The organism is Pseudomonas gregormendelii (assembly GCF_017114825.1).
Classification (GTDB): domain Bacteria; phylum Pseudomonadota; class Gammaproteobacteria; order Pseudomonadales; family Pseudomonadaceae; genus Aquipseudomonas; species Aquipseudomonas gregormendelii.
Window position 1 is genome coordinate 1 of record NZ_JADEVO010000006.1, and the last position, 112242, is coordinate 112242.

The 112242-nt window shown below is 60.1% G+C and carries 111 protein-coding genes and 4 tRNA genes (1 of these 115 only partly in view); 84 read left to right on the forward strand and 31 right to left on the reverse strand.

Annotated elements, in window-relative coordinates:
- The first annotated feature begins 111 nt into the window (after positions 1-111).
- The 12 genes from IMW75_RS06085 to IMW75_RS06140 all read left to right on the forward strand — a co-directional run bounded on the left by IMW75_RS06085 (position 112) and on the right by IMW75_RS06140 (position 11445).
- Positions 112-2214 (forward strand): DNA internalization-related competence protein ComEC/Rec2, encoded by a 2103-nt coding sequence (locus IMW75_RS06085; RefSeq protein ID WP_205892174.1) that lies wholly within the window; start codon positions 112-114, stop codon positions 2212-2214.
- A gap of 98 nt (positions 2215-2312) precedes the next feature.
- Complete coding sequence (locus tag IMW75_RS06090) at positions 2313-2948, forward strand: MotA/TolQ/ExbB proton channel family protein (RefSeq protein WP_163019410.1); 636 nt, start codon at positions 2313-2315, stop codon at positions 2946-2948.
- Entirely contained in the window at positions 2945-3376 is a 432-nt protein-coding gene (locus tag IMW75_RS06095) for an ExbD/TolR family protein (protein WP_045061739.1), read from the forward strand. The genes IMW75_RS06090 and IMW75_RS06095 overlap by 4 nt, the downstream gene beginning before the upstream one ends.
- A complete protein-coding gene (gene lpxK, locus IMW75_RS06100; RefSeq protein ID WP_205892102.1) occupies positions 3376-4386 on the forward strand; it encodes a tetraacyldisaccharide 4'-kinase in 1011 nt (336 codons plus the stop codon). Before IMW75_RS06095 ends, lpxK begins: the two co-directional genes overlap by 1 nt.
- 24 nt (positions 4387-4410) lie before the next feature.
- Positions 4411-4596 (forward strand): Trm112 family protein, encoded by a 186-nt coding sequence (locus tag IMW75_RS06105; protein ID WP_007945752.1) that lies wholly within the window; start codon positions 4411-4413, stop codon positions 4594-4596.
- Positions 4593-5357, forward strand: a complete 765-nt coding sequence (kdsB, locus tag IMW75_RS06110; RefSeq protein WP_205892103.1) for a 3-deoxy-manno-octulosonate cytidylyltransferase — start codon at positions 4593-4595, stop codon at positions 5355-5357. The genes IMW75_RS06105 and kdsB overlap by 4 nt, the downstream gene beginning before the upstream one ends.
- Positions 5357-5821, forward strand: coding sequence for a low molecular weight protein-tyrosine-phosphatase (locus IMW75_RS06115; RefSeq protein WP_045061736.1), 465 nt, complete (start codon positions 5357-5359; stop codon positions 5819-5821). The genes kdsB and IMW75_RS06115 overlap by 1 nt, the downstream gene beginning before the upstream one ends.
- Positions 5818-6837 (forward strand): UDP-N-acetylmuramate dehydrogenase, encoded by a 1020-nt coding sequence (gene murB / locus IMW75_RS06120; RefSeq protein WP_205892104.1) that lies wholly within the window; start codon positions 5818-5820, stop codon positions 6835-6837. The genes IMW75_RS06115 and murB overlap by 4 nt, the downstream gene beginning before the upstream one ends.
- Before the next feature lie 249 nt (positions 6838-7086).
- Positions 7087-7557: a (2Fe-2S)-binding protein gene (locus IMW75_RS06125; protein WP_205892105.1), complete on the forward strand. Its 471-nt coding sequence runs from the start codon at positions 7087-7089 to the stop codon at positions 7555-7557.
- Positions 7554-9875 carry a xanthine dehydrogenase family protein molybdopterin-binding subunit gene (locus IMW75_RS06130; protein WP_205892106.1) on the forward strand — a complete coding sequence of 774 codons (2322 nt, stop codon included), beginning with the start codon at positions 7554-7556 and terminating at the stop codon, positions 9873-9875. The genes IMW75_RS06125 and IMW75_RS06130 overlap by 4 nt, the downstream gene beginning before the upstream one ends.
- Positions 9875-10858, forward strand: coding sequence for an XdhC family protein (locus IMW75_RS06135; RefSeq protein WP_205892107.1), 984 nt, complete (start codon positions 9875-9877; stop codon positions 10856-10858). Before IMW75_RS06130 ends, IMW75_RS06135 begins: the two co-directional genes overlap by 1 nt.
- Complete coding sequence (locus tag IMW75_RS06140) at positions 10855-11445, forward strand: nucleotidyltransferase family protein (protein ID WP_205892108.1); 591 nt, start codon at positions 10855-10857, stop codon at positions 11443-11445. The genes IMW75_RS06135 and IMW75_RS06140 overlap by 4 nt, the downstream gene beginning before the upstream one ends.
- A 67-nt stretch (positions 11446-11512) precedes the next feature.
- Here the strand turns inward: IMW75_RS06140 and rne are convergent, their stop codons facing one another.
- Positions 11513-14743, reverse strand: coding sequence for a ribonuclease E (gene rne, locus IMW75_RS06145; RefSeq protein ID WP_205892109.1), 3231 nt, complete (start codon positions 14741-14743; stop codon positions 11513-11515).
- Between the two features lie 701 nt (positions 14744-15444).
- Between rne and rluC the strand changes: the two genes are divergently transcribed.
- Genes rluC through sppA form a run of 3 tightly spaced genes read left to right on the forward strand, consistent with a single transcriptional unit; the run spans position 15445 to position 18068 of the window.
- Positions 15445-16407, forward strand: a complete 963-nt coding sequence (gene rluC / locus IMW75_RS06150) for a 23S rRNA pseudouridine(955/2504/2580) synthase RluC (RefSeq protein WP_045061729.1) — start codon at positions 15445-15447, stop codon at positions 16405-16407.
- Positions 16394-17056, forward strand: coding sequence for an HAD-IA family hydrolase (locus IMW75_RS06155; RefSeq protein WP_205892110.1), 663 nt, complete (start codon positions 16394-16396; stop codon positions 17054-17056). The genes rluC and IMW75_RS06155 overlap by 14 nt, the downstream gene beginning before the upstream one ends.
- Before the next feature lie 22 nt (positions 17057-17078).
- Positions 17079-18068 carry a signal peptide peptidase SppA gene (sppA, locus tag IMW75_RS06160; protein WP_205892111.1) on the forward strand — a complete coding sequence of 330 codons (990 nt, stop codon included), beginning with the start codon at positions 17079-17081 and terminating at the stop codon, positions 18066-18068.
- A gap of 23 nt (positions 18069-18091) precedes the next feature.
- On the opposite strand, the gene IMW75_RS06165 is transcribed toward sppA, so the two are convergent.
- Complete coding sequence (locus IMW75_RS06165; RefSeq protein WP_205892112.1) at positions 18092-18670, reverse strand: Maf family protein; 579 nt, start codon at positions 18668-18670, stop codon at positions 18092-18094.
- 105 nt (positions 18671-18775) lie between these two features.
- Between IMW75_RS06165 and IMW75_RS06170 the strand changes: the two genes are divergently transcribed.
- The 21 genes from IMW75_RS06170 to IMW75_RS06270 all read left to right on the forward strand — a co-directional run bounded on the left by IMW75_RS06170 (position 18776) and on the right by IMW75_RS06270 (position 36883).
- Positions 18776-19303, forward strand: coding sequence for a YceD family protein (locus tag IMW75_RS06170; protein WP_004371317.1), 528 nt, complete (start codon positions 18776-18778; stop codon positions 19301-19303).
- Between the two features lie 13 nt (positions 19304-19316).
- Entirely contained in the window at positions 19317-19499 is a 183-nt protein-coding gene (gene rpmF / locus IMW75_RS06175; RefSeq protein WP_008152339.1) for a 50S ribosomal protein L32, read from the forward strand.
- Between the two features lie 4 nt (positions 19500-19503).
- A complete protein-coding gene (gene plsX / locus IMW75_RS06180) occupies positions 19504-20514 on the forward strand; it encodes a phosphate acyltransferase PlsX (protein WP_205892113.1) in 1011 nt (336 codons plus the stop codon).
- 125 nt (positions 20515-20639) lie between these two features.
- Positions 20640-21578, forward strand: coding sequence for an ACP S-malonyltransferase (gene fabD, locus IMW75_RS06185; protein ID WP_205892114.1), 939 nt, complete (start codon positions 20640-20642; stop codon positions 21576-21578).
- Positions 21579-21594: 16 nt separating this feature from the next.
- The gene (fabG, locus tag IMW75_RS06190; protein WP_045061723.1) at positions 21595-22338 is read left to right on the forward strand and encodes a 3-oxoacyl-ACP reductase FabG; all 744 of its coding nucleotides are present in this window, start codon (positions 21595-21597) and stop codon (positions 22336-22338) included.
- Between the two features lie 191 nt (positions 22339-22529).
- Positions 22530-22766 carry an acyl carrier protein gene (gene acpP, locus IMW75_RS06195; protein WP_004371293.1) on the forward strand — a complete coding sequence of 79 codons (237 nt, stop codon included), beginning with the start codon at positions 22530-22532 and terminating at the stop codon, positions 22764-22766.
- Positions 22767-22873: 107 nt separating this feature from the next.
- On the forward strand, positions 22874-24118 hold the full coding sequence (gene fabF, locus IMW75_RS06200; protein WP_205892115.1) for a beta-ketoacyl-ACP synthase II: 1245 nt from the start codon (positions 22874-22876) through the stop codon (positions 24116-24118).
- Complete coding sequence (gene pabC, locus IMW75_RS06205) at positions 24118-24933, forward strand: aminodeoxychorismate lyase (protein ID WP_205892116.1); 816 nt, start codon at positions 24118-24120, stop codon at positions 24931-24933. Before fabF ends, pabC begins: the two co-directional genes overlap by 1 nt.
- A 3-nt stretch (positions 24934-24936) precedes the next feature.
- Complete coding sequence (gene mltG / locus IMW75_RS06210; protein WP_205892117.1) at positions 24937-26151, forward strand: endolytic transglycosylase MltG; 1215 nt, start codon at positions 24937-24939, stop codon at positions 26149-26151.
- Positions 26152-26170: 19 nt separating this feature from the next.
- Positions 26171-26803: a dTMP kinase gene (tmk, locus tag IMW75_RS06215; protein ID WP_205892118.1), complete on the forward strand. Its 633-nt coding sequence runs from the start codon at positions 26171-26173 to the stop codon at positions 26801-26803.
- Positions 26796-27782 carry a DNA polymerase III subunit delta' gene (locus IMW75_RS06220; protein ID WP_205892119.1) on the forward strand — a complete coding sequence of 329 codons (987 nt, stop codon included), beginning with the start codon at positions 26796-26798 and terminating at the stop codon, positions 27780-27782. Before tmk ends, IMW75_RS06220 begins: the two co-directional genes overlap by 8 nt.
- A 32-nt stretch (positions 27783-27814) precedes the next feature.
- Positions 27815-28171 (forward strand): PilZ domain-containing protein, encoded by a 357-nt coding sequence (locus IMW75_RS06225; protein ID WP_045061717.1) that lies wholly within the window; start codon positions 27815-27817, stop codon positions 28169-28171.
- 15 nt (positions 28172-28186) lie between these two features.
- Positions 28187-28978: a TatD family hydrolase gene (locus IMW75_RS06230; protein ID WP_205892120.1), complete on the forward strand. Its 792-nt coding sequence runs from the start codon at positions 28187-28189 to the stop codon at positions 28976-28978.
- A gap of 397 nt (positions 28979-29375) precedes the next feature.
- Positions 29376-30014: a TetR/AcrR family transcriptional regulator gene (locus tag IMW75_RS06235; RefSeq protein ID WP_008152317.1), complete on the forward strand. Its 639-nt coding sequence runs from the start codon at positions 29376-29378 to the stop codon at positions 30012-30014.
- A gap of 138 nt (positions 30015-30152) precedes the next feature.
- Positions 30153-31121 carry a GTP 3',8-cyclase MoaA gene (locus IMW75_RS06240; RefSeq protein ID WP_045061715.1) on the forward strand — a complete coding sequence of 323 codons (969 nt, stop codon included), beginning with the start codon at positions 30153-30155 and terminating at the stop codon, positions 31119-31121.
- 155 nt (positions 31122-31276) lie between these two features.
- A complete protein-coding gene (locus tag IMW75_RS06245) occupies positions 31277-31885 on the forward strand; it encodes a DUF4823 domain-containing protein (RefSeq protein WP_045061714.1) in 609 nt (202 codons plus the stop codon).
- Between the two features lie 17 nt (positions 31886-31902).
- Positions 31903-32463, forward strand: a complete 561-nt coding sequence (locus IMW75_RS06250) for a DUF1285 domain-containing protein (RefSeq protein ID WP_205892121.1) — start codon at positions 31903-31905, stop codon at positions 32461-32463.
- A gap of 239 nt (positions 32464-32702) precedes the next feature.
- Complete coding sequence (locus tag IMW75_RS06255; protein WP_045061712.1) at positions 32703-33416, forward strand: GntR family transcriptional regulator; 714 nt, start codon at positions 32703-32705, stop codon at positions 33414-33416.
- Positions 33413-34411: an ADP-ribosylglycohydrolase family protein gene (locus IMW75_RS06260; protein WP_045061711.1), complete on the forward strand. Its 999-nt coding sequence runs from the start codon at positions 33413-33415 to the stop codon at positions 34409-34411. Before IMW75_RS06255 ends, IMW75_RS06260 begins: the two co-directional genes overlap by 4 nt.
- An 83-nt stretch (positions 34412-34494) precedes the next feature.
- Entirely contained in the window at positions 34495-35961 is a 1467-nt protein-coding gene (locus tag IMW75_RS06265) for a purine-cytosine permease family protein (RefSeq protein WP_205892122.1), read from the forward strand.
- The gene (locus IMW75_RS06270; RefSeq protein WP_205892123.1) at positions 35954-36883 is read left to right on the forward strand and encodes a PfkB family carbohydrate kinase; all 930 of its coding nucleotides are present in this window, start codon (positions 35954-35956) and stop codon (positions 36881-36883) included. The genes IMW75_RS06265 and IMW75_RS06270 overlap by 8 nt, the downstream gene beginning before the upstream one ends.
- 130 nt (positions 36884-37013) lie before the next feature.
- Here IMW75_RS06270 and IMW75_RS06275 read toward each other — a convergent pair whose 3' ends face one another.
- From IMW75_RS06275 to IMW75_RS06285, 3 genes are all read right to left on the reverse strand, one after another.
- Positions 37014-37268: a hypothetical protein gene (locus IMW75_RS06275; protein ID WP_045061708.1), complete on the reverse strand. Its 255-nt coding sequence runs from the start codon at positions 37266-37268 to the stop codon at positions 37014-37016.
- A gap of 44 nt (positions 37269-37312) precedes the next feature.
- Positions 37313-37651, reverse strand: a complete 339-nt coding sequence (locus IMW75_RS06280; RefSeq protein ID WP_122839150.1) for a hypothetical protein — start codon at positions 37649-37651, stop codon at positions 37313-37315.
- Positions 37652-37736: 85 nt separating this feature from the next.
- Positions 37737-38942, reverse strand: coding sequence for an MFS transporter (locus IMW75_RS06285; protein WP_045061706.1), 1206 nt, complete (start codon positions 38940-38942; stop codon positions 37737-37739).
- Positions 38943-39150: 208 nt separating this feature from the next.
- Between IMW75_RS06285 and IMW75_RS06290 the strand changes: the two genes are divergently transcribed.
- The 6 genes from IMW75_RS06290 to IMW75_RS06315 all read left to right on the forward strand — a co-directional run bounded on the left by IMW75_RS06290 (position 39151) and on the right by IMW75_RS06315 (position 45025).
- Positions 39151-39633, forward strand: coding sequence for a GNAT family N-acetyltransferase (locus IMW75_RS06290; protein WP_045061705.1), 483 nt, complete (start codon positions 39151-39153; stop codon positions 39631-39633).
- A gap of 190 nt (positions 39634-39823) precedes the next feature.
- The gene (locus IMW75_RS06295; RefSeq protein WP_205892124.1) at positions 39824-40816 is read left to right on the forward strand and encodes a 2-dehydro-3-deoxygalactonokinase; all 993 of its coding nucleotides are present in this window, start codon (positions 39824-39826) and stop codon (positions 40814-40816) included.
- Positions 40817-40836: 20 nt separating this feature from the next.
- Complete coding sequence (locus tag IMW75_RS06300; protein ID WP_205892125.1) at positions 40837-41457, forward strand: 2-dehydro-3-deoxy-6-phosphogalactonate aldolase; 621 nt, start codon at positions 40837-40839, stop codon at positions 41455-41457.
- A 47-nt stretch (positions 41458-41504) separates the two neighbouring features.
- Positions 41505-42653, forward strand: a complete 1149-nt coding sequence (gene dgoD, locus IMW75_RS06305; protein WP_205892126.1) for a galactonate dehydratase — start codon at positions 41505-41507, stop codon at positions 42651-42653.
- Positions 42654-42851: 198 nt separating this feature from the next.
- Positions 42852-44162, forward strand: coding sequence for an MFS transporter (locus tag IMW75_RS06310; protein ID WP_205892127.1), 1311 nt, complete (start codon positions 42852-42854; stop codon positions 44160-44162).
- Between the two features lie 59 nt (positions 44163-44221).
- A complete protein-coding gene (locus tag IMW75_RS06315; protein WP_045061700.1) occupies positions 44222-45025 on the forward strand; it encodes an IclR family transcriptional regulator in 804 nt (267 codons plus the stop codon).
- On the opposite strand, the gene IMW75_RS06320 is transcribed toward IMW75_RS06315, so the two are convergent.
- Complete coding sequence (locus tag IMW75_RS06320; protein ID WP_205892128.1) at positions 45026-46078, reverse strand: NAD(P)-dependent alcohol dehydrogenase; 1053 nt, start codon at positions 46076-46078, stop codon at positions 45026-45028. It abuts the gene before it with no gap.
- Between the two features lie 191 nt (positions 46079-46269).
- Here IMW75_RS06320 and IMW75_RS06325 point away from each other — a divergent pair, with 191 nt between their 5' ends.
- Positions 46270-47160: an AraC family transcriptional regulator gene (locus IMW75_RS06325; RefSeq protein ID WP_205892129.1), complete on the forward strand. Its 891-nt coding sequence runs from the start codon at positions 46270-46272 to the stop codon at positions 47158-47160.
- Between the two features lie 83 nt (positions 47161-47243).
- Here IMW75_RS06325 and IMW75_RS06330 read toward each other — a convergent pair whose 3' ends face one another.
- On the reverse strand, positions 47244-48908 hold the full coding sequence (locus IMW75_RS06330) for an electron transfer flavoprotein-ubiquinone oxidoreductase (protein WP_045061697.1): 1665 nt from the start codon (positions 48906-48908) through the stop codon (positions 47244-47246).
- Between the two features lie 548 nt (positions 48909-49456).
- Between IMW75_RS06330 and IMW75_RS06335 the strand changes: the two genes are divergently transcribed.
- The 10 genes from IMW75_RS06335 (at position 49457) to IMW75_RS06385 (ending at position 59099) form a co-directional block, all read left to right on the forward strand.
- The gene (locus IMW75_RS06335; RefSeq protein ID WP_007987229.1) at positions 49457-50206 is read left to right on the forward strand and encodes an electron transfer flavoprotein subunit beta/FixA family protein; all 750 of its coding nucleotides are present in this window, start codon (positions 49457-49459) and stop codon (positions 50204-50206) included.
- 2 nt (positions 50207-50208) lie between these two features.
- Entirely contained in the window at positions 50209-51138 is a 930-nt protein-coding gene (locus tag IMW75_RS06340) for an electron transfer flavoprotein subunit alpha/FixB family protein (protein ID WP_045061696.1), read from the forward strand.
- Between the two features lie 188 nt (positions 51139-51326).
- Entirely contained in the window at positions 51327-52142 is an 816-nt protein-coding gene (locus IMW75_RS06350; protein ID WP_045061694.1) for a substrate-binding periplasmic protein, read from the forward strand.
- A 9-nt stretch (positions 52143-52151) separates the two neighbouring features.
- Positions 52152-52508 (forward strand): DUF4398 domain-containing protein, encoded by a 357-nt coding sequence (locus tag IMW75_RS06355; protein ID WP_045061693.1) that lies wholly within the window; start codon positions 52152-52154, stop codon positions 52506-52508.
- On the forward strand, positions 52505-53317 hold the full coding sequence (locus IMW75_RS06360) for an OmpA family protein (protein WP_045061692.1): 813 nt from the start codon (positions 52505-52507) through the stop codon (positions 53315-53317). The genes IMW75_RS06355 and IMW75_RS06360 overlap by 4 nt, the downstream gene beginning before the upstream one ends.
- Positions 53318-53599: 282 nt before the next feature.
- A complete protein-coding gene (locus IMW75_RS06365; protein ID WP_045061691.1) occupies positions 53600-55039 on the forward strand; it encodes an aminotransferase-like domain-containing protein in 1440 nt (479 codons plus the stop codon).
- A gap of 89 nt (positions 55040-55128) precedes the next feature.
- Complete coding sequence (locus IMW75_RS06370; RefSeq protein ID WP_205892130.1) at positions 55129-55620, forward strand: translation initiation factor 2; 492 nt, start codon at positions 55129-55131, stop codon at positions 55618-55620.
- A gap of 162 nt (positions 55621-55782) precedes the next feature.
- Positions 55783-56037, forward strand: a complete 255-nt coding sequence (locus tag IMW75_RS06375; RefSeq protein ID WP_045061689.1) for a YkgJ family cysteine cluster protein — start codon at positions 55783-55785, stop codon at positions 56035-56037.
- A 41-nt stretch (positions 56038-56078) separates the two neighbouring features.
- Complete coding sequence (locus IMW75_RS06380; protein ID WP_045061688.1) at positions 56079-56681, forward strand: START domain-containing protein; 603 nt, start codon at positions 56079-56081, stop codon at positions 56679-56681.
- 324 nt (positions 56682-57005) lie between these two features.
- Positions 57006-59099 (forward strand): LTA synthase family protein, encoded by a 2094-nt coding sequence (locus tag IMW75_RS06385; protein ID WP_045061687.1) that lies wholly within the window; start codon positions 57006-57008, stop codon positions 59097-59099.
- 59 nt (positions 59100-59158) lie between these two features.
- Here IMW75_RS06385 and IMW75_RS06390 read toward each other — a convergent pair whose 3' ends face one another.
- Complete coding sequence (locus IMW75_RS06390) at positions 59159-59311, reverse strand: DUF3309 family protein (protein ID WP_010461760.1); 153 nt, start codon at positions 59309-59311, stop codon at positions 59159-59161.
- A 284-nt stretch (positions 59312-59595) separates the two neighbouring features.
- Between IMW75_RS06390 and IMW75_RS06395 the strand changes: the two genes are divergently transcribed.
- The 3 genes from IMW75_RS06395 to csrA all read left to right on the forward strand — a co-directional run bounded on the left by IMW75_RS06395 (position 59596) and on the right by csrA (position 61147).
- Positions 59596-60411 (forward strand): SDR family oxidoreductase, encoded by an 816-nt coding sequence (locus IMW75_RS06395; protein WP_045061686.1) that lies wholly within the window; start codon positions 59596-59598, stop codon positions 60409-60411.
- Between the two features lie 64 nt (positions 60412-60475).
- Positions 60476-60808 (forward strand): YnfA family protein, encoded by a 333-nt coding sequence (locus IMW75_RS06400; RefSeq protein ID WP_045061685.1) that lies wholly within the window; start codon positions 60476-60478, stop codon positions 60806-60808.
- A gap of 153 nt (positions 60809-60961) precedes the next feature.
- Positions 60962-61147, forward strand: a complete 186-nt coding sequence (gene csrA / locus IMW75_RS06405; protein WP_045061684.1) for a carbon storage regulator CsrA — start codon at positions 60962-60964, stop codon at positions 61145-61147.
- A gap of 8 nt (positions 61148-61155) precedes the next feature.
- Here csrA and IMW75_RS06410 read toward each other — a convergent pair whose 3' ends face one another.
- From IMW75_RS06410 to IMW75_RS06425, 4 genes are all read right to left on the reverse strand, one after another.
- Positions 61156-61383, reverse strand: coding sequence for a YheU family protein (locus tag IMW75_RS06410; RefSeq protein WP_205892131.1), 228 nt, complete (start codon positions 61381-61383; stop codon positions 61156-61158).
- Positions 61384-61575: 192 nt separating this feature from the next.
- Positions 61576-62766: an osmoprotectant NAGGN system M42 family peptidase gene (locus IMW75_RS06415; protein WP_045061683.1), complete on the reverse strand. Its 1191-nt coding sequence runs from the start codon at positions 62764-62766 to the stop codon at positions 61576-61578.
- Between the two features lie 179 nt (positions 62767-62945).
- A complete protein-coding gene (ngg, locus tag IMW75_RS06420) occupies positions 62946-64694 on the reverse strand; it encodes an N-acetylglutaminylglutamine synthetase (RefSeq protein WP_205892132.1) in 1749 nt (582 codons plus the stop codon).
- Positions 64695-64697: 3 nt separating this feature from the next.
- On the reverse strand, positions 64698-66470 hold the full coding sequence (locus tag IMW75_RS06425; RefSeq protein ID WP_205892133.1) for an N-acetylglutaminylglutamine amidotransferase: 1773 nt from the start codon (positions 66468-66470) through the stop codon (positions 64698-64700).
- A 136-nt stretch (positions 66471-66606) separates the two neighbouring features.
- Between IMW75_RS06425 and IMW75_RS06430 the strand changes: the two genes are divergently transcribed.
- Positions 66607-66762: a hypothetical protein gene (locus IMW75_RS06430; protein ID WP_160298070.1), complete on the forward strand. Its 156-nt coding sequence runs from the start codon at positions 66607-66609 to the stop codon at positions 66760-66762.
- Between the two features lie 4 nt (positions 66763-66766).
- Here IMW75_RS06430 and mnmC read toward each other — a convergent pair whose 3' ends face one another.
- Entirely contained in the window at positions 66767-68749 is a 1983-nt protein-coding gene (mnmC, locus tag IMW75_RS06435) for a bifunctional tRNA (5-methylaminomethyl-2-thiouridine)(34)-methyltransferase MnmC2/FAD-dependent 5-carboxymethylaminomethyl-2-thiouridine(34) oxidoreductase MnmC1 (RefSeq protein ID WP_205892134.1), read from the reverse strand.
- A 159-nt stretch (positions 68750-68908) separates the two neighbouring features.
- Here mnmC and pap point away from each other — a divergent pair, with 159 nt between their 5' ends.
- Both pap and IMW75_RS06445 read left to right on the forward strand, forming a co-directional pair.
- Positions 68909-70423: a polyphosphate:AMP phosphotransferase gene (gene pap / locus IMW75_RS06440; RefSeq protein WP_205892135.1), complete on the forward strand. Its 1515-nt coding sequence runs from the start codon at positions 68909-68911 to the stop codon at positions 70421-70423.
- A gap of 102 nt (positions 70424-70525) precedes the next feature.
- Positions 70526-71710, forward strand: a complete 1185-nt coding sequence (locus tag IMW75_RS06445) for a thiolase family protein (RefSeq protein ID WP_205892136.1) — start codon at positions 70526-70528, stop codon at positions 71708-71710.
- A 126-nt stretch (positions 71711-71836) separates the two neighbouring features.
- Here IMW75_RS06445 and IMW75_RS06450 read toward each other — a convergent pair whose 3' ends face one another.
- Complete coding sequence (locus IMW75_RS06450) at positions 71837-72031, reverse strand: DUF6316 family protein (protein WP_045061677.1); 195 nt, start codon at positions 72029-72031, stop codon at positions 71837-71839.
- A 199-nt stretch (positions 72032-72230) separates the two neighbouring features.
- Between IMW75_RS06450 and IMW75_RS06455 the strand changes: the two genes are divergently transcribed.
- Entirely contained in the window at positions 72231-73190 is a 960-nt protein-coding gene (locus IMW75_RS06455) for a DMT family transporter (RefSeq protein WP_045061676.1), read from the forward strand.
- 132 nt (positions 73191-73322) lie between these two features.
- On the opposite strand, the gene IMW75_RS06460 is transcribed toward IMW75_RS06455, so the two are convergent.
- A complete protein-coding gene (locus IMW75_RS06460) occupies positions 73323-74717 on the reverse strand; it encodes a class II fumarate hydratase (protein ID WP_045061675.1) in 1395 nt (464 codons plus the stop codon).
- Between the two features lie 192 nt (positions 74718-74909).
- Here IMW75_RS06460 and IMW75_RS06465 point away from each other — a divergent pair, with 192 nt between their 5' ends.
- From IMW75_RS06465 to IMW75_RS06495, 7 genes are all read left to right on the forward strand, one after another.
- Complete coding sequence (locus tag IMW75_RS06465) at positions 74910-75431, forward strand: DUF2059 domain-containing protein (RefSeq protein ID WP_045061674.1); 522 nt, start codon at positions 74910-74912, stop codon at positions 75429-75431.
- A gap of 12 nt (positions 75432-75443) precedes the next feature.
- Complete coding sequence (locus IMW75_RS06470) at positions 75444-75743, forward strand: BolA family protein (protein WP_045061673.1); 300 nt, start codon at positions 75444-75446, stop codon at positions 75741-75743.
- 200 nt (positions 75744-75943) lie between these two features.
- Positions 75944-76885 (forward strand): oxygen-dependent tRNA uridine(34) hydroxylase TrhO, encoded by a 942-nt coding sequence (trhO, locus tag IMW75_RS06475; RefSeq protein WP_045061672.1) that lies wholly within the window; start codon positions 75944-75946, stop codon positions 76883-76885.
- 40 nt (positions 76886-76925) lie between these two features.
- On the forward strand, positions 76926-77528 hold the full coding sequence (locus IMW75_RS06480; RefSeq protein WP_177328591.1) for a DsbA family protein: 603 nt from the start codon (positions 76926-76928) through the stop codon (positions 77526-77528).
- A 31-nt stretch (positions 77529-77559) separates the two neighbouring features.
- Positions 77560-79338 carry an ABC transporter ATP-binding protein gene (locus IMW75_RS06485; protein WP_177328590.1) on the forward strand — a complete coding sequence of 593 codons (1779 nt, stop codon included), beginning with the start codon at positions 77560-77562 and terminating at the stop codon, positions 79336-79338.
- A 105-nt stretch (positions 79339-79443) separates the two neighbouring features.
- Complete coding sequence (locus IMW75_RS06490) at positions 79444-81903, forward strand: EAL domain-containing protein (protein WP_045061669.1); 2460 nt, start codon at positions 79444-79446, stop codon at positions 81901-81903.
- Between the two features lie 78 nt (positions 81904-81981).
- Positions 81982-82743 carry an iron-containing redox enzyme family protein gene (locus IMW75_RS06495; RefSeq protein ID WP_209012727.1) on the forward strand — a complete coding sequence of 254 codons (762 nt, stop codon included), beginning with the start codon at positions 81982-81984 and terminating at the stop codon, positions 82741-82743.
- Between the two features lie 87 nt (positions 82744-82830).
- On the opposite strand, the gene sugE is transcribed toward IMW75_RS06495, so the two are convergent.
- From sugE to rdgC, 3 genes are all read right to left on the reverse strand, one after another.
- A complete protein-coding gene (sugE, locus tag IMW75_RS06500; protein ID WP_045061667.1) occupies positions 82831-83145 on the reverse strand; it encodes a quaternary ammonium compound efflux SMR transporter SugE in 315 nt (104 codons plus the stop codon).
- A 119-nt stretch (positions 83146-83264) separates the two neighbouring features.
- Positions 83265-84230, reverse strand: coding sequence for a bile acid:sodium symporter family protein (locus tag IMW75_RS06505; RefSeq protein ID WP_205892137.1), 966 nt, complete (start codon positions 84228-84230; stop codon positions 83265-83267).
- A gap of 154 nt (positions 84231-84384) precedes the next feature.
- Positions 84385-85305, reverse strand: a complete 921-nt coding sequence (gene rdgC / locus IMW75_RS06510) for a recombination-associated protein RdgC (protein WP_045061665.1) — start codon at positions 85303-85305, stop codon at positions 84385-84387.
- A gap of 161 nt (positions 85306-85466) precedes the next feature.
- Here rdgC and IMW75_RS06515 point away from each other — a divergent pair.
- The 9 genes from IMW75_RS06515 (at position 85467) to IMW75_RS06555 (ending at position 89017) form a co-directional block, all read left to right on the forward strand.
- Positions 85467-85542 (forward strand) — tRNA-Val (locus IMW75_RS06515).
- A 19-nt stretch (positions 85543-85561) separates the two neighbouring features.
- Positions 85562-85638, forward strand: a tRNA-Asp gene (locus tag IMW75_RS06520).
- Between the two features lie 197 nt (positions 85639-85835).
- Positions 85836-85911: transfer RNA gene (locus IMW75_RS06525), tRNA-Val, on the forward strand.
- Positions 85912-85930: 19 nt separating this feature from the next.
- Positions 85931-86007 (forward strand) — tRNA-Asp (locus IMW75_RS06530).
- 297 nt (positions 86008-86304) lie between these two features.
- Entirely contained in the window at positions 86305-87021 is a 717-nt protein-coding gene (locus IMW75_RS06535) for a BamJ family beta-barrel-assembly machinery protein (protein WP_045058067.1), read from the forward strand.
- A 292-nt stretch (positions 87022-87313) separates the two neighbouring features.
- A complete protein-coding gene (locus tag IMW75_RS06540; RefSeq protein WP_045058068.1) occupies positions 87314-87769 on the forward strand; it encodes a YkvA family protein in 456 nt (151 codons plus the stop codon).
- A 127-nt stretch (positions 87770-87896) separates the two neighbouring features.
- The gene (locus IMW75_RS06545) at positions 87897-88238 is read left to right on the forward strand and encodes a helix-turn-helix domain-containing protein (protein ID WP_045058155.1); all 342 of its coding nucleotides are present in this window, start codon (positions 87897-87899) and stop codon (positions 88236-88238) included.
- Complete coding sequence (locus IMW75_RS06550; RefSeq protein ID WP_045058069.1) at positions 88235-88606, forward strand: hypothetical protein; 372 nt, start codon at positions 88235-88237, stop codon at positions 88604-88606. The genes IMW75_RS06545 and IMW75_RS06550 overlap by 4 nt, the downstream gene beginning before the upstream one ends.
- Positions 88607-89017 carry an SEL1-like repeat protein gene (locus IMW75_RS06555; RefSeq protein ID WP_045058070.1) on the forward strand — a complete coding sequence of 137 codons (411 nt, stop codon included), beginning with the start codon at positions 88607-88609 and terminating at the stop codon, positions 89015-89017.
- Between the two features lie 43 nt (positions 89018-89060).
- On the opposite strand, the gene IMW75_RS06560 is transcribed toward IMW75_RS06555, so the two are convergent.
- On the reverse strand, positions 89061-90890 hold the full coding sequence (locus IMW75_RS06560) for a bifunctional diguanylate cyclase/phosphodiesterase (protein ID WP_205892138.1): 1830 nt from the start codon (positions 90888-90890) through the stop codon (positions 89061-89063).
- A 130-nt stretch (positions 90891-91020) separates the two neighbouring features.
- Positions 91021-93102: a carboxy terminal-processing peptidase gene (locus tag IMW75_RS06565; protein WP_177328527.1), complete on the reverse strand. Its 2082-nt coding sequence runs from the start codon at positions 93100-93102 to the stop codon at positions 91021-91023.
- A 139-nt stretch (positions 93103-93241) separates the two neighbouring features.
- Here IMW75_RS06565 and IMW75_RS06570 point away from each other — a divergent pair, with 139 nt between their 5' ends.
- Positions 93242-94204, forward strand: coding sequence for a zinc-binding dehydrogenase (locus tag IMW75_RS06570; protein ID WP_205892139.1), 963 nt, complete (start codon positions 93242-93244; stop codon positions 94202-94204).
- 171 nt (positions 94205-94375) lie between these two features.
- Here IMW75_RS06570 and IMW75_RS06575 read toward each other — a convergent pair whose 3' ends face one another.
- From IMW75_RS06575 to IMW75_RS06600, 6 genes are all read right to left on the reverse strand, one after another.
- Positions 94376-95029 (reverse strand): HAD family hydrolase, encoded by a 654-nt coding sequence (locus IMW75_RS06575; RefSeq protein WP_045058073.1) that lies wholly within the window; start codon positions 95027-95029, stop codon positions 94376-94378.
- Positions 95030-95063: 34 nt separating this feature from the next.
- Positions 95064-96053: an ABC transporter ATP-binding protein gene (locus IMW75_RS06580; protein WP_045058074.1), complete on the reverse strand. Its 990-nt coding sequence runs from the start codon at positions 96051-96053 to the stop codon at positions 95064-95066.
- Positions 96050-96850, reverse strand: coding sequence for an ABC transporter permease (locus IMW75_RS06585; RefSeq protein ID WP_045058075.1), 801 nt, complete (start codon positions 96848-96850; stop codon positions 96050-96052). Before IMW75_RS06585 ends, IMW75_RS06580 begins: the two co-directional genes overlap by 4 nt.
- Entirely contained in the window at positions 96837-97682 is an 846-nt protein-coding gene (locus IMW75_RS06590; RefSeq protein WP_045058076.1) for an ABC transporter permease, read from the reverse strand. Before IMW75_RS06590 ends, IMW75_RS06585 begins: the two co-directional genes overlap by 14 nt.
- Positions 97679-98485: an alkaline phosphatase family protein gene (locus tag IMW75_RS06595; RefSeq protein WP_045058077.1), complete on the reverse strand. Its 807-nt coding sequence runs from the start codon at positions 98483-98485 to the stop codon at positions 97679-97681. Before IMW75_RS06595 ends, IMW75_RS06590 begins: the two co-directional genes overlap by 4 nt.
- Positions 98486-98604: 119 nt before the next feature.
- Positions 98605-99669, reverse strand: coding sequence for an ABC transporter substrate-binding protein (locus IMW75_RS06600; RefSeq protein WP_045058078.1), 1065 nt, complete (start codon positions 99667-99669; stop codon positions 98605-98607).
- Between the two features lie 339 nt (positions 99670-100008).
- Here IMW75_RS06600 and IMW75_RS06605 point away from each other — a divergent pair, with 339 nt between their 5' ends.
- Positions 100009-100722 carry a UTRA domain-containing protein gene (locus tag IMW75_RS06605; protein WP_205892140.1) on the forward strand — a complete coding sequence of 238 codons (714 nt, stop codon included), beginning with the start codon at positions 100009-100011 and terminating at the stop codon, positions 100720-100722.
- A 29-nt stretch (positions 100723-100751) separates the two neighbouring features.
- Here the strand turns inward: IMW75_RS06605 and IMW75_RS06610 are convergent, their stop codons facing one another.
- Positions 100752-101519 carry a DODA-type extradiol aromatic ring-opening family dioxygenase gene (locus IMW75_RS06610; protein WP_045058080.1) on the reverse strand — a complete coding sequence of 256 codons (768 nt, stop codon included), beginning with the start codon at positions 101517-101519 and terminating at the stop codon, positions 100752-100754.
- A gap of 103 nt (positions 101520-101622) precedes the next feature.
- Between IMW75_RS06610 and IMW75_RS06615 the strand changes: the two genes are divergently transcribed.
- Entirely contained in the window at positions 101623-102279 is a 657-nt protein-coding gene (locus tag IMW75_RS06615; protein ID WP_045058081.1) for a thiopurine S-methyltransferase, read from the forward strand.
- A gap of 121 nt (positions 102280-102400) precedes the next feature.
- On the opposite strand, the gene htpX is transcribed toward IMW75_RS06615, so the two are convergent.
- Both htpX and IMW75_RS06625 read right to left on the reverse strand, forming a co-directional pair.
- Positions 102401-103288 (reverse strand): protease HtpX, encoded by an 888-nt coding sequence (gene htpX, locus IMW75_RS06620; RefSeq protein WP_045058082.1) that lies wholly within the window; start codon positions 103286-103288, stop codon positions 102401-102403.
- Positions 103289-103606: 318 nt separating this feature from the next.
- Positions 103607-104818 (reverse strand): pyridoxal phosphate-dependent aminotransferase, encoded by a 1212-nt coding sequence (locus IMW75_RS06625; RefSeq protein WP_008030363.1) that lies wholly within the window; start codon positions 104816-104818, stop codon positions 103607-103609.
- 226 nt (positions 104819-105044) lie between these two features.
- Here IMW75_RS06625 and msrB point away from each other — a divergent pair, with 226 nt between their 5' ends.
- The 3 genes from msrB (at position 105045) to IMW75_RS06640 (ending at position 107425) form a co-directional block, all read left to right on the forward strand.
- Entirely contained in the window at positions 105045-105440 is a 396-nt protein-coding gene (gene msrB, locus IMW75_RS06630) for a peptide-methionine (R)-S-oxide reductase MsrB (RefSeq protein WP_045058083.1), read from the forward strand.
- Positions 105441-106484: 1044 nt separating this feature from the next.
- Positions 106485-106970: a glutathione peroxidase gene (locus tag IMW75_RS06635; RefSeq protein ID WP_205892141.1), complete on the forward strand. Its 486-nt coding sequence runs from the start codon at positions 106485-106487 to the stop codon at positions 106968-106970.
- Positions 106967-107425: a MarR family winged helix-turn-helix transcriptional regulator gene (locus IMW75_RS06640; protein ID WP_045058085.1), complete on the forward strand. Its 459-nt coding sequence runs from the start codon at positions 106967-106969 to the stop codon at positions 107423-107425. The genes IMW75_RS06635 and IMW75_RS06640 overlap by 4 nt, the downstream gene beginning before the upstream one ends.
- Here IMW75_RS06640 and IMW75_RS06645 read toward each other — a convergent pair.
- The gene (locus tag IMW75_RS06645) at positions 107409-109730 is read right to left on the reverse strand and encodes a hybrid sensor histidine kinase/response regulator (protein WP_045058086.1); all 2322 of its coding nucleotides are present in this window, start codon (positions 109728-109730) and stop codon (positions 107409-107411) included. The two genes, IMW75_RS06640 and IMW75_RS06645, sit on opposite strands and share 17 nt — an antisense overlap.
- A gap of 166 nt (positions 109731-109896) precedes the next feature.
- Here IMW75_RS06645 and IMW75_RS06650 point away from each other — a divergent pair, with 166 nt between their 5' ends.
- Positions 109897-110787, forward strand: coding sequence for a DUF815 domain-containing protein (locus IMW75_RS06650; protein WP_205892142.1), 891 nt, complete (start codon positions 109897-109899; stop codon positions 110785-110787).
- Positions 110784-111266: a GAF domain-containing protein gene (locus IMW75_RS06655; protein WP_045058088.1), complete on the forward strand. Its 483-nt coding sequence runs from the start codon at positions 110784-110786 to the stop codon at positions 111264-111266. The genes IMW75_RS06650 and IMW75_RS06655 overlap by 4 nt, the downstream gene beginning before the upstream one ends.
- Here IMW75_RS06655 and IMW75_RS06660 read toward each other — a convergent pair whose 3' ends face one another.
- A protein-coding gene (locus tag IMW75_RS06660; protein WP_205892143.1) for an HD domain-containing phosphohydrolase crosses the window boundary here: on the reverse strand, positions 111267-112242 show its final stretch. Its footprint extends 1970 nt past the window's final position; the window shows 976 of its 2946 coding nt (coding positions 1971-2946); its start codon lies beyond the right edge, outside the window; it ends in the stop codon at positions 111267-111269.

The following is a 112242-nucleotide window of genomic DNA, read 5'->3' on the forward strand; positions in this document are numbered from 1 at the left end:
ATGGTGAGAGAGGCGATCCTAATCTACAACCAGGAGCGCCCGCACCTGTCCTTGAAATACAAAACGCCCGATGCGGTGCATCGGGCGTTGGGGTGAAACAGGTGTAAACCTATTTCAGGACTAGACATTGGCTTCACTTGGGCCTGTACCCAGGCGCAATGGGCGCTAAGCGATCGCTTGCCGATTCAGCTCGAGGGTGAAACCCGTTGGGTGGAGGGGACGGTCACGGGACTGCCGCAGAACGGCGAAGGTGTCGTGCGCTTCGAGCTGTCGGACAGCCATTCCCGGCGTACAAAGCTCCCGCAGCGGATGCGCCTGGCCTGGTACGACGGCCCTGCGGTGAATAGCGGGGAACGCTGGCGCCTGGCGGTCAAGCTGAAACGACCCATCGGGCTGCTCAATCCCCATGCTTTCGACTATGACGCCTGGCTGCTGGCGCAACGCATCGGCGCCACCGGCACGGTGAAGGCTGGCGAAAAACTCGCAGATGCCCGGGGAGCCTGGCGCGATAGCCTGCGCCAGCGCTTGCTGAGTGTAGATGCGCAGGGCCGCAGCGGCGCGCTGGCGGCCTTGGTGCTGGGTGACGGCAGCGGCCTGAGTCGCGAGGACTGGCAGGTGCTGCAAGACACCGGCACCGTGCATTTACTGGTGATTTCCGGGCAGCACATCGGTTTGCTGGCAGGCGTGATGTACTTGCTGATCGCGGGGCTTGCCCGTTATGGCATATGGCCGCGCCGTTTGCCCTGGCTGCCTTGGGCGTGCGGATTGGCATTTTCGGCGGCTCTTGGTTATGGCTTGCTTGCCGGCTTCGACGTACCGGTGCGCCGGGCCTGCGTGATGATCGGCCTGGTGCTGCTGTGGCGCCTGCGTTTGCGCCATCTCGGCGCCTGGTGGCCGCTGCTGCTGGCGCTGAACGGGGTCCTGTTGATGGACCCGCTGACGAGCCTGCAACCCGGTTTCTGGCTGTCCTTTGCGGCGGTGGCAGTGTTGATCTTCACCTTCGGCGGTCGGCTCGGCTCATTGCCCTGGTGGCAAACCTGGACTCGCGCCCAGTGGATGATCGCCATTGGTTTGAGTCCGCTTTTTCTCATCCTCGGCCTGCCGATCAGCGTCAGTGGGCCGATGGTAAATTTACTCGCGGTGCCCTGGATCAGTCTGTTGGTCCTGCCGCCTGCATTGCTTGGTACCTTGCTGCTGCCAATGCCTTATGTGGGCGAGGGGTTGCTGTGGCTCGCCGGGGGGCTGCTCGACTGGCTGTTCAAGGGCCTGGCGCAAGCGGCGGGGCAGGTGCCCGCCTGGGACCCTATGGCGATTGCGTTTTGGACCTGGGCGTTGGCCGCCGCCGGCGCCTTGCTGCTGCTGATGCCGGCGGGCGTGCCGCTGCGATGGCTGGGCTGGCCGATGCTGCTGTTACTGGTCTTGCCACCGCGTCCCACAATCGCCGAAGGCATTGCCGAGGTCTGGCTTCTGGACGTCGGCCAGGGCCTGGCGATCCTGGTGCGCACTCGTCATCACAACCTGTTGTATGACGCCGGGCCGCGTTCCGCGGGCATGGACATGGGCGCGCGAGTGGTGCTGCCGACGTTGCGCAAGCTGGGCGTGGAACAGCTTGACCTGATGCTGATCAGCCATGCTCACGCCGATCATGCCGGAGGCGCCAAGGCAGTGGTCGACGGAGTACCGGTCCGCAGGATAATGGGCGGCGAGCCCTTTCCCCCGGCAGATGGCCTGCTCGCAGATGCCTGCGAGAGCGGCGGACACTGGAATTGGGACGGGGTGGGCTTCCGGCTCTGGCAGTGGGCGTCGGCGCAGGACAGCAACTCCCGATCCTGCGTGTTGCAAATCGAGGCCACCGGCGAGCGGTTGCTGCTGACCGGTGATATCGAACGGGCCGCCGAGCATGCATTGCTCGGCAGCCCGCTGGCCGTCGCCACTGACTGGTTGCAGGCTCCGCACCATGGCAGTCGCACTTCATCCTCGATGCCCCTGCTCAGCGTGCTCCAGCCCAAGGCGGTGCTGATCTCCCGCGGCAATGGCAATTCGTTCGGCCATCCGCACCCAACGGTGATAGCACGCTATCGAAAATTGGCAATGGGGATCTACGACAGTGCCCAGCAGGGCGCCGTTCATCTGCAACTGGGGACCTTCTCGGCACCGGCGACGATGCGTCAACACCGGCGCTTCTGGCGTGATCTGGCACCGCTGGCAGAATGACTGGCGGGCAGCGGGCCCCGACCGGTTGCGCCATCGTGGTCTTCGGTGCGAGAAGCCCCTATGGTAGAGTGGCGCACTTTTTCGAGGGGACTGTCACTGTGTGGGAATTGGTCAAATCCGGCGGCTGGATGATGCTGCCGATCATTCTGAGTTCCATCGTGGCCATGGCGATCGTTGTCGAGCGCCTGTGGACCCTGCGTGCCAGTCGTGTGACTCCGGAGCATTTGCTCGGCCAGGTCTGGGTCTGGATCAAGGACAAACAGCTCAATAAGGAAAAGCTCAAGGAATTGCGTGCCAATTCCCCTCTGGGCGAAATCCTCGCGGCTGGCCTGGCCAACTCCCGGCATGGTCGCGAAATCATGAAAGAGTGCATCGAGGAAGCTGCGGCGCGAGTCATTCACGAACTCGAACGCTACATCAACGCCCTGGGCACGATTGCCGCCATGGCGCCGTTGCTGGGCTTGCTCGGCACCGTGCTGGGCATGATCGATATCTTCAGTGCGTTCATGGGCACCGGCATGGGCACCAACGCGGCGGTACTCGCCGGTGGTATTTCCAAAGCCCTGATCACCACGGCCGCAGGCCTGATGGTCGGTATCCCGGCGGTGTTCTTCCACCGTTTCCTGCAACGCCGGATCGACGAACTGGTGGTGGGCATGGAACAGGAAGCGATCAAGCTGGTTGAGGTCGTACAGGGCGACCGTGATGTTGACCTGGCCGAGGGCAGAGCGTGAAATTCCGCCGCAAGCCTCGGGAAACGGTCGATATAAACCTCGCTTCGCTGATCGACGTGGTGTTTATCCTGCTGCTGTTTTTTGTCGTGACCACCACCTTCACCCGTGAAACCCAGCTGCGCGTCGACCTGCCGGAAGCCGTCAGCGGAACGCCTGCCGAAGATCAGCAGGTCAAGCACCTGGACGTGGCGATCAATGCTGAAGGCGCGTTTTCGGTGAATAACCAGGTCTTGCCCAAGAACGACCTGGCGACCCTGATGGACGCCCTGCAGAAAGAATCCAACGGCGACACCAGCCTGCCGCTGTCCATCAGCGCCGACGGCAAGACCCAGCATCAGTCGGTCATCATCGCCATGGATGCTGCCGGCAAGCTCGGTTTCAGCCACCTGCGCATGACCACTGTCGAGGCGGCGCCGCCCGCGCCCTGATGGCCATGTCCGATCGCTTGCTCGCCGCGTGGTACCAGGGACATCCGGCCCTGAAGCTGTTGCAGCCGCTGGAGTGGCTCTATCGCCGCGTGGTCACGAACAAGCGCAAGCGTTTCCTGGCGGGCGAGGGCGAGATCTATCAGCCGCCAGTGCCGTTGATCGTCGTCGGTAATATCACCGTCGGCGGCACGGGCAAGACTCCGCTGATTCTCTGGATGATCGAGCACTGCCAGCGTAGCGGGCTGCGCGTCGGGGTGGTCAGTCGGGGTTACGGCGCCAAACCACCGCAACTGCCATGGCGAGTCGCGGCGGATCAGGGCGCCGATACTGCGGGCGACGAGCCTCTGTTGATCGTCCAGCGCACCGGCGTACCCTTAATGATCGACCCGGACCGCAGTCAGGCGGTCAAGGCCTTGCTCGAGAGTGAACCGCTGGACCTGATCCTGTCGGACGACGGCATGCAGCATTATCGCCTGGCCCGTGACCTTGAGCTGGTGCTGATCGACGCTGCCCGTGGCCTGGGTAACCAGCGCTGCCTGCCCGCCGGGCCCCTGCGTGAGCCGGTCGAGCGCCTTGAGAGCGTCGATGCGGTGCTCTACAACGGCGCCGCTGACGATCGCCATGACGGGTTTGCGTTCCAGCTGCAACCTACCGCGCTGGTCAATCTGCGTAGCGGTGAACGGCGGCCGCTCGATCATTTTCCTGCGGGTCAGGCACTGCATGCCGTGGCCGGCATCGGTAATCCACAGCGTTTCTTCACGACCCTCGAAACGCTACACTGGAAGCCTGTACCGCACGCGTTCGCTGACCACGCCGAGTACAGCGTGCAGGCACTGAATTTCACTCCGTCATTGCCTTTGGTAATGACTGAAAAGGACGCGGTGAAGTGCCGTGCCTTCGCCGCCGCCGATTGGTGGTACCTGACGGTCGATGCTGCGCCATCCCGGGCCTTTGTCGCCTGGTTCGATACGCAGCTGATGCGCCTGGTGCCGGACCGTCTTTTGCCTTAACTCCGTTTTATCCAGGGAATGCTCATGGACACCAAATTGCTCGATATCCTCGCTTGCCCCGTCTGCAAAGGCCCGCTCAAGCTCAGCGCTGACAAGACCGAGCTGATCAGCAAGGGCGCCGGCCTCGCTTATCCGATTCGTGACGGCATCCCGGTCATGCTCGAAACCGAAGCGCGCACCCTGACCACCGACGAGCGCCTGGATAAATGACCGCAGCCTTTACTGTCGTCATCCCATCGCGTTACGCCTCCACCCGTTTGCCTGGCAAGCCGCTGTTGCTGATCGCCGGCAAACCGATGATCCAGCACGTCTGGGAACAGGCGAGCAAAAGCAGCGCCGAGCGCGTGGTGGTGGCCACCGACGACCTGCGCATCGTCGCAGCCTGCAAAGGCTTTGGCGCTGAAGTGGTGCTGACGCGTGAAGATCACAACTCCGGTACCGATCGCCTGGCCGAAGTGGCGACGAAGCTGGGCCTGGCGCCCGACGCCATCGTGGTCAACGTGCAAGGTGACGAACCGCTGATTCCACCTGATGTGATCGATCAGGTCGCGGCCAACCTGGCAGCCCACACCGAAGCGCGCATGGCCACTCTGGCTGAGCCGATCGAAGATGTGGAAACCCTGTTCAACACTAATGTGGTCAAGGTGGTCAGTGACCTCAACGGTCTGGCGCTGACCTTCAGCCGAGCGACCTTGCCGTGGGCCCGCGATGACTTTGCCAGGAGTCGCGAGCAATTGCCGGAAGGCGTGCCGTACCGTCGCCACATCGGCATTTATGCTTACCGCGCCGGGTTCCTGCATGACTTCGTCAGCTGGGGCCCTTGCTGGCTGGAAAACACTGAATCCCTGGAACAACTAAGGGCCTTGTGGCACGGCGTGCGTATCCACGTGGCTGACGCTTTGATCGCGCCACCGACCGGCGTCGATACCGCTGAAGACCTGGAGCGGGTTCGTCGCCTGCTGGAGGCCTGATGCGGGTTCTGTTCGTCTGCCTGGGCAACATCTGCCGCTCGCCGACCGCCGAAGGCGTGCTGCGCCATAAACTGCGCGAGGCCGGGCTGGCGGGGCAAGTCGAGGTCGCCTCCGCCGGTACGGGCGACTGGCACGTCGGCAAGGCCCCGGATAAACGCAGCCAGGCCGCCGCCCGGCTACGCGGTTACGATTTGTCTGCCCAGCGCGCGCAGCAAGTCAGTCGTGCCGATTTCTCCATGTATGACCTGATCCTGGCGATGGATAACAGCAACCTGCGCAATCTCAAGGCATTGCAGCCTGCGAAGGGCAAGGCGGAGCTTGACCTGTTCCTGCGCCGCTATCAGTCGGAACTCGATGAAGTTCCAGACCCGTACTACGACGGCGACCAGGGCTTCGAGCAGGTACTGGACCTGATCGAGCGCGCCAGTGACCTGCTGGTGATCGAATTGAAGGGGCGGTTATGAGTCTGCAGGTGCAAGCCCGGGTATCGCTCAAACCGTACAACAGCTTTGGCGTGGATGTGCAGGCCCGCCTGTTTGCCCAGGCCCACAGTGACGACGACGTGCGCGACGCCCTGGTGTATGCCACGCAGCACGAGGTGCCATTGCTGGTAATCGGTGGGGGCAGCAACTTGCTGCTCACCGCCGATATCCAGGCGCTGGTGCTGCGCATGGCCACCCGCGGGATTCGCCTGCTCAGCGATAACGGCCAGCAGGTGGTGATCGAAGCCGAAGCCGGCGAGCCTTGGCATCCGTTTGTGCAACACACCCTGGCCCAGGGTTTGTCTGGCCTGGAAAACCTCAGCCTGATCCCCGGTACGGTCGGCGCGGCACCGATGCAGAACATCGGCGCTTATGGCGTGGAGATCAAGGACGTGTTTGCCGGCCTGACCGCGCTTGATCGCCGGACCGGCGAACTGCGCGACTTCAGCCTGGACGAGTGCAAGTTCGCCTACCGCGACAGCCTGTTCAAGCAGGAGCCGGGGCGCTGGTTGATCCTGCGGGTGCGCTTCAACCTGAACCGCGCTGAACACCTGCATCTGGAATACGGCCCGGTGCGTCAGCGCCTGACCGAGCAGGGCATTGACCGTCCGACTGCCGGCGACGTCAGCCAGGCGATCTGCAGCATTCGCAGCGAAAAACTGCCGGACCCTGCAGTACTGGGCAATGCTGGCAGTTTCTTCAAGAACCCTCTGGTACCGGCGGCGCTGGTCACCCGGCTCAAGGCTGAATTCCCGGACCTGGTGGCCTACGCGCAACCCGACGGGCAGATGAAGCTGGCGGCTGGATGGCTGATCGAGCGCGCAGGCTGGAAGGGCTTTCGCGAAGCCGACGCCGGTGTGCACAAGTTGCAGGCGCTGGTGCTGGTCAACTATGGCGCTGCCACTGGCCTGCAGTTGCTGGACCTGGCGCAACGGATCCAGAAAGACATTTGGCAACGATTCCAGGTCGAGCTGGAAATGGAGCCCAACAGATATTGAGGCTACGCTTTCAGCACTGCCCTGGAGGCCCTGCACATTTGTCGATGTGCAGGGCTTTTTTGTTAATCCTGGGTTAACTTAGCCGCCTAACGATACAAGCCATTTTGCTACACCAAAGGCCCGATGCAGACGTCGCCGTCGGCATGAGAGAGCCTCCTTAGCCTGAGTCGATCTGCGTGATGCCAACCGCCAGCCTCTGGCGGCAGATTGCTCGACCCCATAACCGTCTTTAGATATGCGGGCGTGCCCATGATTACCCTGAAACTCAACGGTCAAGACCATCAACTCGATGTCACCGAGGACATGCCCCTGCTCTGGGCAATTCGCGACGTGGCCGGTTACAACGGCACCAAGTTTGGCTGCGGCATGGGCCTGTGTGGTGCCTGCACCATTCACATCGACGGCTCCCCGGCACGCAGTTGCATCACGCCGATCGGCTCGGTGATCGGCCAGGGCGTTAGCACCATCGACAATTTGCACAGCGACCCGGTTGGGCAAGTCGTCCAGCAAGCCTGGCTCGACACAGCAGTGGCCCAGTGCGGGTTCTGCCAGGGCGGGCAGATCATGTCGGCGACAGCATTGCTCAAGGTCAACCCCAACCCCAGCGACGAGCAAATCGAAGAAGCGATGGTGGGCAACATTTGCCGTTGCGGCACCTACAACCGTATCAAGACCGCCATACGCCAAGCCTCCACCCACCTGAAGGAGGCCAAGGCATGAGCGGGCTACCGAATGATTTTGCGCTGAGCAATCTCAGCCGCCGTGGTTTCCTCAAGGGCGTAGGCGCTACCAGCGCGCTGGTGCTGGCCGCCAGTTGGGGTTGGCAGGACGCACTCGCCGCCGATAAAGAGCAGAAATTCGGCGCAGACGGTATGCCCAATGGCTGGATCGACGATCCAAAAGTATATGTCAGCATTGCCGCCGATGGCACCGTAACCGTGGTGTGCAACCGCTCGGAAATGGGCCAGGGCGTGCGCACCAGCCTGAGCATGGTGGTGGCGGACGAGCTGGATGCCGACTGGGCGATGGTCAAGGTGCAGCAGGCGCCCGGTGATGAAGTTCGCTATGGCAACCAGGACACCGACGGCTCGCGCAGCATGCGCCATTGGTACGAGCCGATGCGTCGTTGTGGCGCCGCTGCGCGCACGATGCTTGAGCAAGCCGCTGCCGAGCAGTGGAAAGTACCGGTAGGCGAGTGTCAGGCACAGTTGCACAAAGTCATTCACCAGCCCACCAAGCGTGAACTGGGTTACGGCGCCCTGGCGGCTGCCGCTGCTGCACTGGCAGTGCCGGCTCGCGACAGCCTGCGGCTTAAGCAGCCTGCGCAGTTTCGATACATCGGCAAGGAAGGCATCAAGGCGATCGATGGTGCCGACATCGTCAATGGTCGCGCAGTCTACGGCGCCGATGTGCACATCGAGGGCATGCTCTACGCGACCATTGCGCGCCCGGCGGTATATGGCGGCAAGGTCAAATCCGTTGACTCGAGTGCGGCGCTGAAAGTGCCTGGCGTGCTCAAGGTCATCAACATCGAAGGGCGGCCAATGCCGTCGGAGTTCCAGCCCCTGGGTGGCGTGGCCGTGATCGCCAGCAATACCTGGGCAGCGATCAAAGGGAGCGAAGCGCTGAAGATCGAGTGGGACGATGGCCCGAATGCCAGCTATGACTCGATCGCCTACCGCAAGGAGCTGGAAGCTGCATCGCTCAAGCCCGGCAAGGTCGTGCGCAACACCGGCAACATCGACGAGGCCATGGGCAACGCCGACACCACGCTGGAAGCGTCTTACTATCTGCCGCACCTGGCACAGTCCCCGATGGAGCCGATGGTAGCCATTGCGCGCTTTAAGGACGGCGTCTGCGAGGCCTGGGCGCCGAGCCAGGCACCCCAGGTGACGCGAGAGCGAATTGCCGAACGCCTCGGCGTCCCGTTCGATAACGTCACGGTCAACGTGACCCTGCTCGGCGGCGGCTTCGGACGCAAGTCCAAGCCGGATTTTGTCATCGAAGCGGCGATCCTCGCCAAGGAATTTCCCGGCAAGGCAGTGCGGGTGCAATGGACGCGTGAAGACGATATCCATTGTTCGTACTTTCATACCGTGTCGGCCGAGTACCTCAAAGCCAGCCTGAACAAGGACGGCCTGCCGTCCGGCTGGCTGCACCGCACCGTCGCGCCCAGTATCACGGCGCTGTTTGCACCGGGCATGAACCATGAAGCAGCGTTCGAGCTGGGCATGGGCTTCACCAACATGGCCTATGCGATCCCCAACGTGCGCCTGGAAAACCCCGAGGCCAAGGTGCATACCCGGGTGGGTTGGTACCGTTCGGTGTCGAACATTCCCCACGGCTTTGCGATCCAGAGTTTCGTCGATGAGTTGGCCCACAAGGCCGGCCGCGATCCGCTGGAGTACCAGATTAAACTGCTCGGCCCGGACCGCCAGATCGATCCGCGCACCTTGAGCGAAGAGTGGAACTACGGCGAGTCGCCGGAACGCTATCCGATTGATACCGGCCGTATGCGCAAGGTCCTGGAAACTGCGGCGAAGGCGGCGGGGTGGGGTCGTGACTTGCCCAAGGGCCGTGGCCTGGGCCTGGCGGTGCACTACAGTTTTGTCACCTATGTCGCGGCGGTGATCGAGGTTGAGGTCAAGGATGACGGCACGTTGATCGTGCATAAGGCGGATATCGCAGTGGACTGCGGCCCGCAGATCAACCCGGAGCGCATCCGCTCGCAATTCGAAGGTGCCTGTGTGATGGGCCTGGGTAATGCGGTGCTCGGCGAAATCAGCTTCAAGGACGGCAAGGTCCAACAGGATAACTTCCACATGTACGAAGTAGCACGCATGTCCCTGGCGCCGAAGGAGGTGGCGGTGCACATGGTCACTCCGCCGGGAGACGTGCCGCTTGGGGGCGTCGGCGAACCTGGCGTTCCACCGATTGCGCCGGCGCTGTGTAATGCGATTTTTGCTGCCACGGGCCAGCGTATTCGCAACTTGCCGGTGCGCTTCCAGTTACAGGGTTGGCAGAAGGCGCAAGCCTGATGGACAGCGTCGATCTGAATGTCCTGCGCAGCGTGCTGGAGTGGCGCAATGCGGGCCAGCGGGTGGTGCTGTACAGCGTGGTCCAGACGTGGGGCACTGCGCCCCGGGCACCTGGCGCCATGCTGGCGTTGCGTGAAGATGGCGTGGTGATCGGGTCTGTGTCCGGCGGCTGCGTCGAGGATGATCTGATTGCCCGCCTGCACGATGGGCGCATCCCGGCTGACGGACCGCCCGTGCAGTTGATCACCTACGGCGTGACTCGCGAGGAGGCTGCGCGCTTTGGCTTGCCTTGTGGCGGTACCTTGCGCCTGACTGAGGAGCGCGTAGGCGATCCGGCCTGGGTGGCACAGTTGCTGGCACGTTGCGAGGCGCACGAGATTGTGGCGCGCTCGCTGTCGATTGAAACCGGTGAGGTGTTGCTGGAGCCCGCAGACAAGTTGCAAACGCTGACCTTTGACGGCAAGACGCTGCGGGCCATTTATGGTCCGCGCTGGCGCCTGCTGCTGATCGGCGCAGGTCAACTGTCGCGATATGTCGCCGAGATGGCGCGGCTGCTGGATTTCGAGGTGCTGATCTGCGATCCGCGCAGCGAATTCGTCTATGGCTGGGAAGAGCAGCATGGACGCTTCGTCCCGGGCATGCCCGACGAAGCGGTACTGACTATCCAGACCGACGAGCGCACGGCCATTGTAGCGCTCACCCATGACCCGCGCCTGGATGACATGGCGCTGCTGACGGCGCTGGACTCCGATGCATTCTACGTGGGTGCGCTGGGGTCTCGGGTCAACAGCCTGAAGCGCCGGGATAATCTGGCTCAGCTAGGCTTGTCGGCAGCGGCCATTGAACGGCTGCACGGCCCGATCGGCTTGCACATTGGTAGCCATTCGCCAGCGGAAATCGCTTTGTCGCTGATGGCTGAAATTGTCGCAATCAAGAACGGCGTCGAACTCAAACAGAAGAAGCCCTTGCAGGAGGCGCCATGAGCGAACCCATCGCCGTCATCGTGCTGGCAGCGGGGCAGGGCGAGCGCTTTCGCCAGGTAGCGGGCGCCGACAAGGACAAGTTGCTGGCGGACTGTACCGGGCGCGACGGTGCTGTGCGGTCGGTCATCGAGCATGTCCTCGTGAACCTGCCGGCTAAGGCGGGCAAACGGGTTGTGGTTACCACTGCAGATCGTCCCCAGGTGATTCGCATGGCCCAGGCCTATGGGTTCGAGGTGGTCCTGATCGAGTCCACGGGCATGGGGGACAGCATTGCTGCCGGGGTGGCGGCGTGTCCGCAGCCCGGTGGTTGGTTGATTGTGCTGGGGGATATGCCCTTCATCCTGCCGTTGAGCATTGAGCGGGTGATAGCAGGGATGGCGGCTGACACTATCAGTGTGCCAGTGCATGACGGCGAGTATGGGCACCCGGTGGCGTTCGCGGATTCTTTCGGACCGGCGTTGATCGCGCTCTCGGGGGACGGCGGGGCCAGGCCGCTGTTCGCTACGGCCAGGGTGGTTGAAGTGGAGGTGGATGATCCTGGGGTGTTGTGGGATGTGGATGTGCCCGGGGCCCTGGTGTTTGTGTAATGCTTTTCAGGTCAATAAAAAGCCCCGCTCTGGATCACCAGGCGGGGCTTTTTGTCAGCCGTCGGAATCAGACGAGGGGTTTAGGCTCGTGCTCTTTTTCCTGGGCTTTTTCGTGTTGCTCTACCGCGTCCTGTACGGAACGTGGTGCTTCATCGATCACTGATGCTACAGGCTCGGCGACAACTTCAGCAGGGGCTTCAGCGACCACCGGTGCAGATTCAACCACGGCTGGAGCAGCAGCGGCAGCCAATTCAGCTTCCTTCTGCAGACGCTCGGCTTCACGCTTGCGACGACGCACTTCACGCGGGTCGTTTGGCGCGCGACCATTTTCAGTCAGGGCGCTTGCCGGCGCGGCTTCGACCACAGGTGCAGCCACTTCGGCTACAACCGGGGCTTCAACCGGCACTTCGACCACTGGAGCAGGCTCTGCAGCCGCAACCACTGGCTCTGGCTCGTAAGCCGGAGTTTCAGCTACCGGGGCTGGTGTTTCTGCAACAGCTGGCTCGGCAACCCAGTTGAAAGCGGTTTGCTCTTCGCGAACTTCACGAATCGATTCGGTCACGGTTTCGCTGACCGTCTCGGCAGCAGGCTCTGCAATCACTGCTGGAGCTTCGACGACTGCCGCAGGTTGCGGTGCCGCTTCTACTTCAGGCTGCGCTTCACGAGCCGGCGCCACTTCGATTTCCGGCGAAGCGGTGGCTTCGACAGGCGAGGTCGCTTCAACCACTGGCGCTTCGACTGGAGCAGTGTCCAGGGTGGCAGCAGTAGCGCGTTCGGCTTGCTCGTTGGCCTGTGCTTCAGCTGGAGCACTGATCACCGAGCTGGCAACGGCTGCGGTAACAGCCAGGCCAGCGGCCAGGTCGTTAGCGCTTGGTGCGTCGGCAGTGGCTGCCACTTCGCCTTCAGCGGAGTCAGACTCTTCCGAACCTTCGATCACATTGCCGTTGGCATCACGCTGACGCTCGCGACGGTTGCTGCGACGACGCTGGCCGCGGGAGCGACGGCGTGGACGATCGCCTTCGGCGCCTTCCTGTCCGTCTTCCTGCAGTTGCTCTTCGTTGGACAGTAGTTCTTCTTCGGCTACTGGAGCTGCTGCTTGCTCGGCACGTGGCTGACGTTCTTCACGCGGTGGGCGTGGAGCACGTTCTTCGCGTGGCTGGCGAGCCGGACGCTCTTCGGTGGTAGCGACAGCGACAGCGGCAGCGGCTGGAGCAACAGCGTCCAGGGGTTCGCGTAATTCGCGTACACGTTCTTCACGCTCGCCACGTGGCTTGCGGTCTTCACGTGGAGCGCGCGGTGCACGTTCCTCACGCGGTGCGCGTGGTGCACGCTCTTCACGTGGCGCGCGTTCTTCGCGGACTACTGCCGGCGTTTCTTCACGAGCTTCGCGTGGTTCACGAGCTTCCCGTGGAGCGCGTTCTTCACGCGGTGCACGTTCTTCGCGAGGCTTGCGCTCTTCGTCGCGGCGACCGTTACGGTTGCGGCTCTGCTGACGACCGTTGCGACGCTCTTCGTTACGAGCCGGACGCTCGGTGGTCGCAGGCTTTTCAACCACAACCGGTGCGGCGGGCTCTTCCTTGGTTGCAAACAGGCTGACCAGCGACTTCACCAGGCCCTTGAACAGGCTTGGCTCTGGCACGGCGGCCGGTGCAGCCACAGGCGCGGCAGCAACAACTTCGGCAGGAATCGGCGCATTGGCGCGGGCAGGGGCCGTCTTGACTGCAGCTTCCTGGCGAACCAGGGTGCGGGTCGCAGCGGCTGGCTGGACTTCTTCCACTTCGGCAGCGGCAGCAGCGATTTCGTAGCTGGACTGGTTGATGTGGGCTTCCGGGCTGTCATCGCGCAGACGCTGAACTTCGAAGTGCGGCGTTTCGAGATGATCGTTCGGCAGAATGACGATGCGGGCACGGGTGCGCAGTTCGATCTTGGTGATCGAGTTGCGTTTTTCGTTGAGCAGGAACGCGGCGACCGGGATCGGCACTTGTGCACGAACTTCGGCGGTGCGGTCTTTCAGGGCTTCTTCTTCGATCAGGCGCAGGATCGCCAGCGACAGCGATTCAACGTCACGGATGATGCCGGTGCCGTTGCAACGCGGGCAAACGATGCCGCTGCTTTCGCCCAACGATGGACGCAGGCGCTGACGGGACATTTCCAACAGGCCGAAGCGCGAGATGCGACCGACTTGCACGCGAGCGCGGTCGGCTTCCAGGCATTCGCGGACTTTCTCTTCCACGGCGCGCTGGTTCTTGGCAGGGGTCATGTCGATGAAGTCGATGACGATCAGGCCGCCGATGTCGCGCAAGCGCAACTGACGGGCGATTTCTTCAGCAGCTTCAAGGTTGGTCTGCAGCGCGGTTTCTTCGATGTCGCTGCCTTTGGTGGCGCGCGCCGAGTTGATGTCGATGGACACCAGGGCTTCGGTCGGATCGATGACGATGGAACCGCCGGAAGGCAGTTCGACGACACGCTGGAAAGCGGTCTCGATCTGGCTTTCGATCTGGAAACGGTTGAACAGCGGAACGCTGTCTTCGTACAGCTTGATCTTGCTGGCGTACTGCGGCATCACCTGGCGGATGAAGGTCAGGGCTTCGTCCTGGGCTTCGACGCTGTCGATCAGCACTTCGCCGATGTCCTGACGCAGGTAATCGCGGATGGCGCGGATGATCACGTTGCTTTCCTGGTAGATCAGGAACGGCGCGGAGCGATCGAGCGAGGCTTCTTTGATGGCGGTCCAGAGTTGCAGCAGGTAATCGAGGTCCCACTGCATTTCTTCACTGCTGCGACCAAGGCCGGCAGTGCGCACGATCAGACCCATGTCAGCCGGGGCAACCAGGCCGTTCAGGGCTTCACGCAGTTCGTTGCGCTCTTCGCCTTCGATGCGACGGGAGATGCCGCCAGCACGCGGGTTGTTCGGCATCAGCACCAGGTAACGACCGGCCAGGCTGATGAAGGTGGTCAGGGCGGCGCCCTTGTTGCCACGTTCTTCTTTTTCGACCTGGACAATGACTTCCTGGCCTTCGCTCAGGACGTCCTTGATGTTGACGCGGCCTTCCGGGGCTTTCTTGAAGTATTCGCGGGAGATTTCTTTGAGGGGCAGGAAGCCGTGGCGCTCAGAGCCGAAATCGACAAAGGCAGCCTCAAGGCTTGGTTCGATGCGAGTAATCCGGCCTTTATAGATGTTGGCCTTCTTCTGCTCGCGTGCACCGGATTCGATGTCCAGGTCGTAGAGGCGCTGGCCATCTACCAGTGCAACACGCAACTCTTCGGGTTGAGTTGCGTTAATCAGCATTCTTTTCATGTAGTACCGTCGGTTTCCGGGCTGCCGGAAACGGCGTTCGGCACACACGACTTCTCATGGTCGGTGTCAGGTGCGTCGGGAGTGGTTGGCCATTCCCGTGTCCAGCGATGTCCGGCCAATGTGGGCCTTCGTCGCGACGTACGCGTCCTGCTTGCTGTGGCTACTTAAGCACTCAGTCAGGAGGAGGAATCAACCAGTGGCTGTGGACGAGATGAAGCGTCTTGAAAAAGCCTATTGCTACACAGTCCAGCGGTTGTGCATCTCCACCCTACACGTATCCCTGAAAATTCGGGTGCTGCCGCGCGCAGAATCCGCAGCGGGTTGGCATTTACCGTGAGCTCCAAAAGGGGAGGTCACGCATCATGGCTAATTTAGGCGTTGTTTCCGAAACCTTCGCTCGGGGTCATTCGCAACTGACTGCACTTTGTGAACTGGCCATGAATATTGGCTCGCAAGGCGAGTGAAAACTCTGCCCTGCGGCTTGATTCAGGCCTCATGTCACCTGCGCTCGTTACAGCTGCAAACTCCACCGTTAAGTAGCGAAAGCCCCGTAGGACGGCCTCGCGTCCTGGTGAATTGCATTGGTCAGGGCCGGTTTTAGACCGTTGGTCCGCTGTCCAGGCCGCTTTTGGCGGCGTTCGCGACTATAGCAGTAATGATTAAGTGCTTCAATTCCATAAAAAATTGATATCATCTGCGCCATGACGACTACTGCCCCCTCGACCCCAAGCGTACAACTGCTTGAGGTCTCGCCGGAATATGCCGGCCAACGTATTGATAACTTCCTTCTCGCTCGGCTCAAAGGCGTGCCCAAGACCTTGATCTATCGCATTTTGCGTAAAGGCGAAGTGCGAGTGAACAAAGGTCGGATCAAGCCCGAATACAAGCTGCAGGCGGGCGATATCGTGCGCGTGCCGCCTGTGCGCGTGCCCGAGCGCGACGAGCCGGTGCCGCTGGCACAAGGCCTGCTGCAGCGCCTCGAAGCCTCGATTATCTTCGAGGACAAGGCCCTGATCGTGATCAACAAGCCTTGTGGTATTGCGGTTCACGGCGGTAGCGGTCTGACCTACGGCGTGATCGAAGCCTTCCGTCAGTTGCGCCCCGATTGCAAGGAGCTCGAGCTCGTTCACCGACTTGACCGAGACACCTCTGGCCTGCTGATGATTGCCAAGAAACGCAGCATGCTGCGTCACTTGCACACGGCCTTGCGCGGTGATGGCGTGGACAAGCGCTACATGGCGCTGGTTCGTGGCAACTGGGCCGCCTCGATCAAGCAAGTCCGTGCCTCGCTGGGCAAGAGCAACCTGCGTTCCGGCGAGCGCATGGTCGAGGTCGACGAGGAGGAGGGCAAGGAGTCCGTGACCGTGTTCAAGGTGCTAAGGCGCTTCGGCGACTTTGCGACCATGGTCGAAGCCAGGCCAATCACCGGCCGCACCCACCAGATCCGCGTGCACACCCTGCATGCCGGGCACTGCATCGCTGGCGACCCGAAATACGGGGATGAGGGTTTCAGCAAGGAAATCCGCGACCTGGGTGGCAAGCGACTGTTCCTCCACGCTTATCTGCTGACCGTGCCGCTGCCTGATGGTGGCGAGCTGAAGTTGCAGGCGCCGGTGGATGAAATGTGGGCCAAGACTGTGGAGCGCCTGAGTGCACCCCTCTGATTGCAAACTGCTGATATTTGACTGGGACGGGACGCTCGCGGACTCCATCGGGCGGATTGTCGAGGCCATGCATGTGGCCTCAGAGCGCTCAGGATTTGAGCTGCGCGATGATTTTGCCGTCAAGGGCATCATCGGTCTCGGTTTGCCGGAAGCGATTCGCACCCTGTACCCGCACATCAGCGAGGGTGAGCTGATCGCCTTTCGGGGGTATTACGCCGAACACTACATCGCCGCCGAAGCCGTGCCTTCGCCCTTGTTCGAGGGTGTGCTCGAGTCGATGGAGGCCTTTCGCGCCGAGGGTTATCATCTGGCTGTTGCAACCGGCAAGGCCCGTCGCGGGCTCGACCGGGTATTGAAGGCACACGGCTGGGAAAAATATTTCGACATCACTCGTGCGGCGGATGAAACTGCCAGCAAGCCCCATCCTCTGATGCTGGAGCAGATCCTCGCGCACTGCGACGTTCGCCCGGAGCAGGCAATGATGGTTGGCGATTCCTCTTTCGACCTGCAGATGGCCCGCAACGCCGGTATGGCGTCGGTAGCGGTCAGTTACGGCGCTCAATCGATCGAGGCGCTGAAGCTGTTCGAGCCGCGACTGGCGATTGATCGTTTTTCAGAATTGCATGCCTGGCTGAATCACCAGGCTTAACAGGTTTTTTGGGGTAGATGGCATGACCGACGAATGGAAGGCGCCCGCCAAGGCGGATGCGCAGAGCGGTGACGAGAAAAGCTGGAAGTTGCTGGAAAAGACCTTGTTGGCCAGCGTGCAGGAACAGCGCCGGTCCCGTCGCTGGGGGATTTTCTTCAAGCTGCTGACCTTTGTGTACCTGTTTGGCGCTTTGATGCTGTTCACGCCGCTGATGGACATGGAAAAAGCCGCCACTCGCAGTGCTAACTACACCGCGCTGATCGAGGTCACTGGTGTGATCGCCGACAAGGAGCAGGCCAGCGCCGATAACATCGTTGGCAGCCTGCGAGCGGCCTTCGAGGATGACAAGGTCAAGGGCGTGGTCCTGCGGATCAACAGCCCGGGCGGCAGCCCGGTGCAATCAGGTTATGTGTACGACGAGATTGTTCGCCTGCGTGCGCTGCATCCTGATACCAAGGTGTATGCGGTTATCTCCGACCTGGGGGCGTCCGGCGCTTACTACATTGCCAGTGCGGCCGATCAGATCTACGCGGACAAGGCCAGCCTGGTGGGGTCCATCGGGGTGACTGCGGCCGGTTATGGTTTCGTCGGCACCATGGAGAAGCTGGGCGTGGAGCGCCGGACCTATACGTCTGGCGAGCACAAGTCCTTCCTCGATCCGTTCCAGCCGCAGAAGCCTGATGAGACTCGGTTCTGGCAGGGCGTGCTCGATACCACCCATCAGCAATTCATCAATAGTGTGAAGAAGGGTCGTGGCGATCGCCTGAAAGACAAGGAGCACCCGGAGCTGTTCTCTGGCTTGGTCTGGTCGGGTGAGCAGGCGCTACCGCTGGGGTTGATCGATGGCCTGGGCAGTGCCAGTTCGGTGGCTCGCGATGTCATTGGCGAGAAAGAACTGGTGGATTTTACCGTTCAGGAGTCGACGTTCGACCGCTTCTCGAAGAGGCTCGGCGCCAGCGTGGCTGAACAATTGGCGATGTGGATGGGTTTTAACGGCCCGTCGTTGCGTTAAGCCGTTTAAAAGATCTTTTGCTTTCAAGGGACTTGTAAGCCCTCGACCAGCAGCATATCGATCAGCCGAATCAGCGGCAGGCCGATCAGGCTGGTGGCGTCAGGGTCTTCGGTGCGCTGAAACAGGCTCACCCCCAATCCTTCGGCCTTGAAGCTGCCTGCGCAGTCGTAGGGCTGCTCTGCATGCAGGTAACGCTCGATGCTTGCCTGGTTGAGGGTGCGCATGTGCACCGTGAACGGTACGCAATCCACCTGGCAATGCCCGGTCTGGCTGTTGAGCAGGGCCAGGCCCGTGAGAAAGGTCACGCTGGCGCCGCTGGCGGCGAGTAACTGATCCCGCGCGTTCTCGAACGTGTGCGGTTTGCCGATGATGCGCTCGCCGAGCACCGCGACCTGGTCGGAACCAATGATCAGGTGGTCGGGAAAAGTGCCAGCCAGCGCCTGGGCTTTTTCCCTGGCCAGGCGCTTGACCAGTTCAATGGCCGGCTCTTGCGGGCGATGACTTTCATCGATATCTGGCGAGCTGCAGACGAACGGCAACCGCAGGCGGGCCAGCAATTCCCGGCGGTAAACCGAGCTTGAAGCGAGTAATAAGGGCAGCATGCGCAACTCCAGAAGTCAGTTGCGAATTCTAGCGAGGCTTCCAAGTGACGCACAGGGCTGAATTTCCTTTGACATGGCTGGGTGCATCCCTATAATGCTGCGCCTATGTTGAATGACCCGATTCCACCTCACGTTGACCCGCGCAAATTGGCTGACCGTGGCACCACCCTTCAAGGTGAACTGCTGCTGGCCGATTTGGAGAGACTCTGCGACCCGCTTTCCGACACTGTCGGTACGGTGCAGGCGAAATTCGTTTTTGAACGAGATGAACGTAAGTCTGTGGTAATCCACAGTTTTATCGACACCGAAGTCAAAATGGTTTGCCAGCGTTGTCTTGAGCTGGTCACCCTGCCGATCCATAGCGAATGCAGTTATGCTGTGGTAAAGGAGGGTGCGAATACCCAGTCGTTGCCGAAAGGTTATGACGTGCTGGAACTGGGCGAAGATCCATTGGATCTGCAGTCACTGATCGAGGAGGAGCTTCTGCTCGCCTTGCCCATTGTGCCTGCTCATCATCCGGAAGAATGCCAGCAGCCGGCGGGTCTCGATGAGCCCGAACCGAGCGAGGACGAGGTAACGCGGTCCAACCCGTTCAGTGTATTGGCGCAGTTAAAGCGTGACCCAAACGTTTAGGAGTTAATCAATTATGGCTGTTCAGCAGAACAAAAAATCCCGCTCTGCCCGTGACATGCGTCGTTCGCACGACGCCCTGACGGCAAGCACTCTGTCTGTAGAAAAAACCACCGGTGAAATTCACCTGCGTCACCACGTATCGCCAGAAGGCGTATACCGTGGCCGTAAAGTGATCGACAAGGGCGCTGACGAGTAATCACTTGTCTGCTCAAGTCATCGCGATTGACGCAATGGGCGGGGACTTCGGTCCCCGCAGCATTGTTCAGGCCAGCCTCGCTTGTCTGAATGCTACGCCCTCGCTGCACCTGACCCTCGTCGGTCAACCCTCTCTCCTTGAAGAATTGCTCGCTGGCCAATCGGCTGCGGATTGCGTGCGCCTGTCTATCGTGCCCGCCAGCGAAGTCATTACCATGGACGAGAAACCGGCCCAGGCATTGCGTGGCAAGCCGGATTCGTCGATGCGCGTCGCGCTGGAGCTGTTGCGCGATGGCAAGGTCCAGGCCTGTGTCAGTGCCGGTAATACCGGGGCGTTGATGGCGTTGTCACGATTCGTGCTCAAGACCTTGCCGGGCATTGATCGGCCGGCGATGGTGGCGGCGATTCCGACGCAGACGGGCTATTGCCAGCTGCTCGACCTCGGGGCCAACGTCGATTGCAGCGCCGCACACCTGCTGCAGTTTGCGGTGATGGGCTCGGTGGCGGCCGAGACGCTGGGTATCGTCCGCCCGCGAGTCGCTTTGCTGAACATCGGCACCGAGCACATCAAGGGTAATCAGCAGGTCAAGCTGGCCGCCGCTTTGTTGCAGGAGGCGCGGGGCATCAACTACATCGGTTTTGTCGAGGGCGACGGCCTGTATCGCGGTGAAGCGGATGTGGTGGTCTGTGACGGCTTCGTCGGCAATATCCTGCTCAAGTCCAGCGAAGGGCTGGCCACCATGATTGCCGGGCGTATTGAAGCGTTGTTCAAGAAGAATCTCGCTTCGCGCATGGTCGGTGCCCTGGCGTTGCCGTTGATGAGGCGCCTGCAGGCCGATCTGGCCCCTGCGCGACACAATGGCGCGAGCTTTCTCGGCCTGCAGGGCATTGTGGTGAAAAGTCACGGCTCGGCCGGGGTTCAAGGATTTCAGAGTGCTATATCCCGTGCGTTGATCGAGATCCAGGAAAACCTGCCGGAACGCATCCACGGTCGTCTGGAGGATTTGTTGCTTTAGGCGTTTTCGTCGGACAATGCTTAAATGTGACCGCTCAGTTCAATTGGCCATCCAACTGTCAGTTTCTTGCGTCCCCCAGTCGGGACGTCAATTCTCCGACGACAAGATCATTAGGGGCTTGTTACATGTCTGCTTCCCTCGCATTCGTCTTTCCAGGACAGGGTTCGCAGTCCCTCGGCATGCTGGCCGAGTTGGGCGCGCAACATCCGGTTGTCCTTGAAACGTTCAAAGAAGCTTCCGATGCCCTCGGTTACGACCTGTGGGCGCTGACCCAGCAAGGGCCGGAAGAGCAACTCAATCAAACCGACAAGACCCAGCCGGCCATCCTGACCGCCTCGATCGCCCTGTGGCGTCTGTGGCTGGCAGAAGGTGGCGCGCGTCCGGCCTACGTGGCCGGTCACAGCCTGGGTGAGTACAGCGCTCTGGTTGCTGCCGGCAGTCTGAGCCTGGCTGACGCGGTCAAGCTCGTCGAGCGCCGTGGCCAGTTGATGCAGGAAGCGGTTCCGGCCGGGCAGGGCGGCATGGCCGCCATCCTCGGTCTCGACGATGCTGACGTGCTGGCAGCCTGCGCTGAAGCAGCGCAAGGTGAAGTGGTCAGTGCCGTCAACTTCAATTCCCCGGGCCAGGTCGTCATCGCCGGTGCCAAAGCGGCGGTTGAGCGCGCCATTGAAGGCTGCAAGGCTCGTGGTGCCAAGCGCGCCATGCCGTTGCCGGTCAGCGTGCCGTCCCATTGCGAGTTGATGCGTCCGGCTGCCGAGCGTTTCGCTGAATCGATCGCCGCGATCGACTGGCAGGCCCCGCAGATTCCAGTGCTGCAGAACGTCAGCGCAGCAGTGCCGGCTGATCTGGAAACCCTCAAGCGCGATTTGCTCGAGCAGCTCTACAAGCCTGTGCGCTGGGTCGAGTCTGTGCAGGCGCTGGCGGCCAAGGGTGCGACCCAACTGGTCGAATGCGGTCCTGGCAAAGTACTGGCCGGTTTGAACAAGCGTTGCGCCGAAGGCGTGGCAACCTCCAACCTCAATACCCCAGACGCTTTCGCTGCCGCCCGTGCAGCGTTGGCCTGAATCAGGAGAAACTTGCATGAGTCTGCAAGGTAAAGTTGCACTGGTCACCGGTGCAAGCCGCGGTATCGGCCAGGCCATCGCCCTGGAACTGGGTCGTCAGGGTGCCATCGTCGTGGGTACTGCGACTTCCGCATCCGGCGCCGAGCGCATTGCTGCGACCCTGAAGGAAAACGGTATCCAGGGCACTGGCCTGGAACTCAATGTGACCAGTGACGAGTCCGTCGCCGCCGTGTTGGCGAGCATCGCCGAGCAGTTCGGTGCACCGGCGATCCTGGTCAACAATGCCGGTATCACCCGCGATAACCTGATGATGCGGATGAAAGATGACGAATGGCATGACGTCGTTGATACCAACCTGAACAGTCTGTTCCGCCTGTCCAAGGGCGTTTTGCGTGGCATGACAAAGGCGCGTTGGGGACGAATTATCAGTATTGGTTCGGTTGTGGGTGCCATGGGCAACGCAGGCCAAGTAAACTACGCTGCGGCCAAGGCCGGTCTGGAAGGTTTCAGCCGTGCGCTGGCGCGTGAAGTCGGATCGCGTTCGATTACGGTAAACTCGGTGGCCCCAGGGTTCATCGACACCGATATGACTCGCGAACTGCCCGAAGCGCAGCGTCAAAACCTGGTTACACAGATTCCGCTGGGTCGTCTGGGGCAAGCGCAAGAGATCGCGTCTGTGGTCGCTTTTCTTGCATCCGACGGTGCGGCTTACGTTACTGGGGCTACAATCCCGGTGAACGGCGGGATGTACATGAGTTAAATGTGACGGACTGCTTCAAAAAAATGTCATACGAGCTGTCTAAAATCCGTTATAAAGCTGCAATCTATTTATAGGCATCGGGCTGCAGGGTTAGAGGAGTGAAGCTTTCAGTTGAAAAACTGAAAAGTCTTTCTATACACTTACCCACTGGCCAGCTGCCTGAATTTGTCCATTAGGAGTGAAAACAAGGTATGAGCACCATCGAAGAGCGCGTCAAGAAAATCGTTGCCGAGCAACTGGGCGTTAAGGAAGAAGAAGTGACTAACAGCGCTTCCTTCGTTGAAGACCTGGGTGCTGACTCCCTTGACACCGTTGAGCTGGTGATGGCTCTGGAAGAGGAATTCGAGACCGAAATCCCTGACGAAGAAGCTGAGAAGATCACTACTGTACAAGCTGCAATCGACTACGTTACCAGCCACCAGGCGTAATAGTTTGTAGTCGTTGTTTGCTGTCATGGAAAAACCGCACTGCCTCCTGGCGTGCGGTTTTTTCTTTAGGCCTGATGCAAAGTCGTCATTTGAAAAAGGAGAGTGCTGTGTCGAGTAGACGCGTCGTAGTCACCGGTATGGGTATGTTGTCGCCACTGGGCACGGATGTGCCAAGCAGCTGGCAGGGCATTCTGGCTGGCCGCAGTGGCATTGGTCTGATCGAACACACCGACCTTTCTGCCTATTCCACCCGTTTTGGCGGCTCGGTAAAGGGCTTCAATGTCGAGGAATACCTGTCGGTCAAGGAAGCGCGCAAGCTCGACCTGTTCATTCAATACGGTCTGGCCGCAGGGTTTCAGGCAGTAAAAAATGCAGGCCTGGAAGTAACCGATGCCAACCGCGAACGCATCGGCGTCGCCATGGGCTCGGGCATTGGCGGCCTGACCAACATCGAAGAAACCAGCCGTACCCTGCATGAATCCGGCCCACGACGGATTTCGCCGTTTTTCGTGCCCGGCTCGATCATCAATATGATTTCCGGATTCCTGTCCATCCACCTGGGAGCACAGGGTCCCAACTACGCCATCGCCACGGCCTGTACCACGGGTACGCACTGTATTGGCATGGCGGCACGCAACATCATGTATGACGAAGCCGACGTGATGATCGCCGGTGGCGCCGAGATGGCCGCTTGTGGCCTGGGCATGGGCGGCTTCGGTGCCTCCCGGGCGCTGTCGACCCGCAACGACGAGCCTGCCCGTGCCAGTCGTCCATGGGACAAGGGGCGTGACGGCTTTGTGCTGTCCGACGGTGCTGGCGCGCTGGTACTTGAAGAACTGGAGCACGCCAAGGCTCGCGGTGCGACCATTTACGCCGAGTTGATCGGTTTTGGCACCAGTGGCGATGCGTTCCACATGACTTCGCCACCTGCCGATGGTGCGGGTGCTGCACGCTGCATCACCAATGCCTTGCGCGATGCGAAGATCAACAGTGACCAGGTCCAGTACATCAACGCCCACGGCACTTCGACTTCGGCCGGTGATCTTGCCGAAGCCTGTGCGATCAGGTCGGTGTTTGGTGATCACGCCTACAAGCTGGCCGTCAGTTCGACCAAGTCCATGACCGGTCACCTCCTGGGTGCCGCGGGTGCGGTTGAAGCGATCTTCAGTGTGCTGGCAATCAACAGCCAGGTGGCGCCACCGACCATCAACCTGGACGAGCCGGACGAAGGCTGTGACCTCGACTTCGTGCCGCACACTGCGCGCAACATGGATATCGACGTGGTGCTGTCCAACTCCTTCGGGTTTGGCGGTACCAACGGCTCCCTGGTGTTCCGCCGGTTCGCTGGCTGATGGACTGCTGGGTCGACGGTCAGCCGGCGCACGCTGTGTCGCTGAAGGATCGCGGCCTGGCCTACGGCGATGGTCTGTTCGAGACCATCGCCGTGCGCAATGGCACACCGGTATTGCTGGATCGTCATCTGGTGCGGTTGCTTGAGGGTTGCCAGCGCCTGGCAATCAACCTTGATGGCGCGGTGGTGCGCACCGAGCTGCTGACCTATGCCCTCGCGCTCGGTGAAGGCGTACTCAAGCTGATCGTCACCCGGGGCGACAGTGCTCGCGGCTATGCCCCGGACCCTGTCGTTGTGGCGCGCCGCATCATGCTGGGCAATCCTCCTGCGATTTATCCGCCAGCCCATGCGGAGCAGGGCGTGCGCCTGTTCCCTTGTGTCACCCGGCTGTCCCTGCAACCCTTGTTGGCTGGTCTCAAGCACCTCAATCGCCTGGAGCAGGTCATCGCCCGTTCCGAGTGGCAAGACGCTGAGCATGCCGAAGGCATGATGCTGGACCAGGCCGGTCGTGTGGTTGAGGGCGTGTTCAGTAATCTGTTCCTGGTGCGTGATGGTGTGTTGATCACCGCCGATCTCGGTCGCTGCGGCGTCGCCGGGGTAATGCGCGCTGAATTATTGTTTCAAGCTGAGTCTTCAGCGATCCCTGTACAAATCATCGATATCACCCTGGAACAGCTGCAATGGGCCGATGAAGTCTTTGTCTGTAATAGTGTTTATGGCATTTGGCCGGTGCGTGCGTATGCTGCACTGAGCTGGCCGGTTGGGCCACTCACCCGTAAACTCCAAACCATTGCCCGTGCGCTATTGGATGCTTGATTCGTGAGACGTAAATTCTTGCTGCTGCTTGAAACCGGATTGGTTCTGGCAGGGCTGTTATTCGGCTTTTCCGCCTGGAAAATTCATTCGGCGCTGGATCAGTCGCTGAACATCACCCAGGAAGAAATGCTCGAAGTACCCAAGGGTACGACACCCACCCGTACTTTCTACCGACTCGAAGCCGATGGCGTCATCAAGGACGCGTTCTGGCTTCGCGTGTACTGGCGCTTCAACCTCGCCGGACAACCCTTGCACAGCGGCGAATACCGCATGCAGCCCGGCATGACCGTCGAAGGCCTGATCGATTCGTGGAAACGCGGGGACGTGGTGCAGTACAGCGTGACGCTGGTCGAAGGCTGGAATTTCCATCAGGTCCGCGCGGCCCTCGCCAGGGACGAAAAACTCCAGCAGACCCTCGCAGGTTTGAGCGACTCCCAGGTGATGGAAAAGCTCGGCCACCCTGGGATTTTTCCGGAGGGGCGTTTTTTCCCCGATACCTATAGTTTCGTTCGCGGCATGAGCGACATCGAATTGCTCAAGACTGCTTACGAGCGCCTCGACGAAGTACTGGCCAGGGAGTGGAACCAGCGAGCGGCTGATCTGCCCTACGCCGATCCGTACCAGGCGCTGATCATGGCCTCCCTGGTGGAGAAGGAAACCGGTGTGCCCCAGGAGCGCGGGCAGATTGCCGGCGTGTTCGTGCGACGCATGGCGTTGGGCATGCTCCTGCAGACTGATCCAACCGTGATCTACGGCCTGGGCGATCGCTACAGCGGCAAATTGACTCGTGCCCACCTCAAGGAAGCGACGCCGTATAACACCTACATGATTTCCGGCCTGCCACCGACTCCCATCGCCATGGTCGGGCGCGAAGCGATTCACGCGGCATTAAATCCGGTGGCCGGCAGCAGTCTGTATTTCGTTGCCCGTGGCGACGGCAGTCATGTTTTTTCCGATGACCTGGATGCGCACAACAACGCAGTGCGCGAGTACCAGCTCAAGCGTCGCGCCGATTACCGTTCCAGCCCGGCACCGGCCACTGTACCTGAGGCACCAGCGCCGCAAACACCTGACACCAACAGCGCGGCCGACGAAGCGCCGATTCCTGCCGCGGCGCCCAACCCCGATCCCGAGGCTTTGCCCCAGGTCGCACCGCAGGAGCCGCCAGCGGCGCCTGCAGCCGAACCGGACGCCACCACGCCGCAAAGCCCGCAATGACCCTGACTAAGGACTGCCTGTGACTGGCTTGTTTATTACCCTGGAAGGCCCCGAGGGCGCCGGCAAGAGCACCAATCGCGAATACCTCGCCGAGCGCCTGCGCACCGCCGGTATCGAGGTGGTGTTGACCCGCGAGCCGGGCGGCACCGCGCTGGCCGAGCGAATTCGTGAGGTGCTGCTGGCGCCGGTCGAAGAAGCCATGAACCCGGACACCGAGCTGCTGCTGGTATTCGCCGCTCGCGCCCAGCACCTGGCCGAAGTCATCCGCCCGGCATTGGCCCGGGGGGCTGTGGTGCTGTGCGACCGGTTCACCGATTCCACCTATGCCTACCAAGGTGGCGGCCGTGGCCTGTCGCTGGAACGTATTGCCACCCTGGAAACCTTCGTCCAGGGAGACCTGCGCCCGCACCTGACGCTGATTTTCGACCTGCCGGTGGAAGTCGGTCTGGCGCGTGCCAGTGCCCGTGGTCGCCTTGACCGCTTCGAACTGGAAGGCAGGGCCTTCTTCGACGCGGTGCGCAGCGCCTTCCTCAAGCGCGCTGAAGCCGATCCTGCGCGTTACGTGCTGGTCGATGCCGCACAACCGCTGGTGCAGGTCCAGCAGTCCCTGGACGCCTTGCTCCCGCGTCTGCTGGAGCTGGCCCGTGGCTGAAGCCTATCCCTGGCAGGACTCGCTCTGGCAGCAACTGGCCGGTCGCAAGCAGCATGCCCACGCCTACCTGTTGCACGGCCCGGCCGGAATTGGCAAGCGTGCATTGGCCGAGCGCTTGATGGCCAGCCTGTTGTGCCAGCGCCCGACTGCCCAGGATGCCTGCGGCGAGTGTAAATCCTGCCTGTTGCTCAAGGCCGGCAGCCACCCGGACAACTACGTCCTCGAACCGGAAGAGGCGGACAAGGCGATCAAGGTCGATCAGGTTCGCGAACTGGTAAGTTTCGTGGTGCAGACCGCGCAGATGGGCGGGCGCAAAGTCGTGCTGATCGAGCCTGTCGAAGCCATGAACATCAACGCCGCCAACGCTTTGCTCAAAAGCCTTGAAGAACCTTCCGGCGATACCGTATTGCTGCTGGTCAGCCACCAGACCAGCCGTCTGTTGCCGACCATCAAGAGCCGTTGCGTGCAGCAGGCCTGCCCATTGCCTGGCGAGGCCATGAGCCTGGCCTGGCTGGCGCAGACCTTGCCCGATTGCTCCGAAGAGGAGCGCGTGGAACTGTTGACCCTGGCCGCCGGCTCGCCGCTGGCGGCGGTCAAGCTGCAGGCCCAGGGCGTGCGTGAGCAAAGGGCGCTGGTGGTCGAAGGGGTCAAGAAGCTGCTCAAGCAGCAGCAGTCGCCGACACAACTGGCAGAAGGCTGGAACGCGATTCCGCTGTTGCTGCTGTTTGACTGGTTCTGCGACTGGTCGAGCCTTATCCTGCGTTATCAGTTGACCCAGGATGAAGAAGGGCTGGGGCTGGCGGACATGCGCAAAGTGATTCAATACCTGGCGCAGAAGTCGGCTCAGGACAAGGTCCTCGATATCCAGGACTGGATTCTCGCCCAGCGCCAGAAAGTCATGAGCAAAGCCAACCTCAATCGGGTATTAATGCTCGAGGCCTTGTTGGTGCAGTGGGCGTCTCTGCCCGGCCAGAAGTGACTAGACTCTGAACATCGGCCGAGGAGGTCAGCATGAATGAACCCGTCAACTCCGGGCCGCGCAACGGCATCCTGTCCCTGACCATCAAGGACAAGTCGGTGCTTTACGCGGCGTACATGCCCTTCATCAAGAATGGTGGCCTGTTTATTCCGACCAACAAGAGTTACCGGTTGGGGGATGAAGTCTTCATGCTGCTCAACCTGATGGATGAAGCCGAAAAGATTCCGGTCGCCGGCAAGGTCACCTGGATCACGCCCAAAGGCGCCCAGGGCAACCGCGCCGCCGGGGTCGGCGTGCAGTTCAATGACGGCGACAACACCGCCCGCAGTCGAATCGAAACCCATTTGGCCGGAGCCCTGAAGTCCGACCGTCCCACTCATACGATGTAAGTTGCAGCCCTCTTTATGCTCGTAGATTCCCATTGTCACCTTGATCGACTCGACCTCGCCGCGCACAACGGCTCACTGGATGCCGCGCTGGACGCGGCCCGCCAACGGGGCGTCGGTCACTTCCTGTGCATTGGCATCAGCGTCGACAATGCCGCCGACGTCAAGGCCCTGGCCGAGCGTTACGACGACGTTGACTGCTCGGTGGGCGTGCATCCCCTGGACGTACAGCCCGGTGCGGCGCCAGCACTGGACTGGCTGCTGCAGGAGCTCAACCATCCGCGCGTGGTAGCCATTGGTGAGACGGGCCTGGACTATCACTACGAGCCGGAAGCGGCCGAGTTGCAGCAGGCGTCCTTTCGTCTGCATCTGCAGGCGGCGCAGCAGACCGGCAAACCGGTGATTATTCACACCCGCGGAGCCCGCGCCGATACGCTGGACCTGCTGCGCGAAGCCGCGCTGCCTCAGGCTGGGGTGCTGCATTGCTTCACCGAAGACTGGGACATGGCGAAAGCGGCGCTGGACATGGGTTATTACATTTCATTGTCCGGGATTGTCACTTTCCGCAATGCCGACGCCCTGCGCGACGTTGCCAGCAAGGTCCCGGCCGATCGATTGCTGGTGGAAACCGACTCGCCGTACCTGGCCCCCATTCCTCATCGCGGCAAGCCAAACCTGCCGCAGTACGTGCGCGAGGTAGCGGAATTTCTGGCAATGTTGCGCGGGGAGTCCTACGAGCACTTTGCCGCGCAGACCACTGAGAACTTCAAACGGCTGTTTCCATTGGCCCACGTCAGGGCGTCGGCGTAACGCAGGTACACAAGATAGCAGCCCTCGGCAGCTCCTACGGGGCTTTGGCCCCTGAATCGCAGGCAAAAAAAACCCGGGTTCTGGGGGGTGAATCCGGGTTAAGACCATTAGGAGTAAAACAAAGATACGCGGTCCGTTGGTACCTTTATCGTCGAGACACTTGGGGGAGATGTCTCGTCGACAGTTGAAGTATTGATCAGTATTGCGCCGAGTCCAGTTTAGCCGGTCAGGTTTTTAAACAATTTTGGAATACGCGCGCTTCGGAAGAGTTCTCATCAACCGGCCAGCGTGCATGAAAACCTCATGAAACACAGATATGGTCGGATGATCCGTGCATTTTGGCGCAAGTTAGGCATAATACGCGGCTTCGAATTTTGACCCCTACAGACCTTTTCTTATGCATAAAGAACCTCGTAAGGTCCGTGAGTTTCGTCGCCGCGAGCAGGAAATTCTCGATACCGCGCTAAAGCTGTTCCTCGACCAAGGTGAAGACAGTGTCACCGTCGAGATGATTGCTGATGCCGTCGGTATCGGCAAAGGCACGATCTACAAGCACTTCAAGTCCAAGGCCGAGATCTACTTGCGCCTGATGCTCGACTACGAGCGTGACCTGAACGAGCTGTTGCATTCCGCCGACGTCGACAAGGACAAGGAAGCGCTGTCGCGCGCCTACTTCGAATTCCGCATGCGCGATCCGCAACGCTACCGGTTGTTCGACCGCTTGGAAGAGAAAGTGGTCAAGGGCAACCAGGTGCCGGAGATGGTCGAGGAACTGCACAAGATCCGCGCCTCGAACTTCGAGCGGTTGACCCTGCTGATCAAGGGTCGTATCAGCGAAGGCAAGCTCGAAGATGTCCCGCCTTACTTCCACTACTGCGCATCCTGGGCGTTGGTGCACGGTGCCGTGGCGCTGTATCACTCGCCGTTCTGGAGCAATGTGCTGGAAGACCAGGAAGGCTTCTTCCAGTTCCTGATGGACATCGGCGTGCGCATGGGCAACAAGCGCAAGCGCGACACCGACACCCCAAGCAGCTGAGCCATTCAGCTGCCTTATTGCGCCATGATATTCACACCATGGCGCATGCCGCAGGAATATACTCAGGCATGGGACTTGCTAAAACTTGATTTGTGAGTCAAGTTTTAGCAGTTCCATTTCCTTTCGCCGGAGTGCTCCATGATCGTTGACCGTCAAGGCAGGCGTTTTCGCAATTTGCGGATCAGCCTGACTTCAGCCTGCAATTACGCCTGTACCTACTGCGTGCCTGATGGCAAGCGGCTGGTGGCTGCGCAGGATGAACTGTCGGCCGATGCCATGGCACGGGGCGTGGCCTATCTCATCGAAGCGGCGGGCATCGAGCGTTTGCGCATCACCGGTGGCGAGCCGCTGGTCAGCCCGAAACTCGAAGCCTTCATGACCGCCGTCGGCAAGATGGGGCTCGAAGATATCAGCCTGACCACCAACGGCCAGTTGCTGGCGAAGAAGCTGCCACTGCTGGTCGATGCCGGCATCCGGCGCATCAACGTGTCCCTCGATACCCTGGATGCCGGCGCTTTCCGTAGTATCGCGCGTGGCGGCGACCTGGCGACCGTGCTCAATGGCATGGACCAGGCCAGCGCGGCAGGCATGAAGATCAAGGTGAACATGGTGCCGTTGCGCGGGCAGAACCTCGATCAGGTGATGCCGCTGCTCGATTATTGCCTGGAGCGCGGCTATGAGCTGCGCTTCATCGAATTGATGCGCATGGGGCATCTGGCCAGTGACTCCAATGCCTTCCTGCAGCAATTCGTCAGCCTCCAGCAATTGCTCGACCTGATCGGCGAGCGCTACGAGTACCTGCAGGCCGATGCGCCCGTCGATGCCACGGCGGTGCGTTACGAAATTCCGGGAATGGGCCACTTCGGGGTAATTGCCAACGAAAGCGTGCCGTTCTGCCGCACCTGCTCGCGGCTGCGGCTGTCGTCCACAGGCTGGCTGCATGGCTGCCTGTCGTCGAGCAACCGCCACTATGTCGGCGATCTGCTGGATAAACCGCGCCACCAGGCGTTGCCAGCCTTGCAACGGCTTCTGGTCAAAGCGCTGGGAGACAAGCAGGAAGTGGCGTTCTCCGGCGGCGCGACCATCATGAAGATCATCGGCGGCTGAAAATCTGCCTTCGCGAGCACGCCCGCTCCCACAGTCGACCTGCATTCACAGGTGCAATGCATTTCCCTGTGGCAGGAGCTTGAGCTTGAGCTGGCGCGGAAGCTGCATCCAATGCCCATTCGCCGGTTTTCCGTCACCGGCCTCTGGAGGACAGGATGCGTAACCCGGTTTTGCTGCTGGCCATTTTGGCGCTTGGTGGCTGCATGAACGTCAGTGACATGGCCGAAGGCACCCGTTATCACATGAGCGATGCCGGCCTGCTCGATCACAGCGACAGTCGTCGGGTCAGTAACCTGCGAATCCAGCCGGACTCCTTCATCTACATCGCCCAAGGCGCATTCGCGCCGCGTGGCGGCACTGCCCACCCGCGTCCCAACGTCATCGCCGAAGTGGCCTTCGATGGATTCATCGAGTATTTCCCCATGGTGCGCCGCGCTCGCGCGCCTGAGGGGCTCGACGAGGCTATGGGTGAAGCCCGCGCCGTGGGCGCTCATTACCTGCTGTACACGCGCTTTGCCAAGGCGGACGACCGTATCGGCAACTCCGATGAGTGGCTGGACCAGGAAGCCGTGGACCGGCTGGGTGTCGATACCGGTGTGATTCAGATCATGTTGATCGAGACCAGCACCCAGTATTTGATCGATACTGCACGCATCAAGAGTCGCGGCGGTTTGCTGACGTTCCACGACTCTCGGCCCGAAGACCTGATGGGCCCGCCGCTTGAGCAATACGCGCGCAGCCTGCTGGGCATCAGTGATCAATAATTTTCCAGGAGAACACCATGAGCGGACCGCAAAAAGCCAACGACCTGCTGGGGCAAATCCCCAAGACCAAAGGCCTGCCGCCGGTCCACCTGTGGAATCCCGAGTTCTGTGGCGACATTGATATGCGTATTGCCCGGGACGGCACCTGGTATTACCTGGGCACGCCGATCGGACGCAAGCCGATGGTCAAGCTGTTCTCCACCATCATCCGCCGCGACGGGGATGATTACTTCCTGATCACCCCGGTCGAGAAGGTCGGCATCAAGGTCGATGACGCCCCGTTCGTGGCCATTGCCGTGGAAGTGGAAGGCGAGGGTGAGGCCCAGTTGCTGCGGTTTACCACCAACGTTGACGAGACTGCCGAGGCGGGGGGAGAGCACCCCATCCGCGTGGTGATCGACCCGGTCACCCAGGAGCCGGCGCCTTACGTGCACGTGCGGACCAACCTTGAGGCGCTGATCCATCGCAATGTGTTCTACCAGTTGGTGGAACTGGCCGTCACCCGGGAGATCGACGGGCAGCGCTGGCTTGGCGTGTGGAGTGGTGGTGAGTTTTTTCCCATCGGTCTTGAGCCCTGAGTGGTTATTTCTGACGCCATCGCGGGCAAGCCTTGCTCCCACAGGGTTTGCAGGTAACTTGCTGAACTCCCTTCCCTCATGGGGGGCGCATACCACCTGTGGGAGCAGGGCGCTGTGAGAGCAAAGCACTCTGGGAGCAAGGCTTGCCCGCGATTGACCGCGAAGCGGACACCTTCCATTTGTCACCTCACTGAAATATTCCTTGCCCGCTCCAACCCGTTTCGGGTATCAATTTGTACATGATTAGACAGGTACGATTTGACAAGAAAAAACGGGTGGTCGACGAGCTTATCCGGCGCATCGAAAGCGGCCTCATGGAGGACGGTTTCCTGTTGCCCGGCGAACATCAGTTGGCTCAGGAATTCAAAGTCAGCCGAGGCACGTTGCGTGAAGCCCTGGCCGAGTTGAAACGGCGCCATTACATCGCCACGCAAACGGGGGTCGGTTCCATCGTCACCTTTGACGGGGTAGTGCTCGACCAGCGCAGCGGTTGGGCCCAGGCCCTGGCCGACAGCGGGGCGCTGGTCAATACCGAAGTGCTGCGCCTGGAGGCAGTGGATCGACCCGATTTGCTGTCGCGCTTTGGCACTGAAAAATTCATCACACTGGACCGCCGCCGGCGCTCCAACGATGGCACCCTGGTGTCTCTTGAACGCTCTCTGATGCCCGCCAACAGCGGCCTGGAAAGCCTGCCCCGGGTCGGTTTGATCGACGATTCCCTGACCATCACCCTGGCGGCCTATGGTTTTATCGGCGAGCGCGGCGATCAATGGATCGGCGCCGAGCCGCTGAATGCCGAGGACGCACAACTGCTCGGACGACCGGTGGGCACGGTCTTTCTCAAGGCTTTGCGCACCACCTACGACCGGCAAAACCGCTTCATGGAACAGGTCGAAAGCTTGCTTGATCCCGTGCACTTTCGCCTGCACCTGCAATTTGGAACCCCGCAATGACCCCGCTCAATCGTGCCCTCGGCGCGTTCTACGGACTGGCCCTGGGCGATGCGTTGGGCATGCCGACGCAATCGCTCAGCCGCGCTGATATCAAGGCGCGTTTCGGTCAGATCAACGACCTGCAAGACGCCGGCCCCGATCAGCCGATCGCGGCCAATATGCCCGCCGGTTCGATCACCGATGACACCGAACAGGCGATTCTGGTCGGTCAGTTACTGATCGAGGGCCAGGGTCGGATCGAGCCTTCGGAGCTCGCCCAGCGCCTGATCGAATGGGAAGCCGAGATGCGAGCCAAAGGCTCGCAGGATCTGCTGGGGCCCTCGACCAAACGGGCGATCGAAATGATCCTTGCCGGGCATTCGCCGGCAGAGGCCGGGCGCTACGGCACCACCAACGGTGCGGCCATGCGCATTACGCCGGTGGGCATCGCGGCGGACATCGCTGACCCCGAACGTTTCATTCAGTCCGTCGTGCAGGCCTGCCAGGTCACCCACAACACCACCTTGGGCATTTCCAGCGCGGCAGCGGTGGCGGCGGTGGTCTCCGCCGGCATCAACGGCATGGACCTGGGCGCTGCACTGAACCTGGGTCAACATATCGCCCAGCAAGCCGAGAGCCATGGACATTGGGTCGCCGGTGGCCGCATCGCTTCGCGCATCAGCTGGGCCCGGACCATCAGTGTCGACAGTGACAAAGCGTTGCTCGCCGACCTGCTATACGACGTGATCGGCACCTCGGTGGCTTCCCAGGAATCGGTAGTGGTGTCCTTTGCCCTGGCGCAACAGGTGGCCATTGGCGAAATGAACGCGTTCGAGGCGCTGTGCATGGCCGCGAGCCTGGGTGGCGACACCGACACCATCGCGGCGATCCTGGGTGCCATGCTCGGTGCCTGCCTTGGACTGGAGAGCTGGCCTGTGGCGATGATCGACAGGGTCAAGATGGTTAACGGTCTGGCGCTGGAACCGTTGGTGCAGGGCCTTATGGCTTTGCGCTGAAGGCGAGAACACCACACCACTGTAGGAGGCGCGTCATACATTCGTTTTGCCGACAACCACAAAAATGGCAACAGGAGCATTTCATGCGTTCTTCAAATAGCGGGCAGACCGCCGGGCAACTGGAGACCCGTGGCATCGAACCGGTGCCGGAAGCGGAGTGCAACGGTCATCCGCTGCAACTGTTCTGGGTCTGGTTCGCCGCCAACATTTCCATCCTTGGCCTGCCGCTGGGGGCCACGCTCGTGGCGTTTCGCGGGCTCGCGATCTGGCAGGCTATCATCGTGGCGGTCCTCGGGGCTGCCGGCTCCTTCGCGGTGGTGGGCATCATCTCGATCGCCGGACGGCGGGGGCGGGCGCCGAGCCTGACCTTGTCCCGGGCCATCTTCGGTGTGCGCGGCAACATTGGGCCGACGCTGGTTTCGCTGATGTCGCGCCTGGGTTGGGAGACGGTCAACACCACCACCGCCGCGTTCGTGTTGCTGTCGCTGTGCTCGATCCTGTTCGGTTCGCCGGTGGAAGCCAAGAGCGCGCCGGTGCTGACGCTGATCTTCATCGCGATTTTTGTGCTGCTGACGTTGTCGGTCTCCGGCCTCGGCCACGCTACGTTGTTGGTCATCCAAAAATGGGCGACTTACGTATTTGGCGCGCTGAACATTCTGGTAGGCGGTTTTCTCTGCGCCACCATCGACTGGAGCGCCGTGTTTAATGCGCCACCGGCGCCGCTGAGCGCAATGATCATCGGGGTCGGCACCATGGCGGCGGGGACCGGAATCGGCTGGGCGAATGCTGGCGCCGACATGTCGCGCTACCAGCATCGCAGCGTCAAGGCCGTGCGCCTGGTTGCCTCGGCGGCCTTTGGCGCGGGTATTCCGCTGGTGTTGCTGATTACCCTGGGCGGCCTGCTGTCGGTGGGCAACGATGACCTGGCCGCGGCCACCGACCCGATCGTCGCGATTCGCGACATGCTGCCCACGTGGATGGCGGTGCCCTATCTGATCACGGCATTCGGTGGTCTGCTGCTGTCGAACAACCTGTCGGTGTACTCCGCAGGCCTCACCACATTGACCCTCGGCCTCAAGGTCAAGCGGGTGTATGCCGTGGTGGTCGACATCGTCGCGATCTTCGCCGGGTCGATCTACTTCATGTTGATTGCCGACAGCTTCTACGGTCCCTTTATTACCTTTATTTCGCTGCTGGCAGTGCCAATCACGGCCTGGGTGGGGATTTTTGTGGTGGACCTGATTCACCGTCACTACTACAGCCCCCAGGACCTGCTGGACGTCAGCCCGAGCAGTGCTTACTGGTATCGCGGCGGCATTGAGTGGCGCGCATTCGGCGCCTGGGCGCTGGCGATCGTCCTGGGTTACAGCTTCACCACCATTGGTACCACCGAGCAGACGCTGTGGTTCCGCGGGTTCCTGTCTGATTCCTGGTTGGGGCATAACGGCCTCGGCTGGATCGTTACCTTCCTGGTGGCGGGCGGGGTTTACGGGCTGCTGGGCGGCGCCAGGGATCGTCGCCCGGGACTGATCGAGAATGCTCATGCCTAGATTGCTGCACACCGGCCAGGTCATCATCGATCTGGTCATGGCAGTGGCCAAACTGCCTCAATCGGGTGGCGACGTATTAGCGCAGTCGGCCAGTTTTGAGGCTGGAGGTGGCTTCAATGTCATGGCCGCCGCCCAGCGCAATGGTTTACCCGTGGTCTACCTGGGGCGGCACGGCACGGGTCGCTTCGGTGACCTGGCCCGGGAGGCCATGGCGGCCGAGGGCATTCACATCGGCATCGCCCACAGCGCCGGGCAAGATACCGGTTTGTGCGTAGCCGTGACCGAGGCATCGGCCGAGCGGACGTTCATTTCCTATATTGGTGCCGAAGGCGAACTGACTGCCCAGGACCTCGCCGGCGTGAAAGTCGAGGCGGGGGACTATGTCTACGTCAGTGGCTATAGCCTGCTGCATGCCGGCAAGGCCCAGGCACTGGTGGATTGGGTGCTGGCGCTAGCCGGTGAGATCAAGGTGGTGTTCGATCCGGGCCCGCTGGTGGACTCGCCGGATGCGCCACTGATGCAGGCGCTGTTGCCGCGCATAGACCTGTGGACCAGCAATGGCGTCGAGGCGCTTGGCTTTACCGGTGCGACGGATATTGCCCAGGCACTGATTATGCTGGCCGATCACCTGCCGAAAAAAGCACTGCTGGTAGTTCGCGATGGGCCGCAAGGTTGCTGGGTCAGCCAGGGTAGTGAGCCTCAGCACGTGCCGGGTTTCAAGGTAGAAGCAGTGGACAGCAATGGCGCCGGTGATGCGCATGCCGGAGTATTCATCGCCGGTTTGGCTCAAGGTTTACCGATGCTCGAGGCATCGCGGCGAGCGAATGCAGCGGCGGCTTTGGCGGTGACTCGCTGGGGGCCGGCGACTTCGCCTGGCTCCAGTGAGGTCGATGCTTTGATCAGCAGGACTGCGGGTGCCTGAGTGGGCGTCATCGCGAGCAGGCTCGCTCCCACAGGGGGCATGGTGGGTGGCGGGACCGATGTGAGCCTGCCCGCGATGGCGGTATTGGCAACAACGCGAGGCCAGCAACACCAGCCTCGCGCCAAACGGCTTACACTTCCAGCTTGCGCGCCGCTTCGACCCCGGCAGCACTGAGCTTGATCGGCAAATTCAGCGAATGCTCGCCGGCCTCGTTACAGGTCACATGCCCATGCTGGATCAGGCCGCGATCCTGCAACGTGGCGAGGGTGCTGGCCACGACTTTTTCCCCGCGATAATTATCCAGTACCTCCTTGCCCAAACCACTTGGGTGGGCGTGCAACAGGCGGGTCAGGACTTCTTTCTCAAGGTTGTCATCGACGTTCATGCTTACCTCTTCATGGCGATAGAAAGGACGCTCGCGTGGGCGAACTATTTGCTGGCACCACCTTCGGAGCCCGAACCACCCGTGGTGGTTTTCGAGCCGGTGCCGGTTTCTGCGTTATCGGGAGTCTGGGTGTCCGGCGCGTTCATCCCACCCTGACGTCCCATATCGCTGCCTTGGGTCCGTGGGTCGGTACCGGTGGACGGCGGTAAACTGCTGTCGACACCCGTACCATTGGTGTTAATGCCTGGGGCGCTCTGGATGGCGGGGGCTTTGGGCGCTTCGACAGGATTGGTCGGACCGGTGCCGGTGGCGACGGTCGCCGCGAAAGCGCTAGCAGACAGCAAGGTGGCGAGGGACAGGGCAGTCAATCTGGACAGGATCATTTTGTCGTCTCCATTTATTTTTAAGTCCTTACCGAATATTGGTCCGCCCCTGATTTGAATTGGTGCCTTAAGGTCGACGAACGGTTCAGGCGCTTTGCGTCGCCCTGGTGGCAAAGATTCGCCGCCAGAGCAGTCGGCCTGCGGTGATCAGCCAGTTCAGCAGACTGATCAGCAGAACTGTGTGCAAAAGTGTCGTCATTCCATATTCGACGATGATCTTGCCGGCCACGAACGGAAAGCCAAACACGCCGATGAAGTACGCCAGGCTGAATAACAGCAGCGCCTGCGAGAGAGTGCCAGCGGGTGCTTCGTTGGCCGCCAGGCCATTGATCACCGAATATGTCAGGCCGTAGCCGATGCCCAGCATCACTGCAGCCATCAGGTAACTGACGCTGTCGTTCACCCCGTAGCCGAACATCAGGATCGAGCCCAGGGTCAGCCCGGACAGCAGGCAGGACGCGCGAAGCGGGTCGCGCTTGACCACCCACCCGGCAATCACCATTCGCCCGGCGATCGCAGCACCCATGAAACCCAGGAAAAACAGCGAATAGTCGACTGAGCGAGCGGCAGCGTAGCTGGTTTGAAAGCTCGACAAACCGCCAAATATGCTGCCGCCAAGGCCGACCATGATGATCGGGAACACCGCTTTGGATGACAGCACCCGAGCCGTCGCCCGCCAGGATATGCGCGCGCCTGCAATTGACGCAGAAGGCACTTGCCGCAGGTGCACATCGAGCCGCCAGAACAACAGCACGCCGATCAGGCTGGCCAGTGCGGCCAGGTAAAACGCCGCCGTCACGGGATACCCCAGCGCACTGGCCAGGCGCCCCAGCAGGGGACCGCTGCCAATCCCTGTGAGCATGCTGCCCGACAGCAAGGCGAAATAGCGGGCTCGTTGCGCGGGCGTCACCAGACTTGCCACAATGATCGGCCCCAAGGTGTAGAAAACGCCCCAGCCCAAGCCCAGCAGCAAACCGAACAACAGCAGCAGGTCGCCAAACCCTGGTGCCATGGCAAATCCCAGACTCGCAGCAGCCAGCAAAATGCCGAACAGGGCGATCGAGCGGGCGGCACCGAGCGCATCCGACAAGTGCCCGGACACGATCACTGCCGCAAAGGTGCTGAGCATCGCTGCGGAGATCACGCTGCCGGCATCGTGCTCATTGCCCCCTCGCGAACTGATCAACAGCGACAGCAGGAAGGTCGAACCGTATGACAACGACAGCAGGTAGCTGGCGAAGCAGAACAAACCGAACAGGCGGTTCGAAACGGCGGGTATTGCGGTGGGCATGAGGCGGGTCCTTGTCCTGATAAAAAATGCACAGCCTGTCTTTCTAACACGGGGGACGCCGGCGTTAGGTGCGAGGTTCGCGATTTCAGGGTTAGTGCTGGCCGGAGTGATTGCGCAACGGCAGCGATGCGGAAAAACCGATTTCCCATGTGACGAGCGTCGCGTGGCGTCTTAGTATGTTTTTTTCAATTTTGACGAAGGCCCGTCCATGACGATCGACATCCGCCCGGCGACCCCCAGCGATGCGCCGCAAATCCTCGCGTTCATCACTGAGCTGGCCGACTACGAACGGGCCCGGCACGAAGTCATCGCCAGCGTTGCCGACATCGAGCGCAGCCTGTTCAGCGAAGGCGCCACCGCCCACGGCCTGATCTGCCTGCGCGATGGCCTGCCGATCGGCTTCGCGGTGTTCTTCTTCAGCTACTCCACCTGGCTGGGCAGCAATTGCCTGTACCTCGAAGACCTGTACATCACCCCCGAACAGCGCGGCGGCGGGGCGGGCAAGACCCTGCTGCGGCACCTGGCGAAGATTGCCTGCGCCAATGATTGCGGGCGCTTCGAGTGGAGCGTGCTCGACTGGAACAAGCCGGCGATCGAGTTCTATCAATCCCTGGGTGCGCAGCCGCAGGAAGAGTGGGTGCGCTATCGGATGGATGGGGCGGTGTTGCGGGATTTCGCCGCGGGAAATTGATGACTCCTTGAAAGATCGCAGCCTTCGGCAGCTCCTACAGTTTCGCAATCCCTGTAGGAGCAGCCGAAGGCTGCGATCTTTTTTTACTTTGTTTCAATATATGGGATTGATATTTATATATTGAGATTTGTCCCCTCCCAGGTTTATAGTCCGGCTCACTCACTGCCCAACAAACAGAACAGGTGAAGCGATGCTGGCGCAATTGATCGCGCTCGATTGGGGGACAACCTCATTACGTGCTTACAAACTCGCCGAAGGCGGCCAGGTGCTGGAACAGCGGTCGCTGTCTACAGGCATCATGCAGCTGCCCCGCACACCCCGGGTGATCGCCGGCCAGCCGTGCGCTGACGGCTTTGAACTGGCCTTCGATGAAGCCTGCGGCGACTGGCTCGATGCACAGCCAGGCTTGCCGGTCATTGCCTGTGGCATGGTCGGCAGCGCCCAGGGCTGGTGCGAAGCGGCCTACCGGGAGACCCCGGCCAACGTCGCCGATCTCGGGAACTCCCTGCAGGCTGTGCGCAGCATTCGCGGAGTCGACGTGCACATCGTGCCCGGTGTCATCCAGCGCTCGCGCCTGCCCAATGTGATGCGCGGCGAAGAAGCCCAAGTGCTCGGCGTTCTGCACCATCTTGCAGGCAACAGTGGCGGTGATCTGCTGATCGGCTTGCCCGGCAGTCATTCGAAATGGGTGGAAGTGGCCGAAGGCTGCATCGTGCATTTCGATACCTTCATGACCGGTGAAATTTTCGCGGTGCTCAGCGAGCACAGTATTCTCGGCCGTACCCAGCAACGCGGCGGATCCTTTGACGGCGATGCGTTCGACCGTGGTGTACAAGTGGCGCTGTCGTCCGATGGCGAGATCGGCCCGCTGTCCACGCTGTTCAGTGCCCGCAGCCTCGGCCTGACCGGCGAACTGAGTGCCAGCGCCCAGCCGGACTACCTGTCCGGGCTGTTGATCGGCCACGAAGTTTGCGCGTTGGCACATGCCCAGCGTCATCGACGCAACAGCGTGCATCTGCCCTCAATCATCCTCATTGGCAATTCCCAACTCTGCAGTCGCTACTGCAGGGCCCTGGACGCCTGTGGATTTGCCCGGGTGTCCCTGGGCGAGCAGGCCACCGAGCGCGGGTTGTGGCAACTGGCGCTTGCCGCCGGCCTCATCCCGCCAACCCTTTCCCGTTAACCCCCCACTGGAGGTCTGACATGCTCAAGCAAGCCCTGGCGCAAAACGGTCTGATCGCGATCCTGCGTGGACTGCGTCCGCAAGAAGCGGCCGCCATTGGCGAAGTCCTGTATGCCGCCGGATTTCGCGTCATCGAAGTGCCGCTCAATTCCCCCGAGCCGTACGACAGCATTCGCATCCTGCGCAGCATCTTGCCGGCCGATTGCCTGATCGGCGCAGGCACAGTACTCACGCCGGAGCAGGTCGAGCAGGTGAAAGCCGCGGGCGGCCAGGTGATTGTCATGCCCCACAGCGATCCCAAGGTGCTGCGTGCGGCCAAAGCGGCCGGCCTGTTCCTGTCGCCCGGTGTTGCCACTCCCACCGAAGCATTCGCCGCGCTGGCCGAAGGCGCAGACGTACTCAAGATGTTCCCCGCCGAGCAAATGGGCCCCGCCGTGGTGAAAGCCTGGCTCGCGGTGCTGCCGCCAGGGACTGTTCTGGCCCCGGTTGGCGGGATCACGCCCGACAACATGCAGGTGTTTATCGACGCCGGCGTCAAAGGTTTCGGCCTGGGTTCCGGGCTGTTCAAGCCGGGCATGACGCCAGAGCAGGTGGCGAACAACGCCAAGGCCTACGTGGCTGCCTGGAAAGCCCTTCGCTAAGACTTCTTGGCGCTGCTAGCGCTGCATCCAATAAGAGAGAGATACAGATGAAAATCACCAAACTCACCACCTTCATCGTGCCGCCGCGCTGGTGCTTCCTCAAGGTCGAAACCGACGAGGGCGTGACCGGTTGGGGCGAACCCGTGGTCGAAGGCCGCGCCCACACCGTCGCCGCAGCCGTCGAAGAATTGTCCGACTACCTGATCGGCAAAGACCCACGCAACATCGAGGACATCTGGACTGTGCTCTATCGCGGCGGCTTCTACCGTGGCGGTGCCATCCACATGAGCGCACTGGCGGGTATCGACCAAGCGCTGTGGGACATCAAGGGCAAGGCGTTGGGCGTGTCTGTCAGCGATCTGCTGGGTGGTCAGGTTCGCGACAAGATTCGAGTGTATTCCTGGATCGGTGGTGACCGCCCGGCGGACACAGCCCGTGCGGCAAAAGAAGCGGTGGGACGTGGTTTCACTGCGGTGAAAATGAACGGCACCGAAGAATTGCAGTTCCTCGACTCCTTTGAGAAAGTCGACCTGGCATTGGCCAACGTTGCTGCCGTGCGTGACGCGGTGGGGCCTAACGTCGGCATCGGCGTGGACTTCCATGGCCGGGTGCACAAGCCCATGGCCAAGGTGTTGATGAAGGAGCTGGATCCGTACAAGTTGATGTTCATCGAAGAACCGGTGCTCAGCGAAAACTACGAAGCGCTCAAAGAGCTGGCGCCGCTGACCAGCACCCCGATCGCCCTAGGCGAGCGGCTGTTCTCGCGCTGGGATTTCAAACGCGTGCTCAGCGAAGGTTATGTCGACATCATCCAGCCGGATGCGTCCCATGCCGGCGGTATCACCGAGACCCGCAAGATCGCCAACATGGCTGAAGCCTACGATGTCGCCCTGGCGCTGCATTGCCCGCTGGGCCCGATCGCACTGGCCGCCTGCCTGCAGCTGGATGCGGTTTGCTACAACGCGTTCATCCAGGAGCAGAGCCTGGGCATCCACTACAACGAGAGCAACGACCTGCTGGATTACGTCAAGGATCCGCGGGTGTTCGACTATGACAAAGGCTTCGTGAAAATCCCCAACGGCCCGGGCCTGGGGATCGAGATCAACGAGGAGTACGTGATCCAGCGCGCAGCCGTCGGCCATCGCTGGCGCAACCCGATCTGGCGCCACGCCGATGGCAGTTTTGCCGAGTGGTGAGTGCTCTCTGATCCACCGCAAATTCCTGTGGGAGCCGGCCTGCTGGCGATTTGGTCGGCACCCCGGGTATTTTTGGTGACTGACTCACCGCTATCGCCAGCAGGCTGGCTCTCACAGTTTGATCTCCATGGACAGGGAGATTTGCGGCAAACCCCGATTTCACATCGACCTCAATAAACATAAAAAGAGGCATCCCCCATGCAACCGCAAACCCTCACCGGGCAGGCGTCGTTGGTGGCACCCAGCCGTAAGCGTTTTTTCATCATGGTGCTGCTGTTCATTACCGTGGTCATCAACTACCTGGACCGCAGCAACCTGTCGATCGCCGCCCCGGCGCTGACCAGCGAGCTGGGCATCGATCCCATTCACGTGGGACTGATTTTCTCCGCCTTCGGCTGGACCTACGCTGCCATGCAGATCCCCGGCGGCTGGCTGGTGGATCGCGTGCCGCCGCGCATTCTCTACAGCGTTGCCCTGTTGTTGTGGTCGATTGCCACTGTAATGCTCGGCTTCGCCGCCAGCTTCATCGCGCTGTTCGTTCTGCGCATGGCCGTTGGTGCGCTTGAGGCGCCGGCCTATCCGATTAACAGCCGCGTGGTCACCACCTGGTTTCCTGAGCGCGAGCGTGCCACGGCCATCGGCTTCTACACCTCCGGACAGTTCGTTGGCCTGGCCTTCCTGACACCAGTACTGGCGTGGTTGCAACACCAGTATGGCTGGCACATGGTGTTCGTCAGCACGGGTGCAGTCGGCATTCTGTGGGCGGTGATCTGGTACGCGGTGTATCGCGAACCACGGGACTTCAAGGGTGCCAACGCCGCCGAGATCGAGCTGATCCGCGAAGGTGGCGGGCTGGTGGATATCCAGGCCGAGCAGGCCAAGGTCAAGGCGAAATTCAGCTGGACTGACCTGGGCATCGTTCTGACCAAACGCAAATTGTGGGGCATCTACCTCGGTCAGTTCTGCCTCAACTCTACCCTGTGGTTTTTCCTGACGTGGTTCCCGACCTACCTGGTGAAATATCGCGGCATGGACTTCATCAAGTCCGGCCTGCTGGCGTCGCTGCCGTTTCTTGCCGCGTTCGTCGGCGTGTTGTGTTCAGGGTTCTTCTCGGACTTGCTGATCCGGCGCGGCTACACCGTCGGATTTGCGCGCAAGTTGCCGATCATTGGCGGCCTGCTGATTTCCACCTCGATCATTGGCGCCAACTTCGTCGAGTCGACGCCGCTGGTCATCGCCTTCCTCGCGCTGGCATTTTTCGGTAACGGGCTGGCGTCGATCACCTGGTCCCTGGTCTCGACCCTGGCCCCGGCAGGGTTGCTCGGCTTGACCGGTGGCGTGTTCAATTTCATCGGCAATCTGTCGGCGATTACCACGCCGATCGTCATTGGTTTCCTGGCTACCGGAGATTCCTTCGCCCCAGCGATCACCTATATCTCGATCCTGGCGCTGATCGGCGCACTTTCCTACGTGCTGCTGGTAGGCAAGGTCGAGCGTATCAAGTTGTAGTGACCACCATCGGGCGACCATAATGCCGCCCGTCACTCGCTCAACGGTAAAGGCTGGATATGCAGGAAGACTCCGCAAAAATCGCCAAGGACGCCGCACCGACCGGCACCCAGACGTTGCTTCGGGGCCTGGGTGTGGTCCAGGCCGTGGCCAGTGGCGCCCGCGATCTCAAGGAAATTGCCCGGCTGATCGGGACTACGCGTAGCACCACTCATCGCCTGGCCAGCTGCCTGGTGGACGAGCGTTATCTGCGCGTGGTGCCGCAAGTCGGCTATCTGTTGGGGCCCAAGCTGATCGAGCTGGGTTTCCAGGCGCGCGAAGAGCTGCCGTTGGTGACCCTGGCCGGGCCTTATCTGGACGAATTGTCGGCATTGACTGGCGACACCATTCACCTGGCGATTCGCGAAGGCGACGAGGTGCTTTACCTGCACAAGAATCCGGGGCGCAATGGTCCGGAAATGCGTTCGCGGGTGGGCCATCGCATGCCGTTGGCGCGCACCGGCATCGGCAAGGCGCTGATGCTCGATGACAGCCAGGAAGAATGGCAACGGCTGTACGAAGTCAGCTTGCCGGTGGGTGGGAAAAATCTGTTCTGGCCGCAGCACCCGGAGCAATCCTGGGAGCAGTTTCAGCAGCGCATGATGGAATACGTGGCTGGCGGTTATGCCTTCGATCTGGAGGACAACGAGCCATCGATCCGCTGTGTCGCGGCGCCGATTCGTGATGCCAGCAAGCGTATCGTTGCCGGCATCAGCATCGCCAGCACCGTGCCGTACATGCCGCTGGAAAAAATGGCCGAGCTGATTCCCCTGATCAAAGGGGTCACAGCCCGGCTGTCGGCCGAGCTGGGTGCCAAGGTCTGATTACACCTTCAGGGTGGCCATGTCGATCACGAAGCGGTACTTCACGTCACCGGCAATCATGCGGGTGTAAGCCTCATTGATCTGGCGGATGTCGAGCATTTCGATGTCGCAAGTGATGTCATGTTCGGCGCAGAAATCCAGCACTTCCTGGGTTTCGGCGATGCCACCAATCAGCGAGCCGGCCAGCACCCGACGACTCATCACCAGCTTGCCGGCGTGGACCGGCGGTTCCACCGGTTCGATCAGGCCCACCAGGATGTGCACGCCGTCGAATCTCAGGGTGTCGAGGTAGGGATTGAGGTCGTGCTGCACCGGAATGGTGTCCAGCAGGAAGTCGAAATGCCCTGCGGCCGCCTTCATCTGTTCGGCATCTGTGGACACGATCACGTGGTCGGCACCCTGGCGACGACCTTCTTCGGCCTTGCTCGCCGAGCGGGTGAACAGCGTGACTTCGGCGCCCATGGCCTTGGCGAACTTGATGCCCATATGGCCCAGGCCGCCCATGCCCAGAATCCCGACTTTGTCGCCGGCCTTCACCCCGTAGTGTTTGAGCGGTGAATACGTGGTGATGCCGGCGCAGAGGATCGGCGCAGCGCTGGCAAGGTCGAGTTTTTGCGGTATGCGCACTACAAAGTGCTCGCTGACCACGATACTGTCGGAATAGCCGCCCATGGTGTTACTGCCATCGACCCGGTCGGGGGTGGCGTAGGTCATGGTCGGACCTTCCAGGCAATACTGCTCCAGATTCGCCTGGCAGGCTTCGCAGCTACGGCAGGAATCGACCATGCAGCCAACGCCAACCAGATCGCCTACTTTATGCCGGGTGACGTTCGCACCGATGGCGGTAACCTTGCCGACAATCTCGTGGCCGGGCATCAACGGGTAAACGGCGATGCCCCATTCGTTGCGGGCCTGATGAATGTCGGAGTGGCAGACGCCACAGTAGAGAATGTCGATGGCCACGTCGTCGGGGCGCGGGCTGCGACGTTCGAATTTCATCGGGGCGAGGGGCGTGGAGGCCGACTGGGCGGCATATCCGATAGCGGTGTACATGAGGAACCTCGCAAAAGCAGTGACAAGTGAGGCGACACATTTTGGCCGCCCAACCTGTCACCGGCCATGGCGATTCCTCCGTGTGTCATGCCTATTCCTCCGATATCAATGGTCGTGTGATCAATTGGCCAACCAGACCTGCGATGATGGTTTCATACCTTTTTTCGCGACTTTTTTGGTGAAGAATCCCCATGTTGTTAACCCGTCATCTCGATGCCAATGCCACGCTGGTTTCGCTGATTGAGCCCCTGACCACTCGCGATGGTTTCGCCCCTACGCCGTTGCCGGGCGTCCAGGTTCTAAGGGCCAGTTGTGATGTCGCGCGCGGTCCGCAGATCTACGAGCCCAGCCTGGTGATCATCGCCCAAGGCAGCAAACTGGCGTACCTGGGGCCGCGTACGCTGGAATACGGAGCCGGGCATTATCTGATCCAGGCATTGCCGGTGCCGTTTGAGTGCGAAACATTTTCGGCGCCGAATGGGCCTATGCTGGGGGTTTCCATCGCCATTGATCGGGTGCTGCTCGGTGAGCTGGTGCTGGCCATGGGGTTGGCGCCGGGGCGGCATATTCCGGCACAGACACCGGAGTCCATGACCTCGGCGGTGCTCGACGATGCCATGCGCGGTTGCGTGGAGCGGCTGTTGCGCTGCCTGCACGATCCGCTGGAATGCCGGATCATGGGCCAGGCGCGGTTGCGTGAGTTGTTGTACGTGGCATTGCGCGGGCCTCAGGCCGATGTGCTGCGGGCGCTGGTTGAACAACAGGGGCAATTCGCGCGAATTGCCGCCTCGCTCAGTCATCTGCATGCGCACTACACCGAACCGCTGAACGTCGAGACCCTGGCCAGTTGCGCGAACATGAGTGCGTCGACCTTCCACGAGCATTTCAAGCGCAGCACGCTGTTGTCCCCTGTGCAGTATCTCAAGCGCTTGCGCTTGCTCAAGGCCCAGGCCTTGCTGATGGCCGAAGGGTTGGGCGTGGCGCAAGTGGCGCATCGGGTGGGTTACCAGAGCACTTCGCAGTTCAGCCGCGAGTACAAGCGCTACTTCGAGCGCAACCCCGGCGAAGAACGCGCCGCCTGACCCCCCATAGATCCCCCTGTAGGAGCTGCCGCAGGCAACAAAAAGGCCCCCATTCCGGGAGCCTTGATGTTCAGGCGCTGGACTTACATGTTCGGGTAAGTCGGGCCACCGGCACCTTCCGGCGCCACCCAGGTGATGTTCTGCGCAGGGTCCTTGATGTCGCAGGTCTTGCAGTGCACACAGTTCTGGGCGTTGATCTGGAAGCGCTTCTCGCCGTCTTCCTTGGTCACCACTTCATACACGCCGGCCGGGCAGTAGCGCTGGGCTGGTTCGTCGTACAGTGGCAGGTTCTTGCTAATCGGGATGCTCGGGTCAGTCAGCTTCAGGTGGCAAGGCTGCTCTTCTTCGTGGTTGGTGCCGGAGATGAACACCGAGCTGAGCTTGTCGAAGCTGATCTTGCCGTCTGGCTTGGGATAATCGATCTTCTTGCAGTCAGCCGCGAGCTTGAGGCACGCATAGTCCGGCTTGGTGTCGTGCAAGGTGAACGGCAGTTTGCCGCCGAAGATGTTCTGGTCCAGCCAGTTGAAACCACCACCCACGATGGCGCCGAACTTGTGAATCGCCGGACCGAAGTTGCGGCTGGCGAACAGTTCTTCGTGCAGCCAGCTCTGCTTGAAGGCATCGACGTAGCTGGTCAGCTCCTCAGTGCCGTCTTTTTCGGCAAACAGCGCTTCAGCCACGGATTCAGCGGCGAGCATGCCGGACTTCATCGCGGTGTGGCTGCCCTTGATCTTGGCGAAGTTCAGGGTGCCGAGGTCGCAGCCGATCAGCGCGCCGCCCTTGAAGACCATCTTCGGCAGCGAATTCAGGCCGCCTTTGCAAATGGCGCGAGCGCCGTAGCTGATGCGCTTGCCGCCTTCCAGGTACTGCTTCAGTACAGGGTGATGCTTGAGGCGCTGGAACTCGTCGAACGGCGAGAGATAGGTGTTGCTGTAGGAGAGATCGACGATCAGGCCGACAACCACCTGGTTGTTTTCCAGGTGATACAGGAACGAGCCTCCGGTGTTTTCAGTGCCCATGATGTCCAGCGGCCATCCGGCAGTATGGACCACCAGGCCTGGTTGATGCTTGGCCGGGTCGATTTCCCAGATTTCTTTCAAGCCGATGCCGTAGTGCTGGGCGTCTGCCTCGCTGTCGAGGTTGAAGCGCTTGATCAGTTGCTTGCCGATGTGGCCACGGCAACCTTCGGCGAACAGCGTGTATTTGCCACGCAACTCCATGCCCGGGGTGTACAGGCCTTCTTTCGGATGACCTTCGCGGTCAACGCCCAGGTCACCCGTGATGATCCCGCGAACCACGCCGTTTTCGTCGAACAGCGCTTCCTGTGCGGCGAAGCCCGGGTAGATCTCCACGCCCAGGTTCTCGGCCTGCTGGGCCAGCCAGCGGCACAGATTACCCAGGGAGATGATGTAGTTGCCTTCGTTGTGCATGGTCTTGGGCACAAAGAAGTCAGGAATTTTCTGCGCGTTGTCGGCGTTCTTCAGGACAAAAATGTCGTCGCGCGTGACAGGCGTGTTAAGCGGCGCACCCAGTTCTTTCCAGTCCGGGAACAATTCGTTCAGGGCGCGGGGTTCGAAAATCGCGCCAGAGAGAATGTGAGCACCGACCTCGGAGCCTTTTTCGACCACGCAGACGCTGATTTCCTTACCGGCTTCAGCGGCTTTCTGCTTCAACCGGCAGGCGGCGGAAAGACCAGCGGGGCCGGCACCGACGATGACGACGTCGAATTCCATGTATTCGCGTTCCACAGGTTATCTCCTACTCAAGGCTCAACAGTTTTTTTTCTAATTGGAGGTTTGGTATCGCATCCATGAATTTCTGCGCAATGCGCCGAACAGGACAATCGATTGACCACCTTTCTCTCTGGGTGGCGCATTATATCTACACCACTCTCAGCGTCCAATACAAACGTTTGTTTGAATTGGCTCAAGCCCAGAGAAATCAAAGTCACGCGGCTTATGAACGGCCATTTTGCCGTATTGACCGGAATAGGTGTTCCGGTCAAGATACGGTCGGTTTTGCGCTCGCCGTAGGCTGGCTGTTGGTTTCAAGAGCACCTCTAAAGACAGGGCGATGGCAGTAGAAGGTGATGCGCAGCGCGGGTTTGGCGCGCAGTTTACACGCCGCGATAATGAATGACTCGTTAGTCACCCCTGACCAACGGTCATCAACATTATGAGCGATGGTCACTTGACACTTATGCCGGCGTTTTTAGAGGTGCCCTTGCGCCCGATGAGTATCAACCGCCAGGTTCGCCTAGGCGGCTTTCTTTTCACCGGAGAGTAACGAGGAATCCATGAAGGTTCTTGTAGCTGTCAAACGCGTTGTTGATTACAACGTCAAGGTTCGCGTCAAGGCGGACAATTCCGGCGTTGACCTCGCCAACGTCAAGATGTCGATGAACCCATTCTGCGAAATCGCAGTGGAAGAAGCCGTACGCCTGAAAGAAAAGGGTGTTGCGACTGAAATCGTCGTCGTCTCCGTCGGCCCGTCCACCGCTCAGGAGCAACTGCGCACTGCGCTGGCCCTGGGTGCCGACCGCGCCATCCTCGTCGAATCCGCTGAAGATCTGACTTCCCTGGCCGTTGCCAAACTGCTCAAGGCTGTAGTCGACAAGGAACAGCCACAGCTGGTGATCCTTGGCAAACAAGCGATCGACAGCGACAACAACCAGACTGGCCAGATGCTCGCGGCATTGAGCGGTTATGGCCAGGGCACGTTCGCGTCGAAAGTGGAAATCAGCGGCGACAGCGTTGCCGTGACCCGCGAAATCGACGGCGGCGCGCAGACGGTTTCCCTGAAACTGCCGGCCATCGTCACCACCGACCTGCGTTTGAACGAGCCGCGTTATGCGTCCCTGCCAAACATCATGAAAGCCAAGAAGAAGCCTCTTGAAGTGCTGACTCCGGATGCTTTGGGCGTTTCCACCGCCTCCACCAACAAGACCGTGAAAGTCGAAGCGCCTGCTGCACGCAGCGCGGGTATCAAGGTCAAGTCGGTGGCTGAACTGGTCGAGAAACTGAAAAACGAAGCGAAGGTAATCTGATTATGACTATCTTGGTAATCGCTGAACACGACAACAAGGTAGTGGCCCCGGCCACCCTGAATACCGTAGCTGCCGCTGCCAAAATCGGTGGCGACATCCACGTTCTGGTTGCCGGCCTTGGCGCTGGCGCCGTGGCTGAAGCCGCTGCGAAAATCGCTGGCGTGGCTAAAGTGCTGGTGGCCGACAACGCCGCCTATGCGCATCAGTTGCCGGAAAACGTTGCGCCTCTGATTGCAGAGCTTGGCAAGGGCTACAGCCACATCCTGGCTGCCGCCACTTCCAACGGCAAAAACATCCTGCCACGTGTTGCTGCTGCGCTGGACGTTGACCAGATCTCCGAGATCATCTCGGTAGAAAGCGCTGACACTTTCAAGCGCCCGATCTACGCCGGTAACGCCATTGCCACCGTTCAGTCGAACGCGTCGGTAAAAGTGATCACCGTGCGTGCTACCGGTTTTGACCCGGTGGCGGCTGAAGGCGGTTCGGCATCGGTTGAAACCGTTGCTGCTGCTCACGACGCTGGCACTTCCAGCTTCGTTGGTGAAGAGCTTGCCAAATCGGATCGTCCGGAACTGACTGCTGCCAAGATCGTCGTTTCCGGCGGCCGAGGCATGCAGAACGGCGACAACTTCAAACACCTGTACGCCCTGGCTGACAAGCTGGGCGCTGCCGTGGGCGCGTCCCGCGCTGCGGTCGACGCAGGTTTTGTCCCTAACGACATGCAGGTCGGTCAGACCGGCAAGATCGTTGCGCCACAGCTGTACATCGCCGTCGGTATCTCCGGCGCGATCCAGCACCTGGCCGGCATGAAAGACTCCAAGGTGATCGTCGCGATCAACAAGGACGAAGAAGCGCCGATCTTCCAGGTGGCCGATTACGGCCTGGTGGCTGACTTGTTCGAAGCCATCCCTGAGCTGGAGAAGCTGGTCTAATCCAGCGGCTTCACTTATAAAGAGCCCGGCCTTATGGCCGGGTTTTTTTTCGCGTCCCCTTTAGGAGCGAGCTTGCTCGCGATGGAATTCAACGATGACGCCGGGAGCCTGTCACCCTGCGGTATCCTCGGTTTTTTCGCGAGCAAGCTCGCTCCTACAGGTGGTATTGGTTTGAATGGGAGGGTGTCGTGCATCGAGTTTTCGGTTGTGTATTGCTGGGTTTGACGGTGCTGCCTGGACTGGCCAATGCCGCAGGCAAGTGCGAGCGCCTGGTGGTCACCGGCAGCCCGGATGCACCCCCTTATCTGTGGCAAGACCCGCAGGATCCCAAGCACCTGATCGGCGCCAGTGCCGATCTGTTGCAGCAGGTGGCGGGGCAGTTGGGCATCAAGGTTGAACTGCTCTATGCCGGCAAACGGTCCCAGGCGCTGGACGAAGTGCGCAGCGGGCGCATGGATCTGCTCGCCGATGCGCCGCTGACGTTTGGCGAGCTCGACTCCCTGGATTACATTCATCCGCCCTTACTGGAGAACGACTACCTCGTCTGGACTCGCAAGGATTCACCGCTGGTCTACAACCAGGCACAAGACCTTCATGGGCATGCCGGTGCGATCTCGGAAAAGGCACGGTTGACGCCGCAGTTCGGTACGTACGCCGAGCAGCAATTGGCCCTGATCCGCACGCCCAACCTGACGCAGGCATTGCAGAAACTGCTGTTGGGTGAAGTGGAGTTTGTGCTGGCGGGCCGATATTCGGGCATCGCCGCCGCGCAGTCGCTGAGCATGGCCAATGACCTTGTCGCCCGTGCTGAACCGGTCGACAAACCCGGGCTGTATCTGGCGGTTTCCCACAACTCGGCGTGCAACGATCCGTGGTTGCGCGGACAGCTGGCGAAAAAGATGACAGAATTGCCCGCGTCCGGTCTGGCGGAAGCCGCGTTGCAGCGCAATATCGAGCGCTGGAAATTGCAGCAGCAACAACCCGTCAGTACCCCAAAACAGTAGGGATTTTTAGTGAGTATTCGACCTCTTTTCGCTGCCCTGGCCGTTCTGGCTCTGGCGGGTTGTGCAGCCGATCCGGCGCCGAATGAACAAATGCGCCTGACCGAGCAGGCGCTCGAACAGGCCAAGGCCGTGGGGGCTACCGCCGCCGACGTACCGGAAATGAAATTGGCCGAAGACAAGTTCAACCGCGCCCAAGGCAGCATGAACGACCAGTCCTTCAAGAATGCACGCATGCGCGCCGAACAGGCCGAACTGGATGCGCGCCTGGCCGAAGCCCGGGTGCTGACCCTCAAGAGCGAAGAGCAGTTGAACGTACTGAATACCCGCATCACCCGCTTGCGCAAGCAATTGGGAGATGCCCAATGAATAGTGCGTCCAGAGCCTTTGGCGGCTTGATCCTGGTGGGTTGTGCAAGCCTTTATGGCTGTGCCGGCCAGCACAGTGAAACCGCGTTGCAGGAAGCCGGTATTGACTTCCAGAAGGTCAAGGAAGACTCCAACGTGCTGCGTATTGCGCCCAAGGACGTGATCCGGGCCGGTGAATCCCTGGCTCGCGCCGACCGTCTGTCCAGCTACTGGGGCAGTGGCTCGGACGTGCTGCATTACGCCTACCTGAGCCAGCGCTACAGTGAAATCGCCCGGGAGCACACCAACCAGGTGCTTAACGAAGAGCGCGCGGCCAAGCTCGAACTGGAACGCCAGCGCCTGCAACTGGCCCTGCGCGAATCCAAGTTGCTCAGCGTGCAACAGCAGGGCAAGTGGCTGGAAGAGCAGATTGTCGCACTCGCCACCACCCAGACCGATCGCGGGTTGGTCATGACCCTGGGTGACGTGTTGTTCGACACCGGCGAAGCTGAGTTGAAAAGCTCCGCTAACCGCGTGGTGCTGAAGATCGTGCAATTCCTGCAGCTCAATCCCAAACGCGTGGTCCGTATCGAGGGTTACACCGACAGTACCGGTGGCAAGCAGGAAAACCTCAAATTGTCCCGTGACCGCGCGCAATCCGTGGCCAATGTACTGATGGACCTTGGCATTGATGACAAGCGCATCAAGGTCGAAGGTTACGGCGATGAGTATCCGGTCGACGTGAACGCCTCGGAACGGGGGCGGGCACAGAACCGTCGGGTGGAAATTGTGTTCTCCGATGAAAAGGGCCAGCTCGGCGCCGCCCGTTAACGGCGGCTGAACTGCATACAACCCGGCAATCCATATTGCTATTCATGGTAGGAACGAGCTTGCTCGCGAAAAACTCATCGACACTGCGTTTATCCAGACTTCACGCGTTATCGTTGCCGTTTATCGCGAGCAAGCTCGCTCCTGCAGTGGTAAGCCAGTACAGTTTTTGCTGACACTGCACTGTACGGTCAACTATTCTGGCAACTGTCCCCGTACACTTCTAAACTGTTCCGGTACTGTGCCACATAAGAATAAAATGCCCGTGAAATCGAGTGCTGCGTCATGACCAATCTCTTGCTGTACCAACGTATTGCTCAACAACTGGCAGAAGACATCCGCCGCGGTGTCTATCAACCGGGGGAGCGCGTGCCTTCGGTGCGCAAGATGAGTTCGCAGCTCAACGTCAGCCATGCCACCGTGTTGCAGGCTTACGCCAATCTCGAGGATCAGGGGTTGATTCGTGCCCGGCCTCAGTCGGGCTATTACGTGCACCAAACCCCGGCCCTGACCGCGCCGACTCCGGACATCGCCAGGGTCGAACGCCCCAGCCTGGTCACGCGCAGCAGCATCATTCAACAGGTGTTGGTCGAGTCCCGTCGCGAAGGGGTGTTTCCTCTTGGCGCTGCAGTACCGAGCGTCGATTACCTGCCGGTGCGGGCCCTGCATCAGCAGTTGGCCAAGGTCACGCGGTTTCATAGCCCGCGGGCCTTCAGCTACATGTTCAGCCCAGGCTTTGAACCGCTGCGGCGCCAGGTGGCGATTCGAATGCGTGATGCCGGAGTGGTGGTCGATCCCTCGGAAGTGGTGATCACCCACGGTTGCGTCGACGCCCTGCAGATGTCCTTGCGCGTGCTGACCCGGCCGGGTGACCTCATAGCCGCGGAGTCGCCGACTTACTATGGGTTGTTGCAACTGGCTGACCTGCTGGGCCTGAAGGTCATCGAGATTCCCAGCGACCCCGCCACCGGCATGAGCCTGGAAGCCCTGCAACTGGCCGCCAACCAATGGTCGATCAAGGCGCTGGTTCTGACCACGCGCCTCAGTAATCCCCTGGGCGGCACCATGCCCGAGGAACGCCAGAAGCAACTGCTGCGCCTGGCGTCGGACTTCGATATCCAGATCGTTGAAGACGATATCTATGGCGAACTGATGTTCGAGCAGGGCCGTACCAAGGCGCTCAAGGCCTATGACCGGCTGGATCGGGTGATCTATTGCTCAAGCTTTTCCAAGACCCTGTCCCCCGGGGTGCGCATTGGCTGGATGATTGCCGGAAAGTACCAGCAGGAAATCCAGCGCCTGCAGACCTTCAGCACCCATTCGGCCTGCAGCGTCACCCAGATGGGCATTGCTGCTTATCTGGAAAACGGCGGCTACGATCGGCATTTGCGCTACATCCGCCAGGAATACCGCAAGAACCTCAGCGCCTTTCAACTGGCCGTCCAGCAGTACTTTCCCGAAGGCACGCAAATGACCCGGCCCACCGGCGGTTTCATTCTTTGGGTAAGCCTGCCGGGGCGAGTGAACACCCAGGAACTGCATGTGCGGGCGTTGCAACAGGGGATCAGCATCGCCCCTGGGCTCATATTCAGTAACACCGAGCAATTCAACCACTGTATCCGTCTCAATTGTGGCATCCCGTGGAACCGTGAAGCAGAGCGTGCCTTGATGACTTTGGGCATGCTCGCCACCCAGCTTTGCCAGGAAACGGCGGCCGGTTTTTGACGGGATGGGCAGGTTATTGCTGTGCATACTTGTCTTGTGCCGGCTAACAGGCGAGCATATGGCCCTCTGCCGTTAGTGTTGCCGGGTCCATGAAATCGATTTTACCCGCCGTGTGGTTGTCGTTCTGCCTGCTGATGTCTTTTCAGGCACAAGGCCTCATGGCGGCTCCTGCCCAGCAAACTCCTTCGGCAAGCACGCCTGCAAGTCAGTCTACCCCGGCAAAAAAGACCGGCACTGTCAAAAAGGCGTCCCCCGCTAAACAGAACAGCAAGCCGGTGAAAAAACGCGCACCTATTACTTCCAAGTCCAAATCCGCCAGTGAAATAGCGAAAACCCCGCTACCTTCGGCCAAACTCGACCTGAGCCTGCCCAAGGAAATGGTTGAAGAGCTGGACCCGGTTGGCACGGTGCCGTTGCCCAAACACGATGCGATATTGCCGCAAATGTTTGGCGACAAGACGGGCAGCAGTCCTTTTCAGCTCAACGGGCGCCTGCTCAGCAACGAAATGCAGCTGCAGTTGCGCAATGAAGAGCGGCGCGACGTAGAAGGTGCCGCGCTGGAATTCGAATTCAAGCAATGATTGGCTCCCTCTTGTGACCCCAAGCCAGGACGCTTTGTCGGAGACTGATCGGTCACGCCAATTTGATCGAAAAACCTCGGCCGGTTTAATTTAAAACAACTGTTTTAGCGGTTACTCTGTGCACCGTCTTTACACATCGCCCGTCGCGAGGAGCTTGTCGTCATGAAATGCCGTGAGGGTTGTGGCGCCTGTTGCATTGCCCCTTCCATCAGTTCACCGATCCCCGGAATGCCCCACGGCAAACCTGCGGGAGAACGTTGCGTGCAACTGTCTGTCGAAAACCTGTGCAACATTTTCGGTAAACCGGAGCGCCCGGCTGTTTGTTCGTCATTCGCGGCCGACCCCGATGTTTGCGGCAACAGCAGCGAAGAAGCGATCAAACTGATTGGCTGGTGGGAGCAAATGACGGCGGCGTGATGTGTTCAACGGTCTGAACTTCAACAATAAGGAATAACACTATGGGTTCGCTGCATCGTTTGGCTGTGCTGTGTGGTTTCAGCGTTTTGCTGGCGACTTCGGTCCAGGCCGAAGAGTGGAAAGTTGCCAAGAACGAGGACGGTATCAAGGTCTCCTTGAGTGAAGTGGCCGGTTCTGATTACAAGGCTTACCAGGGCATCACCCTGATGAAAACCTCCATGGCCAAACTGCGCGCCTTGCAGGAGGATGTGCCGGGTGCCTGTGCCTGGATTCACGAATGCAAGCTGCAGAAACTGCTCAAGCATGAAGGCGACCAGAGCTGGACCTACTCTCAATTCAATACCCCATGGCCGGTGACTCCACGGGATTCGGTGCTGCACATCACCACCGTCGAAGGCGCCGATGGCAGCCTGACCCGCAAGCTCGAAGGCGTGCCCAAGTACATGCCCGAGGAAAAGGGTTTTGTGCGGGTGGTCAAGGTCGAGGGTTTCTGGAAGTTCGTGCCCAAGGGTGACCAGGTCGAAGTCACCTACCAGGTGCACACCGAACCGGGCGGCAGCGTGCCTTCGATGGTGGCCAACAAGTTTGTGGTGGATGCGCCGTTCAATACGTTGAAGGCGTTGAAGGAGCGGGCGGAGAAGTAATTTCGCTTTTTTGACCGATCCGTCCGGGAGCTGTGCAGGCGCTGCTTCGTTTCACTCGACAGCCCCTGCACCTGGCCCACCGAGGCCAACAGATCGAGCAACCCAAGCCTATATTTTGTATCCGAATATTCACTGCACGAAATTTTCACAACCCGTCCAAGACAATCTCGCCCGCGCCAACCCAAACAGTAATCAATGGCAATGCTGCGGGTGATCGTGCAACATTTGCGCACCGCGCAAGCCCCGGGGTCAGGAATCGACCAACAGAGGGCTAAGCGCCGCTGTATTTATGCAACTTCAACTTCCAATGGGTCCTAAAACGACATGGCAAACCCGGACGCCCTGAAACAGCAGCGAGCTTCAAGTCGCCTGCTGCAACCAACCGTCAAATCGCACCTGGCCTACACTTTGTTGTGCGCCCTGGTCATGATGGTCATGTTCAGCCTGCTGCGCGTTGCGCTGCTGGCCTACAACAGCGAGATGATCCTTGATACACCGGCCTCGACCTTCGCCGAAGCGTTCGTCAACGGTCTGCGATTCGACCTGCGCCTGGTGGTCTACCTCAGCATCCCGCTGGTACTGGCACTGTTCAGCGTCCGCGCAATGGCGGCCCGTGGTTTCTTCCGCCTGTGGCTGACCGTGGCTTCGAGCATCGCGCTGTTCCTCGGCCTGATGGAAATGGACTTCTACCGCGAATTCCACCAACGTCTCAACGGCCTGGTTTTCCAGTATGTGAAGGAAGACCCGAAAACCGTCATGAGCATGCTCTGGTACGGTTTTCCCGTGGTTCGTTACCTGCTGGCATGGGTCGGCGGCACTGTCATCCTCGCGCTGGCGTTCAAGGGTGCAGACCGCGCCACCCGACCACGCGGCCCGTTCAGCGGCGGTACCATCAGTACTCGCCAGGTGGCTCCATGGTATGCGCGCACTGCCGTGTTCGTGGTTTGCCTGCTGATCTGCGTCGTCGCGGCTCGCGGCACCTTGCGTCAAGGTCCGCCTCTGCGCTGGGGGGACGTCTACACCACCGATTCCAATTTCGCCAATCAGTTGGGCCTCAATGGCACGCTGTCGCTGATCGCTGCTGCCAAGAGCCGCATGTCTGAAGATCGCGATAATATCTGGAAGGCTACCTTGCCGCAGCCTGAAGCCCAACAAATCGTGCGCGACATGCTGGTCATGCCTGACGACAAGCTGGTCGATCCGGACACGGCAGCCGTGCGCCGTGACTACACGCCACCGGCCGACAAGACCCTGCCGATCAAGAACGTCGTCGTGATCCTGATGGAAAGCATGGCCGGTCACTCGGTAGGCGCGTTGGGTGCCTCGGGTAACATCACGCCGTACCTCGACAAACTGTCGAAAGAGGGCCTGCTGTTCGATCGCTTCTTCTCCAACGGCACACACACCCACCAGGGCATGTTCGCCACCATGGCCTGCTTCCCGAACCTGCCGGGCTTCGAATACCTGATGCAGACCCCGGAAGGCAGCCACAAGCTGTCCGGTTTACCGCAACTGCTCAGTGTCCGTGATTACAACGATGTATACGTCTACAACGGCGACTTCGCCTGGGATAACCAGTCGGGCTTCTTCAGCAGCCAGGGCATGACCAACTTCATTGGTCGCAATGATTACGTGAACCCGGTGTTCTCCGATCCGACCTGGGGCGTGTCCGACCAGGATATGTTTGATCGCGGCCTGGTCGAGCTCAAAGCGCGGGAAAACGGCAAGCCGTTTTATGCGCTGCTGCAAACCTTGTCGAATCACACCCCATACGCCTTGCCGTCGCCATTGCCGGTCGAGCGCGTGACGGATCGCGGCAGCCTCAACGAACATTTGACGGCCATGCGCTACGCCGATTGGGCCTTGGGCCAGTTCTTCGAGAAGGCCCGCAAGGAGCCTTACTTCAAGGAGACCCTGTTCGTCATCGTGGGTGACCACGGTTTCGGCAACGAGCGCCAGATCACCGAAATGGACCTGGGTCGCTTCAACGTGCCGATGCTGCTGATCGCACCGGGCATCCAGGAGAAATTCGGCGAGCGTGACCACACCGTTGGCACCCAGATCGATATCGTGCCGACTATCATGGGCCGCATCGGTGGCGAAGTGCGCCATCAATGCTGGGGTCGTGACCTGCTGAACCTGCCGGAAGGCGACACCGGTTTTGGCGTGATCAAGCCTTCGGGCAGCGAACAGACCACCGCGATCATCACCGCGGATCAGATCCTGGTACTGCCCAAGGAAAAAGAAATGGCGCCGAAGGTATACCAGTATCAGTTGGGCGCTACACCCAAGGCCGAGGTCATCCCTGATGCACCGCGTACCGCCGAGCTCAAGCAGAAACTTGAAGCTTTCCTGCAAACGGCGACCAAGAGTCTGATCGATAACACTGCCGGTGTGGTTGACGGCAAGCCGGACTGAATGTCCAGGCAATAAAAAAGAGGCCCTTTTCAGGGCCTCTTTTTTTTCCTGTTAACGCTTTATATCTTGCCAAGCAAGAGCAGGATCAACAGCACCACCAGGACTACACCGATGATACCCGACGGGCCATAACCCCAACTTCTGGAGTGGGGGAAGACCGGCAAACCGCCTACCAGAAGAAGGATCAGAATAACGATTAGAATTGTGCCCATGTCTGTTTCCTTGTTGAAAGTGTTCCGGAATGACCTAGCTATAACTGTCAGCAGGAATGAATTAAATCCTGGCTGCTTAAATGATCCGACTGCGCTGATCGCGAGAAAATTCCAAGTTTTTTTAATGTTTTTCGAAGAAAGCCTTATTTCCTTTTTATTGGCTTAGTTCATCCGTCCGCGCCCGGGGTTTGAGCAGCCTATTCAGCAATCTGATGCAGCGTGGCTCCCGCTATCTCCTTCGCTACACTCGGCACATCTTCCCCGGAACAACAAGGCTGTCTGCTATGCAAAATCGCATGATGATCACTGGCGCAGGCTCGGGCCTGGGTCGCGAAATCGCGCTCCGCTGGGCGCGCGAGGGCTGGCAACTGGCCTTGTCCGATGTCAGCGATCCCGGCCTGCAGGAAACCCTCAAGCTGGTGCGCGAGGCGGGTGGCGACGGGTTTATCCAGCGCTGTGACGTGCGCGACTACAGTCAACTGACGGCATTTGCCCAGGCCTGCGAGGAGAAGCTGGGCGGCATCGACATCATCGTCAACAACGCCGGAGTGGCCTCCGGCGGGTTCTTCAGCGAGCTGTCCCTGGAAGACTGGGATTGGCAGATTGCGATCAACCTGATGGGCGTGGTCAAGGGCTGCAAGGCGTTCCTGCCGCTGCTGGAAAAGAGCAAGGGCAAGATCATCAACATCGCGTCCATGGCCGCGTTGATGCAAGGCCCTGCCATGAGCAACTACAACGTGGCCAAGGCCGGCGTGGTCGCATTGTCTGAAAGCCTGCTGATCGAACTGGCGCAGCAGGAAGTCGGGGTGCATGTGGTATGCCCATCGTTCTTCCAGACCAACCTGCTGGACTCTTTCCGAGGCCCGACGCCTGCGATGAAAGCGCAGGTCGGCAAATTGCTTGAAAGTTCGCCGATCACCGCTGCCGACATTGCCGACTACATCTATCAGCAGATCGGTGCCGGTGAATTCATGATCTTGCCGCACGAGCAGGGCCGTATGGCCTGGGCGATCAAGCAGAAGAACCCGCAACTGCTGTACAACGAAATGACGGTCATGGCCGATAAAATGCGCGCAAAGGCCAAACAGACCGCAGGCTGAGCTTGCCCGATGGTCCCGCCGTCGCTAGGGTGGCCGCCATCGGCCATTTTAGCGAGACCCTTGCATGCTCAATTACCTGTGGTTCTTTCTTGCCGCCTTGTTTGAAATCGCCGGGTGTTTTGCATTCTGGATGTGGTTGCGCCAGGGCAAGAGCGCCCTGTGGATTGTGCCGGCACTGTTCAGCCTGACGCTGTTCGCACTCCTGCTGACGCGCGTGGAAGCGACCTATGCAGGTCGCGCCTATGCCGCCTATGGAGGCATCTACATCGTGGCGTCAATTGGCTGGTTGGCGGTGGTGGAGCGGATTCGTCCCTTGAGCTCGGACTGGATCGGTGTGGCCCTGTGCGTGATTGGCGCGACGGTGATTCTCTTCGGCCCACGACTGTCGGCTTCCTGAAGGAAAGATCCGATATTCTGCGGTTTTGTCGGATAAATCCTACGGGGTGCTTCCCTCAGGTTTGTAGGGAAAAACTGATTTGCCTACAACATATTGAATGAGCGTTTTCTGCCGGGCATCTTCAAGGTCCTGTCACCCAGTAGGACCTATCCCATGCTAGTTCTCAGCCGTGTAGCCCAAGAGTTGATCTCCATTGGCGACACCATTTCCGTGCGAATCCTGGCCGTCAGTGGCGACAGTGTGCGCATCGGAGTTGAAGCGCCGCGCAGTTTTACCGTCCATCGCAGCGAGATCTACGAGCGCATCCAGGACGAAAAAAAGACCGGGAAACACAAGTAACAGACGTTTCAGTCGAACAGATGCTTGGGCACATCGTGCTTGAGCATCAGTTGACATTGCTCGCTCTCCGGATCGAAAACGATCAGTGCCTGTCCCTTGCTCAGGGCCTGGCGAACCCGCAAGACCCGGGTTTCCAGCGGGGTGTCGTCGCCGTTGTCCGTGCCGTCGCGGGTCACGAAATCTTCGATCAAGCGGGTCAAGGTATCGACTTCAAGTTGGTCGTGGGGAATCAGCATAGCCACCTCGGTTGAACAATCGCGCGATGCTACGGCGATTGGCAGATGGCGGCTACCCTCGGTTTAGCGCAGGTTGCTCCATCGTCATCGCGAGCAGGCTTGCCCTCACACCAAAACCGTTTCCCGCACGGGGAAAATTCTGTGGGAGCGAGCCTGCTCTCGATCGGTCGTGCCGGCGCCGCAGATATCGGCTTAGCTATCGTTGCGCTGTCCCACCAGGCTATCCACCGATGGCACCCGGGTATCACTTTCCATCTGCGTGTCATGCTCGATCTGGTGACTGAACCGGTCCAGCGAACCCTTCGCTGGCTGTGCATCGCTGGCAAATACCGGCGGGCTGAGGATGTAGGCGCCGAGCAGGCGACTCAACGCGGCCAGGCTGTCTATGTGGGTACGCTCGTAGCCGTGAGTTGCATCGCAGCCGAAAGCGAGCAGGGCGGTGCGGATGTCATGCCCGGCGGTAACCGCCGAATGCGCATCGCTGAAGTAATAACGGAACAGATCGCGACGCACCGGTAATTCATTATCGCTGGCCAGGCGCAGCAAGTGCCGGGACAGGTGATAGTCATACGGCCCACCGGAATCCTGCATTGCCACACTCACGGCATGTTCGCTGGAATGCTGGCCCGGAGCTACGGGGGCTATATCAATGCCGACGAACTCACTGACGTCCCACGGCAACGCCGCTGCCGCGCCACTGCCGGTTTCCTCGGTGATGGTGAACAGGGGATGACAATCGATCATCAGCTCTTCGCCACTGTCGATAATCGCCTTCATGGCCGCCAGCAGCGCAGCCACGCCGGCCTTGTCATCCAGGTGACGGGCACTGATATGGCCGCTTTCGGTGAATTCGGGCAATGGATCGAAGGCCACGAAATCACCGACGCTGATCCCTAGCGAGTCACAGTCTGCACGAGTGGCGCAGTAGGCATCCAGACGCAACTCCACGTGATCCCAGCTGATCGGCATCTCGTCCACGGCCGTGTTGAAGGCGTGCCCGGAAGCCATCAGGGGCAATACACTGCCGCGAATCACGCCATTATCGGTGAACAGGCTGACCCGACTGCCCTCGGCAAAACGGCTGGACCAGCAGCCAACTGGTGCCAGGGTCAGTCGACCGTTGTCCTTGACCGCGCGAACTGCCGCGCCAATGGTGTCCAGATGCGCCGAGACGGCGCGATCCGGGCTGTTTTTCTTGCCCTTGAGGGTCGCACGGATGGTCCCGCGCCGGGTCATTTCGAAGGGAATGCCCAGCTCTTCAAGACGCTCGGCGACGTAGCGCACGATGGTGTCGGTGAATCCTGTGGGGCTTGGAATGGCCAGCATCTCCAACAGGACTTTTTGCAGGTAGTTGAGATCCGGTTCCGGGATTCTACTGGTCATGGAAACTCCTGATGAGTTGAGTGCATCGATGGTTTCGATGAGGTTAAGAATGGGAGGTGGTCAGGCCGTCATCGCGGGCAGGCTTTGCTCTCACAGCAGCCCGGCTCCCAGAGCCGGGCCTCACACACTCCCTGTGGGAACAGGCTGCCCGCGATGGCGTCAGTCCAGGCAGCATCTATCTATTGGGCAGCCGGCTGACTATGGGGAAACAGCAGATCCACAAAGCGTTCTGCCGTCGGTTGCGGTTCATGATTGGCCAGCCCGGCGCGTTCATTGGCCTCGATAAATACGTATTCCGGCTGATCCGCCGCCGGCACCAGCAGGTCGAGCCCGACCATGGGAATGTCCAGCGCCCGGGCCGCCCGCACCGCAGCGTCGACCAGGGTCGGATGCAGGATGGACGTGACATCCTCAAGGATGCCGCCGGTATGCAGATTCGCCGTGCGCCGCACGAACAGGTGCTCGCCGGCCGGTAAAACACTGCTGTAATCGTAACCGGCAGCCGCCAGGGTACGCTCGGTTTCGCGGTCGAGGGGGATCTTGCTCTCGCCGCCGGTGGCAGCCTGGCGCCGACGACTTTGAGCCTCGATCAGCGCGCCGACACTGTGCTGGCCATCACCGATCACTTCGGCCGGTCGGCGGATGGCCGCAGCCACCACTTCAAAACCGATTACCAGAATCCGCAGGTCCAAACCTTCGTGAAAACTCTCCAGAAGCACCCGGGTGTCAAACTGGCGAGCTGACTCAATGGCTTGCTGGACCTCTTCGATCGCCTGCAGGTCCACCGCTACCCCTCGGCCCTGTTCGCCGTCCAGCGGCTTGACCACTACGCGCTCATGCTCGTCGAGGAATGCCAGGTTGTCATCGGCGTTGCCGACAAGTTGCTGGGACGGCAATTTCAGCCCCGCCGCCTTCAGTACCTTGTGCGTCAGGCTTTTGTCCTGGCACAGACTCATGCTGATGGCGCTGGTCAGGTCGCTCAGGGACTCGCGGCAACGTACCCGCCGCCCGCCATGGCTGAGGGTGAACATCCCGGCTTCGGCGTCATCGACCAGTACATCAATACCCCGACGATGGGCCTCCTCGACAATGATCCGTGCGTAAGGGTTGAAGTTCGCCTCCGGCCCAGGCCCCAGGAACAGCGGCTGATTGATGCCATTCTTGCGTTTGATGGCAAAGGTCGAAAGGTTGCGAAAACCCAGCTTGGCGTAGAGGTTTTTGGCCTGGCGATTATCATGCAATACCGACAGGTCGAGGTAACTCAGCCCGCGACTCATAAAGTGTTCGATCAGGTGCCGGACCAGCACTTCTCCCACCCCCGGTCGGGAACAAAGGGGGTCGACGGCCAGGCACCACAGGCTGCTGCCGTTCTCTGGATCGTTGTAGGCCTTGTGATGGTTGAGCCCCATCACACTGCCGATGACCGCACCGCTGTCTTCATCCTCGGCCAGCCAGTACACCGGACCGCCGAGGTGACGCGGGGTCAGCAAACTGGCATCGATGGGCAGCATGTTGCGGGCCTGGTACAGCGTGTTGATCGCCTTCCAGTCCGCCTCACTTTGCGCCCGACGAATCCGGAAGCCGCGAAACACCCGCGTGGAGGGGCGATAGTCAGTGAACCACAGGCGCAAGGTGTCCGAAGGGTCGAGGAACAGTTGCGCCGGCTCAAGCCCCAACACCTGCTGGGGCGCGGCCACATACAGCGCGATATCCCGCTCGCCGGGTTTTTCGTTGAGCAGTTCCTGGGCAAGACTGGCAGGGTCAGCGAAGGTGTGGCCGATCAGCAATCGACCCCAACCGCAATGCAGCGCAATCGGGGCCGCGCTCGGTTCACTGCCATCCTCAGCCAAGCGTGCCTGCAAGCGCTCGTAGGTAGGCGCCTGACCGCGCAACAAGCGTTGGCTGTAAGCCGTGGCGTGGGGTTTCATCGATCAGATTCCTTGTTCGCTGAGCCACAGGTTCAAGGCCGCCAGTTGCCACAGCTTGGAGCCACGCAAGGGCGTCAGTTGACCTTGTGGATCAGTCAGCAGGCGGTCAAGCATGGCCGGGTTGAACAAGCCACGATCCTGGCTCGGATCCAGCAGCAGTTCGCGCACCCAATTGAGCGTATCGCCCTGTAGATGCTTGAGGCCGGGGACCGGAAAGTAACCTTTCTTGCGGTCGATCACTTCACTTGGAATGACCAGTCGCGCGGCTTCCTTGAGCACCTGCTTGCCGCCATCGGGCAGCTTGAATTTGCCCGGTACCCGTGCCGACAATTCCACCAGGCGGTAGTCCAGGAACGGCGTGCGGGCTTCCAGGCCCCAGGCCATGGTCATGTTGTCGACGCGCTTGACCGGGTCGTCCACCAGCATCACCGTGCTGTCCAGGCGCAAGGCTTTGTCCACAGCGGCATCGGCGCCAGGCTGGGCAAAATGTTCTTTCACGAAATCGCCAGCCGCGTCATTCGCCGTCAACCATTTGGGCTGCACGGTGGCGGCGTAATCTTCATAGCTGCGGTCGAAAAACGCTTCGCGGTAGGCAGCGTAAGGGTCGGCGGCGCCATCGACTTGCGGATACCAGTGGTAACCGGCGAACAGTTCGTCTGCACCCTGGCCGCTCTGTACCACCTTGCAGTGCTTGGCCACTTCACGGGACAGCAGGTAGAACGCAATGCAGTCATGGCTGACCATCGGCTCGCTCATGGCGCGGAACGCCGCCGGCAATTGCTCAATGATCTCTTTTTCGTCGATGCGTAACTGATGGTGCTGGGTGCCGTAGTGCCTGGCGATCAGGTCCGAGTACTGGAACTCGTCGCCGCGTTCGCCGCCGGCATCCTGGAAGCCGATGGAAAAGGTCGACAGGTTCTCCACCCCGGCTTCGCGCAACAGTCCCACGAGCATGCTCGAATCCACTCCGCCGGAGAGCAAGACTCCGACGTCGACAGCGGCTCGTTGACGAATAGCCACCGCTTCACGGGTGCTGTCCAGCACGCGGTCGCGCCAGTCTTCCAGTGTCAGGTTCATTTCATCGGCACGGGGACCGTAGGGCAGGGTCCACCAGGTTTTCTGCTCGGTGCTGCCATCAGCTTCGACGCGCATCCAGGTCGCCGGCGGCAATTTCTCGATGCCTGCCAGCAAGGTGCGCGGAGCGGGAACCACGGCATGAAAATTCAGATAGTGATTGAGAGCCACCGGATCAAGGATCGGGTTGATGTCGCCGCCCTTGAGCAGTGCTGGCAAAGCCGAGGCAAAGCGCAGGCGCTGGCCGGTACGCGACAGGTAGAGCGGCTTCACGCCCAGACGGTCACGGGCAATGAAAAGGCGCTTGGTGTCGCGTTCCCAAATGGCAAACGCAAACATGCCGTTGAGCTTGGGTAGCAGTGCTTCGCCCCAGGCGTGATAGCCCTTGAGCAGCACTTCGGTGTCACCGCCGGAGTAGAACGCATAACCAAGGCTTTCAAGCTCGGTGCGCAACTCTGGAAAGTTGTAGATCGCGCCATTGAACGCCAGGGACAGGCCCAACTGATTGTCGACCATCGGCTGCGCCGAGCCGTCCGACAGGTCCATGATTTTCAGGCGGCGATGGCCCAGGGCAATCGGCCCTTGGCTGTGGAAGCCCCACGCGTCAGGTCCGCGGGGTGCCAGGTGATGGGTGATTCGTTCAACGGCTGCAAGGTCCGCAGGTTGATTGTCAAAGCGTAACTCGCCAGCTAATCCGCACATAAAGTCCTTACCGGTTTTTCCGTTGGGGAGGTTCAATCGATACCCGGCTAAAACAGCGGGCACTCAGAAACTGACCCGCTGCGATCCTGGGAGTTTTAGATCGATAAGGAATAAGGCGCTCGATGCCTGTGCGGTTGTGCCCCTGACCTCCGACCAGCGCCTGAAGGCGCTGGTGGAACACACCGCCGGCCTGGACAAGGCCCGAGTACTACAGCGGCCATGCCGCATTGGCTGGCGGCTGCGGGTCGGGATGGGGTGCAAACACTGGAAGAAGCGTTGCGGTAGTCTTTAGTCTTTCACGCCTTTGCGCGGATCAAGCGCCGCAAGACGAATCGATTGGGATGGCACGCCTCGGCGACGGCCCGGGGCAACGGCAGCGGTTCGTTGTCGAGCCAGGCCGCCAGCAGCTCGGCTGACAATGGGGCGGTGATCAAGCCCCGGGAACCGTGACCGCTGTTGACGTACACACCGTCCAGCCATGGGCAAGGGATGTCCGGCGTTTGCCGGGCATCTTTGCTCAGGACGCCATAGGCGTCGGTAAAGGCCTGGGTAGCGGCCAGCGGACCGACGATCGGCAGGTAATCCGGACTGGTACAGCGAAACGCGGCGCGACCTTCCAGGGCCTCTGGTTGCAAGGTGCCGGCACCCAGGCGGGCGACCAGATCGGCGGATATATCCTCGAGCATCTGCAAGTTGCCGGCATGCTCGGCTGCCGTGGGTGTCAGGTCGTCGTTGTTGAAATCGAAACTGGCGCCCAGGGTGTGTTCGCCCAGCCGCGCCGGTGCAACGTAGCCTTCGGCGCACACCACGGTGCTCAGGCTTTGGCTGTCAGCAGTTTGAGGCAGGCGGGTAATCTGGCCCCGAATACGCTTGAGCGGCAGGTCGCTGCTGAAGTCAAAACGCCTGACGTCGGCAGCGCCCGCCAGCACCACCACTGTCGCTTGGGCCAGCAATCTTTCCCCAGCCCACGCCTGCCATTGCCCTTTGTCACGGCGCAGTTGCACCACCTCGTGATGAGTCAGGACGTTGATATTGGGATGAGCCGCTTGCCAGGCGCACAGGGCTGGCGGATGCACCCAGCCGCCCTCTGGATAAAACAGGCCGCCGGATGGCAGCGCGATACCCGCGCGCCCCTCGGCGTGTTCGCGATCGAGCTCATGCAGCAGATCGTCGGGAAACGCTGCGGCCAAATGTGCCTGCCGGTCGGCTTCCTTGGCATTGAACGCCAGTTGCAGAACACCGCAATCGTCCCAGTCGACTCCCCGTTGCAGATGTTCGAGCAACCGCCGGGTGTGGCCAAATCCACTGACAATCAACTGTGACAACGCCGTGCCATGGGCCGAAAGCTTGAGGTACAACACGCCCTGGGGATTGCCCGACGCTTCCTGCGCCAGAGCCGTGTGACGCTCCAGCAGGCTCACGCGCCAACCCCTTGCCGCAAGGCTCGCAGCCGTGGCGCAACCGGCCAGACCGGCGCCAATCACCATGGCATGCCGCTCGCCAGTCAGTGGCAGCGGACGCGCGAACCACGGTTTGGTTACCGCCGGCGGCGCTGCCTCTTGCGGCCATCCGAGAAATACGCCCCGCAGGATTTCCCATTTGTGCCCGATGCCGGGCGTACGCTTCATCTTGAAGCCCGCCGCATTCAGCAGTCGGCGCACCCAACCGGTGCTGGTAAACGTACTGATGGTCGAGCCGGGCGCTGCCAGGCGGGCCAGTTCGGCGAACAGCTCGGCGGTCCACATGTCGGGATTTTTTGCCGGGGCGAAGCCGTCGAGAAACCAGGCGTCAACTTGGGCGTCCAGTTGCGGCAACTGTTCCAGGGCGTCGCCAATCAGCAACGTCAGGGTGACGCGGCCGTTGTCCAGCACCAGTCGCTGGAAGCCTTGATGGATGGCCACGTATTGCGCCAGCAGTTGATCGGCGAACGGCTTGAGCTCGGGCCACAATGCCAGTGCTCGCTGCAGGTCCGGCAGGGTCAGCGGGTATTTTTCGACGCTGACGAAATGCAACCGCGCGCCAGGCACCGCCTGTGCCTCGAACAACTGCCAGGCACAGAGGAAGTTCAGGCCGGTGCCGAATCCGGTCTCCCCAATCACCAGGCGCTCACCGGCCTGCAGCGTGGCAAAGCGCTCACTCAAGGCATTTTGCTGGAGGAACACGTAACGGGTCTCATCCAGGCCCGACAGATCGGAAAAGTACACGTCGTCGAACACCCGCGAACGCGGAAGTCCCTGGTCGTCCCAGTCGAGCTGGGCGTGGGGTAATACGGGTTTCATGGCAGGCTCGGCATCGGCAAGGTGGCCATTCTAGCTGATCGTCGTGGCAATGCCTGATCCATGGCATCGGCAGCGGCCGATCAAACGATGAAAATGGATTTCTACTACGTGGGGGAGGTCAATCCGCTAGTCTTGCTCAATACGGGAAGGGAGCCATCCATGTTCGAATCTGCTGAAATCGGTCATTTCATCGATAAAGAAACCTACGACGCCGAAGTGCCGGCGCTGCGCGAAGCGTTGCTTGAAGCGCAATTTGAACTCCAGCAGCAGCAACGTTTTCCGGTCATCGTGCTGATCAACGGCATCGAAGGGGCCGGCAAGGGTGAGACGGTCAAGCTGCTCAACGAGTGGATGGACCCTCGACTGATCGAAGTGCGCACTTTTGATCAGCAAACCGACGAGGAGCTGGCCCGTCCGCCGGCCTGGCGCTACTGGCGAATGCTGCCAGCCAAGGGCCGCATGGGTATTTTCTTTGGCAACTGGTACAGCCAGATGCTTCAAGGGCGAGTCCATGGCGAGTTCAAGAATCCGCGGCTCGACCAGGGCATCAATGCCGCCGAGCGTCTGGAAAAGATGCTGTGCGACGAAGGCGCGCTGATCTTCAAGTTCTGGTTCCACCTGTCCAAGAAACAGATGAAGGCCCGCCTCAAGGCGCTGGCGGACGACCCCTTGCACAGCTGGCGCATCAGCCCGCTGGACTGGCAGCAATCGCAGACCTACGACAAGTTCGTCAAATACGGCGAGCGCGTCATGCGCCGCACCAGCCGTGACTATGCGCCCTGGCATGTGATCGAAGGCGTCGACCCGAACTATCGCAGCCTGGCGGTCGGGCGGATTCTGCTCGCCGGCCTGCAAGGTGCTCTCCAACGAGCATCCCTGCACCCGGAAAAAGTCAACGCCGCCCCACTGCCCACCAGCGTCGATCAGTTGAACCTGCTCGACAGCCTGGACTTGACCCTGCGCCTGGACAAGGACGATTACGAAGAACAGCTGATCACCGAACAGGCACGCTTCTCTGGCCTGATGCGGGATAAACGCATGCGCCGCCACGCGTTGATCGCCGTCTTCGAAGGCAATGATGCGGCGGGCAAGGGCGGGGCGATTCGCCGGGTGGCGGCGGCCCTGGATCCGCGTCAGTACAGCATCGTGCCGATTGCCGCGCCGACCGAAGAAGAGCGTGCGCAGCCGTACTTGTGGCGGTTTTGGCGGCACATCCCGGCCAAGGGCAAGTTCACCGTGTTTGATCGTTCGTGGTACGGGCGTGTGCTGGTGGAGCGCATCGAAGGCTTCTGCCCGCCGTCGGACTGGTTGCGCGCTTACAGCGAGATCAATGATTTCGAAGAGCAGATCGTCGATTCCGGCGTGATCGTGGTCAAGTTCTGGCTGGCCATCGACAAGCAGACTCAGCTGGAGCGTTTCCAGGCCCGTGAGGAGATTCCCTTCAAGCGTTTCAAGATCACCGAAGACGACTGGCGCAACCGCGACAAGTGGGACGCCTATCGTGCTGCGGTAGGCGATATGGTGGATCGCACCAGCACCGATATCTCGCAATGGACGCTGGTGGAAGCCAATGACAAGCGCTGGGCGCGGGTCAAAGTGCTGCGCACTATTAACAGTGCGCTGGAAGCGGCGTTCGAAAAGTCCGACCGCGAGGACAAGAAACACAAGAAGTGAACCGATGGTTGCGCATACGCGAGGTGAATGATTGTCGCAGCCGCTTATGTTGTGGACTTATGCTCGGTCTACTCTCAACCGATAACAACAATGAGGTATGCCATGCGTGAAGTGGTGATCGTCGACAGCGTGCGGACCGGCCTGGCCAAATCCTTTCGCGGTAAGTTCAACCAGACTCGTCCTGACGACATGGCGGCGCATTGTGTCGACGCCTTGTTGGCGCGCTCGGGCATCGACCCGGCGAGCGTCGAGGACTGCATCGTCGGAGCTGGTTCCAACGAAGGCGCCCAAGGCTACAACATCGGCCGTAATGTGGCGGTGTTGTCGCGCCTGGGTACTGGCACTGCCGGCATGACCCTCAACCGCTTCTGCTCGTCGGGTTTGCAGGCGATCGCCATTGCTGCCAACCAGATCGCTTCGGGCTGCAGTGAGATCATTGTGGCTGGCGGCGTCGAGTCGATCAGCCTGACGATGAAGAGCGTCAATACCGACAACCTGATCAACCCGCTGCTCAAGGAGCAGGTCCCGGGCATCTACTTCCCCATGGGCCAGACTGCCGAGATCGTGGCGCGTCGCTATAACGTCAGCCGCGCAGAACAGGACCTGTATGCGCTGCAGAGCCAGCAGCGTACGGCGCAGGCCCAGGCCACCGGCTTGTTCGATGACGAAATCGTGCCGATGGCGGTGAAATACTGGGTCGAGGACAAGAACAGCGGCGAGGTGCAGATCCTCGACGGCATTGTCGATCGCGACGATTGCAACCGCCCGGACACCACGCTGGAAAGCCTGGCGGGCTTGAAACCGGTATTTGCCGAAGACGGCTCGGTGACTGCCGGCAACTCTTCGCAGTTGTCCGACGGTGCGTCGATGACGCTGGTGATGAGCCTGGAAAAAGCCCTGGAGCTGGGATTGAAGCCCAAGGCGTTCTTCCGCGGATTTACCGTGGCAGGTTGCGAACCGGATGAGATGGGGATCGGCCCGGTGTTTTCGGTGCCCAAACTGCTCAAGGCCAAAGGGTTGCAGGTGGCCGACATTGACCTGTGGGAACTCAACGAGGCGTTCGCTTCGCAATGCCTTTACAGCCGTAACCGCCTGCAAATCGATAACGAAAAATACAACGTCAACGGCGGCTCGATTTCCATTGGCCACCCGTTCGGCATGACCGGTTCGCGGCAAGTGGGGCATCTGGTGCGCGAGTTGCAGCGGCGTAATCTGCGCTATGGCGTGGTGACCATGTGCGTGGGCGGGGGCATGGGGGCTACCGGGCTGTTTGAAGCGGTGGGGTAATGACCTGTATTGGTGTGGAAACTGTGAAGTAGCCTTCGCGAGCAAGTCGAATAACCGCGCCGCCGCTCACACAGGTCTTGCGGCGGTGCGACGATTCGACTTGCTGGCGAATACCCGCGCCTGGGTCTAGCGCCGGTTACTCATCTTTTGCATCCGCTCGATATATTCCCGAATCCCCCGCTCCGCCACCTGCGGATTTTCAAACGGCCCCTCCAGCGTGTTTTCCCGGGTACTGAAATACAACTCCCCGTTCACCCTGCATAGCCGGTCACTGCGAAAGTGCGTAGCGGGGGCGTTGTCCTGGGCGCGCATGCCGTACATGAAGGTTCTCCTGAAGGTGCTGTCCTATGGGTGGATCGAATCAGCTTATGTCTGAACCATTTGCCGTGCCCAACCAACCGATCGACGGCATGCGACCTGCACAGTTGCATGCGCGGCACGTGGGCAACTGTGCCTGTGTACCATCAGCGCATGGGCCTAGAATGACCAACTCTTGCCGTCTGGCCTTGTTGAGGTACGCATGCACATTTCATCCGGTCGCTGGGCCTACGGCCTGTTCCTGGCCTTGCTGACCGCGCTGTTGTGGGGAATCCTGCCGATCAAGCTCAAGCAGGTGCTGCAGGTGATGGACCCGGTCACGGTGACCTGGTTTCGCCTGATGGTGTCCGGCAGTTGCCTGTTCATCTACCTGGCGGCCACCAGGCGCCTGCCCAGTCGCAAGGTCCTCGGCCCGCGCGGTGGCTGGCTGGTGGTGATGGCGGTGCTGGGGCTGGTCGGCAACTACGTGTTGTACCTGATGGGCCTGAACCTGCTGAGCCCCGGTACGGCACAACTGGTGGTACAGATGGGCCCGATCATGTTGCTGATCGCCAGTCTGTTTGTGTTCAAGGAGCGTTTCAGCGTCGGGCAGGGGATTGGGCTGCTGGTGCTGCTGATCGGCTTCGTGCTGTTCTTCAACCAGCGCCTGAGTGAGTTACTGACTTCCCTGAGCGACTACACCGCCGGCGTGTTGCTGGTCCTGCTGGCTTCCACGGTCTGGACCTTCTACGCCTTGGGGCAGAAGCAACTGCTGACGGTATGGAATTCGCTGCAAGTGATGATGGTGATCTACCTGTTCTGCGGGTTGCTGCTGACCCCCTGGGTGCATCCGCTGGAAGTGCTGCAACTGAGCCCGCTGCAGGGCTGGCTGCTGCTGGCGTGCTGCATGAACACTTTGATTGCCTACGGTGCATTCGCCGAGGCGCTGGCCCACTGGGAGGCTTCCCGGGTGAGTGCGACGCTGGCAATCACGCCGCTGGTGACCTTCGCTGCGGTGGCTGTGGCCGCATGGCTCTGGCCGGCGTACGTGCATGCCGAGACAATCAATGGCCTGGGCTATGGCGGGGCCGTGCTGGTGGTGTTGGGCTCGGCGCTGGTGGCGCTGGGGCCTTCATTGATTGCCGGACTGAGGGCGCGGCGGGCGCGGTTGGCGGCCAGTTAGACCGCGTCATCGTTCATCGCGGGCAAGCCGCGCTCCCACAGGTTTTTTGCTAGCACACAGGTTCTGTGCTTAAACACAGACCTGTGGGATCGCGGCTCGCCCGCGATGAAGGACTACCGGCCACGGCGTTACTTAACCTTTGGCTCCAGCCTCCAGCATATTCTCCGGCCTTACCCAGGCATCGAACTCTTCACTGGTCAGGTATCCCAGCTGTAACGCCGCCTCACGCAATGTCAGCCCTTCGCCATACGCTTTCTTGGCTATCTCCGCGGACTTGTCATAACCGATATGCGGATTCAACGCCGTCACCAGCATCAACCCACGCTCCAGATGTTCAGCCATTTTCTGAGCATCCGGTTCCAGGCCGGCAATGCAATGCTGCTGGAAGTTGCTGCAGCCATCGCCCAGCAGACGGATCGATTGCAGCAGGTTGTGAATGATCACCGGCTTGAAGACGTTCAACTGCAGATGTCCCTGGCTTGCCGCAAAACCGATAGCCACGTCGTTGCCCATGACCTGGCAGGCCAGCATCGACAAGGCTTCGCACTGAGTTGGATTAACCTTGCCTGGCATGATCGAACTGCCCGGCTCGTTGGCGGGCAGTTTCACTTCGGCTAAACCGGCACGCGGCCCGGAGCCCAGCAGGCGCAGGTCGTTGGCGATTTTCATCAGGGTGACGGCAAGGGTCTTCAACGCACCCGACAAGGTGGTCAAAGGTTCATGCCCTGCCAGCGCGGCAAATTTGTTCGGTGCCGTAACAAACGGCAGGCCGGAAAGGGCTGCGAGTTCGGCGGCAATCGCTTCGCCAAAACCGTGGGGCGAATTTAACCCAGTGCCGACTGCGGTGCCGCCCTGGGCCAGTTCACAGACGGCGGGCAACGCGCTGCGGATCGCTCGTTCGGCGTAATCGAGCTGTGCGATGAATGCCGATAGTTCCTGGCCGAAGGTGATCGGCGTGGCGTCCATCATGTGGGTGCGCCCGGTCTTGACCAGCTTCATGTGCCGGGCGGAGAGCTCCGCCAACCCGCCGGACAGTTCGCTGATCGCCGGCAGTAGTTGCTGTTGCACCGCCTGGGCCGTTGCGATGTGCATGGCGGTAGGGAAGCAGTCGTTGGAACTCTGGGAGCGGTTGACATGATCGTTGGGATGAACCGGCGATTTGCCGCCCCGCGGGTTACCGGCCAGTTCGTTGGCGCGACCGGCGATCACCTCATTGACGTTCATGTTGCTCTGGGTACCGCTGCCGGTCTGCCAGACCACCAGCGGGAATTGATCGTCGTGGCTGCCATCGAGCACTTCGTCGGCCGCCTGTTCGATCAGGCGGGCAATGTCGGCCGGCACATCACCGTTGCGGTCATTGACCCGTGCGGCGGCTTTCTTGATCAAGGCCAGCGCATGCAGCACCGCCAGTGGCATGCGTTCGTTGCCAATCGCGAAGTTGACCAGCGAGCGTTGCGTCTGAGCGCCCCAGTACGCCTCATCCGGGACTTCCACCTCGCCAAGGCTGTCGGTTTCGATACGGCTCATCGTGCACACTCCTGTAAGTCAGTTAGCGCAGTTTAGGCCGTGATCGTCCATGGTGGTTCCATCGGTGTCGAAATTGCCTGCTGGACCCCTCTAAATTAGGCCCCACAAGGCTTGGGGTTGAGTGACACACTTTTTTAGGCGCAGAATGGACGCCCTTGGGGTTTTACCTCGCCTGCTAGAAAAGGAAACTCGATGACTCGTCTTCGTGCCATCTGTACCGCGGTTGCACTGGTTTGCGCCAGCGGCCCTGTTTTTGCCGATACCGCCAGCCACAACGCCAGTGCCGAGGCTTTCCTGACCCTGGCGCACGCTGACAAACTGGGCACTCCGGTGTACATGCAAGTGCAGCAAATGTTCGCTCAGCGCTTTGAACAGACCAAAGCTCCCGAGTCGAAAAAAGCCCTGCTGGAAACCTACCAGGCCAAGGCCAACGCAGCGCTGGACCAGGCAATTGGCTGGAACAAGCTGAAGCCGGACATGGTCAAGCTCTACACCACCAACTTCAGTGAATCGGAGCTCAAGGACCTGGTCGCTTTCTACCGGTCGCCACTGGGCAAGAAAGTCCTGGAAAAAATGCCGCAACTGACCCAGCAATCGGCGCAGATGACTCAGGCCAAGCTGGAAAGCGCGGTCCCTGTGGTCAACAAACTGTTGGCTGACATGACCGCGGAGCTCGAGCCTAAGGGCGCAGCTCCTGCCAAGAAAAAGCCTTAAGCGGAGTCGGGCATGACCATGCAACAACGCATTGAGTCGACGCTGGGCCTGTTACAGCCCGAGCACCTGCAAGTGCTGGATGAGAGCCACATGCACAGTCGTGGGTTGCAGACTCACTTCAAGGCTGTGATCGTCAGCCAGCAGTTTGCAGGGCTCAACCGCGTCAAGCGTCACCAGAAAGTCTACGGCACGCTTGGCGAGATGATGGGCGAGTTTCATGCGTTGGCGCTGCATACCTATACACCTGAGGAATGGGCACAGATGGACGCGGCCCCGGCCTCGCCGACCTGTGCTGGCGGCAGCAAGCACTGAGATCACCGGCTGCAGGTGCACGGCTTGTGTGGGAGCAAGGCTTGCCGCGATAGCGTCCTCGAGATTGCCATCGCGGGCGAGCCTTGCTCCTACAGAAACCACATTTTTTTTGCTAGAATCCGCAACGCGCCGCTAACCCGGCGCGTTTTTTTTGAATCCGGTTCACCCCTTACGAGGGTAGCCACCTGGAGAAACACCCGATGACACAACAGATTGTTGTGGCGGCACTGTACAAGTTCGTCACCCTGGAAGATTACGTCACCCTGCGCGAGCCCTTGCTGCAGGCGATGGTCGACAACGGCATCAAAGGCACGCTGCTGATCGCCGAAGAAGGCATCAATGGCACCGTATCCGGCAGCCGTGAAGGCATCGACGGGCTCATGGCCTGGCTCAAGAACGACCCGCGCATGGACGATATCGATCACAAGGAATCGTACTGCGACGAGCAGCCGTTCTACCGCACCAAGGTCAAGCTCAAGAAAGAAATCGTCACCCTGGGCGTCGAAGGCGTGGATCCGAACAAAAAAGTCGGTACCTACGTTGATCCAGAGAACTGGAACGCGCTGATCAGCGACCCTGAAGTGCTGTTGATTGATACCCGCAACGACTACGAAGTGGCCATCGGCACCTTCGAGGGCGCCATCGATCCGAAGACCACCAGCTTTCGCGAATTTCCTGACTACATCAAGGAACACTTCGACCCGGCCGTGCACAAGAAGGTCGCGATGTTCTGCACCGGCGGCATTCGTTGCGAAAAGGCTTCGAGCTACATGCTCAGCCAGGGCTTCGATGAGGTCTATCACCTCAAGGGTGGCATCCTGAAGTACCTTGAAGAGGTGCCGCAGCAAGAAACCAAATGGCAGGGCGACTGTTTTGTCTTCGATAACCGGGTCACGGTGCGCCACGACCTCAGCGAAGGCGACTACGATCAATGTCATGCCTGCCGCACCCCGGTGAGCGTGCAAGACCGTGCATCCGAGCACTACGTGCCGGGCATCAGTTGCCCGCATTGCTGGGATAAGCTGAGCGAGAAGACTCGCCGTAGCGCCATCGACCGGCAGAAGCAGATCGAACTGGCGAAAGCGCGCAACATGCCGCATCCGATTGGCTACAACTACAAGCAAACTCCTTCCGAGGCTTGATCCCATGTCTGCGCGCCGCCTGCTCTATGTGATGGACCCGATGTGCTCCTGGTGCTGGGGTTTTGCTCCGGTGGCCCAAGCCCTGGTCGAGCAGGCGCGCGCGGCCGGGGTTGAGGTACATCTGGTAGTGGGCGGCTTGCGCACCGGCAGTGGTTCGGCGCTGGAACCGACCACCCGGCGTTATATTCTCGAACACTGGCAGGCGGTGACTGATGCCACCGGCCAGCCGTTCAAGCTTGAGGGTGCATTGCCCGACGGCTTTGTCTACGACACCGAACCCGCGTGCCGGGCGCTCGTGACCGCGCGTGGCCTGGCAGCCGATTGTGCGTGGACATTGCTCGGTTTGATTCAACATGCGTTCTACGCCGAGGGTCGCGACGTCACCCAGGCCAGTGTCCTGGTCGAGTTGGCGGAGCAGGCGGGGGTCCCGCGCATCGAGTTCGCCGCGGCATTTGACCGTGCCGAGCAGCACGCCGCGACCGACGCCGATTTCACCTGGGTCCAGGATCTTGGCATTGCCGGCTTCCCCACATTGCTGGCCGAGCGGGACGGGCAATTGGCGCTGCTGACCAATGGTTATCAACCGCTCAGCGAGCTGTCGCCATTGCTTGGCCGCTGGCTGGAGCGCGCCGCCTGTGCATGACCTGCCCGACGATGAACCCTCTCCCAAGCGTATGGATCGACTGAGCTGGGCCGAAATACGTCGCCTGGCCCTGCAGCATAAAAAAGCCTTGTGGATCGCCAACGGCGTCGCGGTCCTGGCCACTTTGTGCAGCGTGCCGATTCCCCTGCTGCTGCCACTGCTGGTGGATGAGGTGCTGCTGGGGCATGGCGATTCAGCGCTGAAGATCATGAACCACGCACTGCCGGAGCACTGGCAGAAAGCAGCGGGCTACATAGGCCTGATGCTGCTGGTTACCCTGAGCCTGCGTTGCGCCGCCCTGTTGTTCAACGTGGTGCAGGCGCGCCTGTTTGCAGCGCTGGCCAAGGACATCGTCTACCGCATTCGCTTGCGCCTGATCGAGCGGCTCAAGCGAATTTCCCTGGGGGAGTACGAAAGCCTTGGCAGCGGTACGGTCACCACGCATCTGGTGACCGATCTCGACACTCTCGACAAATTCGTTGGCGAAACGCTCAGCCGTTTCCTGGTGGCCATGCTGACCCTGGTCGGCACGGCGAGCATCCTGGTGTGGATGCACTGGAAGCTGGCGCTGCTGATCATGCTGTTCAACCCGCTGGTGATCTACGCCACGGTGTTGCTCGGCAAACGGGTCAAGCACCTGAAGAAACTGGAGAACGACAGCACCTCGCGCTTCACCCAGGCACTCACCGAAACCCTCGACTCCATTCAGGAAGTCCGTGCCGGCAACCGCCAGGGCTTTTTCCTCGGTCGACTCGGGCAGCGCGCCCGGGAAGTGCGGGATTACGCAGTCACCTCGCAGTGGAAAACCGATGCTTCGAACCGCGCCAGCGGCCTGCTGTTCCAGTTCGGTATCGACATCTTTCGCGCCGCAGCGATGCTCACCGTGCTGTTTTCCGACCTGTCCATCGGCCAGATGCTCGCGGTCTTCAGCTACCTGTGGTTCATGATCGGCCCGGTGGAGCAACTGTTGAACCTGCAATACGCCTTTTACGCAGCCGGCGGCGCCCTGTCGCGGATCAACGAGCTACTCGCCCGAGCCGACGAACCTCAGTACGAGGGGGGCGTCGATCCGTTCCAGGGTCGCGAAACCGTGGGCATCGAAGTCCAGGGCCTGAGCTTCAGTTATGGCGATGAGCTGGTGCTGAACAAGATGAACCTGTCGATCGCGCCGGGGGAAAAGGTCGCGATCGTTGGTGCCAGTGGCGGTGGCAAGAGCACACTGGTGCAGCTGCTGCTCGGTCTTTACACACCCCTGGCCGGTACCATTCGTTTCGGCGGTTCGACCCAGGAAGAAATCGGCCTGGAGACCGTGCGCGAGAATGTTGCCGTGGTCCTGCAGCATCCCGCGCTATTCAACGACACCGTGCGTGCCAACCTGACCATGGGCCGCGAACGCAGCGACGAAGCCTGCTGGCAGGCCCTGGAAATTGCCCAACTGGATAACACAGTACGGGAATTACCCAATGGCCTGGACAGCATCGTCGGCCGATCCGGCGTGCGTTTGTCCGGCGGCCAACGCCAGCGCCTGGCGATTGCCCGCATGGTGCTGGCCGAGCCCAAGGTAGTGATCCTCGACGAGGCTACGTCGGCGCTGGACGCCGCCACCGAATACAACCTGCACCAGGCGTTGACGCGCTTCCTCAGTCATCGCACCACCCTGATCATCGCCCACCGGCTGTCCGCCGTGAAACAGGCTGACCGGGTGCTGGTGTTCGACGGGGGGCAGATCGCCGAGGACGGCGATCACCAGCAGCTGATTGCAGACGGTGGTCTGTACGCCAAGCTTTACGGGCATTTGCAGCAGCACTAGCCTCGTCAGCAGGGCTCTGACTTGCCGGGAGCGAGAACGCCCCCTAGTCTGGGGGTAGCGATCACGTCGGGATGATGATCTGGCAGTGCTAATGCAAGGGACCTCATGAATCAAACGCGGACTCTCGGAACTCCACGGTTGCTGGGCATCGTATGGCCTTTCATCGCCGTCGTGTTATTTCAGGCGCTGCTGGGCGGCTTCAGTCTTTATGTTTTGTCGGCGGTTCGCGGCTACGTGGCCGGTGAAAGCCTGTGGTCCAAAGGCCAGAAAGACGCCATCTATTACCTGAACCTCTACGCGGAAAATCGCGACGAGGCGATTTTCCTCAAGTATCAGAACGCCATCGCCGTGCCCCATGGCGGCCATGAGCTGCGCCTGGCCCTCGATCACCAGCCGCCCAATCTCGAGGCCGCCCGGCTGGCGATTCTCAAAGGGGGCAATCACCCCGACGATGTGTCCAGCCTGATCTGGCTCTACCTTAATTTTCGCCATTTCAGCTATCTGGAAAAAGCCATCGACCTGTGGACAGTCGGTGACGCCTATCTGGTGCAGCTCGATGAAGTCGCCAGCGAAATGCACCAGCGCATGAGCGACGGCCAGGCGTCGGATGCCGACGTCACTCGCTGGAAAGACCGGATTTTTGCGATCAATGACGGTGTCACGCCTGCGGCCAAGGCCTTTAGTGATGCGTTGGGCGAGGGCTCGCGAATGATCCTTCGCCTGCTGCTGGTGATCAACCTTGCCACCGCGTTGGGCCTGATTGCGCTGGCGTTGATGCGCACCCACAAACTGCTCAAGCAGCGCCACGCCTTTGCCGACGCCTTGCAGCTGGAAAAGGATCGGGCGCAGATCACCCTGCAATCGATCGGCGATGCCGTCATCACGACCGACGTCGACGGCGCAATTGCCTACATGAACCCGGCGGCCGAGGCGCTGACCCACTGGAAAGCCGAACAGGCCGCAGGTTTGCCGTTGGCGGCGCTGTTCAACTTGCTGGATGAAAATGCCCAGGCGGAAGGTTTCACCCTGATCGAACATATCCTCAGTGGTCAGCTCAGGGGCGGCAGCGAGCACTCCAAGCTGATCCAGCGCCTGGATGGCAGCACTGTTTCGGTGACATTGGTGGGCGCGCCGATCCGTAACGCCGGCAAGGTCAGTGGCACCGTATTGGTACTGCACGACATGACCCAGGAGCGCCAGTACATTGCCAATCTTTCGTGGCAGGCCACGCACGACGCCCTGACCGGGCTCGCCAACCGCCGCGAGTTCGAGTTCCGCCTGGAGCAGGCCCTGCACAATTTGACGCGTCAGGCCGGGCGTCACTCGCTGATGTTTCTCGACCTGGACCAGTTCAAGCTGGTCAACGATACCTGCGGCCACGCGGCCGGTGATGAGTTGCTGCGGCACATTTGTGCCCTGTTGCAGTCAGGTTTGCGTGAGGGAGACACCCTGGCCAGGCTGGGGGGCGACGAATTCGGCATTCTGCTGGAAAACTGCGCGCCAGAAGCTGCCGAGAAGATCGCCGACAGCCTGCGTCAGACGGTTCAGAATCTGCACTTCGTATGGAAAGGCCGCCCATTCGTGACCACTGTCAGCATCGGCCTGGTACATGTCACTCAGCATCCAACGACCCTGGAAGCCTCTTTGCGGGCCGCCGACATGGCTTGCTACATGGCCAAGGAGAAGGGTCGCAACCGCATTCAGGTCTACCACGCCGATGATTCGGAGCTGTCCCTGCGCTTTGGCGAGATGGCTTGGGTACAACGCCTGCATATGGCCCTGGAAGACAACCGGTTCTGCCTCTATGCCCAACAGATCGCGCCGCTCGGGCATGTAGAGGAGGGCGGTGGACATATTGAAATCCTGTTGCGTCTACATGATGAAGCCGGGCGAATGATACTACCCGACAGTTTCATACCGGCGGCGGAGCGTTATGGGCTAATGACTTCCCTTGATCGCTGGGTAGTGGAGAACGTATTCAAGATCATTGCGCAATGCATACAGGAAAATCACAAAGGCCCTTTGGCCATGTGTGCGATTAATCTGTCAGGCACTACTATAGGAGATGACGCATTTCTGAACTTCCTGCGTAAACAGTTTGTTGTTTACTCAATCCCTCCTGAAATGATTTGTTTTGAAATTACTGAAACCAGTGCGATATCAAATTTGGGGAGTGCGATTAGATTTATCAATGAACTCAAAGGTTTAGGTTGCCATTTTTCACTTGATGATTTTTGTGCCGGAATGTCTTCATTCGCCTACTTGAAACATTTACCTGTAGACTTCCTGAAGATCGACGGGAGTTTCGTAAAGGATATGCTGGACGACCCGATTAACCTCGCCATGGTCGAAGTGATTAATCACATCGGTCATGTAATGGGTAAACGCACGATTGCCGAGTTTGTCGAAACACCACAGATCGAGCAGGCACTGCTTGAGATTGGGGTCGATTATGCTCAAGGGTATGTGATTGAACGCCCGCACCTGTTTACCTGTGAAAGTTTGCAGAGTCGTCCGGCGAGGCCTCAGCCTTTGTTATTCAAGGCGCCGGGCACCTTTCGCTGAAATATCTTGCCGATCCTTCAAATCACAATCAAAAGGAGCTCGACAGTGATCGACACATTCATCAGAACCGGACCTCTCATGGAAGCTGCAAGTTATCCGAACTGGGCACAACGCCTGATTCAGGACTGCAGCGAGAACAAACGCCGGGTGGTTGAACATGAACTCTATCAACGGCTGCGTGACAACAAACTCAGTGCGAAGACCATGCGCCACTACCTCATTGGTGGCTGGCCAGTCGTCGAACAGTTTGCCTTGTATATGGCGCAGAACCTGACGAAGACCCGCTTTGCCCGACACCCTGGCGAAGACATGGCGCGGCGCTGGTTGATGCGCAATATTCGAGTGGAGCTTAATCATGCCGACTACTGGGTGCACTGGAGCCGGGCGCATGGCGTAACTCTGGAAGAGTTGCAGGCACAAACTGTCGCCCCTGAACTTCATGCATTGAGTCACTGGTGCTGGCACACCAGTTCGTCCGATTCGCTGATCGTGGCCATCGCCGCGACCAACTACGCCATTGAAGGGGCGACGGGGGAGTGGTCAGCGGTGGTCTGTTCCAATGGCGTGTATGCCGCCTCCTTCCCCGAAGAGGAGCGCAAGCGCGCCATGAAGTGGCTGAAGATGCACGCCCAGTACGACGACGCCCACCCGTGGGAGGCGCTGGAAATCATCTGCACCCTGGCGGGCCTGAATCCGAGCGAGGCATTGCAGGCTGAGTTACGCCAGGCGATTCGCAAGAGTTATGACTACATGTACTTGTTCCTGGAACGGTGCATGCAGCTTGAGCACGCGGAACGGGCGCCGGTTACCCGTGAGCGCATGGCGCTGGCGGAAAGTTGATCGACTGATATCTGCTGCAAAAAAATAGCCCGCCCCTGCTGTCTGAGTCGACAGTGGGGGCGGGCTTTTTTATAGCCGCCACCTGGCTCAGGCGCTGATCTTGAGTCCGACCAGCCCGGCGATGATCAGGGCGACACTGGCCAGCCTGAACAGCGCCATGGACTCGCCAAAAAGGATGATCCCGGCGATCACGGTGCCGACAGCGCCGACGCCCGTCCAGATGGCATAAGCGGTGCCCAGCGGCAGCTCCTTCATGGCAAGGCCCAGCAAGCCAAGGCTGATGGCCATGGCTGCAATGGTCAGGGCCGTGGGAAGCGGACGACTGAAGCCGTCGGTGTACTTCAGGCCCACCGCCCAGCCTACTTCGAACAGGCCGGCGAAAAACAGAATGATCCAGGACATGTAAGACCTCCATCGATTGACGGGGTCGTCCCCAGGTAAATGACTCGATCGAGCCGCAAGGTCGTCCTCGCGATGAGCAGTATGGTGCCCATTATTAACCTGGGGATCAAGTTTCCGGCTCAGTCAGTGACTTGCCGCATGGCGGTCTCACGGTCCTGCTTTTCACTCATCCGCCGGAACCAGGTCGAGAGCAGCGCCCCCGAAATGTTGTGCCAAACACTGAACAAGGCACTGGGCACCGCTGCCAGTGGCGAGAAGTGCGCGCTGGCCAGCGCGGCACCCAGGCCAGAGTTCTGCATGCCCACCTCCAGCGCGAGGGATTTACGCTGGGCCAGTGGCAGCTTGAACAGACGGCCGGTGAAATAGCCCAGCAGATAACCGAAGCTGTTGTGCAGCATCACTACGGCCATGATCAACAGACCCGATTCGGCAATCTTCGCCTGGCTGGCAGCCACCACGGCGGCGACGATGATCACGATGCTGACCACCGAAATCAGCGGCAGTACTTCCACTGCGTGACGAACCCGCTCGCCGAGCACGCGCTGAGCCAGTACGCCGAGCACGATCGGCAGCAGCACTACTTGCAGGATCGACCAGAACAGCTCCATGAAAGACACCGGCAGCCAGGCCGAAGCCAGCAACCAGATTAAAGCCGGGGTCAGCAGCGGGGCGAGAAGGGTGGTCACTGCCGCGATAGCCACCGACAGCGCCAGGTCACCGCGGGCCAGCCAGGTCATGACATTGGAGGACGTGCCACTCGGGCAGCAGCCGACCAGAATGACGCCTACGGCAATTTCCGCCGGCAACTGGAACACCTGGCACAGTAACCACGCCATGCCGGGCATGATCACGAAATGCGCGACTACGCCGAGCGCCACTCGCCACGGGTGGCGGGCCACTTCAGCGAAGTCTTCGAGCTTGAGGGTCAGGCCCATGCCGAACATCACCAGCCCCAGCAGCGGCACAATGGCCACCTTGGGACCGACGAACCAAGCGGGCTGGAGGAACGCTAACACGGCGAAAATCAGTACCCAGTAGGCGAAGGTGTTGCCGACAAAGCGACTCAATGCAGCCAGTGCGCGCATGGCCTGATCCTTATTGTATGAAAGCGTTAGGGAGCTAAGCATACGCTGCTTGCAAAAAAGATCGCAGCCTGCGGCAGCTCCTGTACGGGAAACGCATTCCAATGCAGGAGCTGCCGAAGGCTGCGATCTTTACAGGCGCTGCCGATCTACATGATCAGATTCCCTGAGGCGTCTCTTCTCCGCCCAATGCTTCCACCAATGCTGGCAGGAAGTCGCCGAAGGTCAGCATCATCAGGGTGAAACTGGCGTCCAGCTGGCCGAGGGCTTCTTCGCCTCCGTCCTGTTCCGCCTGATCCTGCAGCAGGTCTTCGAACTTCAGGCGCTTGACCACCATCTTGTCGTCGAGGACGAAAGACAGCTTGTCCTGCCAGGCCAGCGACAGCTGGGTAACCACCTTGCCGGTGCTCAGGTGCAGCTGGATTTCTTCGCTGGTCAGGTCCTGGCGCTTGCAGCGCACGATGCCGCCATCTTCATGGGTGTCACGCAGCTCGCACTCGTCCAGCACAAAGAAGTCGTCCGCCGCTTTCTGGGTGGTGACCCATTCGGTCATCGTGGCGGTCGGCGACATCTTCACGGTCAGCGGGCGCACTGGCAGTGTGCCGATGACTTCGCGCAAGGTGGAGAGCAGGTCTTCGGCGCGTTTCGGGCTGGCGGAGTTGACCAGGATCAGCCCCTGTTTTGGCGCGATGGCAGCAAAGGTGGACGAACGACGGATAAATGCGCGCGGCAGGAAGGCCTGGATGATTTCATCCTTGATCTGGTCGCGTTCCTTTTTATAGACCTTGCGCATTTGTTCGGCCTCGATCTCTTCGACCTTTTCCTTGACCGCGTCACGTACGACGCTGCCTGGCAGAATGCGCTCTTCCTTGCGGGCCGAGATCAGCAGGAAATCGCCGCTGACATGGACCAGGGGCGCATCTTCGCCCTTGCCGAACGGCGCAACGAAGCCGTAGGTGGTCAACTCCTGGCTTGCACATGGACGCGCCTGTTTGGTGGCCAGTGCAGTTTCCAACGCCTCGGCATCAAAAGGCAGATCTTGGGTCAGGCGATAGATAAGCAGGTTTTTGAACCACATGGGGTGAGTCTCTCCTTATATGCAAAGGGGGGCATTATTCTCTTCGCGGTGCCATAGGCCAACCCTTCTCTAAGCCTTTGGAAGGGCTCGGAAAATTATTTTAAAAAGTGCTTGCCAGAGAGGGGGGTGCTCCGTAGAATGCGCGCCACACCGAACGTGAAGGGTGATTAGCTCAGCTGGGAGAGCGTCTGCCTTACAAGCAGAATGTCGGCGGTTCGATCCCGTCATCACCCACCATTCGCATTCAGTGTTACGCGCAGCGGTAGTTCAGTCGGTTAGAATACCGGCCTGTCACGCCGGGGGTCGCGGGTTCGAGTCCCGTCCGCTGCGCCATATTCGGTAACCTGGAACGCTGAACGCCAGGTCACCACGGAAAAGCCCGCTTAGGCGGGTTTTTTTCTGCCTAAAGTTTGTACGTTGTTCCTGCAGGGTGTGTTGTTTCACCGGTTTTCTGATTTATTTGAAAAATATTCAATTAAATCAACACATTACGAAAACTTGTGGCATAATGCGTCCCGTAACGAAGCGAAGGGTGATTAGCTCAGCTGGGAGAGCGTCTGCCTTACAAGCAGAATGTCGGCGGTTCGATCCCGTCATCACCCACCATTCGTTTCAAGCGTTTTGCGCAGCGGTAGTTCAGTCGGTTAGAATACCGGCCTGTCACGCCGGGGGTCGCGGGTTCGAGTCCCGTCCGCTGCGCCATATTTGGTAATCTGGAACGCTGAACGCCAGGTCACCACGGAAAAGCCCGCCTAGTGCGGGCTTTTTTTCGTCTGCGATTTGGCTTTTGCCGTGTCATCGTCATTGCACCACCGCAAGACATTCGCCGCTGTGGGGAGTAGATGACAGAAGCTTCACCCGCCGAATGCCGAAATGCGTTACAACACCTGAACTTATCAGACGTTTCCTGCTCTCATGCCGGTAGCCATTGGTCGTGGCCGCCTGATAAGCTCGCGGCTTTATTCGATTGCCCTTTAGGCGCATGAACAAGGAAATAGCATGAAACAGCATCGGTTGGCGGCGGCGGTGGCCCTGGTTAGCCTGGTACTTGCGGGTTGTGATTCGCAGACCAGCGTAGAGCTGAAAACCCCGGCGCAAAAAGCTTCCTACGGGATTGGCCTGAACATGGGCAAAAGCCTGGCTCAGGAAGGCATGGATGATCTGGACTCCAAAGCCGTTGCCCAGGGCATCGAAGATGCCGTTGGCAAGAAAGAACAGAAACTGAAAGATGAAGAGCTGGTCGAAGCCTTCGCCGCGCTGCAGAAGCGTGCTGAAGAGCGCATGGCTAAAATGAGCGAAGAGTCGGCATCCGCTGGCAAGAAATTCCTCGAAGACAATGCCAAGAAAGCGGGTGTTACCACCACTGCTTCGGGCCTGCAGTACGAAGTCGTCAAAAAGGCCGACGGCGCCCAGCCCAAGCCGACCGACGTAGTGACTGTGCACTACACCGGTACCCTGACCAACGGCACCGTGTTCGACAGCTCCGTTGAACGTGGCAGCCCGATTGACCTGCCGGTCAGCGGTGTGATCCCGGGTTGGGTCGAAGGCCTGCAACTGATGCACGTAGGCGAGAAGTACAAGCTCTACATTCCTAGCGAACTGGCTTACGGCGCGCAAAGCCCAAGCCCGGCAATCCCGGCCAACTCGGTGCTGGTATTCGACCTGGAACTGCTGGCGATCAAGGATCCGGCAAAACAGGAAGACGCAGCCAAGTAATTTGCGTCTTTTTTGAACCAACGCCTCGCTCATGCGGGGCGTTGTTGCATTCGGGATTTGACGAACGCAAACAAAACGAACGGACGTGGCAGGATGCAGTCATAGCCATTGAAGACGCCTGCGCTAGCCGCGCTGGGGCGCCAAGTCAATGAAATGTTGGGTTTTTTTATGTGAGTAAAAAACGCCCGATCTGAGCTCAGCCCTTATGAAACGGGGGCTTCAGCGACAAAATGCAGCTCTGTTCACAAGGTTATCCACAATTTGTGTGGATAACATTTCAGCGGGAGGAAATATGAAAGCACCCTGGAACTTTGCCCGTTTCCTGCCACTGGCCGGCCGGCTGCTTGCTCGGGGCCGTCTGCCGACTTTGCTGTTCGCTGTCGCCAGCAAAGGTGCCAGTCAAGGCAACCGCCTGGGCAAGCTCAAGGAAGACCTGCGCCTGCTGCAGGCCTTGTGCCTGGCCTATTGGCGAGGAGAGTACCGCGCGATCAGCCCCAAGGCGCTGATTTCGGTAGTGGCCGGCTTGATGTATTTCCTCAGTCCCGTAGACGCGATCCCCGACTTCATTCCCATGTTCGGGATGCTGGATGATATCGCCGTGCTGGCCTGGCTCATGAAAGTACTGGATGACGAGTTGTCTGCCTTTCGTGCCTGGCGCAAGCGCCAACTGCCGGAGAAGCTGGCAGTGGTGGAACGGCTGCCTGACACACCGGAGCAACTTCAGCTGCAAAATCCGAAAAAACCATGATCTGACAGAAAATCGTCCCTGTATTCATGCACCTCGTGACCGTGGTCCGCGACCGTGGTCGCTGTTAGGATTACACTTCAAGGGAAAAGTGCCGACTCGCAAAGTGTCGTTGTCCTACGGGGAAGTCATGGATATTCAGATAATCACACGCGAAGGCGAGCCCGAGTATGCGGTTTTGCCGTGGGCTCAGTACCAGGCTTTATTGAAAGCAGCAGGCATCGACCAGCCATCGCCGCGGGTCGCACCACAACCTCCCGTGGCAAACCCGGACCAGATTCTTCCAGGTCTGGATCAACTACGCAGTTTGCGCGAAGCAAAGGGCATCGCCATTGAGGCGCTCGCCCGCACGGTAGGCATCAGCCCGTCTTATCTGGCCTTGATTGAAAGTGGCGAGCGTCTACCCGACGCTGCGATTCGCCGCAGCCTGGCCTGGGAACTGACGGTGCCAGGGTGGAGGGACGAATCGTGACGGTACGCATCAGTCGTCAACATTGGGACGGGTTGCTGGGAGAGCTGGATCAGGCGCGACGACAGCGACATTTGCTGACCTACCGCGCATTGCTGGAGCGATTGCAGCTGCCGACACCTGCCATGCAGACCCTGACTGCGGCACTTGAGCACCTGGCCGCACTGGACGCCAAGGCGGAACAGCCATTGCGCAGCTCGCTGGTGATCAGCCAGGGTGCCAGCCGCCTGCCACGTACCGGTTTTTTCGAATGTGTTGAACGCCTTGGGCGTTTTTCCGGGCCGTCGGATGGTGTGGCCGCCGCGTCCTGGCACGCTTCGGAGGTGGTTCGGGTGTTTGAGTACGAATACCCCGAATCGGCAGAGGCCTGAGTGTTCCTCAAGCTCAAGGCTCGGGCCGGTTACTGGCTGGCCCGCCGGCTGTTCCACTGGTCGTGGTTCGTGCGTCAGCCCCGGGGGTGGAGCTGGCTCGAAGGTCAGTTCGCACGCATGGCCAACCTGGGCGATGCAGGGGCGCAAAGCTTCTATGGGCACATCCTGGCCTTTCGTGGTGTCGGCCTGGGCGCTCGTGAGGAAGGCGTGCGATTGTTGCGTCTGGCGGCGTTGGCGGGGGATGGCAAGGCAGCGTATCAGGTAGGCGTGTTCAGTTTGGCCGGGACGGCGAGCAAGGCGCCGGATCCGGTTGAAGCGACGCGGTTCTGGAAGATTGCGGCGAAGGCCGGGCATCCGTTGGCTGAGATCAAGCTGCAGGAGTTGGCGTCTCGCGGTCCTTTGGATAATTAGTGCCTGGTCTGACGCCTTCGCGGGCAAGCCCGCTCCCACAGGTTTATGTGTCGTTTGCAAAATCCTTTACCAACACAGGTCCCTGTGGGAGCGGGCTTGCCCGCGAAGGCGCCCGCCCGGACATCACCAGACTATCAATCAAATACACGCTATACCCCGGTACATTCTTCGCATGATGCTTGGCCTGGGAGGCCATCTCCGCCAATTGACTCGCATCGAGTTGCGCGCATGCCTGAGGATGCAGGTGCACCACGCCAATCGACAATGACAGCAATGCAAATTCCTGGCGCACACCCTGCCGGTTTGGGGCGATAAAGCAGCCGGCCTCCAGGTGTTCGCTGCGGTAGAACCGCCGGCATTGGCTCTGGAAATCATCCACCAGCTGGTTCAAGCGTTTGCGCCAGTCTTCGGGTCCAAGTACCAGCAAAAAATCATCGCCGCCGATATGGCCAACGAAGTCGCGGGAGGGGTCCACGCGGTCATTCAGGCATTGCGCCAGGCACAGCAGCACTTCATCCCCACGACCGTAGCCATAGATGTCGTTGAAGGGCTTGAAGCTGTCGATGTCCACGTAACAGATCACCGAATCACGTTGCTGCTGGAGCAAACGAGTGAGGCACTGCTGGATTGGCACGTTGCCTGGTAGCAAGGTCAGCGGATTGGCGTAGCGGGCCTGCTGAATCTTCAGTTCGGTGATCAGCTTCAGCACGTCGATTACCCGGCCCAGGCCCAGGTAGCCGCCATCGAGGGTAATGATGAAATCCTCTTCGATGCGCTGCCGCGCCCTGCTGGTGATCAGCCGGCTGACCTGCTGCAGCGATTGGGTCATCTCCACGGCTAGAAAGTCATCGTTCATCAGGCGGCTGATCGGCTTGCGGGCAAACAGGTCTGTGGCGAAGGGCTTGAGCAATGCGTCCGAGAGGGAATGCCTGTGGACGATGCCACAGGGGTGGCCCTGGGCGTCCAGTACCGCCAGCGAGTTCAGGTTGGCCTGGCGGCGAAAGGCTTCCAGTACCGTGGCTGTCGGCGTCTCGCGGGCCACCGCCGGTTGTTCATTGAGCAAGGCGCTGAGGTCGCAACCTTCATCGTTCAGCGCCACGGTGCTGCTGTCGTGTTTGGGCAGCATTTTGCGCGCATCCCTCGGCGGTTGCTCCTGAGGGCGGCACAGCAGATAGCCCTGGACCAGGTCGACCCCCATCTCCGTCAGCACTGCAAGTTCTTCCGCCAGCTCGATGCCTTCGGCGATCACCTGCGCACGGGAGGCCTTGGCGATTTGCAGGATCGAGCCGACGAATTCGCGTTTGAGCGCGTCCTGATGGATACCGTCAATGAAGTGCCGATCGATCTTCACGTAGTCCGGGCGCAGTTCCGACCATAGCCGCAAGCTGGAATACCCTGCGCCCAGGTCATCCAGTGCGATGGAAAAACCCATGGCCCGATAATGATGCAACGCGGTTTGTAACAGCTGGAAGTCATCAGTCGGGGTTTGTTCGGTCAGCTCGATCACCACCTGGCTGGGCGGAATCCCGAAGTCCTGCAGCAACTGCAACGTGCGTCCGGGTTGATGCGCGGCTTCCAGTAGCGATTCCGGCGAGACGTTCAGGAACAGCTTGCCGGGGAGTTGCTGTTCATTGAAGCGTCGGCAGGCACTCTGGCGACAAGCGATCTCCAGCTCGCTCAGACGGCCTGCCTGGCGGGCCACGGCGAACAATGCGAGCGGGGAGTGCAGCGGGCTGTTGGAGGGGCCGCGACTGAGGGCTTCGTAGCCGATCACGCGTTTTTCCGAGAGGCACACAATTGGCTGGAACAGGCTGTGCAATCCACCCTGAGTCAATATTGAACCCAGTGCGCTCAGCTGTTCGGTTGTGGTCATGGCAATCTCTGGCAAAAAAAAAGGACCGGACGAGCGCTTGGTCAAGCGCGCTTCCGGTCCCGTATTTCACGACAGATTGATGACTATTTGATGACGCTCCGCAGAGCGTCGCCGTTATATCGCCATCATCCTAGTGCTTGGCCACCGCAGTATTGAGCTTCAGGTAGTCCAGCAGGATGCGACCGGTCTCGCTCAGATAAGCGTCGTCTTCCGGTTTGGTCTTGTCCGGCTCCGCCGCGAGGGCGTCTTCGTCTTCCTTCTTCAGCTCCTTGAGCGGCTCTTCGCCTTTGGCCTTGCGGCGGATGTTCTCCATCACCAGCTGCTTGTTTTCAATATCGGCGTGCTGGGCGCGGCGCTCGGCTTCATTAAGGCTGACGGTTTTTTCTTCCATCAGCTTCTGGGCCAGTGCCAGCTTGTCACGAATGAACACGAACTCGGCGTCCTTGCCCGAACGCAGGTCGTGCTCGGATTTGAGCTGCGCCAGGTAGGGCTTGAACGGGTCGGCTGCCGGCTTGATGGCGGGTTTGATGGTGTCCCACGGCATGGCCTCGGGCAGCGCGCTCTCACCGATTTCCTTGGTGTCGATGATCGACGGGTAGTCGATGTCCGGCAGAACGCCCTGATGCTGGGTGCTCTGGCCGGATACCCGGTAGAACTTCGCCAGGGTCAGTTTCAATTCGCCATGGTTCAGCGGCTGAATGGTCTGCACGGTGCCTTTGCCGAAGGTCTGGCCGCCGATGATCAGTGCACGGTGGTAGTCCTGCATGGCGCCGGCGAAGATCTCCGAAGCCGAGGCCGACAAGCGGTTGACCAGCAACGCCATCGGGCCTTTGTAGAAAGCGCCGGGGTTTTCGTCTTCCAGGACATCGACACGGCCATCGGCATTACGCACCAGGACGGTCGGGCCTTTGTCGATGAACAGGCTGGTCAGCTCGGTGGCTTCCTGCAGGGAGCCGCCGCCGTTGTTGCGCAAGTCGATGACCACGCCATCCACTTTCTCTTTCTGCAACTCGGTCAGCAGTTTCTTGACGTCACGAGTGGTGCTCTTGTAGTCCGGATCACCTGCACGGAAGGCCTTGAAGTCCAGGTAGAACGCTGGAATCTCGATCACTCCCAGCTTGTAGTCCTTGCCATCCTGCTTGAGGTTGAGGACCGACTTCTTCACCGCCTGGTCTTCAAGCTTCACCGCTTCGCGGGTAATCGGCACGATCCGGGTGGTCTGGTCATTCGGCGCATTGCTGGCTGGAATCACTTCCAGGCGCACCACGGTGCCTTTTGGACCGCGGATCAGCTTGACCACTTCGTCCAGGCGCCAGCCGACCACGTCGACCATTTCCTTGTTGCCCTGGGCAACGCCGATAATCTTGTCGGCGGGTGCCACCAGCTTGGTCTTGTCGGCCGGGCCAGCGGGCACCAGGCGCACGACTTTCACCTGGTCATTGTCGCTTTGCAACACGGCGCCGATGCCCTCGAGCGACAGGCTCATGTTGATGTCGAAGTTCTCCGCGTTATCCGGTGACAGATAATTGGTGTGCGGGTCGTAGGACATGGCAAAGGTGTTGATGTAGGCCTGGAAGATATCTTCCGCGCGGGTCTGGTCCAGACGCGCCAGTTGATTCTTGTAGCGCTTGGTCAGGGTTTCCTGGATTTGCTTGGAGTCCTTGCCCGCGATCTTCTGACGCAGCACTTCGTCCTTGACGCGTTTGCGCCACAGGTCGTCGAGCTCGGCAGTGGACTTGAGCCAAGGTGCGTCCTTGCGGTCGATCAGCAAGGTTTCCTTGGTCGTGAAGTCGATCTTGTCGACGCCCTTGTTCAACTCGGCAAGGGCAAAGTCCAGACGCGACTTGACGCGGTCCAGGTAGCGCTTGTAGATGGTGAACCCGGCGTTGAGGTCGCCGCTTTTGAGGAAGTCGTCGAACTGGGTCTTCCACTTGTTGAATTCGTTGATGTCGCTGGCCATGAAATAGCTGCGCGACGGATCCAGCAGCTTCAGGTAGCTGTCGTAGATGATCACCGAGCGCGCGTCGTCAAGCGGCGGCTTGCTGTAGTGATGGCGCTTGAGCAACTCGACGACGTTCAGGCTGGCGATCACTTCGTCACGATCAGGCTGAAGCTTGTCCCAGCTATTGGCTGCAAACGAATTGGTCGACATCGGCAGCAGGCCGATACCAATGACTAGAGCTAGGGCGGTGCTGGGGAAAAAATGCTTCATGCTGATTCGACGCGGGGACAATTGATCACGCATATTAGGCCGTCTTTGAAGTCGCCGGTTCCACGAGGGCCGGTCGCATAATGCAAGAAAGCCCGACGCTACAGCTACGGGCTCAGTCCAGACTCACTATGGAGGCACTGTGAAAGCATTGCAAGGCGTGGAAGGTCAAGTGGTATGGGCGCAGGTGCCCAGTCTTACCTGTGATGTAGGGCAAGTTCGCATTCAAGTGTCGGCTGCGGGACTCAATCGGGCGGATTTGCTACAGAAAGCGGGACTGTATCCACCCCCTCCCGGGGCCAGTCATGTGCTGGGGCTGGAGTGTTCCGGGATCATCAGCGAGGTCGGCGCGGGGTCTTCATGGCAGGTGGGTGATCGCGTCTGCGCGTTGTTGGCAGGGGGTGGGATGGCCGAAGAGGTGGTTGTCGACGGGCGGCATGTGCTGCCGGTCCCGGACGGATTGTCCCTGACCGAAGCGGCAGCGCTGCCTGAGGTTTACGCCACTGTCTGGCTGAATCTGTTTCAACTTGCGGCGCTCAAACCCGGTGAGAAAGTTCTGCTGCATGCCGGAGCGAGTGGAATCGGTTCAGCTGCCATTCAGCTGTGCAAGGCATTTGGCAACCCGTGCTGGGTCAGCGTCGGGTCGAAAGAGCGTTTGGCCTACTGCGAGGCTCTGGGAGCCCAGGGTGGGGTGATCCGTGGCGATGACCTGGACAGCCTGAGCGACCTGGGGCCGTTCGATGTCATCCTCGATCCGGTGGGGGGCAATTACGCAGCGCTGAATCTCAAGCTGCTGGCCAGTGATGGCCGCTGGGTCCTGATCGGCCTGATGGGCGGTCGGGAGGCCAAGCTGGACCTGGCCCAGGTGCTGGCCAAGCGCGTGCAACTGTTGGGTTCGACGCTGCGCGCCAGAGATGACCAGTTCAAGGCCGACCTGTTCAGCGACTTGAGTCAGCACGTCTGGCCGCTGTTTGCCGAAGGACGGTTAAGTCCGCAGTTGGCCAAGACTTTTGCGATCAAGGATGCCGAAGCGGCGTTTGCCGAGTTGGCGAGTAATACCGTGGCGGGAAAGGTGGTGCTGTTGATCGACGAGAGCCTCGCCTGACAACACGCGACCTTTGGGGGCAACGCTGAGCTTGTCGAAGCAAAGCTGAGCTTATGGAAGCGAAGCTGAGCTGTGGGAGCAAGGCTTGCCCGCGATGGGTTCGACTCGGCGTGCCAGCTTACCCGCGTTATCGTACCTCGCGGGCAAGCCGTGCTCCTGCAGGGTTTTGCGTTATTTCCAGAGATGGATCGGCCAGCCGGCTTTTTCGGCGTGCTCAAGCAACACCGGGTCCGGGTTCACCACGTGCGGGAAATCCACCTTGAGCAACAGCGGCAGATCGTTACGTGAGTCCGAATAAAAACTCGCGCCTTCCAGATTCTCTTCTTCGGCATCCAGCCATTCCAGCAACCGGGTGATCTTGCCTTCGCGGTAGGTCAGGGTGCCGACGGTGTGGCCGCTGTACACGCCATGTGCGACTTCCAGCTCTATCCCGAGAATCTCGTCAATGCCCAGGCGATCGGCAATCGGCCTGACCAGATGGGTGCCCGAGGCGGAAATCACCAGGATCCGGTCGCCTGCCTTGCGGTGGGCGGCGATGGCCTTGGTGGCGTCGCTGAAGATAATCGGCTCGATAAAATCCTCCACCCACGGTCCCACCAGATGATCGACCTCTTCGGGGGTGCGACCGATCATGGGTTCCAGGCTGAAGGTCATGTAATCCTCCATCCGCAGCTTGCCGTGGCTGTAAGCGTCCATCAGTTCGTTGTTCTGGCGCATGAACGACTCGGGATCGACCCAGCCCAGCCTGCCCATCTGTTCGCTCCAGAGGGTGGCGCAGTCGCCGTGAATCAAGGTTTCGTCCAGATCAAAAATTGCCAGGGCCATCAGTACGGTTCTCTCTTCAACATCAGCAAGGCCATCAGGCTACCTCACACAGGGCTGTCGGATCGATGGAAAGTGCCAGGCGCTGACCATCGGGGTGCAGATCCGCGGCTGAGCGGTTGAGCACATCCACCACCAGTTCCACGCCGCGTGCTTCGATCCGGTACCGAATCACGTTGCCTAGCAGGCTGTGGCTGCGCACTTGGGCATCCAGCGCGCCATTGAGGCTGAGCTCGATGGCTTCCGGACGAATGGCGATGCGTCCGGTGACCGGTCTTTGCAGCAGTTTCGAGGCACTGTCGGCATCCAGCAGGTTGTAGTTGCCGATGAAGCCGGCCGCAAATGCATCGACTGGCGCGGTGTACAGGGTTTCCGCGTCGCCGCTTTGTACGATCTTTCCCTGATTCATCAGGAATATTCTGTCAGACATCGTCAGGGCTTCTTCCTGGTCATGTGTGACAAAGATCGTGGTCAGGCCCAGTTCACGCTGGATCTGACGGATCTGTTCGCGCAAATGCTTGCGAATTCGCGCATCCAGCGCCGACAGCGGTTCATCGAGCAGTAACAACCGCGGACGCGTCACCAACGAGCGAGCGAGGGCGACTCGCTGGCATTGGCCGCCGGACAGCTGGTGGGGATAGCGAGCGGCGAAATCGTTCAACTCCACCAGCCCCAGCACTTCGGCGACGCGTTTGTGGCTGTCGTCGGCATTGACCTTCTGCATGCGCAGGCCGAATGCCACGTTTTGCTCCACGGTCATGTTCGGGAACAGCGCGTAGCTCTGAAACACCATGCCGATCCCGCGTTTTTGCGGGCTCATGGGCACCAGGTCGACACCGTCCAGCAAAATCTGCCCGCCATCTACCGGGGTCAGCCCGGCGATACAGCGCAACAGGGTTGATTTTCCGCAGCCCGACGGCCCAAGCAAGGTGACAAACTCGCCTTTGTGGATTTCGCAGTTGATGTCACTGAACACCGTGGTGCCTGCGTAATTTTTCTCCAGATGTTGGACGCTGACGTAGCTCATTCGCTTTTGTCCTTGTTCAAAATAGTGGCCACCCAGGTCAGAACCAGCACAAAAAAGAAGTAGGAAATGACCAGCGCACTGGTGAAGTGGCCGCTGCTGTTACGCATATTGTTGAGGTAGACCTGCAGGGTTTCGTAACGGGTGCCCACCAGGATGTTGGCGAACACGAACTCACCGAACAGGAACGAGAACGACAGCAGTAGTGCCACCATCAGACCTTTGCGCAGGTTCGGCAGGACAACCAGGAATGCCGCTTGCCAGGTGCTGGCGCCGAGCAATTGGGCGGCGTCCATCAGGTCGCGCAGGTTGATCGCCTGCAGATTGTTGGTGATTGCCCGGTACATGAAGGGCAGCGCCACGGTGAAGTAGCAGCCGATCAGGATCCACGGCGTACCGACCATTGCGAACGGGCCGGAACCATACAGCTGCAACAGCCCCACCGACGACACCACCGGCGGCACCGCGAACGGAAGCAGGATCAGGATGTTCATCAACGCGTCGAGTTTCGGGAAGTGGTAATGCACCACGAACAACAGCGGCAAGATCAGCACCACTGACAGGATCAGCGCACCGACGCACACCAGCAGCGACTGGCCGAATGCATGGAGGAAGCGCGGATCACTCCACAATTGCACGTACCATTTGAACGTGAAGCCGCTCGGCAGGATGGTCGCCGACCAACTGCTGGCGATTGAATAGATAAGGGTGCCGGCCAGAGGCAGCAACAGAATGGCAAACAGCAGGTACACCACAACCCGGTGGTAGATGCCGGCGGGACCCAGTTCAGCGCGAGACATGGTAGCTCCTCTTCAACAGCAACTGATGCACGATGGTCACCAGGGTCATCAACGCCACGAGTACCACGGCCAGGGCGCTGGCGAGGTTAGGGTCCAGGGAAATGTCGCCGGAAACCATGGCGGCGATACGGATCGGCAGTACGTTGAAGTTGCCGGTGGTCAGGGCGTAAACCGTGGCGTAGGCACCCAGCGCGTTGGCCAGCAGGATCACGAAGGTGCCTAGCAGCGCGGGCGTCAGCACCGGCAGGCCGATGTGGCGCCAGAATTGCCAGCCGCTGGCACCGAGCAGCGCCGCAGACTCGCGCCAGTCTTCACGCAGCGCATCAAATGCCGGATACAGCAGCAGCACACCGAGGGGAATCTGGAAGTAGGTGTAGAGAATGATCAGCCCGGTTTTCGAGTACAGGTTGAAATCCTGAATGATCCCGGCCTGCTTGAGCAGGATGGTGAAACTGCCGTTGAATCCCAGCAGGATGATGAACGCAAACGCCAGGGGCACGCCGGCAAAGTTGCTGGTCATGTTGGCGAAGGCGTTGACGAAGTTACGCAGCCTGGAATCGACCCGGCGCAGGGAGTAGGCGCCGAGCACCGCGATGATGATGCCGAATACGCTCGACCAGAAACTGATCTCGAGGCTGTACTGGATCGCCTGCAGATAGAACTTTGAATTGAAGATTTTCGTAAAGTTGGCAAGGCCCCAGCCAAACTCCTGTGATTCCAGGCTGTTGATCATGACCCACAGCAGCGGGGCAATCTGGAACACGATAAAGAACAGTGCAAAAGGCACCAGGCACAGGGCTGCCAACCATTTGCCACGAGTCATGGTGTTCATTTGAGCAGCTCCCGGCACACAGGTTTATCGTGGGCCACGCCCAGCAGCTCGCAGACCGTACCGCAGATCTCGATCTGTTTCGGCGCAGCACCGGCATCGAGGCTGAAGGCGTCGCCGAGCACGAACAGCGGTACTTCGCGTTCTTCGGCCAACAGGCCGTTGTGCGATCGGTCATTGTTCATGCCGTGATCGGCGGTCACCAGTACCTGGTAGCCCGCGTCGAGCCAGCCTTGCAGGTAGTCGGCGAGAATGATGTCGGCGGAGCGGGCGCTGTTGCGGTATTGCGCGGAGTCGAGGCCGTGCTTGTGCCCGGCGTCGTCGATGTTCATCGGGTGGACCAGCAGGAAGTTTGGCGAGTGGCGCTGGCGCAGGTGTTCGGCGTCGGCAAACAGGTGTGAATCGGGGTAGTGGTCATTCCAGTAGAAATGCGCATGCTGGATCGGCAGGTCGGGATCGTCGGTGTGACGGTCCCGGGCGGCCACGAACGGTGATCGGTTGTACAGCTCACTGACCCAGTGATAGGCCGCCGCCGCAGTCTTGAGCCCGGCGTCGCGTGCGTAGTGATAGATGCTGCGCTGACTGGACAGGCGCGAGACATTGTTATGAACGATACCGCTGTCAATTGGCGTGACGCCGGTCAGGATGCATTCGTAAAGCGGACGGGACAACGCCGGCAATTCGCACTCCAGCTTGTAGAGCGCCGCGCGTCCTGCGCCGACGTACGCCTGCAGGTGCCCCATGGCGTGGCGAGCAACCTCATGGTTGAGGCCGTCGAGCACGACAAGGATGACGTTGTGGTTCATAGGGGCGATGACTCCAGAATCATTGCTGAACGGTGCAGGAGCTGCCAAAGGCTTTGATCTTTTGATGTTGCTTGAAAAAACAAAGATCGCAGCCTGCGCCAGCTCCTACGGATGCAGCATTACTGCATGTTGATAATCACTTCTTCCTGCCACTTCTGCGGCAGCGACTTGGAGGTTTTTTCCCACGCATCTGCGTCCTTGATCGGCGTCACGCCTTTGTACTGTTCGTTCGGCAACAGCTTGGCTTTGACGTCATCCGGCAGCTTCACGTGTTCGGCGCGGATCGGGCGGGCGTTGCCGCGTGCCAGGTTGGTCTGGCCGGCGTCGCTGAAGATGTATTCGCGGGTCAGTTTGGCCGCATTAGGGTTTTTCGCGTATTTGTTGATGATGGTGGTGTAGCCGGAAATGACCGAGCCATCGGAAGGGATCAGCACGGTGTAATCATCCGGATTCGCCATCTTGGCCTTGTAACTCAGGCCGTTGAAATCCCAAACCACGCCGACTTCGATCTCGCCCTTTTCCATGGTGGCAATGGTCGGGTTAGCCATCGACAGGCGGCCTTGCTTGGCAATGTCGGCAAACATCAGCAGGGCTGGCTGGATGTTCTTCTCGTCACCCCCGTTGGCCAATGCGGCAGCCAGGACACCGTTGGCCGCCTGGGCCGCAGTGCTGACGTCGCCAATGGAGACCTTGTACTTGCCGCTCTTGAGATCGGCCCACTTGGTCGGTGCTTCGGAACCGTGCAGCAGTTTTTTGTTGATGATGAAGGCGATGGTTCCGGTGTAGGCCAGCGCCCAGTTGCCATCCTTGTCCTTGGCCCAGTCCGGCACCTGGTCCCAGGTCGTTGGTTTATACGGTTGCACCACGCCTTGCTTGACTGCGATAGGCCCGAAAGCTGCACCTACGTCACCGATGTCCGCGCTGGCGTTATCTTTTTCGGCGGCGAATTTGGCGATTTCCTGCGCGGAACTCATGTCGGTATCGATGTGTTTCAGGCCGTAGGTCTTGGCCAGGTCATCCCAAGTGCCTTTCCAGTTGGCCCAGTCATCGGGCATGCCGACGCTGTTGACTGTGCCTTCCGCTTTCGCTGCGGCCTCAAGGGTTTTCAAATCATCAGCCGCCATGGCGGCGGTGCACATGGCAATGGTCGAGCCTAACAGTGATGCCAGGAAAAGCTGTTTCATCCGAAGCTCCTTTGGGCGTTTTCAACGCTGCGATTGCGGTTGTGTTGGTCTAGGTCAGCAATACCTGAGCCAATCTAGGCGGTCTGGATGACATTTTGATGTCGATGAGTGGCCTGCCCAAATTTCCTGTAGGGGAACACTCAGGCTGCAAAGTAAGCGTAGACCATGGCTAAGAGGCTGATATGAAAGGACATGGCCGTAATATTGCAGGCAACGTTCAACACCGTTCGGCACGTTTGTCATCCACCAGTCACATGCAGGGCCTAGGCTACTTGGAGGGTAAACCAATGCAGGTTCCGCCCCGAAACAGTGCTGGTCTAGTCCAGATAGGTAACGTTGATGCGCGTCGAGACCACCAAAGCGGTGACAGCCATAGGGCAGGTGCTACAGGAACAGCTCGATCACGGGCTGTTGGCGCCCGGAAGCAAACTGCCAGCGGAGCGCAAGCTCAGTGAGTTGTTCGGTACCACCCGAATTACCGTGCGCGAGGCGTTGTTGCAACTGGAGGCACAAGGGCAGATCTATCGCGAGGAACGCCGGGGCTGGTTCGTCTCGCCACCACGCCTGGCCTATAACCTGATGCAACGCAGTCACTTTCACGCAATGGTCAGCGCCCAGGGCCGGGTGCCGTCCACCGAGGTGATTAGCGCTCGCCTGCAACCGGCGTCAGCGGCGGTCTGTGCCTGGTTGCAGTTACCCGCACTGTCCAGCGTGATCCAGATCTGCCGGGCGCGGCGCATTGACCAGCGGCTGGTGCTGTACGTCGAGCACTATCTGAACCCACGGTTTTTCCCGGGAATACTCGACTTCGACCTGAATCAGTCCATTACCGAACTGTACGCCCGGCATTACGACCTGCACTACGGCAGGGTACGTTTTGAAATCGTGCCGACGGCGCTCTCCGTGGACGCTTCGGCAGCGCTGCGAGTGTCGGTGGGTAGCCCGGGATTGCGTATTGCCCGGGTCAACTACGACCAGCACGAGCGACTGATCGATTGCGACCTGGAATTCTGGCGACACGATGCCATTCACGTGGGCGTCGATGTCACCTGAGCCAGGTCGCCGGCGGTTGCAACAGCTCTTTATCCGAATCGATAGATGTCCATGCCCAAGGCGCCCATGGTGAAGCCCTTGTGGCTGACGCTGAACGGACCTCCGGCAGCGCGAGCGAAATACAACGGCAGCAGGTGTTCATCGCTGGGATGGTTACGCACGGCATTTGGCGCCTGGCGGCGGTAATCATGCAGCGCGGCTTCATCGTTGGCAGAGAGTTTCTCGATCATCCATTCACGGAACGCTTCGGCCCAGGGCTCCACGCTTTCCGGGCCGGCGTGCCAGTCCAGTTCACCGAGGTTATGGGTGATGCTGCCTGACCCGATCAACAGCACCCCTTGTTCACGCAGGCTGGAGAGGGCGTGTCCGACCTGAGTCTGCAACGCGGGGCCGCCCCGTGTGGGCAGAGAGACCTGTACCACCGGGATGTCGGCCTGCGGGTACATCAGCGAAAGCGGTACCCAGACACCGTGGTCAAACGGCCTTTTGGCATCGATGCGAGCGGGCAAGTCGGCGCATTTGAGCAGGTCGACTACCTCCACCGCCAGCTGCGGATCACCGGGCGCGGGGTATTGCACTTCGAACAGCGCCTTGGGGAAACCGCCGAAGTCGTGCCAGGTGTCCGGATGCGGATTAGCGCTGACCAGCAGTTCATTGCTCTCCCAATGCGCCGAGACAATCACGATCGCCCTGGGTCGCGGCAATTGGGCCGCAAGCCTCGCCAGTGCGGGGCCGCTGGCGCCCGGTTGCAGCGCCAGCATGGGGGAGCCGTGGGATATATACAGGCTGGGGAACATGTAGGAGCTCCTGAGAGTTAAGATGGGCTCATCTTCAGTCAGATCATTGATCTAAATCTAATATAAGTTTTAGGGTGTTTTGATCGAATTTTCGGGGTTATTTATGCAGCCGGAGTTTTGGCACAAGCGTTGGCAGTCAGATCAGATCGGCTTCCATCTGCGGGAAGTGAATCCTTATCTGCAACGGTTCTGGCCACAATTGGACCTGGAAGAGGGCGCTCGCGTGTTGGTGCCGTTGTGTGGAAAAAGTCTGGATTTGCTGTGGCTTGCTCATCAGGGCCATGAAGTACTGGGGATTGAACTGTCGGAAAAGGCCGTTGAGGACTTCTTCAGCGAGCATCAGTTTGATCCTGATGTCAGTGAACAGGGGCCGTTCAAGGTTTATCGCGCCGGTTCGATCGAACTGTGGTGCGGGGACTTTTTCGAGTTGACTGCAGGGGATGTGGCCGACTGCGCCGGTCTGTACGACCGTGCTGCGCTGATTGCGCTGCCACCCGCCATGCGCGAGCAGTACGCGGCGCACCTGAACCGCATACTGCCGAAGGACGCGATGGGGTTGCTGATAACCCTCGATTACGATCAGACGCAAAAGGACGGACCGCCGTTCGCTGTGCTTGATGATGAGGTACGGCACTTGTTCGGCAACTTCTGGGCGCTGAAGATCCTGGAAGATCAGGATGTGCTGGGTGAGAGCTGGAAATTTATCGAGAGTGGCGTGACGCGCCTTGAAGAGCGGGTTTATCGGGTTTCTGCCCGGTAAGAAAGCTGTCTGCGCTGGCGTTTCGTGAGCAGGCTCACTCTTACATAAGCTCAGCAGCACAAATCAGGACAGACAAAAAAGGCCCGCATCTGTGCGGGCCTTTCTGTTTTAGCGCAACCTGTCAGCCGCGACGACGCAGTGCGTCGATACGCTCTTCCAGCGGCGGGTGGCTCATGAACATGCGAGCGAACCCTTGCTTGATGCCGCCGTTGATACCGAATGCATTCAGCGTGTCCGGCATATGTACTGGCAACCCCTGTTCAGCCCGCAGGCGTTGCAAGGCACCAATCATCGCGCTGGTACCCGCCAGGCGGGCACCGGCTTCGTCTGCACGGAATTCGCGTTTACGCGAGAACCACATGACGATCGAGCTGGCCAGGATGCCCAGCACCAGTTCGGCAAAGATGGTCGCGATGTAATACGCGATACCCTGGCCTTCTTCGTTCTTGAAAATCACTTTGTCTACGAAGTTACCGATGATTCGCGCAAAGAACATCACGAAGGTGTTCACCACACCCTGGATCAGTGCCAGGGTGACCATGTCGCCGTTGGCAACGTGACCAATTTCGTGGGCCAGAACGGCTTTGACCTCATCCGGCGAAAAGCGCTCCAACAGGCCTTGGCTGACCGCAACCAGTGCATCGTTCTTGTTCCAGCCGGTGGCGAAGGCGTTGGCCTCATAGGCCGGGAAAATACCGACCTCGGGCATCTTGATCCCGGCTTCCCGGGACAGTTGCTCCACCGTTTGCAGCAGCCATTGCTCGTGACGTGTGCGCGGCTGGGTAATGATCTGGGTGCTGGTGCTCATCTTCGCCATCCACTTGGAGATGAACAGCGAGAACAGGGAACCGGCAAAACCAAAGACCGCACAGAAGATCAGCAGCTGATTGAGGTTGAGATCAACCCCGTTGGCCGCCATGAACCCGTTGAAGCCGAAAAGGCTCAGGGTGATGCTGGCAATCAGCACGACCGCCAGGTTAGTGGCCAAAAACAGCAGGATGCGCATCATGGTTGTAGAAATCTCCTCAAGCTAAAGATGTAGCGTACTGCGGGGTATATAAGGTGCTGCAACGGGCTATTCAACCGGGTGACTATTTCAAACTGTGTCCTACGGCAAAAGACTAGCTGTTTGAAGGACGCTTGCGACTCGGTCTGATGAAATTCCTGTAGGGCATTTCCGAGGTCCGGGCCCCGTCGTTGTTAGACCGCGGCCTGAAAACGCGTCCAGGTCTGTGAGCGCCTTAGCGTTGCAGGGTAGGGGGGGAATATGTATTGCTGAATTAGTCACCGTGCGACGGGAATGAAGGTCGCACGGTGACTGGCGGTGTTACTGGCGGTAGGACTTGAGGAAATTGCCGATGCGGCCTATGGCCATATCCAGGTCATCCACTCGTGGCAATGTCACCACCCGGAAGTGATCGGGCCATGGCCAGTTGAACGCCGTGCCTTGCACCACCAGCAGCTTTTCCGACAGCAGCAGGTCGAGCACGAATTTCTCGTCGTTGTGGATCGGGCAGACTTTCGGATCGATCCGTGGGAAGGCATACAGGGCACCCATCGGTTTAACGCAGCTTACGCCGGGAATGTCGTTGAGCAGCTCCCACGTACGGTTGCGCTGTTCCAGCAGTCGGCCCTGGGGCAGCACCAGGTCATTGATGCTCTGGTAGCCACCGAGAGCGGTCTGTATCGCGTGCTGGCTTGGCACGTTGGCGCACAGGCGCATATTGGCCAGCATGTCGATGCCTTCAATGTAGCTCTGGGCGTGGTGTTTCGGGCCGGAGATGGCAATCCAGCCGGAACGGAAGCCCGCCACGCGGTAGGATTTGGACAGGCCGTTGAACGTCAGGCACAGCAGGTCCGGCGCCAGGGACGCGGTGCAGATGTGCACGGCATCGTCGTAGAGGATCTTGTCGTAGATCTCGTCGGAGAAAACCACCAGGTTGTGCTGGCGGGCCAGTTCCAGCATGCCCAGCAGGACTTCTTTCGAATACACCGCACCGGTCGGGTTATTCGGATTGATGATCACCAGGGCCTTGGTGTTCGGCGTGATCTTGGCCTTGATGTCGGCCAGATCCGGCCACCAGTTGGCCTGCTCGTCGCACAGGTAATGCACCGGGTTGCCGCCCGAGAGGCTGACAGCCGCGGTCCACAGTGGGTAGTCCGGGGCCGGCACCAGCACTTCGTCGCCATTGTTGAGCAGGGCCTGCATCGACATCACGATCAGCTCGGAAACGCCGTTGCCCAGGTAGATGTCTTCAATGCCGACGCCTTCCACCTGCTTTTGCTGGTAGTACTGCATGACGGCCTTGCGTGCGCTGAACAGCCCTTTGGAGTCGCTGTAGCCCTGGGCGGTAGGCAGGTTGCGGATCACGTCCTGGAGAATTTCGTCCGGTGCTTCGAAACCAAAGGGCGCAGGATTGCCGATGTTCAGCTTGAGGATGCGATGGCCTTCCTCTTCCAGGCGTTTGGCGTGCTTGAGCACTGGGCCGCGAATGTCGTAGCAGACGTTGGCGAGCTTGTTCGATTTGCTGACCTGCATGGCGATGTGTTCCTGAAAATGAACGATCCAGGCGGCATATGAACTACCGTACTGGGAATCCTGCGTATTCACACAGGCCTGGCGCCTTGAAAGGCAGCACCCGTAAATCCGTTTGAATGCGCGTGGTCTGGCTGCCAGACTGGCGTTTGACGAGGCGCAATCATACGTGCCGCCCGATCCGTGGAAAAGGTACAGATCGGGCTTTTTCAGCTGCTGAGGTGTGACGATGGAAAAGTTGGAAAAAACCCTTGAAGAATGGAAGGCCATGCTCGATCCGGAGCAGTACAACGTTTGCCGTCTCAAGGGCACCGAACGTCCGTTTTCCGGCAAATACAATGGCACCAAAACTGATGGTGTCTATCACTGTATCTGTTGCAGCGAGCCGCTTTTTGATTCGAAGACCAAATTTGACTCAGGCTGCGGCTGGCCGAGCTTTTATGCGCCAATCGGTGACAGTGCGATGGTTGAGATTCGTGATGTGAGTCACGGGATGATTCGTACTGAGGTGGTGTGTGCCAAGTGCGATGCGCATTTGGGGCATGTGTTTCCGGATGGGCCGCCGCCGACCGGGTTGCGGTATTGCATCAATTCGGTGTGTCTGGAGCTTGTGCCTCGGGAATGACCTTGTGTGTTGATGTACATATCCGTTTCTGCGGTCAGGGCTGCTTAGGGTTCCGCCCTTACGGCGGGTCACTTTTGATAGAGCGCAAAAGTAACCAAAACGCTCTTGCCCCACCACTCGGCACCTCGCCTAGGCTCGGTGTGCCCGAACGCAGGCATTGCTCCGCGGGTCGCCGCGATGGGCCATCCCTGGCCCAGCGCGGCTAAACCGGCATCCTTGCCGGTTTCCCCGCTACGCAATGCCTGCGTTCGGCCAGCGTGGTTAACGGGGCGTCCGCGATCAAGAACCGGGCCGTGGCGGCCTTCGGGCCGACCAAGGCATCAAGCCGCCACGCTGCGCTTCTCTGATGTGCACTGCTTCCGGGCTGGTGTTGTACCTGTGGGAGCAAAGCTTGCCTGCCGGGCTGATGTTGTTTCTGTGGGAGCAAAGCTTGCTCGCGATAGCGGAGTGCCAGTCAGCATCAATGTTGGATGCGAAACCGTCATCGCGAGCAGGCTTTGCTCCTACAGGTATCAATCCCTCCACAGAGATGACTTTCCAGAGGGATCACTTTCCATAAAGTCCACTTTCCACAAATACCACCTCACAGCGCTCATTTCATATCCAGAAAAGGTGCACGACCCAACAAGCGAAGCGCGCCGGCGTGATGCCCTGGTCGGCCCGAAGGCCGCCACGGCGAGCTGTAGATTGCAGGCGCCCCGTTAACCACGCCGGCCGAACGCAGGCATTGCGTAGCGGGTAAACCGGCAAGGATGCCGGTTTAGCCGCGCTGGGCCAGGGATGGCCCATCGCGGCGACCCGCGGAGCAATGCCGGAGTGAGGGCACACCGAGCCTAGGCGAGGTGCCAAGTGGTGGGGCAAGAGCGCTTTGGTTACTTTCGCGCTTTTCGAAAGTGACCCGCCGTCAGGGCGGAACCATAAGCAGCCCAGACCAAAAAAACGGATCTGCCCACGTCCCAAAGAAACCAATACAAAATTAAATTGCACACAATTCAATTGCGAACTATTTTAAACAGGCCACCCCTAGACCCCCAGAGCCAAACGATGACCGACCCCCTGCTGACCATCCCCTGCACCACCATCACCGGCGAACAGAAAACCCTGGCCGACTACGCCGGCAAAGCCGTACTGGTCGTCAACACCGCCAGCAAATGCGGCTTCACCCCACAATACAAAGGACTCGAAGCGCTCTGGCAGACCTACAAGGATCAGGGCCTGGTAGTCCTGGGTTTCCCCTGCAACCAATTCGGCAAACAGGAACCCGGTAACGAAGGCGCGATCTCCGAATTCTGCGAACTGAATTTCGGCGTCAGCTTCCCGCTGTTCAAAAAAATCGAAGTCAACGGCGCCGGCGCCCACCCACTGTTCGTCCAGCTGAAAAAACGCGCCCCCGGGTTATTGGGTTCCCAAGGCATCAAGTGGAACTTCACCAAATTCCTGATAGGCAAAGACGGTCAACTGGTCAAGCGCTTCGCTCCGGCGACCAAACCGCAGGACCTGAGCCGCGAGATTGAAGCCCTGCTCAAATGAATCCGCCGTTCGACTCCCTGCAGCTCGACAGCCAGCTGTGCTTCAAGCTGTACGCCGCGTCCCGTGCGGTGATCCGGGCCTACAAACCAATGCTGGACCAGCTCGGGCTGACTTACCCGCAGTACCTGGCGATGCTGGTGCTGTGGGAATGGCAGGAAAAGGCCCCACAGCAGCCAACAGTCAAGGCCCTGGGTGAACGGCTGGCGCTTGATTCCGGGACTCTGACGCCGTTACTCAAACGACTCGAACAGCTGCAATTGGTCCAGCGCCAGCGTTCATTACGGGATGAACGCGAAGTGCACCTGAGCCTTACGGTTGCGGGCCAGGCGTTGCGTGATCGGGTCGCGCCGCTCAAGGCCCGGCTACTGTGCGACAGCGGCGTGGATCTGGATCGGCTGCATGATTTGCGTGAAGGGCTCGATCATTTGCTGGGGCAGATCAAGGCGTTGTCGTAGCCGGCATCCATGAATCCAGCAGGGCCGCCAGCTCTTCGCGGCGGAAGGGTTTGGCCAGGTAATCGCTCATGCCCGCGGCACGGCAGCGCTCGCGTTCCTCGGACATGGCATTGGCGGTCAAGGCCACAATAGGCAATTGTGGCCAGCGTCCGCTGCGACGGATTTGCCGACTGGCTTCATAGCCATCCATCACCGGCATGTTGCAGTCCATCAGCACCAGGTCGAACTCATCGTGCTCAAGCAGATCCAGGGCCTCGGCACCATGCGCGGCGACGATGACCTCGCAACCGAGCTTGCCCAGCATGCCCTTGGCTACCAGCTGATTGACCGGATTGTCCTCCACCAGCAGCACCCGCCCGCGGCGCTGGGGTGACAGCGTTTGCAGTCGCGCATCGTTGATCGTATTGATCTCAGGTTGCAGTACCCGTCGCAATGTCTGGAACAGTGCGTTTCGCGCCAGCGGCCGCGCCTGCTGTTGCAAAGGGGCGAGGGCGCTGGCCTGTTCGCTGGGCATGAAGCTGCCGTAGGCAGTCACCAGCAGGATCGGCGCAGTGCAGGCGGGGCGCAGGACAAACAGGCATTCGGGGCAATCGGTGATGACCACGTCGGGGTCCAGGCCGATCATCGAATCATCGATCGAGCGCTGTTGATACTCGAGCCCCCACACCGGCAACACGGTCTTGAGCAGCTCTGCCAGGCCGCTGCTGGCTGCCGTGATGGCAATGACCTTCCCCTGCAAGGGTGCAGGCGCCAGGGCGCGGGTGTGGCAGGGCAGCGGCAGGTCGGCGCAGAACTGGCTGCCAAACCCGGCCTCCGAACTGATGGACAGTCGTCCCTTCATGGCTTCGCACAGGTTGTAGGTCAAGGCCAGGCCCAGGCCGGTGCCGCCAAATTGTCGGGTAATGCCGGCACCCGCCTGGGTAAACGGCTGGAAAATCTTCACTTGGGCGTCCTGGGGGATACCGATGCCAGTGTCGCAGACTTCGATTCTGACGCCGTCCTTGAAGGTGCCGAGGCGCACATCGACGCGGCCGAAACGAGTGAACTTGAGCGCGTTGGACAGCAGGTTGCTGACGATTTGCCGAACCCGAGTCGGATCACCCAACACCAGTGCCGGAAACTGCGGATCGATCAGGCAGGTCAGTTCGACACTGGGCGCGGCGTTCTGGGACAGCAGGTTGGCAGTGTCCTCGACCAGCGCACCGAGGTCGAATGGAATGTGTTCGAGTTCGAGCTGGCCAGCGTCGAATTTCGACAGGTCGAGAATGTCGTTGAGCAGTTCCACCAAGACCTTGCCGGAGTCATGGGCGATGGACAGTTGTTGCTGCTGCTCAGCATTGAGCGGACCGTCCAGGGACAACGCGATCATCCCCAGCAGGCCATTGAGCGGCGTGCGGATTTCGTGGCTCATGTTGGCCAGAAACACCGAGCGCGCTTCCGCCATATCCAGGGCGGTGCTGCGGGCAATTTCCAGTTCCTGGTTGGACTGGCTGAGCCGACTGTTGATCGCCTTGAGCTCCGCAGTCCGGGCGGAGACGATGTTCTCCAGTTGCGCGAGGTAGTCAGTCAGGCGGTTTTCGGCATTGCGCCTTTGCTGGATTTCCGTGGCGATGTTCTCGAATTGCTGGTTGGCGACCTTGACCAGCACGCCGATTTCATCGTTCTGATGCCCCGCCGGGTACTCCAGCCAGGTCGGTTCGACGCTGCGTGGATCGCGGCCACTCAGTTCGCGGATAACGCGCACCAGCGGTTTGGTCAGCATCACATAGAACAGTGCGAGCAGGATGCCAGTCAGCAACAGGCTGCGGGCAAAACCATTGAGCAGCGTCACTTCGGCCCGGCGCAGAAAGCGGCTGCCGAATGCGTAGGTGTCGACGTCCAGGCGCAGGGTGCCGAGGGACTCGGCGGGCAAGTGATCCAGGTACAGGCGGTCTTCAAACTGACGTTCGGCGCCAAACATGAAGTCGCTGATCATCCGGTAATTGCTTTGCTGCCCGGGTCGCTTGACGTTGGCCAGTACCGTGCCGTTATTGTCGATCAATCGCGCGCCGATGATGGCGGGCGAACGCAACAGGCCCAAGGTCAGCTCCTGGGCGAGTTCTGCATCGATGTTATAGGCGATGCGCGAGGCCGGGTTATGGCTGATTTCCAGCAAAGACTGGATTTCCCGGTTGATGGAGGCATCTTCACTGGCATAATCGATGCCAATCTGCAGCAGGCTGAGCAGCGTGCCGAGAATGAAACCCACGACCACGGTCAGCCGGGCTTGTTTGTAAGACAGCCGGTTGGTGAATTTGATATCCATAGGGTGTTGAACCACTTCCGTTTCCCTTCGCTGCTCAAGCATAGTCGATGATGCATGGATACCGCTGTTGTCGCGAGCCCTCAAACATGGGTTGGGACAGGCACCTGGTCGTTGTGGATTATCGCTGTTGCGCAATCATTAATGTGAATGTGCCCAAGGAGAAGACGTGGATTCCCGATTGAATGCTTTCCTGGAGCGCGCCGATGCCGTTCTGGCCCGTATCGAACCGCTGCTGCCCGCACCCCGGCAGGCCATCGACTGGACCACTTGCCTGGCTGCGCGCTGGCAGCGCGAGGGGCGCAGCGGATTTCTACTGCCCCTGGAAGTCAGCCTCGACATGCGCTTGAGCGACCTGATCGGCGTCGATCGGCAGTTGGAGCAGTTGGGTCGCAACACTCAACAATTCCTCGATGGCATGCCCGCCAACCATGCGCTGCTGTGGGGCTCCCGGGGGACCGGCAAGTCCTCGCTGGTCCGGGCGCTGCTGGCCGAACATGCCCAGGCAGGCTTGCGCCTGATCGAGATCGAGCGCGATCACCTGGCGGACCTGCCCCGCGTGGTTGAACAGATCGCCAAGCTGCCCCAGCGGTTCGTGCTGTTTTGCGACGACCTGTCGTTCGAATCCGGCGAGGGCGATTACCGGGTGCTCAAGAGCGTACTCGACGGCTCCCTCGAGCAGGCCCCGGACAACGTATTGCTGTACGCCACTTCCAACCGCCGGCACCTGGTGCCGGAAAAGGAAAGTGACAACGAAAACTGGAAACGCGTCGACGGTGAACTGCACCCCAGCGAAGCGGTGGAAGACAAGATCGCACTCTCGGACCGCTTCGGCTTGTGGTTGTCGTTCTATCCGTTCACTCAGGAGCACTTCCTGAACGTGGTCGAACACTGGATCGGGCAACTGGCTGACAAGGCAGGCCTCAAATGGCAGCGTGACGAAGCGCTGGATATCCTCGCCGTGCGCTGGGCCACCGGACGCGGCAACCGCAACGGCCGTTGCGCCTATCAATTTGCCCGTTATTGGGTCGGATTAAAGCTGTTGGAGCACAAGGCATGATCGATTTACAACAGAGCGGCCAGGGCCTCGAAGGCTACGGCATGTTGCAGGCGCAATTGGAGTCGCTGCTGGCGGACGAGCGCGATTTCATTGCCAACGCAGCGCAATTTTCCGCGTTCCTGTTCAATCAGCTCGATGATTTGAACTGGGCCGGCTTCTATCTCAACCGTAACCATGAGTTGGTGCTGGGGCCGTTCCAAGGGCAGATCGCCTGCGTGCGCATTCCTTTCGGACGGGGTGTATGCGGGGCTGCGGCGGCGACTTTACAGACTCAGCGGGTCGAGGATGTTCATGCGTTTGCCGGGCATATCGCCTGCGACAGCGCCTCCAACAGCGAGTTGGTGGTGCCTCTGGTCAAGGACGGTCAGCTGATTGGCGTGCTCGATCTCGACAGTCCGAAACTGGCCAGATTTACCGCGCTGGACCAGGCGGGCATCGAGCAGTTGGCCGCGATTTTCCTGCGCCTGACCGATTGCTGATCACCCCTGCAAGCCTGCCTTGACCAGCAGGCTTGCAGTGTCTACCACATCAATCTGCTGTGGATCGAGGAATTGCTCTGCGTATTGCCGGTAGATTCCGGCATCGATGAACAATTCGAACAACTCGGGATCGATGTGCGCGTCCCGGCACATCGTCGCCATGATGCCCAGTGCTTCGCTCAAGGACTTGGCCTTCTTGTAGGGACGATCGGCGGCGGTCAGCGCTTCAAAGATATCGGCAATCGCCATCATCCGCGCCGGCAGGCTCATTTCTTCTCGCTTCAACTGCTTGGGGTAGCCGGTGCCGTCCATTTTTTCGTGATGGCCGCCGGCGATTTCCGCGACGTTGTCAAGGTGGCCGGGAAAGGGCAGGTGGCTGAGCATCAGTATCGTCTGCACCATATGGTGATTGATAATGTAGCGCTCCTCACGAGTCAGCGTGCCGCGGGCAATGCTCAGGTTGTACAACTCACCCCGGTTGTACTTGTAGCGGGGCACGTCGAGCTTGAAGCCCCAGGGATTTTCCGCAGGAATAAGCTCACTCTCTGCCCGCTCGAACAGATGCTCGGGTTTGTCCGCCAGCAGGGGTTCATTGACCGGCAGGATCGGCGCCGGGGTGCGCGCCTGACGGCGGTTCTCTTCCCAGGAAACTCCCAGGCGATCGTCCAGGGTGCGGTTCCAGGTGCGTTGCGCGAGGCTGCGCAGGCGCTGCAGATCATCTTCAGCCATGGCTTCGCTGCCCAGGTTGCAGCGGGCGATGAAGGCGAAGTCTTCATCCAGCGCCGCCAGGCTGGTCTCTCGCAAGTCAGCCAGTGGCTGCTCGTCTGCGCCCTGAGCCACGCCTTGCCAGTAATCGATCCAGGCGTCGCGCTTGAGCACTTCGAAACGGGTGCGGATTTCGTGGATACGGTCATTCAGGGTTTCAAGCTTGGTGGCTTTATCGACCACGTATTCCGGGGTCGTGACCTTGCCGCAG

Bases quoted from the DNA above. Each gene is read 5' to 3' on its own strand.
- lpxK (WP_205892102.1), top strand. From the start codon at position 3,376: ATGGCCATGTCCGATCGCTTGCTCGCCGCGTGGTACCAGGGACATCCG.
- IMW75_RS06105 (WP_007945752.1), top strand. From the start codon at position 4,411: ATGGACACCAAATTGCTCGATATCCTCGCTTGCCCCGTCTGCAAAGGC.
- kdsB (WP_205892103.1), top strand. From the start codon at position 4,593: ATGACCGCAGCCTTTACTGTCGTCATCCCATCGCGTTACGCCTCCACC.
- IMW75_RS06115 (WP_045061736.1), top strand. From the start codon at position 5,357: ATGCGGGTTCTGTTCGTCTGCCTGGGCAACATCTGCCGCTCGCCGACC.
- murB (WP_205892104.1), top strand. From the start codon at position 5,818: ATGAGTCTGCAGGTGCAAGCCCGGGTATCGCTCAAACCGTACAACAGC.
- IMW75_RS06125 (WP_205892105.1), top strand. From the start codon at position 7,087: ATGATTACCCTGAAACTCAACGGTCAAGACCATCAACTCGATGTCACC.
- IMW75_RS06130 (WP_205892106.1), top strand. From the start codon at position 7,554: ATGAGCGGGCTACCGAATGATTTTGCGCTGAGCAATCTCAGCCGCCGT.
- IMW75_RS06135 (WP_205892107.1), top strand. From the start codon at position 9,875: ATGGACAGCGTCGATCTGAATGTCCTGCGCAGCGTGCTGGAGTGGCGC.
- IMW75_RS06140 (WP_205892108.1), top strand. From the start codon at position 10,855: ATGAGCGAACCCATCGCCGTCATCGTGCTGGCAGCGGGGCAGGGCGAG.
- rne (WP_205892109.1), bottom strand. From the start codon at position 14,743: ATGAAAAGAATGCTGATTAACGCAACTCAACCCGAAGAGTTGCGTGTT.
- rluC (WP_045061729.1), top strand. From the start codon at position 15,445: ATGACGACTACTGCCCCCTCGACCCCAAGCGTACAACTGCTTGAGGTC.
- sppA (WP_205892111.1), top strand. From the start codon at position 17,079: ATGACCGACGAATGGAAGGCGCCCGCCAAGGCGGATGCGCAGAGCGGT.
- IMW75_RS06165 (WP_205892112.1), bottom strand. From the start codon at position 18,670: ATGCTGCCCTTATTACTCGCTTCAAGCTCGGTTTACCGCCGGGAATTG.
- IMW75_RS06170 (WP_004371317.1), top strand. From the start codon at position 18,776: ATGTTGAATGACCCGATTCCACCTCACGTTGACCCGCGCAAATTGGCT.
- rpmF (WP_008152339.1), top strand. From the start codon at position 19,317: ATGGCTGTTCAGCAGAACAAAAAATCCCGCTCTGCCCGTGACATGCGT.
- fabD (WP_205892114.1), top strand. From the start codon at position 20,640: ATGTCTGCTTCCCTCGCATTCGTCTTTCCAGGACAGGGTTCGCAGTCC.
- fabG (WP_045061723.1), top strand. From the start codon at position 21,595: ATGAGTCTGCAAGGTAAAGTTGCACTGGTCACCGGTGCAAGCCGCGGT.
- acpP (WP_004371293.1), top strand. From the start codon at position 22,530: ATGAGCACCATCGAAGAGCGCGTCAAGAAAATCGTTGCCGAGCAACTG.
- pabC (WP_205892116.1), top strand. From the start codon at position 24,118: ATGGACTGCTGGGTCGACGGTCAGCCGGCGCACGCTGTGTCGCTGAAG.
- IMW75_RS06225 (WP_045061717.1), top strand. From the start codon at position 27,815: ATGAATGAACCCGTCAACTCCGGGCCGCGCAACGGCATCCTGTCCCTG.
- IMW75_RS06230 (WP_205892120.1), top strand. From the start codon at position 28,187: ATGCTCGTAGATTCCCATTGTCACCTTGATCGACTCGACCTCGCCGCG.
- IMW75_RS06235 (WP_008152317.1), top strand. From the start codon at position 29,376: ATGCATAAAGAACCTCGTAAGGTCCGTGAGTTTCGTCGCCGCGAGCAG.
- IMW75_RS06240 (WP_045061715.1), top strand. From the start codon at position 30,153: ATGATCGTTGACCGTCAAGGCAGGCGTTTTCGCAATTTGCGGATCAGC.
- IMW75_RS06245 (WP_045061714.1), top strand. From the start codon at position 31,277: ATGCGTAACCCGGTTTTGCTGCTGGCCATTTTGGCGCTTGGTGGCTGC.
- IMW75_RS06250 (WP_205892121.1), top strand. From the start codon at position 31,903: ATGAGCGGACCGCAAAAAGCCAACGACCTGCTGGGGCAAATCCCCAAG.
- IMW75_RS06255 (WP_045061712.1), top strand. From the start codon at position 32,703: ATGATTAGACAGGTACGATTTGACAAGAAAAAACGGGTGGTCGACGAG.
- IMW75_RS06260 (WP_045061711.1), top strand. From the start codon at position 33,413: ATGACCCCGCTCAATCGTGCCCTCGGCGCGTTCTACGGACTGGCCCTG.
- IMW75_RS06265 (WP_205892122.1), top strand. From the start codon at position 34,495: ATGCGTTCTTCAAATAGCGGGCAGACCGCCGGGCAACTGGAGACCCGT.
- IMW75_RS06270 (WP_205892123.1), top strand. From the start codon at position 35,954: ATGCCTAGATTGCTGCACACCGGCCAGGTCATCATCGATCTGGTCATG.
- IMW75_RS06275 (WP_045061708.1), bottom strand. From the start codon at position 37,268: ATGAACGTCGATGACAACCTTGAGAAAGAAGTCCTGACCCGCCTGTTG.
- IMW75_RS06280 (WP_122839150.1), bottom strand. From the start codon at position 37,651: ATGATCCTGTCCAGATTGACTGCCCTGTCCCTCGCCACCTTGCTGTCT.
- IMW75_RS06285 (WP_045061706.1), bottom strand. From the start codon at position 38,942: ATGCCCACCGCAATACCCGCCGTTTCGAACCGCCTGTTCGGTTTGTTC.
- IMW75_RS06290 (WP_045061705.1), top strand. From the start codon at position 39,151: ATGACGATCGACATCCGCCCGGCGACCCCCAGCGATGCGCCGCAAATC.
- IMW75_RS06295 (WP_205892124.1), top strand. From the start codon at position 39,824: ATGCTGGCGCAATTGATCGCGCTCGATTGGGGGACAACCTCATTACGT.
- IMW75_RS06300 (WP_205892125.1), top strand. From the start codon at position 40,837: ATGCTCAAGCAAGCCCTGGCGCAAAACGGTCTGATCGCGATCCTGCGT.
- dgoD (WP_205892126.1), top strand. From the start codon at position 41,505: ATGAAAATCACCAAACTCACCACCTTCATCGTGCCGCCGCGCTGGTGC.
- IMW75_RS06310 (WP_205892127.1), top strand. From the start codon at position 42,852: ATGCAACCGCAAACCCTCACCGGGCAGGCGTCGTTGGTGGCACCCAGC.
- IMW75_RS06315 (WP_045061700.1), top strand. From the start codon at position 44,222: ATGCAGGAAGACTCCGCAAAAATCGCCAAGGACGCCGCACCGACCGGC.
- IMW75_RS06320 (WP_205892128.1), bottom strand. From the start codon at position 46,078: ATGTACACCGCTATCGGATATGCCGCCCAGTCGGCCTCCACGCCCCTC.
- IMW75_RS06325 (WP_205892129.1), top strand. From the start codon at position 46,270: ATGTTGTTAACCCGTCATCTCGATGCCAATGCCACGCTGGTTTCGCTG.
- IMW75_RS06335 (WP_007987229.1), top strand. From the start codon at position 49,457: ATGAAGGTTCTTGTAGCTGTCAAACGCGTTGTTGATTACAACGTCAAG.
- IMW75_RS06340 (WP_045061696.1), top strand. From the start codon at position 50,209: ATGACTATCTTGGTAATCGCTGAACACGACAACAAGGTAGTGGCCCCG.
- IMW75_RS06360 (WP_045061692.1), top strand. From the start codon at position 52,505: ATGAATAGTGCGTCCAGAGCCTTTGGCGGCTTGATCCTGGTGGGTTGT.
- IMW75_RS06365 (WP_045061691.1), top strand. From the start codon at position 53,600: ATGACCAATCTCTTGCTGTACCAACGTATTGCTCAACAACTGGCAGAA.
- IMW75_RS06370 (WP_205892130.1), top strand. From the start codon at position 55,129: ATGAAATCGATTTTACCCGCCGTGTGGTTGTCGTTCTGCCTGCTGATG.
- IMW75_RS06375 (WP_045061689.1), top strand. From the start codon at position 55,783: ATGAAATGCCGTGAGGGTTGTGGCGCCTGTTGCATTGCCCCTTCCATC.
- IMW75_RS06380 (WP_045061688.1), top strand. From the start codon at position 56,079: ATGGGTTCGCTGCATCGTTTGGCTGTGCTGTGTGGTTTCAGCGTTTTG.
- IMW75_RS06385 (WP_045061687.1), top strand. From the start codon at position 57,006: ATGGCAAACCCGGACGCCCTGAAACAGCAGCGAGCTTCAAGTCGCCTG.
- IMW75_RS06390 (WP_010461760.1), bottom strand. From the start codon at position 59,311: ATGGGCACAATTCTAATCGTTATTCTGATCCTTCTTCTGGTAGGCGGT.
- IMW75_RS06395 (WP_045061686.1), top strand. From the start codon at position 59,596: ATGCAAAATCGCATGATGATCACTGGCGCAGGCTCGGGCCTGGGTCGC.
- IMW75_RS06400 (WP_045061685.1), top strand. From the start codon at position 60,476: ATGCTCAATTACCTGTGGTTCTTTCTTGCCGCCTTGTTTGAAATCGCC.
- csrA (WP_045061684.1), top strand. From the start codon at position 60,962: ATGCTAGTTCTCAGCCGTGTAGCCCAAGAGTTGATCTCCATTGGCGAC.
- IMW75_RS06410 (WP_205892131.1), bottom strand. From the start codon at position 61,383: ATGCTGATTCCCCACGACCAACTTGAAGTCGATACCTTGACCCGCTTG.
- IMW75_RS06415 (WP_045061683.1), bottom strand. From the start codon at position 62,766: ATGACCAGTAGAATCCCGGAACCGGATCTCAACTACCTGCAAAAAGTC.
- ngg (WP_205892132.1), bottom strand. From the start codon at position 64,694: ATGAAACCCCACGCCACGGCTTACAGCCAACGCTTGTTGCGCGGTCAG.
- IMW75_RS06425 (WP_205892133.1), bottom strand. From the start codon at position 66,470: ATGTGCGGATTAGCTGGCGAGTTACGCTTTGACAATCAACCTGCGGAC.
- mnmC (WP_205892134.1), bottom strand. From the start codon at position 68,749: ATGAAACCCGTATTACCCCACGCCCAGCTCGACTGGGACGACCAGGGA.
- pap (WP_205892135.1), top strand. From the start codon at position 68,909: ATGTTCGAATCTGCTGAAATCGGTCATTTCATCGATAAAGAAACCTAC.
- IMW75_RS06445 (WP_205892136.1), top strand. From the start codon at position 70,526: ATGCGTGAAGTGGTGATCGTCGACAGCGTGCGGACCGGCCTGGCCAAA.
- IMW75_RS06450 (WP_045061677.1), bottom strand. From the start codon at position 72,031: ATGTACGGCATGCGCGCCCAGGACAACGCCCCCGCTACGCACTTTCGC.
- IMW75_RS06455 (WP_045061676.1), top strand. From the start codon at position 72,231: ATGCACATTTCATCCGGTCGCTGGGCCTACGGCCTGTTCCTGGCCTTG.
- IMW75_RS06460 (WP_045061675.1), bottom strand. From the start codon at position 74,717: ATGAGCCGTATCGAAACCGACAGCCTTGGCGAGGTGGAAGTCCCGGAT.
- IMW75_RS06465 (WP_045061674.1), top strand. From the start codon at position 74,910: ATGACTCGTCTTCGTGCCATCTGTACCGCGGTTGCACTGGTTTGCGCC.
- IMW75_RS06470 (WP_045061673.1), top strand. From the start codon at position 75,444: ATGACCATGCAACAACGCATTGAGTCGACGCTGGGCCTGTTACAGCCC.
- trhO (WP_045061672.1), top strand. From the start codon at position 75,944: ATGACACAACAGATTGTTGTGGCGGCACTGTACAAGTTCGTCACCCTG.
- IMW75_RS06480 (WP_177328591.1), top strand. From the start codon at position 76,926: ATGTGCTCCTGGTGCTGGGGTTTTGCTCCGGTGGCCCAAGCCCTGGTC.
- IMW75_RS06485 (WP_177328590.1), top strand. From the start codon at position 77,560: ATGGATCGACTGAGCTGGGCCGAAATACGTCGCCTGGCCCTGCAGCAT.
- IMW75_RS06490 (WP_045061669.1), top strand. From the start codon at position 79,444: ATGAATCAAACGCGGACTCTCGGAACTCCACGGTTGCTGGGCATCGTA.
- IMW75_RS06495 (WP_209012727.1), top strand. From the start codon at position 81,982: ATGGAAGCTGCAAGTTATCCGAACTGGGCACAACGCCTGATTCAGGAC.
- sugE (WP_045061667.1), bottom strand. From the start codon at position 83,145: ATGTCCTGGATCATTCTGTTTTTCGCCGGCCTGTTCGAAGTAGGCTGG.
- IMW75_RS06505 (WP_205892137.1), bottom strand. From the start codon at position 84,230: ATGCGCGCACTGGCTGCATTGAGTCGCTTTGTCGGCAACACCTTCGCC.
- rdgC (WP_045061665.1), bottom strand. From the start codon at position 85,305: ATGTGGTTCAAAAACCTGCTTATCTATCGCCTGACCCAAGATCTGCCT.
- IMW75_RS06535 (WP_045058067.1), top strand. From the start codon at position 86,305: ATGAAACAGCATCGGTTGGCGGCGGCGGTGGCCCTGGTTAGCCTGGTA.
- IMW75_RS06540 (WP_045058068.1), top strand. From the start codon at position 87,314: ATGAAAGCACCCTGGAACTTTGCCCGTTTCCTGCCACTGGCCGGCCGG.
- IMW75_RS06545 (WP_045058155.1), top strand. From the start codon at position 87,897: ATGGATATTCAGATAATCACACGCGAAGGCGAGCCCGAGTATGCGGTT.
- IMW75_RS06560 (WP_205892138.1), bottom strand. From the start codon at position 90,890: ATGACCACAACCGAACAGCTGAGCGCACTGGGTTCAATATTGACTCAG.
- IMW75_RS06565 (WP_177328527.1), bottom strand. From the start codon at position 93,102: ATGAAGCATTTTTTCCCCAGCACCGCCCTAGCTCTAGTCATTGGTATC.
- IMW75_RS06575 (WP_045058073.1), bottom strand. From the start codon at position 95,029: ATGGCCCTGGCAATTTTTGATCTGGACGAAACCTTGATTCACGGCGAC.
- IMW75_RS06580 (WP_045058074.1), bottom strand. From the start codon at position 96,053: ATGAGCTACGTCAGCGTCCAACATCTGGAGAAAAATTACGCAGGCACC.
- IMW75_RS06585 (WP_045058075.1), bottom strand. From the start codon at position 96,850: ATGTCTCGCGCTGAACTGGGTCCCGCCGGCATCTACCACCGGGTTGTG.
- IMW75_RS06590 (WP_045058076.1), bottom strand. From the start codon at position 97,682: ATGAACACCATGACTCGTGGCAAATGGTTGGCAGCCCTGTGCCTGGTG.
- IMW75_RS06595 (WP_045058077.1), bottom strand. From the start codon at position 98,485: ATGAACCACAACGTCATCCTTGTCGTGCTCGACGGCCTCAACCATGAG.
- IMW75_RS06600 (WP_045058078.1), bottom strand. From the start codon at position 99,669: ATGAAACAGCTTTTCCTGGCATCACTGTTAGGCTCGACCATTGCCATG.
- IMW75_RS06605 (WP_205892140.1), top strand. From the start codon at position 100,009: ATGCGCGTCGAGACCACCAAAGCGGTGACAGCCATAGGGCAGGTGCTA.
- IMW75_RS06610 (WP_045058080.1), bottom strand. From the start codon at position 101,519: ATGTTCCCCAGCCTGTATATATCCCACGGCTCCCCCATGCTGGCGCTG.
- IMW75_RS06615 (WP_045058081.1), top strand. From the start codon at position 101,623: ATGCAGCCGGAGTTTTGGCACAAGCGTTGGCAGTCAGATCAGATCGGC.
- htpX (WP_045058082.1), bottom strand. From the start codon at position 103,288: ATGATGCGCATCCTGCTGTTTTTGGCCACTAACCTGGCGGTCGTGCTG.
- IMW75_RS06625 (WP_008030363.1), bottom strand. From the start codon at position 104,818: ATGCAGGTCAGCAAATCGAACAAGCTCGCCAACGTCTGCTACGACATT.
- msrB (WP_045058083.1), top strand. From the start codon at position 105,045: ATGGAAAAGTTGGAAAAAACCCTTGAAGAATGGAAGGCCATGCTCGAT.
- IMW75_RS06635 (WP_205892141.1), top strand. From the start codon at position 106,485: ATGACCGACCCCCTGCTGACCATCCCCTGCACCACCATCACCGGCGAA.
- IMW75_RS06640 (WP_045058085.1), top strand. From the start codon at position 106,967: ATGAATCCGCCGTTCGACTCCCTGCAGCTCGACAGCCAGCTGTGCTTC.
- IMW75_RS06645 (WP_045058086.1), bottom strand. From the start codon at position 109,730: ATGGATATCAAATTCACCAACCGGCTGTCTTACAAACAAGCCCGGCTG.
- IMW75_RS06655 (WP_045058088.1), top strand. From the start codon at position 110,784: ATGATCGATTTACAACAGAGCGGCCAGGGCCTCGAAGGCTACGGCATG.